Source organism: Oceaniglobus indicus (assembly GCF_002751875.1).
Classification (GTDB): domain Bacteria; phylum Pseudomonadota; class Alphaproteobacteria; order Rhodobacterales; family Rhodobacteraceae; genus Oceaniglobus; species Oceaniglobus indicus.
Genome location: NZ_NMZM01000010.1, coordinates 55,757 through 166,336 on the forward strand (window position 1 = coordinate 55,757; position 110,580 = coordinate 166,336).

Genomic DNA, 110,580 nt, shown 5'->3' on the forward strand with positions numbered 1-110,580 from the left:
GCCTCAGGACTAGCGGCTTCGCACCGGTCCCGAAACCCCTTGTTGCAAGGCCGCGCGTTGCGCCCTAGATCAGCCCCATGGCAAAGAACCGTTTCTCCGACTCCTCCGGCCCGTCCCAACGTCAGTTGCGGGTGGGTGAACTGATGCGACGCGCGCTGTCGGATCTTCTGAACCGGGGCGACATCCACGATCCCGATCTGAACCGCCTGTCGCTGACGGTGGGCGAGGTGCGGGTGTCGCCCGACCTCAGGATCGCGACGATCTTCGTGCTGCCCCTGGGCGGCGGCAACCGGGACGAGGCGATCGCCGGCCTGAAGCGCAACAAGGGCGAAATCCGCCGGCTTCTGTCCAAGGAGGTGATCCTGAAGAACGCGCCCGAGTTGCGGTTCATGATCGACGACACTTTCGATCGGATGGACCACACCCGCGCCCTGTTCGAACGCGACGACGTGCGCCGTGATCTGGACGGCGAGGGGCCGCAGGACCCCGACACGCCGGAAGACACCTGAGATGCGCCGCCTGCTTGCCCTGTTGCTGATCGGCCTGCCGACCTGGGCCGCGGCCGCGCCGAGTTGCGAAAGCACCCGGTTCGACGGCGCGCCGCTCACCTTCTGCCGGATATCGCTGGCGACCGATCCCATGCGCATCTGGCTGCGCGACCAGACCGGCACGATCCTGGGCAGTTTCGGCAACATCGACCAGCGACTTGGCGAACAGGGCCAGCGCCTTGGCGTGGCGATGAACGCAGGCATGTATCACGACGACCGCGCCCCGGTCGGCCTGTATATCGAAGATGGCAAGGAGTTGACCGGGCTGGTGACGTCGGAAGGGCCGGGCAACTTCGGGTTGCTGCCCAACGGCGTGTTTTGCCTTAAGGACGACGACACCGCCGCCGTGATCGAAAGCCGCACCTATGCCGAATCGCCGCCCGATTGCCGCTTTGCCACCCAATCCGGCCCGATGCTGGTGATCGACGGCGAACTGCACCCCCGGTTCCTGAAGGATGGCACATCGCGTTACATCCGCAACGGGGTGGGCGTGAATGCCGACGGCACCGAGGTCATCATCGCCATTTCCGACCGGCGGGTGAACTTCGATCTCTTCGGGCGGTTCTTCCGTGACGCGCTGAAGGTCGACAACGCGCTTTACCTCGATGGCAACATCTCGCGGCTGTATGCGCCCGAGATCGGGCGCGACGACATCGGCTTTCCCATGGGTCCGATCCTGGGCACCGTCGCACCAGCCGCGACGGACTGAAAGCTTCGCGCCGGTCGATTGACGCGCGGGCGGCGGGGCGCTAGCACGCGACACTTCATTGGAATTGAAAGAGGTGCGCGGTGGCACGCAAACGCAAGGGACGCGATATTTCGGGATGGGTCGTGGTGGACAAGCCCGCCGGCCTGACCTCGACCGCCGTGGTGAACAAGCTGCGCTGGGCGTTCGACGCGAAGAAGGCGGGCCACGCCGGCACGCTGGACCCCGACGCCACCGGCGTTCTGGCCGTCGCGCTGGGCGAGGCGACGAAAACCGTGCCGTTCATCACCGATGCGCTGAAGGCCTATCGCTTTACCGTGCGCCTTGGCATCGCGACCAACACCGACGACGCGGACGGCGAGGTGATCGCGACCTCGGAAAACCGCCCGACCGAGGGCGAGGTGATGAACGCCCTGTCGGCCTTTGTCGGTGATATCGAACAGGTGCCGCCACAGTTTTCCGCCGTCAAGATCGATGGCGAACGCGCCTATAAACGCGCCCGCGACGGCGAGGCGATGGAGATCGCGGCGCGGCCCCTCTATGTCGAGGCGCTGGATTTCCTGTCGATGCCCGACATGGACCACGTCGAACTTGAACTGGTGTGCGGCAAGGGCGGTTATGTCCGCTCGATCGCGCGCGACCTGGGCGAGGCTCTGGGGTGCTACGGCCATGTCCTGTCGCTGCGCCGGATCTGGTCGGGGCCATTCGATGCCGACGATGGCGTGACGCTGGATCAGATCGAACACTTGGCGCGCACCCCCGAGATCGACCAGTATATCCGCCCGCTTGAGGAAGGTCTGTGCGACCTGCCCGAAGTCCGCTGCACCCCCGAGGGCGCGGCGCGCCTGCGCAATGGCAACCCCGGCATGGTGATCTCGTCCGAGGCCGAATACGGCGATGAGGCATGGGCCAGTTTCGAAGGCCGCGCCGTTGCGGTGGGTATCTATCGCGCGGGCGAATTGCATCCGTCGCGGGTGTTCCTGTGATCGACGACTTTCTGGACCTGCTGGTGCGCACTCCGGCGCCGCCGGGTTGTGCCAATCCCTATACGATCCACGAACCCGCCGTCGACGCGACGCCCGACGCGCCGACCATCCGCCTGCGCCAGTTGCGCGGCTATCTCGAACGGCGCATGGGTCAGACCGATCTGGTGCTAGTGGCCGAGGCGCCGGGATACCAGGGCGCGCGGTTTTCCGGCATCGCGATGACCTGTGAACGGACGTTGCTGGGCCTGAAACCCGCCGTGCCCGCCGAATTGGTGCTGGCCCCCGGCACGCCGGTCACCCGCACCAGCCGCCCCGAAACGGGGCGCAACAAGCCCGAGCGCGCGGGCGGATTTTCGGAACCGACGGCCTCCTGTGTCTGGGGCGAGATGATCCGCCACGGCATCAGCGACCGCACGGTGCTGTGGAACGTCTTTCCGTTCCATCCGCGCAAGGGGGACGATCCGCTGACCAACCGGACCCCGACCGGGACCGAGGTGGCCGATCACCTGCATATCCTGACCGCGATGCTGGACCTGCTGGGCCAGCCACGGATCGTCTGCATCGGGCGCACGTCGCAAAATCATCTGGCGGCGTCCCACCCCTATGCCCCCGCGATCCGCCATCCGGCCAACGGCGGCGTGCCGAAGTTTCGCGAAGGGCTGGCCGAGGTGATCGCCGCGCGGGGCTGATCCGTTCAGCCGGCGCGAAGGTCGGCGCGCAGCCGGTCTTCGTCCAGCGGTGTGCCGGAAAAATGCGCCCAGGCCTGCACGCCCTGGTGAAAGAACAACTCCCACCCCGATATGGCCTGAAGGCCCAGCGCGCGCGCATCGGTCAGGAACGCCGTGTCCTCGGGGGTATAGACGGCGTCAAAGGCCCATTCCGCCCCGGTCATCGCAGCCCGCGACAGGGGCGTTCCGCCGATCCCCGTCATCCCCAGCGGCGTGCAATTGATCAGCCCACGGGCCCCAACCGCCGCGTCGGTGCCATCCTGTGACACCGTCGTTCTCAGATCCGGCGCTAGGCTGCGCAGATCGCGCGCCAGTGCTGCGGCCTTCACCGGATCCCGGTCCACCAGCCGCAGATCGCTGACGCCCAGCGACAGCAGGCCAAAGGCGACGGCGCGCCCCACACCCCCGGCCCCGATCAACAGGACCGGCCCCGGTGCCAGATCGCCGCGCGCGCCGCGATAGGTGGCGATGAACCCCGAATGATCGGTATTGAACCCGCGCGGCCGGTCGGCCCCGAACACCACCGTGTTGACCGCCCCCATGGTCCGCAGGGTCGCGGCATCGGTGTGCAGCAGGCCCATCACCCGTTCCTTGTAGGGATAGGTGATGTTCACCCCGCGATAGCCGCCGCGCACACATCCGGCGAAGATGCGGGTGAAATCCACGCCGGTCGCACCCGGTGTCAGCAGGTCATAGCGCACGTCTATCCCGCTCTGCTGTCCGGCCAGCCGGTGCAGGCGCGGAGCCTGCGACGCGCCGATATTGCCGCCGATCAACCCGAGGCGCAGCGTCACTCGGCCGTCCAGCCGCCGTCGATCAAAAGCGACGTGCCGGTCATCAGCGCCGAGGCGTCCGAGGCGAGGAACACAACCGGGCCCATCAGATCCTCGACCTCGCCCACGCGGCCCAGCTTGATCTTGCTCTCGATCCAGGCGCGGCGTTCGGGATCCTTCAGCGTCTGTTCGGCCAGGGGCGTGCGGATGAACGTCGGGCACAGGGTGTTGACGCGGATACCATGGGCGCCCCATTCGACGGCCATGGATTTGGTCATCCCTTCCAGCGCGTGTTTCGTGGCGCAATACAGCGCGCGGTCCACCGCACCGACATGACCCATCTGGCTTGAGACGTTGATCAGGCTGCCGGGTTTGCCCGCAGCAATCAGCCGTTTCGCCACGGCACGGGTCAGGAAATACGCTGCCCGCACGTTCAGATCGGTGACCGCGTCGTAATCTTCGGGCGTGGTGTCGACGGCCGGAGAATGGCGGGCCAACCCGGCCGAGTTGACCAGCACATCGAACGGCGCACGCGCGTCCAGCGCCGCGTCGGTGGCCGCGATGTCGGTGATGTCCAGCGGCAGGATCTCGGCGGTGCCGCCTTCCGTCTCGATTTCGGCGCGCACGGTCTCAAGCGTTTCGGCCCGCCGCGCGACCAGGGTGACGGCGGCGCCCGCATCGGCCAGGGCCAGTGCGGCGGCGCGCCCGATGCCGGAACTGGCGCCGGTCACAAGGGCGCGGCGTCCGTCAAGACGGAACGACGGGGTGCGTGGGATGGACATATCAGATCTCCTGCAGGCGGACGGACGGCCGACAGGGCAACGATCCGCCGCGGTGTGTCAAGGCGCGGTCAGTGAATCAGCGATCCGCCGTTCACGTCCACTTCGGTTCCGGTGCAATAGGCCGAAAGCTCCGACGCCAGGAACAGCGCGCAGCCCGCCACGTCCGACGCCTGACCGACCCGGCCCATGGGAATACCTTCGAGGATGCCGCGCTCCTGCTCGGGGGTCAGCTTGCCCGCCGTGATGTCGGTGGCGATGAAGCCGGGGCAGATCGCGTTGACGCGCACGTTGTCCGGCGCCAGCTCGCGCGCCATCGCCTTGGTCAGGCCCAGCACACCGCCCTTGGCTGCCGAATAATGCGGCCCGCCGAAGATGCCGCCGCCGCGTTGCGCCGATACGGACGAGATGTTGACGATGCTGCCGCGGCCCGCCGCGCGCATGGCCGGGATCACCGCCTGGCTGGCATAGAGGGTGCCGCGCAGGTTCACGTCCAGCACCGCGTCATAGTTTTCCGGCGCGATGTCCATGATTTTCAGCGGTTGGGTGATCCCGGCGTTGTTCACCAGAACGTCGATCTGTCCCCACCGCGTCAGCACCGCGGCAACGGCATCGTCGCAGGCGGCCTTGTCGGTCACGTCGCAGGCCAAGCCGATGTGATCGTTGCCCAGATCCGCTGCCGCGCCCTGTGCCGCGTCGCGGTCCAGATCCAGGATCGCCACCGTCGCGCCGTGTTCGGTGAACATCCGCGCCATCGCCTTGCCCAGCCCCCGGGGGCCCGCGCCGCCGGTGATCACCGCATACCGGCCTTCAAGAAGTTTCATCGTCATTCTCCGACCCATCCCTTAATGCTCTCGACCACGCGATCCACCGACAGCCCATACATGTGGTGCAAGGTCGGCAATGCCCCGGCTTCCAGGAACGCATCGGGCAGGCCGATCATGCGGAATTGCGGCGTCACGCCGTTTGTCATCAGCAGCGACGCCACCGCTTCGCCCAGCCCCCCGACAACCGAATGGTTTTCAGCGGTGACCACCAGGCGGCCGCCCTTGCGGGCCTCGGCCAGTATCGTGTCGCGATCCAGCGGCTTGATCGTCGGCACGTGCAGCACGCCGACATCGACGCCGTCTTTCTCCAGCTGAACGGCGGCATCCAGCGCGCGCATGGTCATGAAACCGGTGGAAATCACCAGAACGTCGCGGCCTTCGCGGATCGTCTGGGCCTTTCCAAGCTGGAACCGGTAATCCGGCTTGTGACGGCGCAACACCGACGGCACCTTGCCGCGCAGCAGGCGGGCATAGACCGGGCCGGGGTGCGCCGCGATCTCGGGCACCATGTCGGCCACGTCGTCGGCATCGCAGGGATCGACAATGGTCAGGTTCGGCAGGCCGCGGAAGATCGCGATATCCTCGGTCGCCTGATGGCTGGGGCCGTATCCGGTGGTCAGCCCCGGCAGGGCGCAGACGATCTTTACGGCCAAGTTCTCCTCGGCGATCGCCATGGCGATGAAATCATAGGCGCGGCGTGCGGCGAAGACGGCATAGGTGGTCGCGAAGGGAATGAACCCCTCGCGCGCCAGACCCGATGCCGCCGACATCAACACCTGTTCGGCCATGCCCATCTGATAGAACCGGTCGGGCATCGCGTTGGCGAAAACATGCAGGTCGGTGTATTTCGACAGGTCCGCCGACAGCCCGACGATGCGCTCGTCCCGTTTCGCCAGATCCACCAGGGCGTGGCCGAACGGCGCCGCCACGGTGTCATATCCTTCGGCGGCCAGAGAGGCGATCATCGCGCTGGTCGCCTGGCGTTCGGATTTCGGCACGGCCTGTCGCGGCTCGTATTTGCGTCGCATGGAATCGTGGGTCATTCGGGCATCCCCGCATCCAGTGTCTCAAGGGCGCGGGCCCATTCGTCGGGGTCGACCCGGACGAAATGCGCGCTTTCGCGGGCCTCCAGGAAATCGACGCCCTTGCACATCAGCGTGTCGAAGATGATGACGCGGGGCCGGTCGCCCGGTTCGGCGCGGGCGGCGTCCAGCGCCGCCACGACCGCGGCCATGTCGTTGCCATCCACCCGCTGCGTGTGCCACCCGAACGCGGCCCACTTGCCTTCCTCGGGCACGCGCGCCAAGGCTTCGGTCGCCTTGCCGTCGGCCTGCTGGTCGTTGAAATCGACCAGGCAGATCAGGTTGCCCAACCCGTGCTGCACCGCCGACATCGCCGCCTCCCAGGTCGACCCCTCGCCCAACTCGCCGTCGGACATCAGGTTGTAGACGAAGGCGGGGTTGTCTTTCCGCTTCAGCCCCATGGCCATGCCCACGGCGATGCCCAGGCCATGACCCAGCGATCCACCGGTGATCTCCATCCCCGGGGTATAGGACGCCATGCCCGACATCGGCATCCGGCTGTCGTCCATGCCGTATGTCTCAAGCTCGTCCTCGGGCAGGATGCCGGCCTCGATCAGCGCGGCGTAAAGCGCGATGGCATAATGGCCGATGGACAGCAGGAACCGGTCGCGCCCCTCCCATTCGGGATCGTCGGGGCGATGGTTCAGCGCGTGGAAGAAGCTCGCCGCCAGCACATCGGCGATGCCCAGCGCCTGGCCGATATATCCCTGCCCCTGCACCTCGCCCATGCGCAGCGCCTTGCGCCGGATGTTCCAGGCGCGCCGCTCAAGCGACATGTTGTCGAAACGTCTGTTGTCCATGGTCCCCTCCGCTGTCGCGGACCCTGCCACAGCGCGGGCACCGGGGCCAAGGTGCAAATGCCGCCTTTCAGGAGGCTTTCAAAACCTCGCGGATCGCGGGCACCTTTTTCGGCTTGTCGACCAGCGACAGCAGCATGTCGCGCAACTCGGGTTCGTCCACCCGGCGCGCGGCGCCCTTGACGCTGAACCATTTGCGCTTGCGTTCGTCACGTTCCTTCCACCGCTTCTTCAGCCGCTCGACAACCAGCGGATACAGACGCACCCGAATCGGCAGGGACGATCCATCGTCCAGCGTCTTGCGATAGCGGTAATCGCCCAGCGGCTCGGATCCGATGGCACCGACGGCGCCCGCTTCCTCGAGCGCTTCGATCTCGGCGGCGCGCCACGGCTTCTTGCCGTCCATCAGCCACCCCTTGGGCACGATCCACCGCCCGGTGCCGCGCGACGTCACCATCAGAACCCGCATCCGGCCCTCGTCGTCCCAACGCAGCGGCAGGGCGGCGATCTGTTTCTCGATCCGCTCGCGTCGCGCCATCACGTCGGCTCCGTCGCATCGGGGCTGAGGCGGCTGGACAGCAACGCCCCCGTTTCGCGGGCGATGGGATAGCCGACGCTGGAGAACGCCGTGTTGATCTGTTTCAGCGCGCGGATCGTTTCCTGGTGCAGGTTGCTGGTTTCGATACTTGCGGCGATACCGCTGCGCAGCCGGGCAAGATGCCGCGTCTGAAGACGGGTTTCGGCGTCGCGCGCGCGGTCCTTCTCCTCGACCAGCTGGATCGCGGCATCGGCGTCGCCCGACATCAGCACGTTCAGCGCCAGCTGCGCGTTCGACAGGACGCGGTCGTGAAAATCCGACAGGTCACGCCAGCCTTCGTCGGAAAACCGCAAGCCTTCTTCATGCATCCGCCGCGCCATGCCGACCAGGTTCGACGATACCTGATCGCCCGCGTCTTCCAGGTTGTTGGCAATGGTGGCGATGTCCATCGACCGGCGGGCCTGTCGTTTTGTCGGGCCTTCCTCGTGCAGGCGCGCGATATAGAGCTTTACGTCGAAATGCATGCGATCGACGTCAACCTCGCAATCGCGGATGTGATTTGCAATCGTATCATCCCACGAGCGGAACAGGCCCAGCGCCGGGGTCAGCATGGCATGCACCTGCTCGCCCATCTCCAGAACCTCGCGGGCGGCACAGCCCAGCGCGCGGTCCGGATCGCCGATAGCATCCCGGTCCAGCGCGCTGGGACGTTGCGGCCCCGACGGGGCACTGTCGGGCAGGACGGCCCGCGCCAGCCGGATCGCCGGGCGTGCCAGCGGCAGGCCGATGCACAACAGCAGCACGTTGAAGAGAACGTGGGCGTTCACCGCCTGGGTCGCGGCGGTGCTGCCCAGGGCGGTATAGGTGCCATCCCACAGGATCAGGAACCCCAATCCGCCCAGCGCCCCGCCCCCCCGCAACAGCAGGTTGCCCAGCATCGCGCGGCGTGCGGTCCGCGGCGCAGACAGCGTCAGGATCACGGGGATCATGGAGCCGCCGAAATTGGCCCCCAGCACCAGCGCCAGCGCGGCCGGGGCCGGCAGGAATCCGGCCGACGCCATGGTCACCACCAGCAACACCGTGGCCACGCTGGACGATGTCGCCAAGGCCAGCCCGGCGCCCAGAACGAAACTGCTGGCCATGTCGCGCCCCAGGTAGGCCGCGACGATATCGGCCCCGCCGCTGCCCTGAAGCGGCGCCGTCGCCGTCTTGATCATCACCAGCGATGTCAGGACCAACCCGATGCCGATGACGATGCGCCCGAACTGGCGGATCCGCTGTGACCGGCCCTTGAAGAAACAGACCGCGCCCAGCACGAACAGCACGGGCGTCAGCGCGGTCACCGGCGACAACAGGATGCGCGCCGCCAGCGCCGATCCGACATCGGCCCCCAGAACGACGGCAAGACTGCTGACCACGGGCAGGGATCCGGTCGCGGCGAACCCGGCGACCAACATCGCCACCGCCGTCGAGCTTTGCATCGCCAGCGCCGCGACGATGCCGCCCGCGGCGGCCGTCGGCAATTGTTCGGACGCCCGGCGCACCCCGATGCGCAGCGGACCGGCAAAGCCCCGCTCGATCCCCGTGCGAACCAGGCGTATCGACCACAACAGCAAGGCCACGGCGCCGGCGAGACCGATGATCAATGCAATCAACCGTTTGTTCCCTGTTTCATCATGTTGTCCCTTGGTGGACCCGCCTCGCGGTGCGGCGTGTCATGCGGCATCGTCCATCGGATCGCGGCCCGATGCAATTCCGGCAATTTCGTCTGATCCCACCACCCTGATATGGAATATGCAACATTTATCCTTGCCAAAAGGTGACAAACCTCACACTTTCGAGATGAGATCACGCCTTTCGGCCGAATGTAGGAGTGCGCACGCCTTGCAGACCGAACCCGCGCCACAAAAGCTGCGCAAGCACGAACGGCGGGAGCGGATCGTCATGGAGCTGCGTCTGCGCCCCCACGTCCGGGTGTCCGACCTGTCGCGCATGTTTGCCGTGTCGGCCGAAACCGTGCGCCGCGATCTGGCCCGCCTCAGCGCCGACGGCGTTCTGGACCTGGCCCATGGCGGCGCGTCGGCACGCACGCCGGGCCGGTATCCCACCCTGCACGAACGCGATTGCGAACGGCGCGAGGAACGCGAACGGATCGGCCAGCGCGCCGCGCATCTGGTCAACCCCGGCGAAACGCTGATGATCGACTCGGGGTCCACCACGCTCCAGGTGGCGCGGTTCCTGGCCATCGACCGGATCCCGTGCACGGCCATCACCAACAGCTTCCCGGTCGCCATGGCACTGGGCCAGGGCGAAAACATCGACGTGATCGTCTGCCCGGGCGAATACCTGCCCGAGGAATCCGCCGTCACCGGCACCGACACCACCGATTTCCTGGCGCGGCACAATGTCGACCGCTGCTTCATCGGCGCCTCGGGCCTGACGCGCGAGGGCCCATCGGAAACCGTGCGCGGGTTCGCCGCCGTCAAACGCGCCATGCTGCATCAGAGCGGGTTTTCCCATCTTCTGATTGACGGAGACAAGTTCGAGAGGACAGGATTGTCACGGATCGGACAGTTGTCCGATCTGACATCGGTGGTAAGCGATTGCGCCCCGCCCGAAAGGCTTGGTGAAGCGTTGTCACGCGCGAACGTCGAGGTGCTGATCGCCGAGCCGGATCAGTCCCTTCATGCCGCGCAATGATGTTCGAAGGCGCCATCGGCGCGACGAGATATGCCTCTGGCATGACAAGACGGCGACATGCCTCTGGCATGATAAGGAAACGATGTGCCCGCGGCATGACAAGAAACTGTGATGTGCCGCGGGCAGAATGAAAAACGGGGGAAGCCACTCAAGGCACGCCCCGAAGACGTCAACGGGAGATTGACATGACAGACCTGAAGAACCTTCTGCGGATGACCGGCGCTGCCGTGGCATTGTCGTTCGTCGGCCATGGCGCCGCGGCGCAGGATTGCCCGCGCGGTGATCTGGATGCCCGGTATTGCGATGCCGACGGCGACATGATCGCCGATATTCCCACGGATGAATCCGAACTGCTTGATCCCGATACCCTGATTTTCGCCTATACCCCGGTCGAGGATCCCGCCGTCTACAAGACCGCCTGGGCCGATTTCCTGACCTACCTGGAAGAAGCGACCGGCAAGGACATCGTGTTCTTCCCCGTCCAATCCAACGCCGCCCAGATCGAGGCGATGCGCTCGGGCCGCCTGCACATCGCGGGCTTCAACACCGGGTCCAACCCGCTGGCCGTGAACTGTGCCGGGTTCCGTCCGTTCACGATCATGGCGGCCGAAGACGGCACCTTCGGCTATGAGATGGAGATCATCACGCATCCCGATTCGGGCATCGAAACCCCCGCCGACATCAAGGGTCGGAAACTTGCCTTTACCGCCCCCACGTCGAATTCGGGGTTCAAGGCACCATCGGCGATCCTGAAGGCCGATTTCGGGCTGGAAGCGGACAAGGATTTCGAGCCGGTCTTCTCGGGCAAGCACGACAATTCGATCCTTGGCGTCGCCAACCAGGATTACGACGCCGCGGCCGTGGCCAACACGGTCATCACCCGGATGATCGCCCGCGATGTGATCGAGGCCGATCAGGTCGTGTCGCTCTACAAGTCCGAAACCTTCCCGACCACCGGCTATGGCGTGGTTCACAACCTCAAGCCGGAACTGCAGGACAAGATCAGGGAGGCATTCTTCAGCTTCGACTGGGCCGGAACGTCCCTCGAGGAGGAATTCGGAAAAGGGGGGGAAACCCAGTTCATCGATATCAACTACAAGGATTTCTGGAACGTGATCCGCAAGATCGACGCGGCAAACGACGTCAGCTACGCCTGCGAGTGATCGCGCCTTCGGGGGTGGCATCCGGCCGGATGCCGCCCTTTTCCCTTCCTTGAACCGGGACGCCCCATGCTGAAACTGAAGAAACTCGTGAAGACCTATCGCACGGGTGATCAGGCCCTCAAGGCCATTGACCTCGAAATTCCGGCCGGCCAGGTCCTGGCATTGATCGGGCCGTCGGGGGCGGGCAAGTCGACGATGATCCGCTGCATCAATCGCCTGGTCGAACCGACCTCGGGCGAGGTGTGGCTGGCCGAACGTGAGTTGACCCACCTGGGGTCGGGTGCGTTGCGGCGGGCCCGGCGCGAGATGGGCATGATCTTTCAGGAATATGCGCTGGTCGAACGGCTGAGCGTGATGGAAAACGTGTTGTCGGGGCGGCTTGGCTATGTCGGGTTCTGGCGCAGTTTCCTGCGCCGGTATCCGCAAAGCGACGTGGACGAGGCGTTCCGCCTGCTGGATCGCGTCGGCCTGGTCCACATGGCCGACAAGCGGGCCGATGAATTGTCGGGCGGGCAACGCCAGCGTGTCGGCATCTGCCGCGCCCTGATCCAGAACCCCAAGATCCTGCTGGTGGACGAACCCACCGCATCGCTGGACCCGAAGACCAGCCGCCAGATCATGCGCCTGATCTGTGAATTGTGCGCCGAACGCGGACTGGCCGCGATCATCAACATCCACGATGTCGCGCTGGCCCAGCGTTTCGTGCAGCGCGTCGTCGGGCTGCGCGCCGGTGCCATCGAATTCGATGGCCCGCCCGAGGGTCTGACGCCCGACGTCCTGACCACGATCTATGGCGAAGAGGATTGGGAAGCCACCATCGAGAAGGCGGAAGACGAAGACGAAATCGAGGCCGCAGAATGAGCGCCACAGAACTGGACACGCTGATCGGGCGCAAGTGGCGCAAGCCGCCGTTCGTGCGCAACGCGACGCTGCGCTGGGGTCTGACCGCCGGCTTTGTCATCTACCTGATCGCCGCCTACATGACGATCGAGGTGAACTGGTCGCGGGTCTATGAAGGGCTGGATCGCGGCGCGGCCTTCGTGATGGCGTTCATGTCGCCTGATTTCCTGACCCGCTGGGGCGATATCCGCGACGGGATGATCGAAAGCGTGGTGATGACCGTGGCCGCCTCGGTGGTCGGCATCGCCATTTCGATCCCGATCGGCCTTGGTGCCGCGCGCAACATCGCACCGATGCCGGTCTACCTGATCTGTCGCGCGATCGTCGCGGTCAGCCGTGCGTTGCAGGAGATCATCGTCGCCATCCTGCTGGTCGCGATCTTTGGCTTCGGCCCGCTGGCCGGGTTCCTGACGCTGTCGTTCGCCACCATCGGGTTTTTGTCCAAACTGCTGGCCGAAGACATCGAAAGCATGGACAAGACCCAGGCCGAAGCAATTCGCGCCTCGGGCGCACGCTGGACCCAGTGGATCAACTATGGCGTCCAGCCCCAGGTCCTGCCGCGTCTGATCGGGCTGTCGATCTATCGCGTCGACATCAACTTTCGTGAGAGCGCGATTTTGGGCCTTGTCGGCGCCGGGGGCATCGGCGCGACCCTGAACACCGCCTTCGACCGCTATGAATACGACACGGCGGCGGCGATCCTGCTCATCATCATCGTCATCGTGATGGCGCTTGAATACATCTCGGGTATCATCCGGGCGAAGGTGCAATAATGCCGGTTCTCACCACGGACAAGGGCGCGGTTTGGCGCCGTCGCACCACGGGACAATCCCTGTTCCACTGGTTCATCTGGCTGGTCGGCATCGCGATCTTCGTCGTCTGCTGGCAGCAGATCTCCGAGGCGACGACGTGGTTCTTCGTCTGGGATGCACCGCGCATCGCCGGTGATATCTGGTCGCGCGCGACCCCGCCGAAATGGGACTATATCGCCCAACTGGGGCGGCCCATCTGGGACACGCTGAACATCGCCACCCTGGGCACGATCATCGCCCTGTTCATGGCGATCCCGGTGGCTTTCCTGGCGGCGCGCAACACGACGCCGTCCAAGCTGTTCATCCGGCCCATCGCGCTGTTCATCATCGTGGCAACCCGGTCGATCAATTCGCTGATCTGGGCGCTTTTGCTGATCGCGATCATCGGGCCAGGCGTGTTTGCCGGGGTCATCGCCATTTCGATCCGCTCGGTCGGGTTCTGCGCCAAGCTGCTGTATGAGGCGATCGAGGAGATCCAGGAAAGCCAGGTCGAGGCGATCACCGCCACGGGCGCGTCCCGCTGGCAGGTCATGGCCTATGGCATCGTGCCACAGGTCCTGCCCGCGCTGGCCGGCATCGCCGTCTTCCGCTGGGACATCAACATCCGCGAATCCACCGTTCTGGGGCTGGTCGGCGCCGGGGGCATCGGATTGCAGCTTTCGGCATCGCTCAACGTGCTGGCCTGGCCGCAGGTCAGCCTGATCCTGCTGGTCATCCTTGCCGCCGTCGTGCTGGGCGAATGGGTGTCGGCCAAGGTGCGGGCGGCAATCATATGACACAGCTGGACACCAGGACCGCCTTTGACGCCTATGAAGCGGTGCGCCACCGGCTGCCGGCCGCCCGCACCGGCAGTGCGCCGCCGGTTCACGCCGGGTCGCTGGCCGATATCGCCGACCGGTTCGATGTCTTCCTGCTGGATGCGTTCGGCGTGCTGAACATCGGCGAAACCGCCATTCCCGGCGTCGTCGAACGGGTGGCCGACCTGCGCGCCATGGGCAAACGGGTGCTGGTCGTGTCGAACGCCGCCGGCCTGCCCCATGCGGTGCTGATGGCGAAATACGCCCGGCTGGGGTATGATTTCACCCCGGACGACGTGGTGACCAGCCGCCGCACCCTTCTGGCCGCGCTGGCGGATGCGCCGCGCCGTCAATGGGGCCTGATGGCGACACGCAGTGCCGGACTGGCCGACCTGGAAAACCTGAACCTGACCTATCTCGAGGAGGATCCGGCCGTCTATGACGTGGTCGAGGGGTTCCTGATGGTCGGCGCGGCCGAGTGGGGCGAAGCGCGCCAGTCGTTGCTGGAGGACGCGCTGCGCAAACGGCCGCGCCCGGTCTGGGTGGCCAACCCCGACATCGTCGCGCCGCGCGAAACCGGGTTCTCGACCGAACCGGGTCATTTCGCCCATCGCCTGGCCGACCGGACCGGTGTCGCACCGGCGTTTTTCGGCAAGCCGTTCGGCAATATCTTCGACCTTGCATTCGCGCGGCTGGACGGAAATGTTGCGCGCGAGCGGGTTCTCATGGTCGGTGACAGCCTGCACACCGACATCCTGGGGGCCCAGGCGGCGGGCATCGCCTCGGCGCTGATCGCCGGATACGGGTTTTTCGCGGGCCACGATGCGGCGGCCCCGATCGCGACGTCGGGTATCGTGCCCGATTTCATTCTGGAACGTCCGTGACGGATCGTTAAGCTGTCGGACGGGAGAGATTCGCCAAAATCGCCGGGATTGTCACGAAACCGTTTCACGGTGCGTGCGATCACACGGCAGCGCCCCTGCCGGGACGCAAACAACACCTGTGGGACACATCCCACGCAAACGGGAGAAAGACCGATGAAACTTCAAACCTCGCTTCTGGCGCTTGCCGCCGTGACGATGACGGCCAACACCGCCGCCGCCCAGACCGAGATCGATTTCTGGCACGCCTTCACCGGACGTCTGGGTGAACTGGTGGCCGAACAGGTCGAAACCTTCAACGCCTCGCAGTCCGACTATGTCGTGAACGCCACCCACAAGGGCAACTATTCGGAAACCCTGAACGCCGGCATCGCCGCCTTCCGCGCCGGGGAACAGCCCGACATCCTGATGGTGTTCGAAGTCGGCACCGCCACGATGATGAACGCCAAGGGCGCCGTGAAGCCGGTTTACGAGGTGATGGCAGACGCGGGCGCCGATTTCGACGCCGACGCCTTCATCGGTGCGGTCAAGGGGTATTACACCACCGCCGGTGGCGAGATGCTGTCGCTGCCGTTCAACTCGTCCACGCCGGTGCTGTGGGTCAACCGCGATGCGCTGAGCGAAGCCGGAATCGACCCCGACACCGATCTGTCGACATGGCAGAAGGTCGGCGAAACCCTGGACGCGCTAAAGGAAGCGGGCCACGATTGCCCCCTGACGACCGCATGGCAAAGCTGGATCCACCTGGAAAACACCTCCGCCTATCATGACGTGCCCTTTGCCACCCAGGACAACGGTTTTGCCGGTGTCGACACCGAACTGGCCCTGAACGGCCCGGTGCAGACCCAGCACATCGAAGCCATGGGCCAGTGGGCCAAGGACGGCAAGTTCATCTATACCGGACGGCGCAACGAAGGCGGCGCGAACTTCCGCGGTGGCGAATGCGCGCTGTTCACCGAAAGCTCGGCCGGATACGCGGGCATCAAGGCCGAAGCCGAATTCGACTTCGACGTGCGCCCCCTGCCGTATTGGGAAGGTGTCGAAGGCGCGCCGCAGAACACGATCATCGGCGGTGCATCCCTTTGGGTGATGGAAGGCCAGAGCGACGAGGAATACAAGGGCGTCGCGGAATTCCTGAACTTCCTGTCCTCGCCCGAGGTGCAGGCCAAGTGGCACCAGGACACCGGATATCTGCCGATCACGTCCGCGGCCGCCGATCTGACCCGCGAACAGGGGTTCTATGACGAAAACCCCGGCACCGACGTGGCCGTCAAGCAGATGACCGCGAACGAGCCGACGGCCAATTCGAAAGGCATCCGTCTGGGATCCTTCGACCAGATCCGCGGCATCATCGACGAGGAACTGGAAGCCGTCTGGGCCGGCGACAAGTCCGCGCAGGAGGCGCTGGACAGCGCGAAAGAGCGTGGCGATGCCCTGCTGCGCCGGTTCGAGCAGTCGGCACGCTGATCCGAACGACACCAAGGCGGCGCCCCGGATCCATCGGGGCGCCGTATTCATTGACGAACGGCAGGAACGATGGAAAAGCGCGTCACATTCAAGGGTCTCTGGCTGCCACTGCTGCTGGTTGCCCCACAGCTTGCCATCACGGCGGTGTTCTTCTTCTATCCCGCCGGCCAGGCGATCTGGCAGTCGCTGTTCATTCCCGACCCGTTCGGGCTTTCGATGCAATGGGTCGGCCTCGGTAACTTCGAATACCTGCTGAGCGACAAGTATTACCGCGCGTCCTTCGTCACGACGGCGGTGTTTTCCATCCTCGTCACGGTCGTCTCCATGGGCGTGGCCCTGTATCTGGCCGTGCTGGCCGACCGTCTGATCAAGGGGTCGGGCACCTATCGCACGCTGCTGATCTGGCCCTATGCCGTCGCGCCCGCCGTGGCCGGTGTGCTGTGGCTGTTCATGTTCAACACCCGCGTCGGCGTGGTCACATGGTATCTCGGCCTGCTCGGCTATGACTGGAACCATGTGCTGAACGAGAACGAGGCGATGGGCCTGGTCGTCATCGCTTCGGCCTGGGGGCGCATCAGCTACAACTTCCTGTTTTTCCTTGCCGGTCTTCAGGCGATCCCGAAATCGGTGATCGAAGCCGCCGCCATCGACGGCGCACGGTTCTGGACCCGCTTCCGCACCATCGTCTTTCCGCTGCTCAGCCCGACCACGTTCTTCCTGCTGGTCGTCAACATCGTCTATGCCTTCTTCGAAACCTTCGGCGTGATCCACACCATCACGTCGGGCGGGCCGCAGCAGGCGACGACGATCCTGGTCTACAAGGTCTATTCCGACGGCTTCGTCAGCCAGGACCTGGGATCGTCGGCGGCGCAATCCGTGATCCTTCTGGTGATCGTGGGCGCGCTGACCATCTTCCAGTTCAAGTTCATCGAGCGCAGGGTGCATTACTGATGGCTATCGATAAACACACGGGCATGGTGGAAAAGCGCGGTGCGGGCCTGTGGCTGACCCATCTGGGCCTGATCATCGGCGTGCTGTTCATCTTCTTCCCGATCTGGCTGGCCTTCGTCGCCTCGACCGTGCAGCAGGCCGATATCGTGCGCCCGCCGATGCCCCTGCTGCCGGGCGGTCACTTTCTTGAAAACTATGGCAAGGCGCTGACGTCCGGCATCAACGCACCGGTCGCCACGATGCTGTTCAACTCGGCCGTGATGGCGTTGGGCATATCGCTGGGCAAGATCGTGATCTCGCTGCTGTCGGCCTTTGCCATCGTCTACTTCCGGTTTCCGGGCCGCACGCTGTTCTTCTGGCTGATCTTCCTGACGCTGATGTTGCCGGTCGAGGTGCGGATCGTGCCGACGTATGAGGTGGCGGCGAATTTCGGCATGCTCAACAGCTATTCGGGGCTGATCTTTCCGCTGATCGCCTCGGCCACGGCGACCTTCCTGTTCCGGCAGTTCTTCATGACCGTGCCGGACGAGCTGGCCGAGGCCGCCCGCGTCGACGGGGCGCGGCCCATGCGGTTCTTCTTCGACATCCTGCTGCCGATGAGCCGGACGAACATCGCGGCGCTGTTCGTGATCCTGTTCATCTATGGCTGGAACCAATACCTCTGGCCGCTGCTGATCACCACGGATCCGTCGATGAACACCATCGTCATGGGCATCAAGCAGATGTTCCCGTCGGGTGACGACCTGGCCGATTGGCCGGTCATCATGGCCACGTCGATCCTTGCAATGATTCCCCCCGTCGCGGTGGTGATCGGAATGCAGAAACTCTTTATCCGCGGCCTCGTAGACAGTGAGAAATAAATGGCGACCGTAACGCTTGAAAACCTGCACAAATCCTATGGCAAGGTCGCCGTCATCCATGGCGTCGACATCGACATCAAGGATGGTGAATTCATCGTCATCGTCGGCCCGTCCGGCTGTGGCAAATCCACCCTGCTGCGGATGGTCGCCGGGCTTGAAGGCGTGTCCGACGGCGAGGTGCGGATCGACGGCAAGCGCGTCAACGAGAAAGAGCCGATGGACCGCGACATCGCCATGGTGTTCCAGAACTACGCGCTTTATCCGCATATGTCGGTGGCGCAGAACATGGGCTATGGCCTGAAGATCGCCAAGACCCCCAAGGCCGAGATCGACACACGCGTCGCCGAGGCCGCGCGCCTGCTGCAACTTGAACCCTATCTCGATCGCCGTCCGCGCGAATTGTCGGGCGGGCAACGCCAGCGGGTCGCCATGGGCCGCGCCATCGTGCGCCGCCCGTCGGTGTTCCTGTTCGACGAACCGCTGTCCAACCTCGATGCGAAACTGCGGGTGCAGATGCGTCTGGAGATCAAGCAGTTGCAGCGCGAGCTGGGCGTCACCGCCCTTTACGTCACCCACGATCAGGTCGAGGCGATGACCCTGGCCGACCGGATGATCGTGATGAATGCCGGCGTCGCCGAACAGATCGGCGCCCCGCTCGAGGTTTACGCCAATCCGCGCACCGCCTTTGTCGCCGGTTTCATCGGCTCGCCCCCGACCAATTTCATGGCCGCGCCCGACGGCGGCCAGATCGGCGTGCGTCCCGAACACGTCAGCGTGGTGGCGCCCGATGCGGGCAACGTCACGGGTCGGGTGCAATATACCGAACCCTTGGGTGCCGAGACCCTGGTGCATGTGATCCTGGAAAACGGCGAAACCGCGACCGTGCGCCAAGACGGCACCGTTCCGATCCCGGCGGAAAAACAGGATGTCGGCCTGGCCTGGGACAAGGCGGTCGAGATGCGGTTCGGTTCCGACGGCGTGCGGGTCGACGCCCGCTGATCACCCCCGCTCGGCCATGGCCGCGATCGCGCCGGCCAGCGCCTCCACCGCAACACCCATGTCGCGGTCCTCGGCGTATTCGTCGGGGCGGTGGCTGACACCATCGCGGCAGCGCACGAACAGCATGGCGACCGGGCACAGGTCGGCCATGGCCGAGGCATCATGGGTCGCCCCCGACGGCAGGTCGAATGCGCGGAACCCCGCGCCGGTGACCCCCGCGCGCAGCGCATCGGTGAGAGCCGGATCACAGGTGACGGCCTTCTGGTCATAGGTCTGGGCGATGTCGATGCCGACACCGGTATCGGCGGCCTGCCCCGACGCCAGACGGGCGATATCGGCGGCAAAGTCCGCCCGGGCCGCATCGTCCACCGATCGGGTGTCCATGGTCATGCGCACCGTCGACGGGATGGCGTTGACCACGTTGGGCGCAACATCGACCTGGCCGACCGTCGCCCGGAACCCGTTGCGGCGCGACGCCCGCGCCCCGATCTCTCCGATCAGGCGGGCCGCGCCGATCAGCGCATCGCGCCGCCCCGCCATGGGGACGGTTCCCGCATGGCCCGTTTCGCCCGACACTTCGATCATGTGGCGCGAGATGCCGCAGATGCCGGTGACGATGCCCACCGGCAGATCCTCACGCTCCAGCACCGGGCCCTGTTCGATGTGCGCCTCGATATAGCCGATCACCCTTGCCGGATCACGGGCCAGATGAACGGCGGCGGACGGGTCGGCGCCGAACCCCCGCATCGCGTCGCCCATGGTGACACCATCGCGGTCCGCCATGGCGAACACCGCCGGATCCAGCGTGCCCGCCAAGGCCCGCGGCCCGATCAACGCGGTGGGAAAGCGCACCCCCTCCTCGTCGGCGAAGGCCAGCACCTCGATGGCGAAGGGCAGAGCGTCGAACCTGTTGCGAAAGCGGCGGACCGCCAGGCAGGCCAGCGCGACCCCCATGATCCCGTCATAGCGCCCGCCGCTGCGCACGCTGTCCTGGTGCGAGCCGAGCAACAGCGCGGGTCGTTCCCCGGTCCCCGGTGTGCGCCCGATCAGCGTTCCGGCGGCGTCCATCGCCACCTGCAACCCGGCATCTGTCATCCACTCGGCGATGATCCCGAAGGCCGTGCGGTGTTCGGCGGACCAGGGAAGGCGCGTCACCCCCTCTTTCGTTTCGGACGCGGCGGCGATAGATGCCAGCCTTTCCTGCGCACAAACGCCATCGTCCATTTTCACACCTGTATTTTTCATGATAAATAGATGCTAGGGGACAGGGGCGCCTTGCGTCAAGCCGGGGACGGGACCATGAACGAAACAACCAGCCGGCAGAGATCGCGGCCCGAACGCGTGGCCGAGGCGATCAAGGATTGGGTCGTCGAGAACGGGTTGCTGCCCGGTGACCGGTTGCCGGGCGAGGCCGAGCTGATCGCAAGGTTTGCCATGTCCAAGGGCACGATCCGCGAGGCGATGCGCCTGTTGCAGGCCCAGGGGCTGGTCGTGACCAAGACCGGACCGCGGGGCGGCAGTTTCGTGGGCAAGGTCAGCAAGGATCGCGCCCATGCCCTGCTGGCGAACTATTTCTATTTCCAGAACGTCTCGATCGACGACATCTACCAGGTGCGCATCGCGCTTGAGCCTGAAAACGCCGCCGCCGTCGCCGGACACCTGAGCGCGGACCAGATCGGCGAGCTGGAGGAGATTCTGGCGCGTTATGCCGCCCCGGCCCGCGACGCCGACGAGGAACGCGCGCAGCATATCGATTCGCTGAGGTTTCACGCCCGGCTGGCCAGTTTCGGGCAGAACGCTCTGCTGGGGTTCTTCATCGGCTTCATGGCGCAGATCCTGACCGATCTGACCGTCTACAAGCGGCTCTATTCCGAACGGAACCTCGAACTGTGGCGGCGCGGCTTGCGTCATCAGACCGATCTGGTCGCCGCGTTGCGGCGCGGTGACGCCGATGCGGCACGGTCGATCATGCGCGACCACATGGAAACGGCCCGGCGCATGATGGAGGATCACGAGGCCGTCGTGATGAAACGCTTCATGGCCGAGTGACCACGTCCCCGGCCGGTCGGATCGCCGGATCGGCGTGGGGTTCGGACCGGTGCGGATCATCCAGGGTCGGCACCAGGGCCACCCATTCGCCGTAGGGCCCGCTGGTCGCGCGTGCGTGCAACGCGCGCAGCGCGGCAAGCGGTTCGTCGTCATAATCCACCCGCAACGACAACGGCGCCGCATCCCGGCGCACGATCAGCAACGCCGCCGACAGCAACCCCCGGCTGTCGCCCCCCGCCGCGGCCGCCGCGTCCAGCGCCGCCAACAGGCGCAGGTCCAGCGGGCCGGTTGCAGCAAGAAATCCCTGAAGGCAGGCATCCAGCACCGCAGGCGACGACAACAGGTTGCCCGCCACCACGACGCCGGGGGCATGGCGCGCATCGGCGGTCGGGATGCTTTCACCGCCGGTAAAGCTGCCCGTGCCCCCCGCGAGGTCCAGCGCCGACATCTGGCGATGGGCGCGCCCGGCATCCGCCCCGGTGATGGCGGCGACCGCTTCGGCCGCACCCGCGCCCGCCCGCATCCGCGCCAATGCGGCGTCGCCCCACAGGGTCGAGGGCAACGATCCCTGCGACGCGCTCATCCCTGATTCGGCATCACCGCGCAGCACCCAGCCGCCGACACACAGGCTGCCGGTGGTGGCCGCGCCGCCGTAACTGCCTGTTTTCTGGTCATGGGCCAGGATCGAAATCGTCATGGGGGCCGCCTCCGGATTACGGGGTTGTATTTATCATGAAAATTTTGCCTCATGCAATTAATCATGATAAATAGACCAAAACAATCAGCGGAGGGAATGTTCATGTCGATCTTCAAATTCACCCGGCGCGCGGCGCTTGCGACAGGCGCCGCCTTGACCATGACCCTGGCGGCCGTGGGCGGTGCTGTGGCCCAGACCCCGCCCGGCGTCCTGATCGTCGGGCAGATCGCCGAGCCCAAGGCGCTGGATCCGGCGGCGGTGACGGCGGTCAACGATTTCCGCATCCTGATGAACGTCTATGACGGTCTCGTGCGCTACAAGGACGGCACGCTTGAGGTCGAGCCGGCCCTGGCGACCGATTGGGAGATTTCGGACGACGGCAAGACCTATACCTTCACGCTGCGCGATGGCGTGACCTTCCACGACGGCAGCGCGTTCAACGCCGAAGCGGTCAAGTTCAACTTCGACCGGATGCTGAACGAGGATCATCCGTTCCACGACACCGGCCCCTTCCCGCTGGCGTTCTTCTTCTCGGCCATCGAAACGGTCGAGGCGGTGGACGATCTGACGGTGAAATTCACCCTGAACGCGCCCTATGCGCCGTTCCTGTCGAACCTCGCCTATCCCACGGGCCTGATCGTGTCGCCCGCAGCGGTGGAACAGCACGGCGCCGATTTCGGGCGCAATCCGTCGGGCACCGGCGCGTTCAAGTTCGCCGAATGGCGCAGCAACGAGGCAGTGGTGGTCGAAGCCAACCCCGACTATTGGGACGGCGCGCCGGATCTTCAGGCGGTCGTCTTCCGCCCGATCACCGACGCCAGCACCCGCACCGCCGAAATGCTGGCAGGCGGAATCGACCTGATGGTCGAAGTGCCGCCCGTCGCCCTGTCGGAATTTCAGGGCAATCAATACACCGTCCACGAACAGGCCGGACCGCACCTGTGGTTCCTGATCCTGAACACCAAGGAAGGCCCAATGGCCGACAAGCGCGTCCGCCAGGCCGCGAACTTTGCCATCAACAAGGAAGCGTTGGTGAACGAGGTCTTGGAAGGCACCGCGGACGTCGCGGCAGGGCCGACACCGCCCGCCTTTGCCTGGGCCTATAACGACGACCTGACCCCCTATGCCTATGACCCCGAGAAGGCGAAATCGCTGATTGCCGAAGCGGGGGCCGAGGGCGCGGAACTGACGTTCTATGTCACCGAAGGCGGGTCGGGCATGTTGGACCCCATCGCCATGGGCACCGCGATCCAGGCCGATCTGAACGCCGTCGGCTTCGACGTGAAGATCGAAACCTATGAATGGAACACCTTCCTGGGCGAGGTCAATCCAGGGCTTGAGGGCAAGGCCGACATGGCCGAAATGGCGTGGATGACCAACGATCCCGACACCCTGCCCTTCCTCGCGCTGCGCACCGATGCCTGGCCCGACAAGGGTGGCTTCAACTCGGGTTATTATTCCAACCCCGAGGTCGATGAACTGCTGGAACAGGCCCGCGTCGCCACGGATCAGAACGAACGCGCGACGCTCTACAAAAAGATGCAGACCATCGTGCAGGATGACGCGCCCTGGGTCTTTGTCGCCAACTGGAAACAGAACGCGGTGACGTCGGACCGGGTCGGGAATTTCGCCCTGCAACCCAGCTTCTTCCTGCTGCTGGACGATGTGACCAAGAACTGATGCGGTGACCGGCGGGGTGTTCCCGCCGGTTTCCATTCCGATCCGGGGGGGCAATATGACCGGCTATATCCTGAAGCGGCTGTTGTCGGCGATCCCGGTGCTTCTGGGGATCACCGTGATCGTCTTTCTGATCATGGCGCTGATCCCGGGCGATCCGGCGACGGCGATCCTGGGCTCCTATGCCACGCCCGAAAACGTCGAAAAGCTGAACCGCGACCTGGGCTTGGACAAGACCCTGGTGCAGCAGTATTTCATCTGGCTCGGCAACATGGTGCAGGGCGATTTCGGCACCAGTTTCGCGCTGAACCGTCCCGTGCTGGACGAGGTGATCGAACGCTTCAACGGCACGCTGATCCTGGCCGGAACGGCGTTCGTGCTGTGCGCCGTCTTCGGCGTGATCGCCGGGGTTCTGTCGGCCGCCAACCAATACGGCTGGGGCGACAAGGCGATCACCTTTGTCGTGCTGCTGGGCATCTCGATCCCGTCGTTCTTCCTCGGGATGATGATGATCCTGCTGTTCGCGGTGAACCTTCGGTGGTTTCCCGTCTCGGGCATGTGGCCGATCTATGGCACGCGCGATATCTGGGCGCTGCTGGCGCATCTGACCCTGCCTGCGATCTGTCTTGCCGTCGTTGCCACGGGCGTCGTCGCGCGCCTGTCCCGCTCGGCCATGCTGGAGGTGCTGCGCCAGGATTTCATCCGCACGGCCCGCGCCAAGGGGGTCCATGAACGCGGCGTGATCTGGCGCCATGCCCTGCGCGCCGCGATGGTGTCGATCATCCCGGTGCTGGGCATCCAGGCCGGGTTCGTGCTGTCCGGCGCCGTCTATATCGAGATCGTGTTCCAGTGGCCCGGCGTCGGGCGGATGCTGGTCGATGCGATCCTGAAGCGCGACATCCTGCTGGTGCAGGGCGGGGTCGTCTTCGTCGCCGCCTGCTATGTGCTGTTCAACATCGCGGTGGACGTGGCGCAAAGCCTGCTGGACCCGAGGATCAAGACATGACCGCGTTCCTGAAACTCCTGGCGCGCAACCGTCTGGCGCTGGCCGGCGGGATCGTGTTGTCGGTCGTCGTGGTTCTGGCAGTGCTGACGCCGCTTCTGCCGCTGCCAGATCCGGATGTGACCAACACGTCGAACCGCTATGTCAGGCCGTTCAGCGGCGGCACGATCCTCGGCACCGATCATCTGGGGCGCGACCTTCTGGCGCGTCTGATGTGGGGCACGCGCCTGTCGCTGGCCGTGGGGTTTGCCGCCGCCATCGTCGCCGCCACCATCGGCGCGGCCATCGGCATCATCGCCGGGTTCTATGGCGGGCGCACCGACAACATCATCATGCGCGGTGTCGATATGCTGATGGCGTTTCCCTATATCCTTCTGGCGCTGGCCATTGTCGCGGCGCTTGGCCCCGGTTTGCTGAACGCGCTGATCGCGGTGGCAGCGGTGAACGTGCCGTTCTTCGCGCGCAACATCCGTGGCATCACCGTCGGCATCGCCCACAAGGAGTTCGTCGACGCGGCGCGCCTTGCGGGGTTGTCGAACACCCGGATCATCCTGTCGGAAATCCTGCCCAATGTCGTGCCGGTGATCGTCATCGCCATGTCCACCACCATCGGCTGGATGATCCTGGAAACCGCCGGGCTGTCGTTTCTGGGCCTCGGCTCGCAACCGCCACAGGCCGATCTCGGTTCGATGCTGGGCGAGGCGCGCTCGGCGCTGATCACCAATCCGCATACGTCCATCGTGCCGGGGGTGATGATCCTGATCATCGTCATGTCGATCAACCTGCTGGGCGACGGAATCCGCGACGCACTGGACCCCCGGCTGAAATCCGGCGCCCTGTCGCGCCCCATGGCGGCGACGCGGGTGGCGCGGGACGGCCCCGTGCCACAGCCCACCGGCGCGGGCCTGCTGGAGGTTCAACAGCTTGAAACCCAGTTCCACGTCAAGGATCGCATCTATCGCGCGGTCGGCGGTGTCGATCTGGCGGTGAAGCCGGGCGAATGTCTGGGCATCATCGGCGAATCCGGCTCGGGCAAATCGGTCACCGCGCTGTCGGTCATGGGGCTGGTCGCCTCGCCTCCCGGCGTGATCACCGGCGGGGCGGCGCATTACGACGGCGCCGACCTGATCGGTGCGCCCTATCGCAAGCTGCGGCAGATGCGCGGCAACAAGGTTGCGTACATCTTCCAGGATCCGCTGGCCACGCTGCATCCGCTGTACCGCGTCGGCGACCAATTGATCGAGGCGATCCGCGCCCACCGGCCGATTTCAAACGAAGACGGCCGCGCCAAGGCGATTGAGCTGCTCGACTCGGTGCGCATCCCCAACGCCGAAAGCCGCATCCGCGACTATCCGCACGAGATGTCGGGCGGGATGCGCCAGCGGGTCGGCATCGCCATGGCGCTGGCCAATGATCCCGACATCATCATCGCCGACGAACCGACGACCGCGCTGGATGTCACCGTGCAGGCACAGATCCTGTCGCTGCTGGACGATCTGCGCCGGTCGCGCGGGTTGGCCATCGTGTTCATCACCCACGATTTCGGCGTCGTCGCACAACTGTGCGATCGCGTGGCGGTGATGTACGCGGGCCGCATCGTCGAGGAAGGGCCGACCGCCGCAATCCTGGACACGCCGGTGCATCCCTATACCGCGAAACTGATGGCCTGCGTGCCCGAACTGGGTGCGGGCAAACGGCGGTTGGCGGCGATTCCGGGCCTGCCGCCCGCGGTGGACAAGTTGCCGAAGGGCTGTGCCTTCGCCGACCGCTGCCACCGCGTTCAGGACGATTGTCGCGCGCAGGATATCGCCCTGCGCCGCGACGGTGGGCGCGCCGTGCGCTGCATCCATCCCGAAACGCCGCTGACGAAGGCCATCGCATGACCGCCGCATTGCAACTGACCGATCTGTCCAAGACGTTTCCCGTGGGCCGGTCCCTGTTCGGGTCCGCCACGGGCCATGTCCGCGCCGTCAACCCGATCACCCTGACAGTGCCGCAGGGCGAAACGCTGGGCATCGTCGGCGAATCGGGATGTGGGAAATCCACCTTGGCGCGGATGCTGGTGGGTCTGCTGTGGCCGACCACCGGGCGGATCGAAATCGACGGCGCGGCGCTGGACAATGCCGATCCGGCCGAGTTCGGCAAGCGGATCCAGTATGTGTTCCAGGACCCGATTTCGTCGCTGAACCCCCGAAAGACGATCCGCCAGATCATGGAAGCGCCGCTGAAACGCCTGCACGGCATGAAGCGCCCCGAGCGCGAGGCCCGCATCGCCGAAATCTTCGACAGCGTGAACCTGCGTGAAGAATTCCTCGACCGCTATCCGCACGAATTTTCCGGCGGCCAGGCCCAGCGCATCGGCATCGCCCGTGCGCTGGCCGCGAATGCGCGGATCCTGATCCTGGACGAACCTGTGTCGGCGCTGGACGTGTCGGTGCAGGCGCAGGTGCTGAACCTGCTGGCCGACCTGAAGACCGAATTCGACCTGACCTATCTGTTCATCTCGCACGATCTGGCCGTGGTCGAGGCGGTGTCGGACCGCATCGCGGTGCTGTATTTCGGATCGGTGGTCGAACTCGGACCGGCCGAACGGATCTTTGCCCAGCCCCGTCACCCCTATACCAAACTGCTGGCCGACAGTGCCCCGGTGGTTGGCCGCCCGCTGACCGCCCCCGAAGCGGCCGGGAGCGAGCTTCCCGATCCGCTGAACCCGCCAAAGGGCTGCGCCTTTGCCGCAAGGTGCCCCCGCGCGACCGACCGGTGCCGCGCCGAGGTGCCGCATCTCGAGGATCGGGGTGGAACCCGGGTGGCCTGCTTTCATCCGCTGGATTGATCGCGGGCCCGCCCGGGCTTCAGGTGGCGAAGGTCACAGCGCCTCGTTCGGCATGAAGACGGTGCGCGTCGGGAACGGAATGTCGATTCCGGCCTCGTCCATCGCCTCTTTCACCTTGCGCGTCATGTCGGCCTGATAGGCGAAGGCCACGGCATTGTCGCACCACACCCGCACCAGGAAATCGACCGAGGATTCGTTCAGCGACTTGACCTGGATGAACGGTTCGGGGTCCGCCTTGGACCGGGGATCGTCCATGATGGTGTTCAGGATCACCTCTTCGGCGTGCTTCAGGTTGGTGCCGTAGCTGACGCCGAACGTCCATTCCGCACGGCGCATGGGATAGACCGAATAATTGGTGATGGTGTTGCCCCACACTTCCTTGTTGGGGATGATGATCTGGACGTTCGCGATCGACGCCAGTTCGGTGAAGTTCAGCGAGATTTCCTTGACCGTGCCGTTCTGGCCATTCACCTCGACGAAATCGCCGACCTTGATGGGGCGAAAGAAGATCAGCATCACACCGGCGGCAACGTTGGCCAGCGTGCCCTGAAGCGCCAGGCCGATGGCAAGACCGGCCGCACCGAAGACGGCGACGACCGACGTGGTCTGAATGCCGAAGGTGTTGAGAACGAACAGGAACGTGAAGGCCAGGATCGCATAGCGCACGATGTTGCCGAGGAACGAGAACAGCGTCACGTCCAGATGGGCATTGCGCCCGCCAATCCCGGTGATCCGGCGCATGGCCCAGCCGGACAGGATGAAGCCGACGAACAGGATCAGCACCGCCGCCAGCACATCCCCGAGGACCGACACAAGCAGTTCCAGCGACAGAAGATCGCCAAGGCTGCGGTCATTCAGGATCGGCGTTGTCAGGATTTCCTCGATCATGCCACCAGCCCCTCCATGCAGTTCGCCAATTTGATGTCCTGCATGGTCACCCCATCCGCATCATGGGTGGTCAGCGTGACGTTCACCGTCTTGTAGACGTTCGACCATTCGGGATGGTGGTTCATCTTTTCCGCATGGATCGCGGCACGGGTCATGAAGCCGAACGCGTCGACAAAGTTCGCGAAGGCGAAGATCTTCGAGATCGCGGTGCCGTCGTGATTCTCGCTCCAGCCCGCGTCCAGCAGGGGCTTCAGTTCACTTTCGCGTTCCGCATCGGTCAGTAAGTTGCTCATTCGTCCTCGCTCGTTGTTTTCCGGAACGGGCCATAGCCGGTCAGCACTTCGATTTCGTCGTCCACCGCCGCCCGTTCGGCATCCAGATACTCGCCCACCGCCGATGCAAAGCCGGGATCGGCGATCCAGTGCAGCGAATGCGTCGGCGTCGGCAGATAGCCGCGCGCCAGCTTATGTTCGCCCTGCGCGCCCGCTTCAACCCGTCGCATTCCATGGGCGATGGCGTAATCGATGGCGCGGTAATAGCAGAGTTCGAAATGCAGGCAGGGGTGATCCTCGACACAGCCCCAATAGCGCCCGAACAGGGTATCGCGCCCGATCACGTTCAGCGCACCGGCCACGGGGCGGTCGCCGTCCATGGCGAACACCAGCAGGATATCGTCGCGCAACCGTTCCTGCGCGATGTGGAAAAAGCGCCGTGTCAGATAGGGCGTGCCCCATTTGCGCGCGCCGGTGTCTTGGTAGAACGCCCAGAAGGCATCCCAGTGGTGCGGCCGGATCGCGTCGCCTGTCAATTCGACGATGTCGCCGCCGAAGGCCTGCGCGGTGGCGCGTTCCTTGCGGATGTTCTTGCGCTTGCGCGACGACAGGTCGGCCAGGAAGGCATCGAAGTCAGCATATCCGCGGTTCAGCCAGTGAAACTGTTGCCCGGTGCGCGGCATCAGCCCGATCTCGGCGCCCGCCGCCACCTCGGCCTCGGTGCAAAAGGTGACGTGCAGCGACGACAGGTCGTTCTGCGTCGCAAGCTGGACCGCGCCCTGCACCAGCGCCGCGATGCCGGTTTCGAAATGGCCGGGACGGGTCAGGAACCGCCGCCCCGTGGCGGGGGTGAAGGGCACCGCGATCTGCAACTTGGGGTAATAGCTGCCGCCGGCCCGCTCGAACGCATGGGCCCAGTTGTGATCGAAGATGTATTCGCCCTGGCTGTGCCCCTTGGCATAGAGGGGCGCGCAGGCGATCACCTCGCCGTCGGCCCGGGCCACCAGATACCGGGGTTGCCAGCCGGTGCCGGGACCCACCGATCCGCTGTCCTCGATCGCCTTCAGGAAACGGTGGGTGGTGAACGGGTCGATGGCGCGCCCCCCGTCGGCCGTTTCGGGGCAGGCACAGGCATCCCAATCCTGCGCGCTGACCTGATCCAGCGTGGTCAGCACGTTCAGTTCGATCTGCGTCTCGCTCATCTTCCGGGCCAATCTGGGGTCAATCGCATCAGACGTGGCCCCGCGATACCGTTTTTCAAGGCAGCGCGTCAGGTCAGCGGCGCGGCATAGCCTTCGAAGGTGATGTTGTCGGCGATCCGCCGGGCGTCGGCCTCGGCCTCGGGCGTGCGGATCGTCCAGCACAGGATCAGGGCGCCCTGCGCCTTCAACTCGGCCACCCGGGGACGGGCCAAATCGCGTGCGTCATGGCTGATGAACGACGCGCCGACCGTGTCGAACATCGCGATCTCGGCGTGGTTGGCCAGACGCGCGGGCGGCGCGTTCCAGTCTTCGGGCCGGAACGCACAGGTGGTCAGCCCGCGCGGCACATCGGGCGCGGCCACCGCCAGTTCGGCAACGGCATGGGGGTTGAACGACATCACGGCCACCGGGCCGTCATAGCCGCGCAGGGCATCCGCCACCGCCTGTTCCAGCGGGCCGACCCGGGGGCCCAGCGCGCCATCCTGATCCTTGATCTCCACCAGCAGCGGCACCGCGCCGCCGACCTGGGTCAGCACGTCGGCCAGGGTCGGAATGGTTTCCGGCCCACCCGCAAGGGCGATGCCGGTCAGATCGGCGGCGTGGCGGGCGCGCACCGGGCCGCGCTCGCCGGTCATCCGGTCCAGCGTGGGGTCGTGAAACACCACGGCCTGTCCATCGGCCGTCAACTGCACGTCCAGTTCGATGCCGTACCCGGCATCGATGGCAGCCGCAAAGGCGGCGCGGCTGTTTTCGGGGCGCCCCGACGCCGCATCGTGATACCCGCGATGGGCCATGGGCACCTTGCGGAAACTGTCAGGAAGATCGGTCATCGGATTCGGAAGATACCCTCGATTTCGACGGCAACGCCCCGCGGCAGCGCAACCGCCCCCACAGCCGAGCGCGCATGCCGGCCCGCATCACCCAGCAGCTCGACCATCAGATCGGACGCGCCGTTGATGACCTTGGGCTGTTCGGTGAAATCGGCCGTGCAGTTCACGAACCCGGTCAGCTTGACCACCTGTTCGAGGCGCGACAGGTCACCGTCGCAGGCGGCACGGACCTGCGCCAGCAACGACAACGCGCAATGACGGGCGGCCTTTGCGCCATCCTCGATCGTCACGTCGGCCCCCAGCTTGCCGGTGATCAAGCCACCGGCGTCCTGCGAGATCTGTCCCGACACATACAGGGTCGTGCCGTCCGCGACGTAGGGGACGTAATTGGCGGCGGGCATCGGGGCGTCCGGCAGGCTCAGCCCCAGGTCGGTCAGGCGGTCTTCGATCTTTCCCATGGGGGATCCTCTTTCTGTCTGTTGTGCGGGATCAGCTTTCGCGGAAAGCCTTGGCGAAATAATCGGTCAGCGGTTTGACAAGATAGGCGATAGGCGCGCGGTCTTCGGTGCGCAGATACGCCTCGACCGGCATCCCCGGCAACAGGGTCAGCTTTTCGGGCAACTTGTCCAGCTCGCGGTCCTTCAGGCGGATCTCGACGCGATAGAACGACCCCTGCGAGGCCTCGTCGGTGAAGGCATCGGCGGAAATCTGCGTCACGGTGCCGAAAAACTCGGGGGTCGTGCGGGCATCGAAGGCGGAAAACCGCAGCACCACGTCCTGTCCCAGATAGATCTGATCCACGTTCGTCGCGCCGACACGGGCGGTGATCACCAGCGGTCTGTCCTGTGGCACGATATACAGCACCGGATCGGCCGGCCGGATCACCGAGCGTTCGGCGAACACCTGCATGCCATAAACGGCGCCCGACACGGGCGCCGTGATGTCCAGCCGGTTCAATTGTTCGATCAGCGCGCGGCGGCGTTCGGCCAGTTCCAGTTCGCGGTATTGCAAATCGCGGGTCTGGGTGATCGCCTCTTCGCGGCGGCGGGTGTCCAGCTTGAGGATCTCGAGGTCGATTTCGGTGATCCGTTCTTCAGCCTCGCCCGCGTTGGCCATCAACTCGCCCACCGTCCCGCGCAAGCGCGCGTCCTCGCGTTGCAGCGACAGGACGCGGCTGGCCTGGGCCAATCCCCGATCCAGCAGCGATTGCTGGTTCTTTAGTTCCTCGCCGATCAGCGCGATCTGCGTCTCAAGCGCTTCCTGCTGGGCGGTGATGCCCCGGATCTGGCTGGCGATCTGCAGCCGGCGCTGGCCCAGCTGTTCGACCTCGCCGGCGATCGATTCGACCCGCGCCTGAAACAGCCGCCGCTGTCCTTCGAGAAGTTCCAGAACCTCGGGGCGCGTGGCCGCGACTTCGACCAGTTCGGCCGGAAATGTCACGTCATCCCGGCCGTCACGTTCGGCAACATACCGGGCCTTGCGCGCCATCAGCTCGAACAGCTGCCCCTCGACCGTGGTCAGGTCCGATTGGAGCAGCGTCGGGTCGAGCCGCACAAGGGTATCACCGCGCGCCACGGTATCGCCCTCGCGCACGAGGATCTCCTCGACAACTCCGCCGTCGGGGTGCTGGACCACCTGCCGGTTGCTGTCGACCTCGATCTGCCCGGTTGCGATGACCGCACCCGAAAGCGTCGAAAGCGCGGCCCACGAGCCGAACCCCCCCACCAGGATCAGCAACGTCAGCAGACCGAAGATCACCGGCCTGCTGACCGACCAGTTGTTCTGCGACTCGCTCATCGGGCACCTGTTGTCATTGCACACCCGCCATGCGCGGCGGGGTCTTGGCGATTTCCTGGTGGTTCTGGACCATCTCGCGCAACACCTCGTCGCGCGGGCCGAAGGCGCGGCGCGCGCCCTGTTCCATGACCAGCAGCTTGTCGCATTCCTTGATGGCGGCCGGGCGGTGGGCCATGATCAGCACCGATTTCCCCTCGGCCTTCATCTGGCGGATCGATCCGTTCAACGCCTCGCTGCCCTCGTTGTCGAGGTTCGAGTTCGGCTCGTCCAGCACCAGCAGGACGGGATCGCCGAACATCGCGCGGGCCAGGCCGATCCGCTGGATCTGACCGCCCGACAGCATCCCTCCGGCCGGACTGACCAGCGTGTCGTAGCCATCGGGAAGTTTCAGGATCAGATCGTGCGCCGCGGCCTTTTTGGCGGCGGTGACGATGTCCTCGTCCTTGGCATCCGGCTGCAGGCGGGCGATGTTCTGGGCGATGGTGCCGTCGAACAATTGCACCCGCTGGGGCAGGTATCCGATGTGCTGGCCCAGGACGTCGGGTTCGTATTGATCCAGCGCGGCACCGTCCAGCCGGATCTTGCCACCGGAGGGCCGCCAGATGCCGACCAGCGCGCGCGCCAGCGTGGATTTGCCCGACGCCGAATGGCCGATGATGCCCACCGCCTCGCCGGGCTGGACGTCGAAGCTGACCATGCGCACCGCGGCCTGTTGCCCGCCCGGCGGAACGATGGTGACCTGGTTGACCGACAACAGCGCCCGCGGCCGCGGCAATGCGGTGCGCGGCGGCTCTTCCGGCACCATCGACAGCAGAACCGCCAGCCGGTTCCACCCCTCCATGGCGCGCTGCACCACCTGCCACTGGCCCAGCGCCAGGTCGATCGGGGCCAGGGCGCGGCCCATCAGGATCGATGCCGCGATCATCCCGCCCGGCGTCAGTTCCTGTTGCAGCACCAGGTAGGCGCCCAGCGCCAGCATCGTGGATTGCAGAAACAGGCGGAACGTCTTGGACGTGGCGGTGAAGCTGCCGCCAAGATCGCTGGCCGCCATCGTTTCCTCCAAAGATCCACCGCGCAGCTTTTGCCAGCGGGTGAAGGTCGACCCCTGCATCCCCAGCGAGCGGACCATCTCGGCCTCGACGCGGATCTGTTCAGCCATCCGTTCGGCGCGCATCGTCGCCTGGTTGGCACGCTGCACCGGCCCCTTGGTCATCACCTGATTCAGGATCGCGACGATCACCAGAAGGAACCCGCCGGCAATCGCCAGCATCCCCAGCCAGGGATGGAAAATCGTGATGCCGATCAGGAACACAGGCGTCCACGGCACGTCGAACAGCGCCGTCATCACCGGTGACGACAAAAACCGCTGAACGGCTTCGAGATCGCGCAGATTGTTCGACGCCGCCTCTTCCTTTTCGGGGGCGACGGCGGCCTTGCGGACCATTGCGGCGAACACCCGGCGGTCCAGCCGTGTCTGGAATTTCGCGCCGATGCGCGAAAGGATCCGGCCCCGGGCAAAATCCAGCATCCCCATCATCAGGAACAGGAACCCCATCAGGACGAAAAGCCCGACCAGCGTCGCCTCGGACCGGCTGCCCAGCACGCGGTCATAGACCTGCAGCATGAACAGCGGGCCAGTCAGCATCAACAGGTTCACGAAGAACGAGAATATGCCGACGATCCAGAACAGCTTGCGGCTTTCCGCACGTGTCTTGGCCAGTTCGTGCTGGCCTGCGGCCGTCTTCACCTGCTGCATTCTCGGCTCCGCTCCAGTGTCGTTCCGGCACACGCAAGGGTCATGGGACCGGCGGCCTTTCGAGCGTCAACATTGACGCAAGCGCCCCCCCCTTCGCAAGCCTCTTATCGCGCAGGCCGGTCCCTTTGCCCCGATCCGCTCCCAGGCCCGGCACATCGGGGGCTGTGCAGGTCGCAAAACACAGGATAAGCTTTCGCGCGACAACCGAAACGCGGGAATGAACATGGCGCATCACCACACGACGCGAAACCGGACAGCCGCACTGGCCGTCCTTGCGGGCGCGGCAATGCTTGCGGGCGGTGCCGTCGCCGGGCCGTTTGACGGGCTGTATCGGCCGGCGCCGACCTCGGACTGCACCATGGTCGGCGCCGATGGCGGCGCGATCCAGATCGAATCGGATGTCTTCACCGGTGTCGAAGCGTCCTGCACCATGCGGCGGCCGGTGAACGTGCGCGACATGGACGCCACTTTGTATGACATGGAATGCAGCGGCGAAGGCACCGAATGGACCCGTCGCGCCATGTTGATGAATGCCGCCGATGGCGGTCTGATCCTGGTCTGGGACGGCTTTGCCTTCAAATACGACCGCTGTCCGACAGACCCGGCCGCCGGCACCGTCACGACCGCTGACGACATCGGGCTGCCCGCCCAATAGGGCGCCGCATCAGTTCTGCGGCCGCCCCAGCAATCCACCCAGCACCTCGTTCAGGATCCGCTCGGCCATGTCTGGCTGTCGCGCGGGTTGGGCCGGCTGTTGCGGCACCGGTTGCGGCACGTTGCCCGAGGACGCGCCGTTGTCCTGATACGGCGCGGGCGCGGGCTGTGCCACGGGTGCGGGCGGCGGACGCATCGGCAGGGGATCGGCGGGCAGATCGGCCTCGATCCGGCTCATCACATCCTGCCAGATCTCGGCCGGAAGGCCACCGCCGGTGACGCCGGTCAACGGTGTGTTGTCATCATAACCCATCCAGACGCCGGTGACGTAATGCGCCGAAAAGCCAAGGAACCAAGCATCGCGCGCGGCCTGGGTCGTGCCGGTCTTGCCCGCCACCTCGCGCCCGGGAATCCGGGCCCGTGTCCCTGTGCCGCCCTCCACCACCTGATGCATCATCCAGGTCAGCTGTTCGGCCGCATCCTGCGAAATCACCCGCTCGCCCAGGCCGCCTTCCTGTCCGATCAGGGGCGTGTCGTCGCCTTTCAGGCGCAGCTCGCGCAGGCCATAGGGCCTGACCGAGGTGCCGCCGTTCAGGATCCCGGCATAAGCACCCGTCATCTCGATCAGGGTCGATTCAGATGCGCCCAGCGCCAGGGCCGGACCGGCGGCAAGATCGCTCTTGATGCCGAAATCCTCAGCCACGCGGCGCACGTTCTCGCGGCCCACCGCCTCGGCCACATGAATGGCCGGGATGTTCAGCGAGTATTTCAGCGCATCCGTCAGAGAGGCGCTGCCGCGGTATTTTCCGTCATAGTTCTTGGGCGACCACGCACCCGAGCCCGGAATCTGCATGGTCAGCGGTTCGTCCAGCACCCGGTCGTTGCCGGTATAGCCCAGCTCGAGCGCGGCGGCGAAGACGAAGGGTTTGAACGCCGATCCCGTCTGCCGGTTCGCCATGACGGCGCGGTTGAATTGACCCACGACGCCCTTGAAGCGGCGTCCGCCGACCATCGCGCGCACCGCGCCGTCGGCCGACATCACGACGATGGCCGCCTGCGCCTTGGACCCTTCGCGCACCTTGGTCTTGAAGATGTGATCCAGCGCCTCTTCGGCCGCGCGTTGCAGGCGCGCATCGAACGTCGTGCTCAGGATCACGTCCTCGGTGGTGTCGCGGGTCAGGAAATCGGGGCCGGTTTCCATGACCCAATCCGCGAAATATCCCCCGGCCCGCGCTTCGGCAGCCGCCGAAAGGGTGGCGGGGTTGGCGCGGGCCTCGGCCGCCTCGGCATTGGTGATATAGCCCTGCTCGGCCATCAGGCCGATGATCACGCGGGCGCGGTTTTGCGAACGTTCGAGGTCGTTGGTGGGTGCGAACCGCGACGGGGCCACCAGCAGCCCGGCCAGCATCGCCGCTTCGGCCGCATCGACCTTGGCTGCGGATTTTCCGAAATACCGTTGTGCCGCCGCGTCGAACCCCCGTGATCCGGCCCCCAGGAACGCCCGGTTGAGATAGATCGTCAGGATCTCGTCCTTGGTGTAACGCGCCTCCATCGCCATGGCATAGACGGCCTCGGTGATCTTGCGCCACAGCGACCCCTCGCGGCAATCGGCCTCGTAGGCGGCTTCGTCCTTCCATTCCGCGGGATCGAACGGCTGCCCCATGCACAACAGCTTGGCCGTCTGCTGCGTGATCGTCGAGCCGCCGTGACCCGACAGCGGCCCCCGACCTTCCGACAGGTTGATCTTGACCGCGCTTGCCACGCCGCGCGGCGACACTCCGAAATGGCGATAGAAGCGTTTGTCCTCGGTCGCGATGACGGCGTTCTTCAGATAGGGCGAAACACTGTCGGCCGTCAGCTGGCTGTATTGTTCGCCGCGCCACGCAAAGGTCCGCCCGTCGCGATCCAGCAAGGTCACCGACCCGCGCGCCCGCGCGTCCAGCAGGTTCTCGACCGGCGGCAAGGTGGTGTAATAATAGAACACGCCCAGACCGATCAGCAGGACGACAACGGCAGTCGACCGCCAGACCAGCAACCAGATCAGCGACAGGATCCAGCGCACCAGCGCCACCAGCCAGCCGATCGGCCCGCGCCGCACCTTGGTGCGCCGGCTCTTGGCCGCGCGGCGTGGTGTTGCCTTTGCCTTGGATTTCGCCGCCGGCTTGGCCTTGCGCCGACGATCCGCCACCAACGGCGGTCTTCTGTTGCCCGATCCGGCCATGCCTGTCCCCGATCCGTCTTGTTTTGCGCGACACTACAGTGCGCGGCCGCGGAAGTGGAGAGGCGAGCCGTTCAACTTTGCCTTTTCCCCACCGCCCAATTTTTAGCCCCGGCGGTGTGTATGTGCAAAAATTGTGCAATTCCGCCGAAAATCACATCGCCGATCCGGCCGCTTGCCTTGTGCGGCGCGGGGCGCGGCCGCCCTTTCGTTGCACAGACGCCGCGCAGGTCCAGCGCCGCGTGCAGGGAAAGGGACGACAGTGAAACTCATCATTGCGACGATAAAGCCGTTCAAGCTCGAGGAGGTCCGCCGGGCGCTGACCGCTGTCGGCGTGCGCGGCATGATGGTGACCGAAATCAAGGGGTTCGGGTCACAGTCAGGGCACACCGAAATCTATCGCGGCGCCGAATACGCCGTGAACTTCGTGCCGAAGATCAAGCTCGAGATCGTCGTGCCCGACACGATGGCCGACCAGGTCACCGACACCATCGCAACCGCGGCCCGGACCGCCAAGATCGGCGACGGCAAGATCTTCGTTCTCGACGTGGCCGCCGCCCTGCGCGTGCGCACGGGCGAAACCGATGACGACGCGCTTTGACGCGCGCTCCCCACAGCTAACAGAGAGATTGAGATGAAAAACCAGATCAGAACCGCGGGAGTGGCCACGGCGCTGTGTGCCCTTGCTCTGCCCGCACTGGCGCAGGACGCCGCCCCCGACACCACACCGCCCATGGCCGACATCGGCTATATCTTCACCACGTTCATGTTCCTCGTTGCCGGGTTCCTCGTGTTCTGGATGGCCGCCGGTTTCACGATGCTGGAAGCGGGACTCGTGCGCCAGAAGAACACGACGATGCAGCTGATGAAGAACGTGGCGCTGTTTTCCTTCGCGGCGGTGCTGTATTACCTCGTCGGCTACAACCTGATGTATCCGGGCGACGGCAACTGGATCGTCGAAGGCTGGATCGGCGCGTTTTCCCTGGCCGCGCTTGAGCCGGTCGGCCTTGCGGACACGGCGACGGATCTGACCTATGCCTCGGTCGGGTCGGATTTCTTCTTTCAGCTGATGTTCTGCGCCACCACCGCATCGATCGTGTCGGGCACCCTGGCCGAGCGGATCAAGCTGTGGCCGTTCCTGTTCTTCGTCATCGTGCTGACGGGCGTGATCTATCCGATCCAGGCATCGTGGAAGTGGGGCGGCGGATATCTGGACGCGCAGCTGGGCTTCCTCGACTTCGCCGGATCGACCGTGGTCCATTCGGTCGGGGGCTGGGCCGCGCTGGCCGGTGCGCTGATCCTCGGGCCGCGGCTGGGCAAGTACAAGGACGGACGGGTGCATCCGATGCCGGGCGCCAACCTGCCGCTGGCCACGCTGGGCACGTTCATCCTGTGGCTGGGCTGGTTCGGCTTCAACGGCGGATCGCAGCTCTATATGGATACCGCGGGCAATGTGGCCGACATCAGCCGGATCTTCGCCAACACGAACACGGCGGCGGCGGGCGGTGCGATCACCGCGCTGATCCTGACGCAGCTTCTGTATGGCAAGCCGGACCTGACGATGGTGCTGAACGGCGCACTGGCGGGGCTGGTGTCGATCACCGCCGAGCCGCTGATGCCGACCCTGGGTTCCGCCACGCTGATCGGGGCCGTTGGCGGGGCGATCGTGGTCTTCGCGGTGCCGTTCCTGGACCGGCTGAGGATCGATGACGTGGTCGGTGCCATTCCCGTCCACCTGTTCTGCGGCATCTGGGGCACGCTGGCGGTGCTGGCGACCAACCCCGATGCCACGGTCACGGGACAGGTTCTGTCGATCGTCATCGTTGGCGCCTTCGTCTTCGTCTGCAGCGCGGCGCTTTGGCTGGCGTTGCGGGCTGTCACCGGGATCCGGGTATCGGAAGAGGACGAGATCACCGGGCTGGATGTCGCCGAATTGGGCATGGAAAGCTATCCCGAGTTCTCGAAGGGCTGAGTTCGACAGCAAGACGGAAAGGCCCGGCGATGCATCCGGGCCTTTGCGTTGCGTGGATCGCGGGTGCGGGAGCGCTCCGCGCGGGAGTATTTCGATCGGTAAGAAGCCCGGCGCGCTCAGGACGCGTAGTTGGAGTTTTCCGCGTCCAGGATCGCCTTTAGTTCGGCGAGATGACGGATGTCCTGTTCGGGGTATTGTTCCAGCTCGCGCGCGGTCTTTTCCGCCACCGCGTCGGACAGGATACGCAGGGGCTGGCCGGTTTGCAGCGCGCGAATGTAGGTTTCGGCGGCGCGTTCGAAGTAATACAGCCGGTTGAAGGTTTCGGCCACGGTATCGCCGATGATCATCACGCCATGATTTCCCATCACCATGACCTTCTGTTTCGGGTCCGAAAAAAGCTGCGCGCAGCGCGCGCCTTCGTCCTCGAACGCCAGGCCGCCATAGTTCTCGTCGATCACCACGCGGTTGAAGAACGTCGCGCAGTTCTGATCGATGGGCGGCAGGCGGCTGTCGGCCAGAGACGCCAGAACCGTGGCGTGGATCGAATGGACATGCATGGCGCAGCGCGCATGGGCGCAGTGGCGGTGCAGGCCGCCATGCAGGCCCCATGCCGTGGGATCCGGCGCGTCCGGTCCGTTCAGCGTTTCGGGATCGTTGGCATCGACCACGATCAGGTCCGACGCCCGGATGCGCGAAAAGTGCATCTGGTTCGGGTTCATCAGGAACCGCGTGCCGTCGTCGCTGATGGCCAGCGAAAAGTGGTTTGCCACCGCCTCGTGCAGGTTCAGCCGGGCGGTCCAGCGGAAGGCCGCCGCCAGATCGACCCGTTCGGGCCAGTGGTCCATGTTCGGGCGCAGGTCGGTGACGGTCATCGCGGATACTCCGGTCAATCAAGGGGGCGGGCGCAGTGCAACAGCAGTGCCGCGCGGTGTCAATCGCCGGCCGGGGCGGGATGGCGCACCGCCGGGCCTGGGGTCAGGAACCGATCAGCTGCAACAGGGCGCGCTCGGGCTGGCGCAGACCACGGATCTCGGGAGCGGCAGCGAGCAGGCCCTGACGCTCGGCCGCGGAGACATCGGTCAGGGCCAGGACGTCGGGGTGGATATAGCTGTTGCGCGCGATGGCCGGGGTGTTCGACAGGCGTTCGGCGGCCCGTTCGGCCATCGCCTTGATCGTCAACCGGTCCTCGGCAAGGGCGGCTTCCATGGCGGCGACGCTGCCGTTCCAGGTGCGGAACGTCTTGGCCGTCAAGCCGGGCGTTTCCGCCAGATCGACCAGCCGCGCATTGACCGCCTCGGACGACACGTCATGCGAGGCCCCTTGATCGTCGATCCACGACACGAGCGTCGCCCCCGGCAGGTCGTCGAGCCGGTGCAGCACCCGTTGCAGCGTCGCATCGTGCAGCGTCCGGCGAACCTTCTTGCCACCCTTCGCGGTGTAATCGAAGGTCAGCGTATCTGTCTTTGCATCCAGTTCGACGTGCTTGCGCCGCAGGGTGGTGGCGCCGAAACTGCCGTTCTCGGCGGCGTATTCCGGCGTGCCGATGCGCAGCGACAGGCGGTCCAGCATCGCCAGCACCGCCGCGACGGCGAAATCGCGGCTGCCTGCATCGGTGTTGCGCAGATCGCGCGCGATGCACCGGCGGATCGCCGGCAACGCCGCGCCGAAGGCCGCGAGATCGGCGAACTTGCGGCGCGCGCGGTAATCCGTCCAGTCGGGGTGATAGCGGTATTGCTTGCGCGCGCGGTCGTCCTTGCCGGTGGCTTGCAGGTGACCGTTGACCTTGGGCGAGATCCAGACGTCGACATAGGCGGGCGGCACCGCCAGCGCGTTCAGCCGGGCGCGTTCGCTTTTGGCTTCGATCCGGGTGCCGTCGGGCGCGGTATAGGAAAAGCCGCGACCGGCCTTGCGGCGCTTGATGCCGGGGCGGGTGTCGGGGTAATAGATCAGGCCGGGAACATGGGGCACCTGCACCTCCGGGACGCGATGTGGCGGATTGTTGGAGAACGTCGATCGCCCGTCTGCCGTTCCACCCCGGGGGGCCGATTGTGCGGCGACCTTGTGGCGGGGCGGGTGGATCGACTAAGACCGGTCAAACGCCGCTCCGCCGAAAGGACACACCATGGCCCCGCTCAGCCAGAACCTGCCGCTGGTCACGCCCGATGCCCAGGCCCATGAAACGTTTCTGGATCCCGCCGCGGCCGTGACCCGCCTGCAGGAGCTTTACGCCGAGGCCTGCGCCTTTCTGGCCGCCGGTTTTTCCGAGATCGGCGAAGGGCGCACGCCCGAGGTCCGGTATCGCGCCTATTACCCCGAGATCCGGCTGACCACGACCAGCTTCGCCCGTGTCGACAGCCGGCTGAGCTTTGGGCATGTCGCGTCGCCCGGCACCTATTCGACCACGATCACCCGGCCCGATCTGTTCGCCCATTACCTGCGCCAGCAGATCGGCCTGCTGATCGACAACCACGGCACCGGCGTCGAGATCGGGCCCTCGATGACGCCGATGCCGGTGCATTTCGCCGTGGCGCGCGACGAAAGCGTCACGGTGCCCCATTCCGGCGCGCTGGATTTTCCGCTGCGCGACGTGTTCGACGTGCCGGATCTGGCCACCACGAACGATGACATCGTCAACGGTTTCGGCTTTCTGCATCCCGACGGGTCCGCCCCGCTGGCGCCGTTCACCGCCCAGCGCATCGATTATTCGCTGGCGCGGCTGGCGCATTATACCGCGACCCGCCCCGAGCATTTCCAGAACCACGTGCTGTTCACCAACTACCAGTTCTACATCGAGGAGTTCGAGGCCTACGCCCGCACCGTCCTGGGCGATCCGACCAGCGGCTATACCGCCTTCGTCGGGCCGGGAAACATCGAGATCACCGGGGCCGACGAAGACATGCCGACCCCCGCGAAGCTGCCGCAGATGCCCAGCTATCATCTGAAACGCAAGGACGGCGGCGGCATCACGCTGGTCAACATCGGGGTCGGCCCGTCCAATGCCAAGACCGCGACCGACCATATCGCCGTGCTGCGCCCCCATGCCTGGATCATGGTCGGCCATTGCGCCGGCTTGCGCAATTCACAGCAGCTGGGCGATTTCGTGCTGGCCCACGCCTATCTGCGCGAGGACAAGGTACTGGACGCCGATCTGCCGGTCTGGGTGCCGGTGCCGGCGCTGGCCGAAATCCAGATCGCTTTGGAAAAGGCGGTGGCCGGTGTCGCCGAGATGGAAGGGTTCGATCTGAAGCGGATCATGCGGACCGGCACCGTGGCCAGCGTCGACAACCGCAACTGGGAACTGCGCGAGCTGTCCGGCCCGGTGCAGCGCCTGTCGCAATCGCGCGCCATCGCACTGGACATGGAAAGCGCGACGATCGCCGCCAACGGTTTCCGCTTTCGGGTGCCTTATGGCACGTTGCTGTGCGTGTCAGATAAGCCGTTGCAGGGCGAATTGAAGCTGCCGGGGATGGCGTCGGACTTTTACCGCACCCAGGTCGCGCGCCATCTGCTGATCGGAATCCGCGCGCTGGAATCGCTGAACGGCATGCCGCTGGACCGGATCCATTCGCGCAAACTGCGCTCGTTCGAGGAAACGGCGTTCCTCTGAACCGGCGCGAATTGCGCCAAAACCGCCCCTTGCAGCGAAATCCGGGTGTCGCGACAGCATCATTCCGCCGAAAATCCACAGAAATCGGCCCGAAATCTCTAGTTTCGGTTCGATTTTCAACCGCCAGTCGTTGTGTCGCCCCGCTATATACCGTTAAATCCCGGCAATGCCCCCTAATCACCGGGCCAATTGAGGAGATCATACATGGCGAAACCGATGACCAAGACGCAACTCGTCGCCGCACTGGCCGAAGAGATGGATGCCGACAAGAAGACGGCAGGCACCGCGCTCGAGTCGATCATCAACATCATCACCCGCGAAGTGTCGGCCGGCGGCGCCGTGACCCTTCCCGGCGTCGGCAAGATCTATTGCCGCGAGCGCCCGGCGCGCATGGTCCGCAACCCCGCCACGGGCGAGCAGATGCCGAAGGATGCCGACAAGGTGGTCAAGATGACCATCGCCAAGGCCCTGAAGGACAGCGTGAACGAGTGATCGTTCGCCCCGCGCACGACAACAGGCCGCCCGGTGGGCGGTCTTTTTCGTTGTGCCGACAAAATCCCGGCCCCAACCCGGGGCCGACGCAACACGGCCCCACGGTCAGTCGGGTGCCAGAAGATACCCCGCCCCGCGCACGGTCTGAAGGTATCGCGGCTGTTTCGGATCGCTTTCGATCTTGCGACGCAGCCGGGTGATCTGAACATCCACGGCCCGTTCCTGGCTCTGGCCGCCGCCGCGACCAAGATCGTCGACCAGTTGTGCGCGGCTGATCGGGGTGTCGGTGGCAGCGGCGAAAATCTTCATCAACTGCGATTCCGTGGCCGTCAGCCGCAGGATCGAATCCCCCTGCCACATCTCGCCCCGCTCGATGTCATAGCGGATGTCGCCCAGATACAGCACCTTGGGCGTGTCCGGCGCAACAGGCTCTGCCGGCACACGCCGCAGGATCGCATTGATCCGCAACAACAGTTCTTTCGGCTCGAACGGTTTGGCGAGGTAGTCGTCGGCGCCCGCTTCCAGCCCGCTGATCCGGTCGCCGGTTTCGCTTTTGGCGGTCAACAACAGGATCGGCACGGTCATGGTTTCGCGCAATGCCGCCGTCAGCGAGATTCCGTCTTCACCGGGCATCATCACGTCCAGCACGATCAGGTCGAAATCCAACCCTTCCAGAAGCCGGCGCGCGTGCGCCGCGTCCCGCGCCGCCGACACGAAGAATCCGTGACGGACCAAGAACTTCTGCAACAATTGGCGGATACGCTCGTCGTCATCGACGATCAGAAGGTGCAGGTCGGACGGCGCGGTCATGGTGTTTTTTCCTCGGCGGGCGGCAGGAACTGGCGGCGCTGGTCCGCGTCCATCATCGCCTCCAGAACCCGGCGAAAGCCAAGCACGGCCTCGGGACCGGCGGCACGATAGGCGGCGCGCACCCGCCTGGCCTGAACCTCGGACAGGGTCTGTTCCAGGTCCTGGCCCCGTTCGGTCAGATGCAGGTGACGCTCGCGCTTGTCCCGCGTGCCGACGCGGCTGTCCACCAAGCCGTCATCGATCAGGCTGCGCAGCACACGGTTCAGCGATTGCTTGGTCACGCCGAGGATCCCCAGAAGGTTGTTCACCGTCGTGCCGGGAAAGCGGTTGATGAAGTGCAAAGCGCGGTGGTGGGCGCGGCCATAGCCGTGTTCGGCAAGGATCCGGTCGGGATCGGCGGTGAAGCCGCGATAGGCGAAATACATCGCCTCGATGCCACGGCGCAGTTGTTCATCCGTCAGGAACAGAAGCGTCTCGGGTCCGGGTCTTTGTCCGCCCATCGGGTGATCCTTTCGTCTCTGCCCATGTCCTGATCACACTTTATGTCAGTGTTGTTGACATTCCAAGACCTCACTGTTAGCGATTCCCGGCCAAAAGCGTAATATTGCATCCGATACGGGCATATTGACGCAACATATGGAATACGCCCACCCAGGAAGGGCAAGGACAAAGGATCGCAGAGATGGTTGCCACATTCGAAGACCGCGACGGGCAAATCTGGATGGACGGCAAGATGGTGCCATGGCGCGACGCCAACGTGCACCTGCTGACCCACGCGATGCATTACGCGTCTTCGGTCTTCGAGGGCGAGCGGTGCTATAACGGCAAGATCTTCGAATCCCGCCGGCATTCCGAACGCCTGCTGAATTCGGGCGTCGCCATCGACATGCCGATCCCCTGGACGGTGGACGAGATCGAGGCCGCCAAACAGCAGGTGCTGGCCGAAAACAGGCTGACCGATGCCTATGTCCGCGCCATTGCCTGGCGCGGCGCCGGACAGGACATGGGCGTGTCGTCCAAGAACAACCCGGTCCGCCTGGCCATCGCCGCCTGGTCGTGGGGCAATTACTATGGCGATGCCAAGATGAAAGGCGCCAAGCTGGACATCGCCAAATGGAAGCGCCCGTCGCCCGAAACTGTGCCCAGCCACGCCAAGGCCGCCGGTCTTTACATGATCTGCACGATGTCCAAGCATGCCGCCGAGGCCAAGGGATGCAGCGACGCGATGATGTTCGATTATCGCGGCTATGTGGCCGAGGCGACCGGCGCCAACATCTTCTTCGTCAAGGACGGCGAGGTGCACACCCCCGACCCCGATTGCTTCCTGAACGGGATCACCCGCCAGACCGTGCTGGGGATGCTGCGCGAGCGTGGCGTCACGGTGCACGAACGCCACATCATGCCCGAGGAACTGGAAGGGTTCGAACAATGCTGGCTGACCGGAACCGCCGCCGAGGTGACGCCGGTGGGTCAGATCGGCGACTATCGGTTCGAGGTGGGCGCGCTGACCCGCGACGTCGCCGAAAGCTATGAAAAGCTGGTGCGAAGCTGATTGTTTTCGGGCGCGCGTGGCGGTCTGGCGCGCGCGACCCGGCCAGCGGCAGGGCGCGTGCCAGCCCACGGGCGCCGCCCGTCGGGCATGCCGCGATCCTTCGCACGCTTGATTTGATGCCGCCGCACCCCGACATGTGCCACGACCAGACCCGGAGTGACCCATGCCCGCCGAAAATTTCCAAGCACTCGAATTCCTGCTGACCCGGCGTTCGCGTCCGGCCAAGACGTTGGCGCCCCCGGTTCCGGACCGTGCCACGTTGCGCACGCTGCTGACCGCCGCCGCACGCACGCCGGATCACGGCAAGCTGGAGCCGTGGCGTTTCATCGTGCTTGAACGCGCGGCACTGGTCGTGCTGGCCGACCGCTTCGCCGAATGCGGCGCAAGGAACGCGATCGAGCCCGAAAAGATCGCCAAGGCCGAAGCCGAATACCGGGGCGCGCATCTGGCGGTCGTCGTCGTGTCGTCGCCCAAGCCGTCGGACAAGATCCCCGAGATCGAACAGGTCTATTCCGCCGGTGCGGTCTGTCTTGCGCTGCTGAACGCAGCGCTGGCCGCGGGATGGGGCGCGAACTGGATCTCGGGGTGGATGTCGCATGATGCCGGCATTCGTGCGCATCTGGGACTGGAGGAGGATGAACGGATCGCCGGGCTGATCCACATCGGCACGGAAACCACCCCCCCGCCCGAGCGACCGCGCCCCGATATCGACGCGATCACCACCTGGATCACGACATGATCCTGTCCGACTTCTGGAAGGCACTGACACAACTGGGCGATCCGCGCTTTCGCCGCGTGTTGCTGTTGGGACTTGGGCTGACGGTCGCGCTGCTGTTCGCCGTCTATGCCGTGTTTCTGGGCGTCATGAACCTGTTGGTGCCCGATTCCATGATCCTTCCCGGCGTGGGCGAGGTGACATGGGTCGACGACCTGTTGTCGGGCGCGTCGATCCTGGTGATGCTGGTGGCCTCGGTGTTCCTGATGGTGCCGGTTGCGTCGGCCTTCACGTCGCTGTTCCTCGACGATGTGGCGGACGCAGTCGACCGGCGCCATTATCCGCATCTGCCGCCCGGCCGCCACGTCAGCATTGGCGAAGGGCTGCGCGATTCGATCGGCTTCATGGGAATCCTGATCGCGGCGAATATCGTGGCCCTGTTCGTCTATGTCCTGACCAACGTCGCGGCGCCGTTGATCTTCGTCACGCTGAACGGATATCTCCTGGGGCGTGAGTATTTCCAGCTGGTCGCGATCCGTCGGATGGGACGCGACGAGGCGCGCGCGCTGCGCCGCCGTCACGCCGGCAAGATCTGGGTGGCCGGTGCCCTCATGGCGGTGCCGCTGATGATCCCGCTGGTCAATCTTCTGGTGCCGGTGCTGGGTGCGGCGACGTTCACCCACCTGTTCCAGAGGCTGGCCCCATCCGGTGAAACCAGTCGAGATCGCGCACGCTGATCCAGCCCGACAGGATGATCCCGGCAATGATGAGCCAGATCACCATCGAAATCACCGTCACCCAAAGCGCCGTCCGCTTGAGCCGGAAATTCGCCGGCGCGCCCGCATGGGTGCCCGGCACGATTTCGCCTTCATCCCCCTGGGTGCGCAACCCGATCGGCAGCGCCACGAACAGCGTCAGGAACCACAGGACGGCATAGAGGACGATGGCGGAAACGATGGACATGGTCGGCGGCCTCGGGGTTGGGGACAGGGCGGGATTCGAGTATTTTCAGCAAGAAAAAGCCGGGTTCAGACCTGTTCGAGTTCGATCAGACATCCGTTGAAATCCTTGGGGTGCAGGAACAGAACGGGTTTGCCGTGGGCGCCGACCTTCGGCGCGCCGTCACCCAGCACCCGCGCACCGGCGGCGCGCAGGCGGTCGCGCGCCGTCAGGATGTCGTCGACCTCGTAACAGATGTGATGAATGCCGCCGCCGGGATTGCGGGTCAGGAACGCCGTGATCGGGCTGTCGTGGCCCAAGGGATGCAGCAATTCGATCTTGGTGTTGGGCAGATCGATGAACACCACGGTGACACCATGATCGGGTTCATCCTGTGGCGCACCGACGGTGGCGCCCAGCGTGTCACGGTATTGCGCACAGGCCGCGTCGAGATCCGGCACCGCGATGGCGACATGGTTCAAACGTCCGATCATCGTTGGCCCCTTCCGGCTGTGACGGTCGGCGCCGTTATGATCGGGCCGGTCGGTCGGGGCAAGAGACGCATGGACGCACCGCGGTTAACAAAGCCTTAGGTCCTGCGCCGTTAAGGTTACCCGAGACGCAATCAAGGATCGGACCAAGGAGCTTGCCATGCCCGAAATGCGCGAAGAATTCCTGTTTCCCTTCAAACCCACGCAGGATCGCCCCCTGTTGGGCCAGACTGTCCTGATCGTCGAGGACAGTCGGTTTGCCAGTGAAGGGGTGCGTCTGATGTGTCTGCGATTCGGCGCGCGGATCCGCCGGGCCGACACGCTGGCCGCCGCCGGACGGCATCTGACAACCTATCGCCCGACGATCGCGCTGATCGATCTCGGCCTGCCCGACGGGTCGGGAGAAACGCTGATTCGCGAGATGGCCGAAGCCCGGCCACGGGTGCCCGTGTTGCTGGCCACGTCTGGCGATGCCGCCATGGGGCCGCGCGCCATTGCCGCCGGCGCCGACGCCTTCCTGGAAAAGCCCCTGACCGCCGTGGGCGCGTTTCTTGAAACGATAATGGCCCGTTTGCCGCGCGATCTGCACCCCAGCGGTCCGCGGCCCCTGCTGAACGACGTGGTCGTGCCCGACACCATGGCTCTGCGCGATGATCTTGCCCATATTTCCGACCTGCTTGCCGGGGACGACATCAGGGTGGATTATATCGTCGGCTTTCTGACCGGCCTGGGCCGAAGCATCGGCGATCATGCGCTTGCCCGGGCGGCCGGGCATCTGGCGGCCCTGCAGCGTGACGGACAGCCAACGGCGCAGCAATTGTCGCATGTTTCGGCCATGATCGCGCGCAAGCTGAACGACCGATCCCTGGCCAGTTGACCGGTCGACAACCGCGGCGCGGGTGATGCCGGAGTCAGGATCAAAGCGCGGGGTCGTCGCCGACCCGGACCAGCGCCGTCAAATCGCCCAGGCGTTCGATCTGTTGCCCGGCCCGATCAAAGTTCGACGGAGCCAGCCACGCGTCGAAGGCCGCCTGCAACGCCGGCCATTCGGAATCGATCGCGGCGAACCACGCGGTATCGCGGTTGCGCCCCTTGACCACGCCGGCCTGACGGAAGACCCCCTCAAAGCTGAAGCCCAGCCGTTGCGCCGCCCGGCGTGAACGCAGGTTCAACGCATTGCACTTCCATTCGAAGCGCCGGTATCCCGCACCGAAGGCCCAGGCCATCATCAGGTAGATCGCTTCGGTCGCCGCGACCGTGCGCTGCAATTCGGCCGCCAGCGCGATATGGCCGACCTCGATGCTGCCCGATTCGGGCGCGATCCTCAGATAGCTGACAACACCGCCCAACCGCCCCGTGGCACGATCCCGTATCGCATAGAAGAACGGGTCGTCCCCGGCCGCATTCTGCCGGATCCAGCGATGATAGGCCGGCGCCGAGGCAAAGGGGCCGTAGGCCATGAAATCCCACATCGCCGGGTCGGCGCCATTCGCGCGGTGCAAATCGCCCACGTGGGCATCGGCGTTCAGGCGTTCCAGCACGACGGTTCGCCCCGACAGGGTATCGGGGCCGGGGCGTGGCGGAGGGCGCCAGCCGGTGACCGGGCGCCCCAATCGCAGATCGTCATTCATGATTTCGCCTCAATTCCCGCGATACGCCGCCTTGATGCGCCGATTTGCCCTCATTTGTGACCGATTCTTTTACGACTTTGACCCCAAGGTCCAGAGAGCGACCGTCCCGTCAGCCGACAGAAAGGACAGAATTTGGAAAAGATCGTGGAACTGGTCATGCGTCCCAAGCGCCAGAGCGATATTCTGGATCGTGCCGTTCTGGGCGCCGGTCTTCTGTCACTGGCCGTGGCGATTGGCGGAACGCTGGCGCTCGGCGCTCCCGAAGTGGCGGCGAATGATGCGCCGGTCGAGACGACCGAGGCCGCCTAGGTCGTGCGCCCGTGACGTCGGGTGATGGCCTGCGCGCGCCATGAAAGGCACCGATCCGCAAAAATCAGGAACGCCAAGGAGCACGCGCCGATCATTCACCCGTGCCACCGCCACCGGGGACAAGGCCCAAGCGATCCAGCGCCGCGACCAACGGGGCGGGGTCGCGCAAAGTCAGGCGCACCGGCAGCGTCAGCACCTTGCCCCGCCATGACGCAGGCAGGCGCGCCGCGTCCTTTTCAGTGGTGACCAGTTGCGCTGACAGGGTGGCCGCCTCACGCTCCAGCCGGGTCAGAAGGGCGGGCGACAACGTCTGGTGATCGTCCAGCGCCTGCGCTCCGGCCAGGATCGCGCCTTGCGCCTTCAGCGTGGCAAAGAAGCCCGACGGCTCTCCGATGCCCGCGAAGGCCAGAACGCGCAGGCCCGCCCAATCCATGCCGGTTTGCAGGGGCGCCAGCGTTCCGCTGACGTGGGGCAGGTCGATGGCGTGACCCCATGTATCCGCGAACCTTGCCTGCTCTGCCGCGTCGCCGATGCTCAGCAACAGGTCGGCGCGGGCCAGGCCGGTTGCAACGGGTTCGCGCAGCGGACCCGCCGGCAGGACACGCCCGTTGCCGAACCCGGTGCCCGCCCGCACCACGACCAGCGACAGATCCTTGACGACCGAAGGGTTCTGGAACCCGTCATCCATCACGACCACGCCGGCGCCCGCCTGCTCGGCCGCGCGCACCCCTGCCGCCCGGTCGCGGGCCACCCAGACCGGGCCAAAGGCCGACAGCAACAGCGGTTCATCCCCCACCTGCGATGCGGTATGGCGGCGGGCGTCGACCTGCACCGGGCCGCCCAGCGATCCGCCATAGCCGCGCGAGACGACATGCACCGCGCATCCACGGTCGGCCAGCATCTGGACCAGCGCGATCACCGTCGGTGTCTTGCCGGTGCCGCCGACGTTCAGGTTGCCGACGCAGATCACCGGCACCCCGGCGCGCAGCGCGTCGGTTCCCCGGGCCAGGCGGCGGGCCGTCGCCCGGGCATAGATGGCGCCGAGCGGCGCCAGCGCCCGCGCCCTCCAACCGGGGCGGTCAGGCGGTGCGTTCCAGAAGGCGGGCGGCTTCATCGCGGGCCTCCGGCATCGCCCAGCGCGTCTTCGATCAACGCCAGCGCGCGGTCGGTCGCTTCGGCCCCATCGGTGGCAACTCCCCATGCGTTGTGCGCAATCTCAGCTGCGCGATCGGGCGCCAGAAGGCGTTCGATCTCGCCACCCAGATCCCCGGGCTGGCGGACCGCGACGCAGCCGCGCGCCCGGCCCAGCGCGCCGTAAATGCCGGTGAACCCGTTGGTGGCCGGGCCATGCACGACCACGGCCCCAAGGCGGGCCGCTTCGAACGGGTTGCGCCCCGCACCCTGCCCCGACAGGGTATTGCCCATGAAGGCGATCGGCGCCAGGCGATACCAAAGCCCGGCCTCGTCTGCGGTGTCGGCGATGAAGACCTGGCATTCAAAGCTTGGCTCGTCATCGCGACTGCGCAGCGTCGCGTGGCCCCCGGCGGCCTCGATCCGCGCCAACAGCCCGGCACCCGTCGCCGGGTCTTCGGGCACCAGGATCAGCAACAGGCGGTGCGCAAGGCGGCTGGCCCGCTCGTGGGCGGCCAGGACGACGTCGATTTCATCGGCCGGCACATCGACCGCCAGCCAGACGGGCCGCGCCGCCAGCGCCGCGGACAAGGCGTTCCAGTCCGCATCGTTGCAGGGCAGCGGCGGCGGCGCGGCTTCCAGCAGGCCGGGTGTTTCGATGATGTCCGGATCCGCACCATGGGCGACCAGACGTGCGACGTCCGCTTGCGTGCGGGTCAGGATATGGTCGAACGCCGCCAGATCCGCCCGCTTCGCCCCGGTGCGCCATCTTGGCCGGCGCAGTTCGGGCTGCGCCGGAATGGCATCCAGCGCCAGGGTGAAACAGTTCCGTTCGCGTGTCGCGGACAACAGCACGGGCGACCAGGTGCCGCCAAGCCACACACAGGCATCCGGGCGCCAGTGGTCGAGAAACGCATCGACCGCGCGGTCATCGTCCACCGGAAGGTTCTGACACAGCGTGTCATCGGGAAACAGCGCGTCAACCGTCGGATCCGACCGCGTCAGCAACAGCGAACAGGGTATCTCCAGGCGCGCCACCAGGTCCGCCGCCGCGCTGGCCCGCCCGTCCGGTGCAAGATGCAGCCACAGCAGCGGGCCGTCCGGCCGGTCGACGTCGCTGCGGCCCAGCCGCTGTGCCGCCTGCTGACCGGCGTCGTCGGCGATCCGGGCCTGTCGCGACAGGTTGGCCGCTTCGGCGCGGGCGCGCAGGCGATGACGCCAGAGTCCGATCAGTTTCCAAGCTCCTCGGTAGGCGAGGCGGCGGTTTCCTCATCCCGCAGGCGGTGGATGTGGGCAATGAAATAGCGCATGTGGGCGTTGTCCACGGTGCGGTGCGCCGCCGATTTCCACGCATCATAGGCGCTGGCATAATTGGGGAACATGCCGACGATATCGATGGCGGCAACATCCTTGAACACGTTTTTTGTCGGGTCGGTCAATTCCCCGCCGAAGACGAGGTGCAGGCGCTGGGTCATGGGAGGTTTCCCCTTGGTGTGACGTTTCCCGCGCACCGTATAGACCGGGCGGCGGGGCATCAACCAACGCTCGAAGCGATGGCGCCGCCGATCACGATCGGCGCCCCGCCGTCTTGCCCGCGGCCGGGCATCCGCCGTCAGGCCAGCCGCGCCTGCAGCGCGCCATGGACCGCCCCCGCGGCCAGGCACCCGTTGGTTTGCGGATGGGCATTGTTGAACCGCAGCGGCCGGCCGGTGCGGTCGGACACCGTGCCGCCCGCTTCGGTGACGATCAGGGTGCCGGCCGCGATGTCCCATTCCCAGGTGGGACGCAGCGCCAGCATGGCGTCGAACCGCCCTTCGCCGGCAAGACACAACCGATAGGCCAGCGACGGGCGGAAATGGCGGGTGAACCCGGGCATCGGCGCGCGCCAGTTGGCCGGGTTCACCACCGCCTTGGCCGACAGAATCGTCGCGGTGTCCGGATCGGTGGTGGCCGAGGCGTGGATCGGCGCGCCGTTCAGCGTCGCGCCCTGCCCTGCCTCCGCGGCATAGAGCTTGCCGGTCACGGGCAGGAACACCACCGCGGCGGTGATCGCTCCGTTCCGCGCAATGGCCAGCGAATGCGACCACGTCCGTTCCCCGCCGACAAAGGCGCGGGTGCCGTCGATGGGATCGACGATGAACACGTGTTCCCGGGTCAGCCGCTGGCCGGTATCCTCGGTTTCCTCGGACAGCCAGCCGTAACCGGGGCGCGCGGCGGTCAGGGTTTCGCGCAGCATGGTGTCCACGGCGATATCGGCTTCGCTGACCGGACCGGCGCCACCGCCCTTGTCCCAGACCTCGGGGTCGGCGCGCCAATGTGGCAGCGCGATGTCACCGGCCGCCCGGGCCGCGTCGATCAGCAGCGAAAGATCATCCCCCGGCAAGCGTCAACCCCTCGACCCTGAGCGACGGGATCACGCGCGACAGGTGCGGCCGCGCGTCGTTGGCGGCGGTCAGGCTCAGCAGCATCTCGCGCAGGTTTCCCGCCAGCGTGCATTCGTTCACGGCATAGGCCGGCTCACCATTCTCGATCCAGATGCCCGACGCACCGCGCGAGTAATCGCCGGTGTTGGGGTTGATCGAACTGCCGATCATCGAGGTGACCAGCAGGCCGGTGCCCATCTCGCGCATCAGGTCGGCCGGGCTCTGCGTGCCCTGGCTCAGCGTCAGGTTCGACAGGCTCGGGCTGGGCGGCGACGAGGTGCCGCGCGCGGCGTTGGCCGTGCTCTGCATCCCCAGCTTGCGGGCGGTGGCCAGGTCCAGCGTCCAGCCGGTCAGCACACCGTCGTTGACGATGGCGCGGCGCGCGGTCGCCAAACCCTCGCCGTCGAACGGGCGCGAGCCGCTGACGCGGGCGCGGTGCGGATCCTCGATCAGCGACATGCCGTCGGGCAGCACCTGTTCGCCCAGCGCATCGCGCAGCCACGACGCGCCGCGCGCAATGGCCGATCCGTTGATCGCGGCACTCAGATGCCCGATCAGCGACGCGGCGACCCGTTCATCGAACAGCACCGGATAGGCGCCGGTCTTGGGTTGCCGCGCGCCCGCCCGCGCAAGGGTGCGTTCGGCGGCGATGCGCCCAACGGTTTCAGGGCTGTCCACATCGGATTGGTAGATCCGGCTGTCGCCGTAGTAATCCCGCTCCATCCCCGTTCCGGCTCCGGTGATGGCGACGCAGGACAGGCCCCGGCTTGTCCGGGTGTAGCCGCCCGAAAATCCGTTGGACGCGGCCAGATGCAGGGTCCGCCGCCCGTATCCCGCGCCCGCGCTTTGCACCTGGGCAATGCCCTTGACGGCCAGCGCGGCCGCCTCGGCGCGCCGTGCGTCGTCTTCCAGCGCGGCGGGCGACGGTTCATCGGCGGGATCGCACAGGTCCAGCGCATCGATGTCCCAGGTGCGGGCCAACAGGTCGGGGTCGGCCAGGCCGATGTTGGGATCCTCGGGCGCCTCACGGGCCATGGCAACGGCCCGTTCGGCCATGGTGGCGATGGTCTCGGGCTTGATATCCGACGCCGACACACAGGCCTGGCGTTGCCCGATCAGCACCCGCAACCCGATTTCCACCCCTTCCGAACGTTCCGCATGTTCCAGCTTTCCCCCCAGGACATCGATGGACAACGACGTGCCATCCACCGCCAGCGCATCGGCGCCATCGGCCCCTGCCCCCTTGGCGGCACGCAGCAGATCGGCGGTGAGACGGGCAAGACGATCGGACATGGGCGGCTCCTGTTCGCGATGGGCTTGACCTAGGGCGGTGGGCAGAGCGGCGCAAGGGCGACACGGCGACCGTCATCGCGCGACATGACAAATCCCGTCAGGTTTCGCGCCGCATCCCGTAATACTTGATCGGTTGCCAGATCGCTGGCAACCTTGCGCCATACCCCGGCAGTTGCACCTTCGTGTCCCCGGGATGATGCGCAGCGGTATATCCCCTTTTTTCGTGAGCAATCTCCCCGTCAAATCAAGGAACACAAGATGGCAACCTTCAACAACATGGATGGACCGGATACGATCGTCGGCACCGATGGATACGACATCGCCACCGCGACGGTGGTCTATTACGACCTCGGCCGCACCGACAACGACGTCATCAACTTCGGTCAGGGCAATCCCGACAACGCGGTCGGCCATGTCGACCACATCTTCCTGACCCCGGGCCTGGATGTGCTGACCGGACCGATCGGCGGTCGCGGCATCATCGCCGCGCCTTACGACAACTACATCAATATCTATGAGCTGACCGAGGCCCAGGATAACGCCGGCGAACGCGGAAACATCTATGATGTCGATGCAAAGAACCTGCGTGTCGACCTGCGGGCGGGCACCTATACCTATGAATTCCGGGGCGGCGCGCGGTTTTCGAACGATACGGATGTCCTGGTTGCGGTAGCGTCCGGCACGTTCACGAACATCAACCGCGTCGAAGGCCGCACCGGAAACGACACCTTGCTGGGCGGGAACTTCGCGGCCGTCGATTACGACCAGACGCCGATCGGCGAGGTGTTCCTGGGCGGTGGCGGCACCGACGTGATCGACGGGCGCGGCGGTCTCGACCTTGTCGGAGCCGGAACCATCGCCTCGGACCAGATCACCCGCAACCTTGTCGTCAACCTTCGCAACAACACGATGACAACACCGGATGGCGCGGTTTCGACCCTGCGCAATATCGAGGGGGCGTTCCTGAACAACACCGACGATGTCTTCATCGGCGATGCGCGGGACAACTTCGTCGTGATGACGCGCGGCAACAACAACGTCTTCGGCGGCGGTGGGATCGACACCGTGGATTACGGCATCACCTATGACAATATCGGCGGCACGGGCCAGCCGATCACCGTGCGCATGGCGGACGGGGAAATCGACAATGACTGGGGCGGCATCGACCGCATCGTGAATGTCGAGATCGTCCGCGGCTCGATCGCCGGCGACACCATGTTCGGCAACAATGCCAACAACACCTTCTTCGGCGGCTTTGGCGAGGACACGCTGTTCGGGGGCGGCGGATCCGACACCCTGAACGGCGGCCATCAGAACGATGAGTTGCACGGTGGCGCGGGCAACGATTTTCTCACGGGGTTCCGCGGTGCCGACTGCTGGATGGCGACGCAGGGTTCGATTGGGCCGATTACAGCACCGAAACGGGGTGGGCGGGCGTCGTCGTCGACCTGGGCGCCGGAACCGCCACCGACAGCTTCGAGGAAACCGATACGCTGGTGAACATCGAGGCGGTGCGCGGAACGGCCCACGGCGACACCCTGCGCGGCGGCGACGGGCCCAACCGGATCGAGGGCGGCGCCGGTGCCGACGAGATCTTCGGCGTGCGTGGTGCCAACCGCCTGTTCGGGCAGGAGGGCGCCGACACGATCACGGGCGGCATCTTTCGCGACACCATCTTCGGCGGCCAGGGACGCGACAGCCTGTCGGGCGGGCGGGGCAATGACCGGATCGTCGGCGGCGGTGAGGGCGAAGGCCCGGGCATCGCGGAATGGGACACCCTGCGCGGCGGGGGCGGCGACGACACCCTGGAAGGCGGCGCCGGCAAGGATCTGTTGTTCGGCGAAACCGGCAACGACCTGCTGCGCGGCGGCACGCATAACGACACCCTGGTGGGTGGCAACGGCATGGACGTGCTGGAGGGCGGAAAGGGTGCGGACCGGTTGTTCGGCGGGGCCGGTAACGACAGCCTGAAAGGGGGCGATCACAACGACACCCTGGATGGTGGCGCCCATGCCGACACCCTTGACGGCGGCAACGGCTTTGACGTCCTGAGGGGGGCCGGCGGCAACGATGTGATCTATGCCGGTGTCGGCGACAGTGTCGACGGCGGCGCCGGCCGCGATGTCCTCAGCCTGTTCCTCGACGCCGAGAACGGGTATTTCGTCAACCTCGCGTCCGAGGTTTTCCGGTCGACCGGCGGCGGCAGGTCGGGCGATGTCGTCGGCATCGAACGGATTTTCGCGACCAACTTCGGCGACAAGTTGATCGGCACCGACGGCGCCGAGACGTTCGACGGAATGGGCGGGCGCGACACCCTGGTCGGCGGCGGCGGCAACGACAGGCTGTATGGCGGGGGCGGGCGCGATTCGCTTGTCGGCGGGCATGGCAACGACACCCTGGAAGGCGACCGCGACCAATCCAGCCCCGGCCAGGTGCCGCAGGGGTCGGACACCTTGCACGGCGGTGAAGGCGACGACGTGCTGCTGGGCGGCGGCGGCCAGGACTTCCTTATGGGCGGTCCGGGTTCGGATCGGCTGAACGGCGGCAACGGAAACGACGTGCTGCGCGGCGGTGGCGACGTCGATACCTTCGTCTTTTCACGCGGCAACGACGTGGTGCGCGATTTTCAGTTCGGCAACCGTTTTACCGGGCTGAACGACCGGATCGACGTCTCGGGCGGCGAAAGCATCGCGAGCCTGCGAAACCTCGAAGAGGTGCGCAGCCACCTTATACGCGAGAACAGTGGCGACACCGTGATACAGGTGAACGGCCACACACTGACGATCGAGGGCGTGACCTTCAACGAACTGACGTCGCTCAACTTCGACTTCGCGTGATGTGGAAGGACACGGGGCGCAAGGCGACGCGCGCCCCGTTCCGCCCTAGATTTCCTCGCTGACCTGCCCATAGGCCAGCATGGCGAACAGGCCCGTGCCGCCCAGGATATTGCCGACCAGCATCGGCAGGATGTGGTGACTGAACGCCGTCACGATCCCGATTTCTCCGGTCACGACCAGGTTGAAGATCTCGTTCGATCCGGCGACAACATGGGTGAAATCACCGGCCGCGATCAGCCATGTGAACATCACGATCACGGCGACCTTTCCCGCGCCGCCCGTGGACGGCAGCATCCAGACCAGCGCGGCGATGAAGAACCCCGACGGGATGCCACGCAGCAACGCCTCGGACGGCGACAGTTCGGCCAGGTGGTGCGAAATCTCGAAGATCGCGCTCAGGACTTCTGGGGTCAGGATGCCGCCATGCACCGCGATGCCCGCCGTGATGAACGTGCCGAACATGTTGGCGACGAATACGATCCCCCACAATCGCGCGGTGCAATAGAATTTCTTGCGGTTCGGATCGGCCAGCACCGGCAGGACGACGGTGATCGTGTTCTCGGTGAACAGCTGCAACCGCGACAGCACCACCAACACAAAGCCGAACGTGTATCCCAGGCTTTCCAGCAGCGTCAGATAGGCATGATCCGACCCGAGGTTGGCGCGGAATATCCCTTCGGCCAGGACCGATGTCGAAATGCCGATGCCCGCCGCGACCCCCGACCACCACAGCGATGTCTTCGGGCGGATCAGCTCTTCCTCGCCCTCGCGCAGGATGATGGAATAGACGGTCAGCGCCGACAGGCTGCCGTTTTCGTTGACCGCGTTGCGTTCGTCGCTGGTCAGCGATTTTTCGGTCGGTGTCGGAGTTTTCGCGTGGCTTTCGCGTTTTTCGCGCTTGGCGCGCGTCTGTTCTTCCTTGCTCGCGGCGCGGGCGTCATCCGATGGGGTGGGGGCAGGGAAGTCGTCGGTCATGTCAGGGTCCAGTTCCAGGGCGTCCGGCGCGGGCTGTCCGGAAAAGAAAGCCCGCGCGCGCCGCTTGGCAACCCGTTCGCGGCTTTATTTCAGCCGTTGACCGTTGGCCGAAACCGACCCGTCCGGGCGGACTTCGATTTTCGACGTCAGCGTATCGCCTTCACCGGGGGTCGCGAACAGCCCCAGCATCATCCGCGCGCCCATCGCCTGTTCCTGCGGCAGGATCCCCATGGTGACCAGCGTGTCGAGAAGCGTGTTGCCCCCGACCAGCTTCAGGTTCAGTTCGCCATCGGCGGCCGGCATGCCTTCGAATGTCGTCTTGTCGGCATTGTCGAAGGTAAACGATCCATCGCCCGTCAGATCGGCCCCTGCCACCGAAAGCTTCAGTTCGTTCAGGTCAAGCGCGTGCAGCTCGCCCGGCTCGGCTTCGGGGTCGATGTCGTCGGACGTCCAGAAATCGACCAAGAGGCGCGCCTTGCCCGACAGATCGACCAGCAGGGTCGCGGGATCGCGCGGCAACCGCTGGCCCGAATCGATCATGTCCCATACGGCGTCCGACACGCTCAGCCCGCCGAGGTTCAGGTTGAAGGCGAAATCCTCGGGGGTTTCGGTCGGCACGACCGGCCCGCGCAAGGCGACGTTCAGCACGTCCATCGACGCGCCGAGATCGGAAAACGGCAGGGAATCGCCCGAAACCTGGATTTCCAGCATTTCGGCCCGCGTCATATAGGCCATCGCGCCGTCGGACATGGCGAAATCGATGGCGCCGGCCTCGCTCGATCCGTCCACGACCATTGTCTGTGCTTCGGGGTCCGTCACGTCCATCGAAAACGCCTGGGGCCCATGGACGATGTTGTAGGCCAGCGATGTGTCGCCGGTCGCGCTGTCGGCCGACGGTGACAGCAGGGCAAGATCGCCCGACGCCTGGCCGCGCAGCGTCTCGACCCGCCAGGCCATGTTCACCAGGCCCGCACCGTCGGACTCGGCCTCGGCCTCGTCTTCGTCGGCGGGTGGGGTCGCGATGGCCGAGACGCTCAGCGCCTCGCTCACCATGTCATAGCCAAAGGTCTGTTCCGCGCCCTCGCCGAACAGCGAATAGGTGGCAACCACATCGTCCAGTTGCGCGTCGATGGTCATCGCGGCGCCGTCTTCTGAGGCACCGGTCATGGCGATGCCGACCTTGGGGGCCGTGACGTCATAGGTCAGCGTCGACACTTCGCCCGATGCAACGGTTTCCAACCCCGGCAACTGGACGACGATGGTGGCGGTAAACTGCTCATCCTCGGCCGGATCGACGGTCAGAACCATGTCGTATTCCGGCGACATCGTGATCAGCACGGTGCCGTCGCCCTGGTCGGTCAGGTTGATTTCCGGGATCGTGCCGTTCAGCGATGCGTCGTCGTCATGATCGATCGACAGCACGACATCGCGCAGGGTCAGGGTATCGCCATCCTCGCTTTCCGAGCCGGGCGTCATCGTCATGCCCAGCGTGGCATAGGCCGATTGCCAGGTGTCCCAGACCTCGCGCGGTGCGACATCGGCCAGGGCAGGCGCCGCCCCCATGATCAGGGTCACGGCGGTGGCAGTGGCGGTCAGACGGGCGGTTCGGATCATGTGAGGATACCTCGAATAAAATGTCCCGCGCAGCGTGGGGGCGCGAACGCCCGAGGTCAAGTCCTGGCGGGCTGGGCAAAGCCGCATTCCCGACCTAACCTTGCCGGCATGAACCGGACAGGACAGGAGGACGAGATGAGGGACATGACCGACAAGGTCGCGCTGATCACGGGCGCCAGCCGCGGCATCGGCGCCGAAACGGCACGGGCCTTCGTGGCGGCGGGCGCGCAGGTGGTTCTGTTGGCGCGCAGCGACGATGCCATTGCCGGGCTTGCCCGCGATCTGGGCGAGGACCGCGCCCTGGCCCTGCCCTGTGACGTGGCCGATTTCGGCGCCATGGCCGATGCCGTGCAGACGGCGACCGACGGCTTTGGAAAGATCGACGTTCTGGTCAACAACGCCGGCGTGATCGAACCCGTCTCGCACCTGGCCACCGCCGACCCAAAGGCCTGGGCCCGCGCCATCGACATCAACCTGACCGGCGTCTTCAATGGAATGCGGGCGGCGCTGCCCGGGATGATTGAACGCGGCAGCGGCACGATCCTGACGGTGTCGTCGGGGGCGGCGCACCGGGCGATCGAAGGCTGGTCCCACTATTGCGCCTCCAAGGCCGGCGCGGCGATGCTGACCGAGGCGGCGGATCTGGAAAACCGCGACCACGGTCTCAGGATCATGGGGCTGTCGCCCGGCACGGTCGCCACCCAGATGCAGCGCGAGATCAAGGCAAGCGACGTCAACCCGGTCAGCAAGCTGGACTGGTCGGATCACATCCCGCCCGAATGGGTCGCGCAGGCGCTGCTGTGGATGTGCACCGGCGACGCCGACGACTGGATCGGCCGAGAGGTTTCCCTGCGCGATCCGGCCATCCGAGCGCGGATCGGGCTGACCGACTGATCGGAAACGGCCGCGCGCGGGTTGCGCACGCGCGGCCATGCGCGATGTGGCGCGTTGATCAAAAATGCGCGGCTACGCGCGCAATGCAGGCAGACCGATGCCGGTGGATTCGAAACCGCCGTCGACGGCCACCGTCTGTCCCGACACGAAGCTGGCCTTTTCCGAGCACAGGAAAACGATCACGGCGCCGATTTCCCCCTCGCTGCCATAGCGGTTCAGGGGGATGGCGTCGTGATAGGCGGCGATGATCTGCGGCGAATGAACCGCCATCGACAGCTTGGTCTTCACGGGGCCCGGCGCGACACAATTGGCGCGGATGCCGTATTCGCCCAGTTCGGCGGCCTGCTGTTCGGTCAGCGCGATCACCGCCGCCTTCGACGTGCCATAGGCGACGCGCAGGGTCGACGCCCGCAACCCCGAGATCGACGCGATGTTGACGATGGCGCCCCGGCTTTGCTTCAGGGCGGGGATGCAGGCCTGCGACACCAGGAACGTGCCGTCCAGATTCGTCGCCATGACAAACCGCCAGCGGGCAAACGTGGTCTCCTCGATCGGGCCGAAATCCGCTTCGCCGGCGTTGTTCACCAGGGCATCGATGCGCCCGCAGATGTTGGTGACCTCGGCCACCATGGCGTCGACCGCCGCGGGGTCCGATATGTCGCAGACGATGGCCGTCACTTCGCCCAGGTCTGCGGCGGCGGCATGCAGCGCCTCGGCGTCCTTGTCCACCATCGCCACGTGCCAGCCGTCATCCAGAAACAGCCCCGTCGTCGCGAGGCCGATCCCCCGCGCCGCGCCAGTCACGATTGCCACTTTCCGATCCATGTCACACTCCCGTTGTTTGGGTCGGGTCTATCCCAGCGCGAAGGTGTGGAAAAGGGCGATACCGTCAAACCGCGCGCCCGCCGCCCGAAGGGCACATGGCGTGCGCGCGCAGCGCGCTCCTTTGGATCAGACCGGGCTTATTCGCCCAGCTTTTCGTCCAGGATCTTCGACATCTCCTCATAGCTCATGTTCTTCATCGTCTCGCCGTCGATGACGAACGATGGCGTGGCGGTGATGTTGTCGGCCGCGGCGTTCTTTTCATAGGTGGCGACCAGGGCCTGTGCCTTGTCCGCGTCCTGCATGCAGGCGTCCAGTTGTTCGTCGCTCAGTCCCGCCGTCTTGCCGATGCGCCGCAGGCTGGCGGCGATCTCAGCCGGCTCGCCACGGGCCCATTCGTCCTGCTGGTCGTAAATCAGGCTCGAGATCCCGAAATACCGCAGCGGCCCGCCGCACCGTGCCACCATGCCGGCCCACAGGCTCGGCCGGTCGAAATACACCTCGCGATAGACGAAGTTGATCTTGTCCGTGTCGATGTAATCGGCCTTCAGCTTCTGGAACGGCCCTTCGTGGAAGGTCCGGCAATGCGGACAGGTGAAGGATGCATATTCGATCACCGTCACAGCGGCATCCGGATTGCCCAGGGTCATCTCCTGCACCAGCGACAGATCGGCATCGGCCGCCGCGCCGTCCTGCGCCTGCGCGGCAAAGCTGGTGACGGATGTGCTATCGGTCGCACCCGAGAACGATTGATAGGCAACACCGGCCACCAGAACGGCGGCGACGGTGGCTGCAACGGGCAGGATCTTCTTCATGTCTCGGACCTCATCATCATGTCAATTACGTATATTTCTGCGGGCAGATAAGACGTTGTGCCCCAGGGCTTCAAGGGCAGCACGAAGCCCGGCATCGGCCACCGGGGCCACGGCCTCGCGCGCCGCGGCTTCGGCCTGAGGGTCGCGCCGCGCCTCGGCCTTGCGGGGTGCGTGGGCGAAATCGGCCTGCCCCTCGGCAAAACCGGTTGGCGCCGTCTGGGTGATGCGGATCCGCGAAATGGCGGCATAGCCGTAACAGGCGTTGACCCGTTCGCGGATCTTTTCCTTGTTCATCTCCAGCATCGGCGCCTGGGCCCCGGTGGTCAGCAACGACAACGTGGCCCCGAAACCGCCCCGCCCATAGCTGACGTTGGCCGGGCGACAGATCGCCGCCGTGTCGGCGCCGACGATATCCGCCCAATGGGTCAGAAGACGGGTGACGGCGAAACCGCGCTGTTCGCCCACCTCGCGGATCTGGCGCTGCAACAGCGCCGATGCGGCCTGGAACCCCTTGGAATAGCGGCGCTTGCCGGGTGTGTTCGCGGTGCTCATGATCTATATCCGGGCTTGGACGTTCCCCCAGTGATACGGCGCACCGCCGCGCTTAGGAACGGCAAAGCCGCGAAAAGGACCATAAACATTGCGTGACACCGACCTGAGCGCGATCCTGCTGGACTGGTACGACATCCATGCGCGCGAGATGCCCTGGCGCATCGGACCGGCGGCGCGCGCGGCCGGAGTGCGCCCCGATCCCTATCGCGTCTGGCTGTCCGAGGTGATGTTGCAGCAGACCACCGTCGCCGCGGTCAGGGATTACTTCCGCCGCTTCACCGAACGCTGGCCGACCGTCGGCGCCCTGGCGGCGGCGGATGATGGCGATGTCATGGGCGAATGGGCCGGTCTTGGATATTACGCGCGCGCCCGCAACCTGTTGAAATGCGCCCGCGTCGTGGTGGCCCGGCATGGCGGCGCCTTTCCCGAAGATCCCGCGGCCCTGCGCGCCCTGCCCGGCATCGGCCCCTATACGGCGGCGGCGATCGCGTCGATCGCCTTCGACCTGCCCGAGGTGGTGGTGGACGGCAACGTGGAACGGGTGATGTCGCGCCTTTACGCCGTCACCACCCCCCTACCCCCGGCCAAGCCCGAGCTGACCGCGCTGGCGGCCGGCCTGACCCCTGCCGCGCGTCCCGGCGATCACGCACAGGCGGTGATGGATCTGGGCGCGACGATCTGCACCCCGAAATCTCCGGCCTGCGGGATCTGTCCCTGGATGGCCCCGTGCCGCGCGCGGGCGTTGGGGATCCAGGCGACCTTGCCGCGCAAGCTGCCGAAGGCGGCCAAGCCGGTGCGCCACGGCATCGCTTACCTCGCGCGCCGCCAAGATGGCGCCTGGCTGCTCGAGCGACGCGCCGACAGCGGTCTGCTGGGCGGCATGCTGGGCTGGCCGGGGGCGCCATGGGGCGACGAGGCGCAGGAACAGCCGCCGTTGGACGCCGACTGGCGGGATCCGGGCGTTCAGGTGCGCCATACCTTCACGCATTTCCACCTGTTGCTGGATCTGCGCATAGCCGAGGTCGGGATGGATGCGCGCCCGACCTGCGGCACGTTCGTGCATCCGGCGAATTTCCGGCCATCGGACCTGCCCACGGTGATGCGCAAATCCTTCGATGTGGCCTCTGCGACATTCGGTGCGCTATGAGCAGTCCGGCAGCGCCATTATGTTGCCAGAAATTCATGGGATGAGCCGGCCATGACCGATGCCACGTTGCCCCCCGCCGCCATCGCGCGGCTGACCCGCGCCCTGCCGTTCTGGCTGTCGCTGCTGCTGATTCCGCTGGCGGTGTTCGGAGCGGTGCAGGGGGGATGGGCCGTTCTGCTGATCCCGCTGTGCACCTGGTATCTGTTTTCCATCGTCGACGTCTTCGCGGGACTGGACGAGCGCAACGCCGATCCCGCGACACCGGACACCCAGTTGTTCTGGTATCGGCTGATCACGCTGATCTGGTTTCCGATCCAGGTCGTGCTGACCTTCGGGCTGATCCATTATGCGACCCGCGCGCCCCATCTGGACGGCTGGGAGAAGATCGGCCTGTTCTTCGGTGTCGGCGTCATCAACGGCACCATCGGCATCAACTATGCCCACGAGCTGATGCACCAGAAAAGCCGGGCGGAACGCTGGATGGCCGACCTGTTGCTGGCGATGGTGTTCTATTCCCATTTCCGCAGCGAACACCTGTTGGGGCATCACCGCTATGTCGGCACGCCGCGCGATCCGGTGACCGCGCGCTATAACGAAGGGTTTCACCGGTTCTTTGCCCGTGTCCTGGTCGGGTGTTTCGCCTCGGCCTGGCGGGCCGAAGCGGCGATGCAGGCGCGGCGGGGCCGGTCGCCCTGGCACCGGTCGAACCCGTTCTGGCGATACGCCGCGCTGCAACTGGGGTTTGCCGCGCTGGCACTGGCGCTTGGCGGGGTTCAGGGGCTGGCGCTGTTGCTGTGGTCTGCGTTCATCGCCGTCTGGCAGCTGGAGCTGGTCAATTACGTCGAACACTACGGCTTGACGCGCAAACACCTGGGGGATGGCAAATACGAACACGTTCTGCCGCGCCATTCCTGGAATGCGTCGCACAAGGTCAGCAACTGGTTGCTGATCAACCTGCAACGCCATTCCGATCACCATTACAAACCCGACCGGCGGTTTCCCTTGCTGCAAACCTATGACGACGCAGACGCGCCGCAACTGCCGCACGGATATCAGGTGATGACGATGGTCGCGATGGTGCCGCCGCTCTGGCGCCGGGTGATGAACCCGCGGGTGCGCGCCTGGCGAAGGCAACATTATCCCGAGATTGCGGATTGGGCCCCCTATCGCCACGCCACCAATCCCTGGCCGCGCTGAGGGCGCTGTCGGGGTTGCCGTGCCCCACACCCCCATCCTAGGATCGGGGCGGAGGTATCGATGGAACACCCGAGCACCGAGCCGCGCAAGGATCTGACCGCAGCCGAAGTCGGCGCGCTGGCCCACCTGTATCGCGGCGAGGTCTATCGCTCGACGATCTGGCGCACCCGGCTGGACACGACGACGAACTGGTCGGTGGTCACGCTGGGGATCGCGCTTTCGATCTCGTTCTCATCGCCCGCCGCGTCACCCTTGCCGCTGTTGCTGGTCGGGGTGCTGATCTTCTTCTTCCTGATGCTGGAAGCGCGGCGATACCGGTATTTCAACGTCTGGCGGGCGCGCTGCCGCTGGATGGAAAAGCACTTTTTCGCGCCGATGCTTCAGGACGGCGACATCCATCTGGAAGACGGCTGGCAAAAGCAGCTTGCCGACGATTACTGGCATCCGCGCTATCATGTCAGCATGAGGGTGGCGATGGGCCGCCGGATCCGCCGCAATTACTTCTGGATCCTGCTGATCCAGACCATCGCCTATGGCGGAAAGCTGGCCGTGCATCCCGAACCGCTGACGCACGTTTTGCAATTGCCCGAGAGGGCGGCGATCGGCCCGCTTCCCGGCTGGCTGATCCTGGCAATCGGCGCGATCTATTGCGTCACATGGGGCTCCATCGCGTTCTGGAGCTGGCGCGACGACCGGCGCCGCGCCGCACAACGGCACGACGCCAGCGGCATGGGTTAGGACGGGTCGGCGCCGACCTTGACCAACTGCTTGCCGAAATTGCCGCCTTTCAGCATGTCCATGAAGGCCTGTGGGGCAGCGTCCAGTCCTTCGGCAACCGTTTCGCGGTAAGTCAGATCGCCATCGCGGATCATGGCACCCACTTCTTTCTCGAACGCCGCGCGACGATCGTGGTGGTCGAACACGATCATGCCCTGCACCTTGAGCCGCTTGGACAGGATCGCGCGCCACACGGCGGGCAGCGGCAGCGCATCATCCAGGTTGTTGCCGGAATACCAAGCGATCATGCCGATCACCGGAATGCGTCCGCCGATGTTCATCTGCGGGATCACCGCCGACAGGGTCTTGCCACCGACGCTTTCGTAATAGATGTCGATACCATCGGGCGCGGCCTTGGCCATCTGTTCGGCCAGGTCATCCGCGTGGTGATCAAGGCAGACGTCATAGCCCAATTCATCGACCGCATAGGCGCATTTCTCAGGCCCGCCGGCGACGCCGATCACCCGCATCCCCTTGGCCCTGGCCAGTTGCCCGACAACGCCACCGACTGCGCCGGTGGCGGCGGACACGACGATGGTTTCGCCCGATTTCGCCTCGGCCACATCGTTCAGACCGACCCAGGCCGTCAGGCCGGGCATCCCCAAAGCGCCGAGGGCGGTGGAAATCGGCGCGATGTCGGGATCGACCTTGCGCAGCCCATCGCCGTCCAGAACGGCGGCACTGGCCCAGCCCGTGCGCCCGATGACGATATCGCCCGGTTTGAAATCGGGGTGTTCGGATGCCGTCACCTCGCCCACGCCTTCGCCTTCCATGGGCGCGCCCAACGGCACCGGAACGGCATAGGATTTCGCATCGTCCATCCGCCCGCGCATGTAGGGATCGAGCGACAGCCAGATCGTGCGCACGGCGACCTGCCCCTTGGCCGGCGGATCAAGCGTGACGGTTTCGCGGCCGAAGTTGTCTTGTGTCGGGTTTCCCTTGGGCCGGCTGGCCAGCGTGATGCGATAGGCGTCTTGGGTCATGGTATGTCCTTTGCTTTGATCCACACCTAGGGACCCACGCGGACACTCATAAGGGGGCGGCACAAAAAAGCCCCGCCACAGGGGCGGGGCAAGGTGGGGCCACGTGGCAGAAGCCACGGGCACCGGCGGTAACTCGGGGGTGTTCGTGAATGGGGTGGCTCAGGTCATCTCGGCGCGGATCTGCTGGCGCAGGATGTCGATGGGCACCGATTTGCCATCGCGCTTGAAGCTCCAGTATGTCCAGCCGTTGCACGACGGCGCGCCTTCCATGGCGGCGCCGACCTGGTGGATCGACCCCTTGACGTCATCGGCGATCAGGGTGCCATCGGCGCGAACCTTGGCCATCTGGCCACGCGGGTTTATCAGCATTTCACCGGGGCGCAGCATGCCGCGTTCGACCAGCTGGCCGAACGGGACGCGGGGCTCGGCACGCTTGGATGTTGTCACGCTCAACGCTTCCCGGTCGAACTTGCGCACCGAATTCAGCCGCTTTTCCGCGGCGTCGCGGTACGCCTGTTCGCGTTCGATGCCGATGAAGTCACGGCCCAGCATCTTGGCCACCGCGCCGGTGGTCCCGGTGCCGAAGAACGGATCCAGCACGACATCGCCGGGATTGGTCGTTCCCAGGATGACCCGGTGCAGCAGGGATTGCGGCTTTTGCGTCGGGTGGGCCTTGTCGCCCGCGTCGTCCTTCAGCCGTTCGTGGCCGGTGCAGATCGGCAGCACCCAATCGCTGCGCATCTGGGTGCCCTCGTTCAGCTGCTTCAACGCCTCGTAGTTGAAGGTGTACTTGCTGCCTTCGTCGCGCGACGCCCAGATCAGCGTCTCGTGGGCATTGGTCAGACGCTTGCCGCGAAAGTTCGGCATCGGGTTGGACTTGCGCCAGACCACGTCGTTCAGGATCCAGTATCCAGCATTCTGAAGCGCGGCACCCACCCGGAAGATGTTGTGATAGCTGCCGATCACCCAGATCGCCCCGTTCGGCTTCAACAGGCGGCGCGCCGCCTTCAGCCAGGCGTTGGTGAACGTGTCATAGGTCTGGAAGCTGGCGAATTGGTCCCAGGCATCATCGACGGCATCGACCCGCGAATTGTCGGGACGGCACAGGTCGCCCTTCAACTGCAGGTTGTATGGCGGGTCGGCGAAGATCAGGTCGATCGACCCTTCGGGCAGCGCGTTCATCCGCTCGACACAATCCCCCGAAAGGATCTGGTTCAACGGCAGCTCGGCCGCGTTTCTTGCGTCGTCAACAGGTGGAGGCGCCGCGGCGCCGCCCTTGGTTTTAATGGTCATCACTGCCTCGATCCTGGCACCGTTATCGGCGTCCAATGTTGTTGAAGCCAAGATGAGTCATCCGGGATTCGCGGTCAATTTGTTTTTGAATCAGTGACTTAGTTAATTCTGTTGATACAACATCTTGTGGACCGGCGCGAACGAACGCCTATGATGTGGGGTGACCCCTAGATTTTTCAGCGCGGACAGATGCCGCGGCGACCCATATCCCATGTTGGTCTCCCAACCATATCCGGGATGCTGTTGCGCCAAGGCAACCATGCCCAAATCTCGCCAGATTTTCGCCACAATCGAGGCGGCAGCGATCGAAAGCGACCGGCACTCACCCTTGACCAGAGGTTGTGCGTCGCAGGGCAAGGGCGGCACCATCGACCCGTCGACCAGCGCCATGTCGACCGGACGTTTCAGACCCTCGATCGCGCGGCGCATGGCCAGATGCGATGCGCGCAGGATATTGAGGTGCTCGATCTCCTCGACGCTGGCCTCGCCGATGCTGACCTCGGCCTGTTGCCACAACAGGTCGGACAGGCGCTGTCGGGTCTTCATGCTCAGCTTTTTCGAGTCGTCGAGGCCCTCGGGAATGCGCAGCGGGTTCAACACCACCGCCGCCGCCGTGACCGGGCCGGCCAGCGGCCCGCGCCCCACCTCGTCGACGCCGGCGATCCGTGCAAACCCGCGCGCGGCAAACGCGGTTTCAAAGCTGAAATCAGGGACTGTCATGGCCTGTTTCATACCCCCTGGTCCCAACGCGTGACAGGGTCGGGGGCACAAAAAAGACCCGGACCGCAGAGCCCGGGTCAGTTCAACAAGAAGAAGAGATGGCCGGACCGGCAGGATCCGGGCAGAAACGGCGCCATCTGTTCGCGCGGAACACAGGGAGGGTGACGGCGTCGCTTCTGGCACCATCAGGATGGCCCGCAATGCACACGCCCGCCAGTGGGGAAAACCATACGTATTGTTTGACCACATATGAAAAGGTCCGGGCCAAGGCCCGGACCAGTTCTGCGTATCATGAACCCGATACGCCGGGTGCCACACGGTTTCAGCCTCGGACGCGCTGTGGACCGGTGGCTAGGCCACCAGCCGGTATCCGCCGCTTTCCGTGACGAGCAAACGCGCGTTGGTCGGATCGGGTTCAATTTTTTGTCGCAAACGGTAAATATGGGTCTCGAGCGTATGGGTCGTGACGCCGGCATTGTATCCCCACACTTCGTGCAGCAACACATCGCGTGCGACCACGCCATCCGTCGCGCGATACAGAAACTTGAGGATGTTGGTTTCCTTTTCGGTCAGGCGGATCTTCTTGTCCGCCTCGTCCACCAAAAGCTTCTGCGCCGGCCGGAACGAATAGGGCCCCAGTTGGAACACCGCATCCTCGGATTGCTCGTGCTGGCGCAACTGCGCGCGGATCCGCGCAAGCAGCACGGGAAAGCGGAACGGTTTGGTGATATAGTCGTTCGCCCCCGCATCCAGGCCCAGGATGGTGTCGGCATCGCTGTCATGGCCCGTCAGCATCAGGATCGGACATTTCACCCCCTGCTTGCGCAGCCGGCGGCATAATTCGCGCCCATCGGTATCGGGCAGACCCACGTCCAGAATGACAAGGTCATACAGGCTTTCGCGGGCCTTTTCCGACGCTTCGGCACCGGTCGCGGCCTCGAAAACGTCGAAATCCTCGGTCATGACCAATTGCTCGCTCAGCGCTTCGCGCAGATCCTCATCGTCGTCGACAAGCAGTATCTTCTTCAGGTTGGCCATGGGAACTCCTTGCTTCGGTAATGCAGATGTGAAGCAGTAACGGCTCTGACAAGAAATCCGTTGGTGCGATCACGCGGTCGTGTCCGTAGAGATAGTATTGTTTCACATTTGGTCACATCCACGTATGAGAACGCCAATGACCGGGAGTGAAAAATGAGCTTTCAGCTTTCCATGGCCGAACGCCTGGCACGGGCGCGATCCGACCTGCGCATGGGGATTCCCATTGTCCTCGGGACGGGGACCGATGCGATGTTCGCCGTGTCCCCCGAAATGATCGCGCAAGAACGATACCGCGATCTTCTGGACGTGGGCAGCGTGGTGGTGGCGATCACCCATTGGCGGGCGCAGACGTTGAAGGCGCCGGTCTATGACGGCGATCTGACCCGCATCGTGGTGCCGCCCGAGATGCCATTGTCGCGGCTGCGCGCCCTGGCCGACCCGGCAGAAGATCTGAACATGCCGATGAAGGGCCCGTTCCGGTTCGACCGCGGGCCGGGCGCCGATGTCGCGCGGGTCGGCGTGGCCCTGATGAAATCGGCGCGTTTGTTGCCGGCGGTGCTGTTGGCGCCCGCCCACACCGCCCCGCACGGTGATCTGACCCACATCGGCCTGCCGGATTTTGCCACCGTGCTGGACCCGGTTCCCGACATGCACGGGGTCATTGCCGCACGTCTGCCCATGGCGGCGGGCCTGGGCCGGCTTCATATCTTCCGGCCCGACGACGGTGGCGACGAACATTATGCAATCGAGGTGGGTCAGCCCGACCGCACCCGCCCGGTTCTGACCCGGCTTCATTCCGCGTGTTTCACCGGTGACATCCTGGGATCGCTGAAATGCGATTGCGGCCCGCAGTTGAACGGCGCCCTCGCACAGATGGCGGCGGCGGGGGGCGGGATCCTGCTGTATCTCAACCAGGAGGGGCGCGGCATCGGTTTGGCCAACAAGATGCGCGCCTATTCGTTGCAGGACCAGGGGTTCGATACGGTCGAGGCAAATCATCGGCTGGGGTTCGAGGATGACGAACGCGACTTTCGCATCGGCGCGCGGATCCTGTCGCGCATGGGTGTCCGACAGGTCCGCCTGCTGACCAACAACCCCCGCAAGGTCGAGCGTCTGGAAAGCTGTGGCATCGACGTGGTCGAACGGGTGCCGCTGGCGGTGGGGGCGAATCCGCTGAACGAAGTCTATCTCGCCACCAAGGCCGCCAAGTCGGGGCACCTGTTTTGAACGCCGCGGATCTTGTGCTGACCCCGCGCGGGCTGCGCTTTGGCGGGCGGATCTATCCCTGCACCGTGGGGCGCGGCGGCGTACGCCGGGACAAGCGCGAGGGCGACGGTGCCACCCCCCGCGGCGTGCACCGCGTTGTCGGCATGCTGTGGCGCCCCGACCGGATGGCCCGCCCAGCCGATTGGGCGCAGCCGATTCGCGTTGGCGATCTGTGGTCCGACGATCCCGCCGACCCGGCATACAACCGGATGGTGCGCGCGCCGCATCGGTTCAGCCATGAACGCCTGCGCCGCGCCGATCCCGTGTATGACCTGGTATTGTTGACCGACTGGAACTGGCCCGACGGCGTTGCGGGACGCGGATCGGCGATCTTCATCCATCGCTGGCGCCGGCCGGGATATCCGACCGAAGGCTGCGTGGGCCTGCGCGCCGACCACCTGCGGGCGATCGCGTCGCGCATCCGGCCCGGCACGCGGCTGATCGTGCCCTAACCCGTCGTGCGTTCGCCGAAAATGGCCGAACCGACGCGCACATGGGTCGCGCCAAGCGCGATCGCGCGCTCGAAATCGCCGGACATGCCCATGGACAGGCCGGCAAGCCCGTTGCGTTCGGCGAATTTTGCCAGCAGCGCGAAATGCAGGTTTGGCTCTTCGTCGACGGGGGGGATGCACATCAGGCCGATGACCGGCAGGTTCAGCGCCAGGCATTCGGACACGAAGCCGTCCACATCGGCGGGCGAGACACCCGCTTTCTGATCCTCTTCACCCGTGTTCACCTGGATGAACAGATCGGGGCAGGATCCGGTTTCGTCGGCAATCCGCGCGATGGCCCTGGCCAGCTTCGGCCGGTCAACGGTGTGGATCACCTGGAACAGTTCCATCGCCTGCCGGGTCTTGTTCGATTGCAGCGGGCCGACAAGATGCAGCTTGCACGCGCCGAATCTGTCCTGCAATTCGGGCCATTTTCCCGCGGCCTCCTGCACCTTGTTTTCGCCGAAAATCCGATGTCCCTCGGTCAGTACGGCCTCGACCCGCTCGAGGGGCTGCACCTTGGAAATGGCGATCAGTTCGGTCGCACCCTGCGGTCGTCCGGCTTTCTGTTCGGCGGCATGGATGCGGGCGGTGATGTCGGCCAGGCTCATGGGGGCGCTCCGTTTCGGGTGGTTTTGAAACCGGCATACGCCATCGCCGCCATCACGCAAAGGTCGGCGCACAAAAGAAAAGAGCGGGCACAAGGCCCGCTCTTTCCGCTTCCAGAGATCCGGTTCGGATCAGAAGGAGAACTTCACACCCAGGTTGGCGCGCATGTCTTCGTTGTAGTCACGCTCGATACCACCGGCCAGCGTCGCGCCGCCCAGGTCGTAGTCTGCGCCAACGCCAACTGCGACGTCGGTCTTGTTGCCGGCCAGATCGTTGTTCGCGATGTAGCCGCGAGCGGTGATCGCACCGAACTGGTAGTTACCGTAGAGGGTAACCGTGGTCATGTCGCCCACGCCGGAGAAGTTGGTGTGGTTGATGTGCAGGCCGACGTTTCCATCGGGGTTGAACGCATATTCACCACCCAGGAAGTATTCGTCGCGGTTGTCGATGAAGCCCGCGTTCAGGCCGAAGGCACCGGCGATGGTGAAGGCGCCGAAGTTGTAGTCAGCGGCCATCTGGAATTCTTCCTTGACGCCGGCCGGCAGGGGATCGTTCAGCTGATCCGGGGTCAGGTACGAAGCCTTCAGGTTGAAGCCAGCGATCGAGTACGAACCGAACACGCCCATGCGGTTGGTCTGGCCTGCGCCGTAAGCGCCGGTGCGGTAGGCGTTGAAGGCCTGACCGTTGTAGGAGCCGAAGGTCTGACCGATGAAGCCAAGCTCGGCGTTGAACATCAGGGCAACGGTGTCCATCGCGGTGTTGGCGTTACCGACTTCGACGCGCAGACCGTTGTACTCGGCATAGACGTAGGCAGCGTTCAGTGCCGACGCGGAGTTGTTCTCGTCGTACTGGATACGGGTACGTCCACCGAAGGTCACACCGGAGTCGGTTTCTTTGGCGGCATCGATGTTGAAGCGCAGGCGATGCTCAACGATCGTGTCGTTCTGACCAAGGCCGCGGTTCTCAACGTAGTTGAGACCAGCGCGAGCCGTGCCCGAAATGGTGACATTCTGTGCAGCCGCAGCGCCGGCCGTAAGAACGATTGCGGTGGTCGCAAACAGAACTTTTTTCATTTGAGTTTCCCTTGTCTCTCTAAGCAGGTGGATCAAACCGTGTGGCCGGATTGACTGCATGTTGTTTCGCTCTGCCAGCCTCCATTTGCAACAGGACCGAGGGCATGACCGTCAGCATCGTCGGGAATGGTGCGTCTTTGCCACAGTCGGTTTCGCGCACCCCGACAAGGTGCGACGCCGACATTTGCGACCGCGGCATCGCGCAAGCCCCTTGTGACAGCCTTAAGTGCTGGCTAGAAAGCGAACTACGGTGCGCTCCGGCATGACGATGCAGGGCGCATGTGGTGAGCGGAGGTTGAAAACATGGCGAAAATCGGCGCGATCTGGGCAGGCACGCTGCTGTCCGCGGTTCTGGCGACATCGTCATGCGGCATTCTTCCCCAGAACGATACCGAAATTCCGGTCGGCCCCCAACGCGATGAGGGGCGCAGCATCTTCGAATTGTTCAGCAACAACGACGATCCGAACACCACCATCGAAGTGAACAAGTACATCTGGAACGCCGCCCAGGAAGTGCTGAACTTCATGCCCATCGAATCGGCCGATCCGTTTTCCGGCGTCCTGGTCTATGGCTATGGTCGCCCGCCGGGCGGGGGGCGTGCCTATCGTGCCACCGTCTATGTGCAGGATCCGGCCCTGGACGCGCGGTCGCTGAACGTGGCGCTGGCCACGACATCGGGACCGGCCAGCACGGACACCGTGCGCGCCATCGAAGATGCGATCCTGACCCGCGCGCGGCAGATGCGGGTGCGCGACGGGCGGCTCTGACCCCCCGTCAGGGGCTTACCGCCGCCAATCTCTCGACCCATTCGAACTGTCGTGGCAGGCAGACGGTTTTCAGATCGTAATCCGCCATCACCTTGGCCCGTGCCGCACGGCCCAGCGCCGCGCGCCGTTCGGGATCGCGGCACAGCGCGTCGATCCGATCGACCATCGCGCCGCCATCGAAGAAATCGAACAGCAGGCCGTTCTTTCCGTCCTCGATCACCTCGGCCACGGGTTGCGTATCGCTGGCAACGATGGCGCATTCGATCGCCATGGCTTCCATCAGGCTCCAGCTCAGGACGAACGGATAGGTCAGATAGACGTGGACCGTGGACACCTGAAGCAGACGGATGAAATCCGCATACGGCAGCTTGCCGACGAAATGCACGCGCGCCATGTCGGCGGCGGGAATCGAATCGCCCACCTCGGCCAGCATGGTTTCTTTCCATGACCGGCCGGTCTTGGGCGCCGACCCATAGCTGACGCCATCGCCGCCGACGACCATCACCCGCGCATTCGGCCGCCGCGCCAGAAGGTCGCCCAGCGACCGCATGAAAACGTGAAAGCCGCGATAGGGTTCGAGGTTGCGATTGACGAAGGTGATGACCTCGTCTTCGCGGGTCAGGCGCACCCCGCCGTGGTCGAACACCGCGCCGGGATCGGGACGGTCGATGTCGGTGTCGATCCCGTCATGGACCACGGTGATCTTGCGACGCAGGTCGTCGGGGTGTGTGCTGGCCTGCCATTCGGTCGGGCACAGCGCCATATGCGCGCGCTCAAGCTGGTTGCGCATCGACAGGTTGCGCATCCGCATCCGCGCCGCCTCGCCAAAGGCGCCATCGGCGGTGAATTCGGGATCGAACCCGATATCGGCGCCCTCGTGCTGATAGTGAAATTCGCTGAACACGCCCAGTCGGGTTTTGGGCCAGACATCCTGAACGAACAACGCCTCGCCCCAGCCGGTGTGCGCGACGACGATATCCGGCACGTAACCGCGTTCGGCCAGCGCATGACAGGCGCGATAGACGGCGGTGCCGCGATGCAATGCGCCGTTCAGGTTGGTCAGCCACGGATGGTGCTTCTGCCCCTCGGGATCCGCCCACTTGTAGGGAATGATCTGCACGCCGTTCCAGGTCTGCGCCTTCTGCACCCGCGATGTCAGGGCGACCACCTGATGCCTCTTGGCGGCCAAGGCGGGTGCAAGATGCTTGAACTGGCCGGGAAAATTCTGGTGCAGGAAGAGGATTTTCATGAATCGTCCGTCATCGGTGAAAGGTCTGACGCACGCTAGCCCGATCGCGCCGGCGGGTCACCTTCGATCTGGGCGGTTGAATTAATGCGATGCACGGTCGTCGCGGCACTGGACCCGCGCCCGTTGCCGCCATATCAAACCGTGGCCCATCCCCGCGTCCGAAAAAGGTTACCGACCCATGTCCCGATACAATGCCGCCGATATCGAACCCAAGTGGCAGAAGGCCTGGGCCGACGCAGAGGTCTTCACGGCCAAGGCCGATCCCGACAAGCCCAAGTATTACGTGCTCGAGATGTTTCCCTATCCCTCGGGCGATCTGCACATCGGGCATGTGCGCAACTATACCATGGGCGATGTCGTGGCCCGTCACCGGATCGCGACGGGTCACGCGGTGCTGCACCCCATGGGGTGGGATGCCTTCGGCCTGCCGGCGGAAAACGCCAGCATCGAACGCGGCATCCACCCCGGGACTTGGACACGCAGCAACATCGCGAACATGAAGGAACAGTTCGCGCTGCTGGGCCTGTCGCTGGACTGGTCGCGCGAATTCGCCACCTGCGATCCCGAATATTACGGCAAGCAACAGGCGATGTTCCTGGATTTTCTGGCAAAGGGGTTGGTGTATCGCAAGAACGCGGTGGTCAACTGGGATCCGGTGGACATGACCGTGCTGGCCAACGAACAGGTCGAGGACGGCAAGGGCTGGCGCTCCGGCGCGACGGTGGAACGGCGCGAGCTGACGCAATGGTTCTTCAAGATCTCCGACTATTCCGAAGAATTGCTGACCGCGCTCGACAGCCTCGACAACTGGCCCGACAAGGTCAAGACGATGCAGAAGAACTGGATCGGCAAGTCGCGCGGCCTGCAATTCGCGTTCTCGCTGATCGACGGACCCGACGGCCATGACCGGATCGAGGTCTATACCACCCGCCCCGACACGATGCTGGGCGCGTCCTTCATCGGCATATCCCCTGATCATCCCCTGGCGCGCGAGCTTGAGAAGGAAAACGAAGACCTGGCCGCCTTCAACGCCGAATGCCGCAAGATGGGCACGGCCGAGGAAGAGATGGAAAAGGCCGAGAAGAAGGGTTTCGACACCGGTCTGCGGGTGCGCCATCCGTTCGACACCGCGTGGGAGCTGCCGGTTTACGTCGCGAACTTCATCCTGATGGATTATGGCACCGGCGCGATCTTCGGCTGCCCCGCCCACGACCAGCGCGATCACGATTTTGCGCGCAAGTACGATCTTCCTATCATTCCGGTGTTTGTCGATGAGGACTACACGGAAGCGGTGAAACTGCCATCGGACCGCCCTGATCTAGATTGGTCCGGTGCGGAAGGATTTGGTCATCTGGATGGTGAAACCGAGATGACAATGCTGGCCTATGCTTTCGATGTCGAAGCAAATGTTCCACCAGCTAAGAATGAGGAATACACCTATTTGCGTGGTTTCTTCGGCGAAACTCGACTCACTGCGAACGCCGCCATCGACGCCGCCATCGCGTTTTGCGAGGAACACGGCGTCGGCCATGGGGTGACCAAGTTCCGCCTGCGCGACTGGGGGCTGTCGCGGCAACGCTATTGGGGCTGTCCGATCCCGGTGGTGCATTGCGCCACCTGCGGCGTCGTGCCCGAGAAAAAGGAAAACCTGCCGATCGAACTGCCCGAGGATGTCACCTTTGACCGGCCCGGCAACGCGCTCAGCTGGCATCCCACATGGCGCGATGTGCCCTGCCCCAAATGCGGCGCCCCGGCCCAGCGCGAGACGGACACGATGGACACCTTCGTCGATTCGTCGTGGTATTACGCGCGTTTCACGTCACCGGACGCGGAAACGCCCACCGATGCCGACGAGGCCGCATACTGGATGAACGTCGATCAATACATCGGCGGCGTCGAACACGCGATCCTGCACCTGCTGTATTCGCGGTTCTACGCCCGCGCCATGCACGCCTGCGGTCACCTGCCGGCCAGCGCCATCGAACCTTTCGATGCGCTGTTCACGCAGGGGATGGTGACGCACGAGATCTATCTGACCCGCGACGCCAACGGGCGTCCGGTCTATCACCTTCCGTCCGAAGTGAATGACGGCAAACTGGCCGACGGGCGCGAGGTGGAAATCATCCCCTCGGCCAAGATGTCGAAATCCAAGCGCAACGTCGTCGATCCGGTGGACATCATAAACCAGTATGGCGCCGACACCGCGCGCTGGTTCGTGCTGTCCGACAGCCCGCCCGAACGCGATGTGGAATGGACGGCCAGCGGCGCGGACGCCACCCACCGCCACCTGGGCCGCGTCTGGCGCATCGTGACCGAGATCATCGAATCGCCCGACGAAGGCGCGCAACCCGGCGACAAGGATCTGCTTCGCGAGATGCACAAGACGATCCACGACGTGTCTATGGGCATCGAATCCTTCGGCTTCAACTCGGCCGTCGCGCGGCTCTATGCCTTCACCGCGACCCTCGGCAAATCGCAGGCCGGCCGCGCGGCGAAGATCGAGGCGGCGCGCACATTGGTGCAACTGATGTCGCCCATGACACCGCATCTGGCCGAAGACCTCTGGTCGCAACTGGGCGGCGATGGTCTGGTGACGCTGGCCGCTTGGCCCGTCGCCGACGATGCCATGCTGGTGGATGACGAGGTGACGCTGCCGATCCAGATCAACGGCAAGCGACGCTCGGAAATCACGGTGCCCGCCGACATGGCGAAACCCGATATCGAGGCGCTGGTGATGGCCGACAAGGCCGTGCAACGGGCGCTGGACGGGGGCGCGCCGAAGAAACTGATCGTGGTGCCGGGGCGGATCGTCAATGTCGTGGTCTGATCGCCGGATCTTCCTTCTGGGGCTTGGCGCGCTGGCGGGATGCGGGTTCACCCCCGCCTATGGCCCCGGCGGCGCCGCTGAAGGGTTGCGCGGCTCGATCCGCGTCGATGCGCCATCGGATGAAGCCGGGTATCTTCTGGTGCGCCGCCTGGAAGAACGCCTGGGCCGGGGCGAAGCCGCGACCCATCGCCTGTCGGCCAGCCTTGCCGTCGGGCAGGACGGATTGGGCGTGACGCCGGACCAGGAAATCACCCGCTATCGCATCCGGGGTGAGCTGACCTGGGCCCTGCACCGGTTGTCGGACGATGTGACCGTCACCGACGGCATCGTGCGCAACTTTACCGAATATTCCGCACCGGTGTTCGACAACACCCGAGGCTCCATCGCCGGCAACACGGTGACGGTGCAGACGGCCGAGCGTGACGCGCGCCGCCGGTTGATGACGATCCTGGCCGATCAACTGGTCAGTCGGCTGATCGCCACCGCGCCGGGCTGGCGCACGTGAAACTGTCGCCGCGCGAAGCCTCGGGGTATTTCGCCAAACCCGATTCGACCCGCGCGGGATTGCTGATTTACGGCACGGATGCCATGCGCGTGGCCCTGAAACGCCAACAGGTGATCGCGGCGCTGATCGGCCCCGATGGCGACGCCGAGATGCGTCTGACCCGGATCCCGGCGGGCGATCTGCGCAAGGGCGGCGCCGATCTGACCGACGCGATCAAGGCCCAGGGGTTCTTTCCCGGCCCGCGCGTCGTCTTTGTCGAGGACGCGACCCAATACACCGCTGACGCGTTGAAGGCCGCGTTTTCAGTCTGGAACCCCGGCGACGCGCAGATCGTCGTCACCGCGGGCGCGCTGAAAGCCACCAGCCCGGTGCGCAAGCTGTTCGAGCAGCACAGGAACGCCCTCGCCGCCGCCATCTATGACGATCCACCGACCCGCGAAGAGATCGAGCGTGACCTGAAAGCTGCCGGCCTGACCCGGATCGACACCGACGCCCGCGACGCGCTGAACGCCCTGGCCCGGACGCTTGACCCCGGTGATTTCCGCCAGACGATGGAAAAACTGTCGCTCTACAAGCTGAACGACGACACTCCTCTGGCTGTCGCCGACGTGTCCGCCGTCGCACCTGTCTCGACCGAGGCGGCGGTGGACGACATCCTCGATATCGTGACCGACGGGCGGGCGAATGAAATCGGGCCGGTCATGGCGCGAATCCAGGCGCAGGGCGTGAACCCCGTGACCCTGTGCATCAACGCCACCCGTCATTTCCGCACCCTGCACGCGGCGGCGGTCAATCCCGGCGGGCGGATCTTTTCGAACCGGCCACAGGTCATGGCGAAACAGGCGCAATCCTGGGGTGTGCGGCGGCTGGAACAGGCCTTGCATGCGCTGATCGACACCGACCTGACGCTGCGCTCGGCGGCGCAGGTGCCGCAGATGGCACTGGTCGAACGGACCCTGATCCGGCTTGCGATGCTGCGCCAGAAGGGTTGACCCCGCGCGCATTCAGGTTTCCGAAACGAACGTCGCGATCTCGGCCATGACCGCGGCACTGTGGGTATGGGGCAGCGCATGGGTGGCGCCCGGCAGGATTTCGTGACGCGCATCGCGGTTGACCTCGGCCAGCCGCCCGACATTCGAGGCGGGGATCACGGTGTCATCCTCGCCCCACAGCGCAAGGGTCGGGATCCCGGCAGCGCGGATCGCCCGATGTTCACCGCCCAGATTCACGGCCAGCATATGGCGCAACGACGACAGCACGCCGGGCAGGAACCCGCGTCGCCGTGTCTGCGCCCGCTGCACCCGCACCAGCGCATCATCGCCCCGGATGCCCCGCCGCATCAGCACGCCACCCGGCACCATCATGATCCAGTCGCCCAACAGCGGGATCCGTGTGGCCAGATCGGCCATGACGCCCGCATTGTGAAACAACCCGGCCGGGGCCAGCAAGACCAGCCGCCCCACCCTTTCGGGTGTTTCGGCCGCAAAACAGGTCGCGATCGCACCGCCCATGGAATAGCCGATCAACAGATCGATCCGCCCGACGCCCTGGTGGGCCAGCAGCCCGTTCAGCTGACGCAGAAAGAACGCGCGGTCCTGAATCCCCGACACGGTATCGGAAAACCCACGCCCCGGCAGATCATAGGTCAGAACCCGATATCCACTGTCGGCCAGTCGGTCCGCCAACGGATCGAAAATGTCCGAAGGCGTGGTCAATCCGTGGACGCAGACCGCCACCGGCCCACCCACGGGCCCGCGCCAGCGATACCAGGTCACCCCCTCCGCCAGATCGGCACCCTGACCGGGGGCCGCTGCACGGTCGCCATCGTCCAGCGGGCGGCGCAGACGTTCGGCCACGAACGGCAGCGCCACCAGCCCGGCCAGGAACAGGGTGACCAGGACCCAACCCATCACGTCACCACGTCAGCCACGGCGCGCGCATCGGGCGTCATGGGGCGGCGGCCGCATCGTCCAACAAGCCTTCGGCGACCAGACGGGCGGCAAATCCGGCGGGTCCGTCGAACAGATGCGTCCGCCATCCCCGCGCCGCCGCGGCCTCGATGTTTTCGGGCCTGTCGTCGGTGAACAGCAGGGCATCGGGCGCGACGCCGCAATCCGCCTCAAGCGCGGCATAGATCGCCGGATCGGGCTTGATCAGTTCCATCCGCCCCGACACATAGGCGCGGTCGAATTCGTTGAAGAACGGGTATTGCGTGGCCGCATAGGCAAAGCTGTCGACGCCAAAGTTCGTCAGCGCGAAAACCGGCACATCCCGCGCCCGCAACGCCCGCAACAGGGATACGGAGTGGGGGATCGACGGACTGGCCATCTCGATCCAGTTGTCGTGCCAGTCGCGGATGTCGTCGCGCCATTCGGGGTGCGCGTCGGCCATGGCATAGATCGTTTCGCGGAACGGCGCCCCGGCGTCGATCGACAGGTTCATCGCCTCCAGATCCACGGCATCGAACAGGGCGCGCCGTCTGTCAGCACCGATCTTTGCGTCGTAATACCTGTGGGGATTCCATTCGATCAGCACGTTGCCGATGTCGAACACGACGGCCTTCACGCTCATCTCACATCTCCCTGCGCGGCACGCACCGCCCGGTCCAGCGCATCCAGAAACCGCGACCGGTCGGCCTTGGTGAAACCCTTGCCGCCGCCCTGCCGGAACGGATCGGCCGCGCGCAGGTCGGTCATCAGATCGCGCGTGGCCAAGACGTTGCCGATGTTCGCGGCGGTCAGCGCCTCGCCGTTGTGGCGGATGACGCGGGCACCGGCCTCGACACAGCGCGCGGCCAGCGGGATGTCGCCCGTGACCACCACGTCGCCCGTCTTGGCCCGTTCGGCAATCCACATGTCGGCCACGTCCGGGCCGTCGGATACGAATACCGTTTCGACCAGCGGGTTGGCCGAGGGGCGCAACCCGCCATTGCACACCAGGAACGTCTTGACGCCCAGACGGGTGGCCACGGCTTCGGCCTCGGCCTTGACCGGGCAGGCGTCGGCATCGACATAGATCATGCGTAGAGCGCCTCGGCATGGAAATCGACGTGATCCTCCATGAAGGTCGAGACGAAGAAATAGCTGTGATCGTATCCCGGTTGCAGACGCATCACCGCCTGCTGGCGACGGGCGGCAATCGCCTCGGCCATGGCGCCGGGGCGCAGCAGGTCATAGAACTGATCGTCGGTCCCGGTGTCCAGCAGCATCGGCCCGGCAAACCCGGTCTCGCGCATCTGCACCGAGGCATCGTGCTTCGTCCAGGTCGATTCGTCCGCGCCCAGATAGCCGGTGAACTGCTTGCGGCCCCAATCGCTCTGCATCGGATTGCAGATCGGCGAAAAGGCCGAAACCGACCGGAACCGTCCCGGCAGACCCATGGCCAGCGTCAGCGCGCCATGTCCGCCCATGGAATGTCCGGTGATCGCCTGACGTTCCCGGTCCAGCGGCATGTCCGCCAACGCCGCGGGCAGATCATCGGCCAGATAATCCCACATCCGGAAATGTTTCGCCCAGGGCGCCTCGGTCGCGTTCAGATAGAACCCGGCCCCCTGCCCCATGTCGAAGGCGTCGTCGTCGGCCACGCCATCACCGCGCGGCGACGTGTCGGGAAACACCAGCGCGATACCCTGCGCCGCGGCATGGGCCTGCGCCCCCGCCTTGGTCATCGCGTTCTCGTGGGTGCAGGTCAGCCCCGCCAGGAACCACAGCACCGGCACCGGACCATCCTTTGCCTCGGCCGGCAGGAACAGACCGAAGGTCATGTCGGTCCCCGTCGCCTTGGACGCGTGGGAATAGACGCCCTGGACACCACCAAAACAGGCATTCTCGGAAATCGTCTTCATTGCGCGCACTCCCTTGTGGATTCACCCCATCGCTAGCCGCTCGGCCCGAAACTGGCAACCGCTCAGCCGCCGACCCACGCGATCACCGCCGACACGGTCAGCACCGAAGCGGCGGTGGAAATCAGGATCGACGCCGACACCCGCTGCGGCGCGACCCCGTAATGCTGCGCGATGATATACACGTTGCCCGCCACAGGCAGGGCGGTCGCCGCGATCATGACACCCGCCGAATAGGGATCGACGGCAAAGATCATCAGGGCCGACACCGCCACCGCCAGCGGGTGCACGATCAGCTTGCAGACCGACAGCCAGACGGCGACGCGCAGGCGCTCCGCCGATTTGCCCGCCAGCGAGGCACCGATGGCGAACAACGCCCCAGGTGTCGCCGCCCCGCCCAGGATCGCCAGGAATTCGTCCATCGGTGCCGGAATCGGCCATTCCATCGCCGACCACGAAAACCCAAGGATGATCGATACGATCATCGGATTGCGGATCAACCCCCGTCCCACCGTCAACAGGATTCCCGGTGCCACCCGCCCATCGCGCGCCCCGGTGATCAGGATCACCACCAGCGATCCGAAGACGATCAGGTCGACGGCAAGGATCAGCATCACCGGCCCGATCGCCGCCTCGCCCAACAGCAGAACCAGCATCGGCACGCCAAGGAAGCCGACGTTGCCGATAACGGCGCATTGCGCCTCGATCGCCGCCTGCTCGATGCCGACCCGGCGGATCATCGCAACCAGCGTCGCCAGCAGGTAAACCACGACCGAGGCGCACAGGTAGGCCGCGACGATATCCCAATCCAGCACCTGCCAGAACGACAGCGTCGCGGAAAACCGGAACAACATCGCCGACAGGGCGAAGTAGAAGACGAACTTCGTCAGATAGGCGGTCGCCTCGGCCGTGAAGAACCGCGTGCGACCGGCCCAGCACCCCAAGGCGATCAGCGCGAAAAACGGCAGGGTCTTCAAAAAGATCTCGATCATGGCGCAGCGCTATCCACTAAGCGCCCGCCCCGCAATGGCGAGAAAAGTCCAGACCGGACTTCCCCCGGCTTTTTCTTGCCCGAAATACTCCCGCCGGAGGCTCCGACACCCGCAGCACGCGCGCCCGTCCGATCGGTGGGCGCTAGCCGAACCCGATCAGAACGCCCGCCGCCAGAACCAAAGCACCGCCCAGAACCACCTGGAACGCCGCCCGGAAGAACGGCGTTTCCATGAACCGGTTCTGGATCCAGGCGATGATCCAGAGTTCAATGAACACCACGATGATCGCGATTGTGGTCGCCGTCCAGAAATCGGGGATCAGGTAGGGCAGCGCATGGCCCAGCCCGCCGATGGTGGTCATCACGCCCGATGCGATGCCGCGCTTGATCGGGCTGCCCCGCCCCGAGATCGCGCCATCATCGCTCGCGGCTTCGGTAAATCCCATCGAGATTCCGGCCCCGACCGACGCGGCCAGCCCGACCAGGAAGGTCTGCCATGTGTCGCCGGTCGCAAAGGCGGCGGCAAAGATCGGCGCTAGGGTGGAAACCGACCCGTCCATCAAACCCGCCAATCCCGGCTGCACCCAGGTCAGCACGAACTGGCGGTGGGCGACACGTTCCTCGGTGTCGCGCTGTTCGTCGTCCAGATGGGTCTTTGTCAGCGTTTCGGCCAGTTCGGAATGGCCGGCCTCGGCGGCGGCCAGATCGCCCAGCAGCGCGCGGATCCCCGCGTCGGTCGTCCGTGATGCGGCGCGTTCGTAAAACCGGCGGGCGTCCCGCTCCATCATGACCGCTTCATCGCGGATCCGCTCCAGCCCCAGGTTGTCGATCAGCCACACGGGACGGCGCGCATAGAACCCCTGGACGTGTTCGCGCCGGATCAGGGGGATGACCTCGCCGAAGCGGTCCCGGTGCATGTCGATCAGGCGGCGCCGGTGGTCGTCTTCTTCGGCGGCCATCGCATCGAAGACGGCGGCCGAGCCGGGAAACCCCGCGCGCAGGCGTTCACCGTAGGTTCGGTAGATCCGCGCGTCGTCTTCCTCGGACGATATGGCGAGGGCCAGGATCTCCTGTTGCGACAGGTCGGCAAAGCGGCGGCGATTGGACAGTCCCGGAATCATCTGGCGCTCCTTGTTTAGAATCATTCTAATTTAATGCATGCGGTGCGCACCGCAAGCGGGTTTTCCGGGTGGGGTGATTTCGCTTGGTTGCGGAAGATGAACCATCCGCCCTACTCTTGGCGAAATGGCGGGTGACGGGATCGTGATGACGGACGGTATCAAGAAGGGGCGCAAGTTCGCGCAGGTGCTGGATGGCGCGCGGGCCGTGTTTCTCAGGGATGGGTTCGATGGCGCCAGCGTCGACAGCATCGCGAAGGTTGCCGAAGTCTCGAAGGCGACGCTCTACAGCTATTTTCCGGACAAGCGGGCGCTGTTTCTCGAGGTCACGAAAACCGAATGTGCCCGGCAGGCGTCAGAGGCGACATCGAGGATCGACATGAACGCGCCCCCCCACGAGGTGTTGCCCCAGGCCGGCGCACAGCTTTTGCGGTTCTGCCTGTCGGATTTCGGCCAGCGGGTGTTTCGGATCTGCGTGGCGGAAACCGACCGGTTTCCCGAGTTGGGCGCACAATTCTATGCCAGCGGCCCGGCGATGATCGAAGCCACCCTGTGCCGATACTTCGACCTCGCGATCGATCGGGGCGAACTCGACATCGACGACACGCGGCTGGCCGCGCACCAGTTCGCCGAGCTGTGCAAGGCACAGCTGTTTCCGCGACTGGTGTTCGGGGTGCAGACCCAGTTCAGCGCCGCCGAAAGCGATCACGTGATCACCGGGGCGGTCGAGATGTTCATTGCCCGGTACGGCCGCAAATCCCGGCGCGACGCGCCGGGCGCCGATCAGTCGACGCGCCGCACGTAAAGCTGGTTGGCCTCGCGCTTGGTCTCGAACCGCTTCAGTTCCAGAACAAGATCGCTCAGCTTCTTCTTGCCATAGGTGCGGGTGTCGAAATCGGGGTTGTTGGCGACGATATACTGGCCCAGCGGGCCCAGCGCATACCATTCGTCATCCTGCGCGATGCGGTCCATCGCCTTCAGGATCAGCGGCACCGCCTCGACCGGGGATTGCTTCACGGGCTTGGAGTCGGGCGTGTCGTCGGCCTCGTCCCTTGTCTTCTGGACCGGAACCTCGTCGACGATGTTTTCGATCAATATGAACCGGTTGCACACGTTGCGCAGGGATTCGGGCGCCTTTGCCTCGCCAATGCCGATGACGACCAGCCCCTGTTCGCGGATCCGGTTCGCCAGCGCGGTAAAGTCCGAATCGGAGCTGACCAGCACGAAACCATCGAAGCGGCCGGTGTGCAGGATATCCATCGCGTCGATCACCAGACCGATATCCGACGCGTTCTTGCCCTTGGTGTTCGCCGTCTCCTGATGGGCAACAAGACCCAGGCCGCGCACGGTTTCAGACCAGTTGCGCAACTGTCCCGACGACCAGTCGCCATAGACCCGGCGTAGGGCCGGTTCGCCGAAGCCGGTGATTTCCTTGAGGATCGCGCCGGCATGGCGGGCGGGAATGTTGTCGGCGTCGATCAGGACGGCATACAGGGGGCGGTCATTCTGTTTCATGTCGTGCCCTTATTAGATCGGCGCGGTCATGTAAGACCAGACCGCCGGCACGGGGAGGTGTGTCCCCGTCGTGCGTTACGGATTGGCGCACCCGCGCGCCATGAGTATTTTCGGCAAGAAAAAGCTGGGGTGCGCCGGGTTTGTCGGCCAATCAATAGACGACGACGCCGCGGATCGATTTGCCTTGATGCATCAGGTCGAAACCCTTGTTGATATCGTCCAGCGGCATGGTGTGGGTGATCATCGGGTCGATCTCGATCTTGCCGTCCATGTACCAGTCGACGATCTTCGGCACGTCGGTGCGGCCGCGCGCCCCGCCGAAGGCCGTGCCGCGCCACGACCGGCCGGTGACCAGCTGGAACGGCCGCGTGCTGATTTCCTCGCCGGCGCCGGCGACGCCGATGATGATCGATTCGCCCCACCCCTTGTGGGCGCATTCCAGCGCCTGGCGCATCAGGGTGGTGTTGCCGATGCACTCGAACGAATAATCGGCGCCGCCCCGGGTCAGATCGACCAGGTAGGGCACGACGTCACCGTCGATTTCCCTGGGGTTCACGAAGTGGGTCATGCCGAAGCGTTCGGCGATGGCGCGCTTGTCGGGATTGATGTCGACGCCGACGATCATGTCGGCCCCCGCCAGTCGCAGTCCCTGGATCACGTTCAGCCCGATGCCGCCCAGCCCGAAGACGACGCAGTTTGACCCGATCTCGACCTTGGCGGTGTTGATGACCGCGCCGATGCCGGTGGTGACACCACAGCCGATATAGCAGATCTTGTCGAACGGCGCGTCCTTGCGGACCTTGGCCAGCGCGATTTCGGGCAGAACCGAATGGTTGGCGAAAGTCGAACAGCCCATGTAGTGCAGGATCGGCGTGCCATCGAGCATCGAAAACCGCGAGGTGCCATCGGGCATCACGCCCTGCCCCTGGGTCGTGCGGATCGCCTGGCACAGATTGGTCTTGGGGTTCAGGCAGTATTCGCATTCACGGCATTCGGGCGTGTAGAGCGGAATGACGTGATCGCCGGGCTTCAGCGACGTCACGCCTGCGCCCACTTCGAGCACGACACCGGCGCCCTCGTGCCCCAGGATCGCCGGGAACGCGCCTTCGGGGTCGGCGCCCGAGCGGGTGAATTCATCGGTATGGCACAGACCGGTGGCCTTCATTTCCACCAGAACCTCGCCAGCCTTCGGGCCTTCCAGGTTCACCTCCATGATCTCGAGCGGCTTGCCGGCTTCGAGGGCAACTGCGGCACGGGTTCTCATGGCGGTTCTCCTGACTATCTAAGGTTATCCCGACCCTGTTCAAAAAGGCCCGTGAAATGCAACCTCTGATCAAGTTTTCGGCGCTCGGCGCCCTGTTTGCCGCCGTCACCGCCTGTGTGCCCGCCGAAAGCACCCCGCCCCAACCGGACACCTGCGGCGCCGAAGCCTATGGCCATCTCGTCGGCAGCGACATCGCGGGCGTCTCCCTGCCGTCCGGTCCCGACATCCGCATCCTTGGGCCGGATTCGGCCATGACGCTGGATTACATCGAGACGCGGACGAATTTCACGCTGGACGACAAGGGCCGGATCACGAGGATCTTCTGCGGCTGAGGATCACTTCTTCTGGCGATAATCCTCGTGGCAGGCCTTGCAGGTCCCGCCGATCGTCTGCATCGCCGTGCCCATCTCGGCGGCGGACGACGCGTCGGCGGCGGCCATGGCCGAGGTTTCCAGCGCGGTCGCCTTTTGCGTGAAGTCGTCGTAGTTTTCCCAGATCGCTGGCACCGCCTCGGTTTCGCCGTCGAGCGCTTCGGTTTCGAACGCTGCCGGAACCTGTCCTGCCGCCTCTGCCAGCGTCATCGCCGCGGCACGGGCCGCTTCGGGATCGAAGGCATCGCCCGCCTTGGCCTGGGCACCCAGGATCTTGGTCTGGGCGCCGACGGTTTTCATCAACGTCTGCCGGGCCTTGACCGGATCATCGGTGGCCTGGGCATGGACAAGGGCCGCACCGAAAACGGTGACGGCAAAAGCGGCGGCGAGGGGGAGGAATTTCTTCATGTCTGACCTTTCAGGCTGGATGCAGGCAGGGTAAAGACCCGCCCCCACAAATCCAGCGAAATTTTCGTGACCGGCCCGGGGCGGCAGCCAAACGCCACGACGGCGTGCAAGGTCATCGGTCGTGGCCTGCTGAAAAGGTGGGGTTGTCCCGGTGCCGCGAACTGGGTGGGGGCGTTGTTGACACGGCACCGGGGTAGCGTTCTTTCGCTATGCCCCATTCATGGCGGTGCAATCGGGCCGCCCCGGGACCGATCGGTGCTGATTTCGCGGTGATCCTGTGGCGGAATCCGGGCAACGCCGCGCGGGGATTGCCAAACCCGGGCCATCGCACCACATTGAAGGGAATGAACATGCAACCCCCCACCCCCTTTCCCGGCCGTCCCGACCCCGATGAGAAGGTCGTCTTCGACCGGCGCGAACTGGGCGCGATCATGACGCTGTATGGCCGAATGGTCGCCGCCGGGGAATGGCGCGACTATGGCATGTCGTTCCTGCGCGAGGTGGCGGTGTTCGCGGTGTTCCGGCGCACCGCCGAAAACCCGCTGTATCGGATCGAGAAGCGCCCCAAGCTGCGCGGCCGCCAGGGGCAATATGCGGTGATCGGAATGGACGGCCAGATCCTGAAACGCGGCGCCGACCTGCGCACGGTGCTGCGGGTGCTGGAACGCAAGCTGATCCGCGCGGTCGATGACTGACCGACGCGTCCCGGCGCCTCCCTTCGCCGGAACGCGCAGCACCCCACCCGCGAACGGGCAGGGCTGACCGACGCCGCCTTGGGACAACGCCGGATTGCGTGAGGCGATCAGGCCTCTTTCTTGGCCAGGGCGCCGATCGTGACGCTGAGGGTTTTTTCCTGCCCCTTGTGCAACACCACCATGTCGGCGGTCTTGTCCGGCGCCGTCGAGGCAACGACACGGGTCAGGTCACGGACCTCGACGATCTCGGTGCCGTCGAACGACAGGATGATGTCGCCGTCCACCAGGCCGGCCTTGTCGGCGGGGCTGTCTTGGACCACGTCTTCGACCACCGCGCCCTTCGGCGTGTCATAGCCCAGCACCGACGCGATATCCTCGGGCATCGGCTTGATCTGCACGCCCAGCCAGCCGCGCGTGATCTCTCCGTCGTCCTGCAGGTCGGCGACGATGGTCTTCACAAGGTCCGACGGCACGGCGAAACCGATCCCGACCGAGCCGCCATCGGGCGAGAAGATGGCCGTGTTGACGCCGATTACCTCGCCTGCGTTGTTGAACAGCGGGCCGCCGGAATTGCCCCGGTTGATTGCCGCATCCGTCTGGATGAAGTCATCGAACGGGCCCGAATTGATGTTGCGCGACGTGGCGGAAACGATGCCCGATGTCACGGTGCCACCCAGACCGAAGGGGTTGCCGACGGCCACCACCTCGTCGCCCGGACGCATGGTGTCGGACGATCCAAACTTAATCGCGGGAAGATCTTCGCCCGCATCCACCCGCAGCACGGCGATGTCGGTCAGGGGGTCGGTCCCGATCACCTCGGCGGTGAAGCTGCGCCCATCGGCCAGCTTGACGTTCACCTCTTCGGCGCCGTCAACGACATGGGCGTTGGTGACGATGGTGCCGTCCTCCGAGATGATGAAACCGGATCCGACGCCGCGTGCGGGCCGGGCCGGGCCACCGCGCCGATCCTTGAACATGTCGCCGAACCGGCGCTTCAACTCGTCGGGCATGCCTTCCAGCATGTCGGACGGGTCGGCAGCGGCAGGGGAAACGGCGGCCGTCACCTCGATGAACACCACGCTGGGCGACACGGCTTCGACAAGGTCGCCATAGCCACCGGCCGGCACGGCAAAGGCGGGCACCGGAAGGACGGTCATGGCGCCCCCCGCGCTCAGCGCACCGATCAGCGCGACACTGGCAAGGCGGTTGGTCAATCTGCTTCGTTGCATTTCCTGAACTCCGTGGAAAACTGTGATGCCCCCCATATGCAAGGCACACCTGACATGGCGTTCCCCCGCGCTATACAAATCTGTAACCTGCGCTTCGCGCCCCTGCCCCCTAGATTGGACGAACGACAGGGGCGGGGAACGTCCGAAGGGGAAGCAGCCATGAGATTGCTGGTGATCGAAGACGACACGACGACGGGCGGCTATATCGCGCGGGGCTTGCGCGAAGAAGGCCACACCGTCGATCTGGTCGACAACGGCCGCGACGGTCTGGTGCAGGCCACGGCGGGCACCTACGACGTGATGATCGTGGACCGGATGCTGCCTGAAATCGACGGACTGACATTGATGAAAACCCTGCGCGGCGCCGGCAACCGAACGCCCGCGCTGTTCCTGACGTCGCTGGGCAGCGTCGAGGATCGCATCGACGGGCTGAACGCGGGCGGTGACGATTACCTGACCAAGCCCTTCGCCTTTGGCGAACTGTCGGCACGGGTCGCGGCCCTGGCCCGCCGCCCGCAGGCCATCGAACAGAACACGGTGCTGTCGGCGGGCGACCTGACCATGGACCTTGTCACGCGGCAGGTCACGCGGGCGGGCCAGAAGATCGACCTGCTGCCGCGTGAATTCGCGCTGCTGGAACACCTGCTGCGGCGCAAGGGGCGGGTGCAGACGCGCACGATGCTGCTGGAAGCGGTGTGGGACATCAGTTTCGATCCGAAAACCAACGTGGTCGAAACCCATATCTCGCGGCTCCGCGCCAAGGTGGATCGGCCGTTCGACACCGAGTTGATCCAGACCCTGCGCGGCGCGGGATACCGGATCGACGCATGAACCGCACGCTCCTGTCCCTGATCCGGTCGATGCCGGTGCGCTTGGCGCTGTCGCTGCTGGCGCTGTTCGTCGTCGTCTCGCTGACCTCGCTGGCGGCGTCCTGGGCGGTGTCGCGCGCGTCGCTGGACACCGCCATGCGCGACGATCTGCGCCAGGACATGGCCGGGTTCCGCGCCGCGCCCAGCGCCGCCGCGCTGGCCGCGCTGGTCCGGGCAGAAGGCCGCGTGACCGATCCCGACCGGATGCTGCTGAGTTACTTCGCGCCGTCCGGGCGGCATTTCGGCAATGCCACCCTGTCGCGCGATGAAAACGGATATCACCTGACGCGGGGCGATGGCTCCGGCTTTTCCGGCGAATATCTGGCGCTGGGGGCGGTCCTGCACGGCGGGCAACTGACCATCGCCCGCTCGCGGGCTGAAATCGACGAATTGTCGGAAACCTTCCGGCGCATCGTGTTGTGGTCGCTGCTGCCGACGTTCCTGATCGCGCTGTCGGGCGGTCTTTTCCTGGCGCGGCGCAGCGCCGCACAGGTCCGCGCGATGGAGGCGACGCTGGACCGGCTGACCACCGGCGATCTGGCGGCACGGGTGCATCCGGGGCGCGGCTGGTCCGCCGACATGGCCCAGATCGGCCATCGGATCGACCGCATGGCCGAGGCGCAGCAGACCGCGCACGAGGCATTGCGGCAAGTGTCGTCCGATGTGGCCCATGACCTCAAGACGCCGCTGCAACGCATCGCCGTCCATCTCGACGATCTGGATCGCGCCGATCTGCCCGACGATGCCCGCGCGCTGGTCGATGCGGCGCGCGGCGATCTCGACGGGGTGGTGGCGGTGTTTCACGCGCTGTTGCAGATCGCGCAGGTCGAATCCGGCTCGCCGCGGGGCCGGTTTACTGATGTGGACCTGTCGCGCGTGGCCGAAACGGTCGGTGAACTGTATGAACCGACCGCGGCGGAAACGGGCCATGCCCTGCGCATCCGTGCGGATCCGGGCGCGCGGGTGCGCGGCGATCGCGACCTGTTGGGTCAGGCCATCGCCAACCTGATCGAGAACGCGCTGCGCCACACCGATCCGGGCACCGAAATCGAGGTGACCGTGACCGGCGGGGCGGGCAGCACCACCCTCAGCGTCACCGACACCGGCCCCGGCATCCCCGAAGCCGAGCGCGCCAACGTGCTGCAACGTCTGTATCGACTGGACCGGTCGCGCAACACGCCGGGCAGCGGGCTGGGCCTGTCGCTGGTGGCGGTGGTGGCAGACCTGCACGACGCCCGGCTGGATCTGGGCGACGCCGGCCCCGGCCTGCGGGTCAGCGTGGCGTTTCCCCCGGTGGCGGCAAGCTGACCGCACCGGGCCATCCGGCAGGGATTTCCGAAGGTTGCCGGAATATGCTATCGCCATCCCATCACCCGTTTCACGCCGAGGTTCCCGATGTCCGATTTCACCACCCGCCCCGAGATACGCGGCACCTTCGGCGTTGTCGCCTCGACCCACTGGATCGGATCGGCCGTGGGATTCGGCATCCTGGAACGCGGCGGCAACGCTTTCGACGCCGCCGTCGCCACGGCGCTGGTGCTGCAGGTGGTCGAACCGCACCTGAACGGCCCCGCCGGTGACATGCCCGCGATCTTTCACCGGGCGGACACCAATGAAACCAAGGTGGTATGCGCCCAAGGGGTCGCGCCCGCCGGTGCGACCATCGACCATTACAAGGCGCAGGGGCTGACCCTGATTCCCGGATCGGGCCTGCTGGCCACCGTCGTTCCGGGCGCTTTCGATGGCTGGATGCTGATGCTGCGCGATCACGGCACGATGTCCTTGGCCGACGTCATGGCACCCGCCATCGGCTATGCCCGCGACGGCCATCCGATCCTGCCCCGCGTCGCCGCGACCATCGAAAGCCTTGCCGATTTTTTCGCCGCCGAATGGCCCACATCGGCGGCCGTCTGGACCCCGGACGGCCGGGCGCCCGCCGCCAACGCCCTGTTCCGCAATCCCGATCTGGCGCGCACCTATCAACGCATCGTGGACGACGCCGAAGCCGCATCGAGCGACCGGACAACCCAGATCGACGCGGCCCGCGCGGCGTGGAGCACGGGCTTCGTCGCCGACGCCATCGCCGATTACCTGGCCACCGCGCGCGTGTGCGACGTCTCGGACACCCCCCGTGCGGCGGTCCTGTCGCGGGCAGACATGGCGGGATGGCAGGCGACATACGAAGACCCGCTGAGCCTGGGTTACCACGGCTGGAAGATCCACAAGTGCGGGCCGTGGTCCCAGGGGCCGGTGCTGTTGCAGGCCCTCGCGATCCTGTCGGAGATCGACATCGCCGCGATGGACCCGATGGGCGATGAATTCGTCCATACCGTGATCGAGACGATCAAGCTGGCCTATGCCGATCGCGAGGCCTATTACGGCGACCCCGATCATGCGGACATTCCGATCGGGCACCTGCTCAGCGCAGACTACACTGCCGGACGCCGCGCGCTGATCGGCCCGCAGGCATCGTTGGATCAGCGCCCCGGCCGGGTGCCGGGGTTTGAACACTTGGCCGACCGATATATCGAACGCGCGGCGCGGGACTTCGGCCTTGGCCCGGTCGCGCCGCAGGAACCGACCATGGCGCATCTGACCGAAAAACGTGGCGATACCGTGCACCTGGACGTGATCGACCGCTGGGGCAACGTGGTGGCGGCAACCCCCTCGGGTGGATGGCTGCAAAGCTCGCCCGTTATCCCCGGCCTCGGCTTCGCGCTGAACTCGCGCGCCCAGATGTTCTGGCTGGAAGACGGCTTGCCGACCTCGCTTGCGCCCGGGCGTCGCCCGCGCACGACGTTGACCCCGACGCTGGCGGAAAAAGACGGCATGCGGCTGGCGTTCGGATCGCCCGGGGGCGATCAGCAGGATCAGTGGCAACTGATCTGGTTCCTGCGTTTCGTGCATCACGGGTTCGATCTGCAACAGGGGATCGATGCGCCGCTGTTCCATTCGATGCACTTCCAGGGGTCGTTCTATCCGCGCCAATGCCAACCGGGCGCGATGATGATCGAACCCGCGATCGGCGCCGATGTGATCGACGCCCTGCGCGCCCGGGGTCACAGCGTCACGGTGGCCGAGCCCTGGAGCGTCGGACGCCTGACCGCAGCGCTGCGCAGCGCCGATGGCACCCTTGCGGCGGCGGCGACACCGCGCCTGATGCAGGCCTATGCCGTCGGGCGCTGAGGTCTGCCGAGGGAACCACCACGACTGTTGTTCCGTTTCAAGGTGAGGACCCCTGTTCGCGGGTGATCCCCAACAAACGGAAGGACCGACATGGCACCGCGTGCGCTCTGGAAAGGACAACTTCGCCTCTCGCTGGTTTCCATCCCGGTCGAGATCTTCTCGGCCACCAAGACCGGGGCACGGGTATCGTTTCGCCAGATCCACGAACCATCGGGCAAGCGCGTGCGCTATGAGAAATCGGTGCCCGGCTTGGGGCCCGTCAAATCCGAGGATATCGTCAAGGGATACGAGGTCGGCGATGATGAATACATCCTGCTGGACCCGGACGAGATCGACGCGATAAAGCTGGAAACGAAGAAGACCTTCGAGCTGGTTCAGTTCGTCGACGCCTGCGAAATCTCGCCGCTCTATTTCAACAAGCCCTATTACATCACGGCCTCCGACGATCTGGCGCAGGACGCCTATCGTGTCGTGCGCGATGCCTTGCGCAATGCGGGCAAGGTCGGCCTGGGGCAGGTTACCATGCGGGGCAAGGAATACCTGGCAGCGGTCAAGCCCTGCGGCGACGGCCTGTTGATGGAGACGCTGCATTACGAGGATGAGCTGCGCGAGGCCGATCAGATCTTCACCGATATCGAGGATGAGAAGGTCGACAAGGAACTGCTCGAGGTGGCCACATCGCTGATCGACCGCAAGAGCGCACCCTTCGATGCCGGCGCCTATCACGACAAATACGCCGAGGCGATGCAGGATCTGCTGGACGCCAAGATCAAGAACAAGAAGACGCCACGCGTCCGCGCCGACGATGGCGGCGGCACCGGCGACGGTGAGAACGTGGTGGACCTGATGTCGGCCTTGAAGCAAAGCCTGAAGAATGCCGACGCCAGGAAGCCCCGCAAGAAGGCGGCGCGCAAGAAGGCATCCTAGATGGCCAAGGCCCCCGACCCCCTGTCAGACTACAACCGGATGCGGGACTTCAGCCGCACGGACGAGCCGCGCGGACAGGTGGGCAGGGGCGGTGTGCGACGGCGCTTCGTGGTGCAGAAACATGCAGCCACGCGCCTGCACTACGATTTCCGGCTGGAATGGAACGGCGTGCTGCTCAGTTGGGCGGTCACCAAGGGGCCATCGCCCGATCCGGGCGAGAAACGGCTTGCCGTGCGGACCGAGGATCATCCCCTGGACTATGGCGATTTCGAGGGAACGATCCCCAAGGGGCAATATGGCGGCGGCACGGTGATGCTGTGGGATACCGGGACCTGGGTGCCGCAGGACGACATCGACAAGGGGCTGGGCGACGGCAAGTTGAAATTCACCCTGCAGGGCCAGCGGATGAAGGGCGGCTGGGCGTTGGTGCGGATGCGCGCGAAACCGGGCGAGAAACGCGAAAACTGGTTGCTGATCAAGGAACGTGACGATTATGCTGCCGGCGACGCTGACGGGTTGACCAAGGGCAAGGCGGTTTCGGTCAAGACCGGACGCACGATGACACAGATCGGCGAAAATGCGCCCGCCAAAGCACCGCCCGACCCCGACCCGGCCCCCGACCGCAGCCGCAAGCGCCCGGCCTTCATCACGCCACAGCTTGCCACGCTTGTGTCCGAGGCCCCGGAAGGCGACGATTGGCTGCACGAGACCAAGTTCGACGGCTACCGCTGTCTTGCCGCGCTCGGAAAGGGCGGCACACGGCTCTACACGCGGTCGGGAAAGGACTGGACCGACCGTTTTCATGCACTGGACGGCGCCTTCGATCCGCTGCCCTGCGACAGCGCCCTGATCGACGGCGAGGTGATGGCCGCCCGCATCCAGGGATCGGCGTTTTCCGCGCTGCAAAAGGCGCTGAAGGACGGCACGGCGCTGGTGTTCTTTGCGTTCGATCTGCTGCATGTCGACGGCGAAGACCTTCGCAAGCTTCCCCAGGACGCGCGACGCGCCCGGCTGTCCGAGCTGCTGAGCGGCGTGCCCGCCCAAGGCCCCCTGCGCCTGACCGATCAGATCGTCGGCAACGGGCCGGACGTGTTCGCCCGGGCGTGCAAGGCGGGCGCCGAGGGGATCGTCAGCAAACGGATCGATGCCCCCTATCGTGGCACCCGCACAAAGGCATGGCGCAAGATCAAATGCACCCGCAGGCAGGAGTTCGTCATCATCGGCTATTCGCCGTCTGACAAACGCGGGCGGCCTTTCGCGTCGCTTTTGCTGGGCAGCCACGAAGACGGCGCCCTGCGGTACCGCGGCCGCGTCGGCACCGGCTTTTCCGACACCGCGATGGACGACATTGTGCGTGCCATGACAGGGCGCAAGACCCCGCCCGCACAAGATGTGCCGACCGCCATCGCGAAACAGGCCCGTTGGGTGCGGCCCGACCTGGTGGCCGAGGTCGAGTTCAGCGAATTCACCGCCGACGGCGCCGTGCGCCACGGCAGTTTCCTGGGCCTGCGCGAAGACAAACCCGCGGCCGAGATCACTCTGGAGACGCCCGTGAAACCCGAGCGCGAAACCACCGTCGCGGGCATCCGCATCAGCAACGCCGGTCGCAAGGTCTTTCCCGATGCCGGATGCACCAAGGGCGACGTGGCGCAGCATTACGAACGGGTGGGCGACAGGATGATCGCGCTGGCCGGTCATCGTCCGCTGTCGCTGTTTCGCTGCCCTTCGGGGATCGATGACGCCTGCTTCTTCCAGAAGCACGACAACGGCGGGATGCCGTCCGAACTGGGCCGGATCACGATCGAGGAAAGCGACGGCGAGCCGGCCGATTACCTCTATGCCACGCGCCCCGAAAGCCTGATCGCGGCGGCGCAGATGGGGGGCATCGAATTTCACATCTGGGGGGCGCGCACCGACAGGCTGGACCGGCCGGATCGGATGGTGTTCGATCTGGACCCCGACGAGGGGCTGGAGTGGTCTGACGTGCGGGATGCGGCGTTCGAGGTGCGCGATGCCTTGGCGGATCTTGGCCTGCAAAGCGGCGCCATCGTGACCGGCGGCAAGGGGGTGCATGTCTGGCTGGCGCTGCGCCGCACGCGCAGCTGGGACACGATCAAGCTTTTCTCCAAGACATTCGCGCATGTCATGGCCACGCGAAACCCCGACCGTTACACCGCCACCATGTCGAAGTCCAAGCGCAAGGGCCGGATCTTCATCGACTGGCTGCGCAACGAACGCGGCGCGACGGCCATTGCGCCCTATGCCCTGCGCGCACGCCCCGGTGCCCCGGTGGCGGTGCCCGTAACATGGGATCAACTGGGGGAATTGAAGGGGGCCAACGTGTTTTCGATGTCCGACATGACCGCGCGCCTGAAGGCGGATTGCCCCGCAATCGAAACTCAATCCAACCTGCAAACGCTGAGCAATGAGGTCATCGACGCACTTCAACGCTGGTCAGACGGTTGATCGAACGTCCTGATCCTGTGCAACCCCGACGCCGGTTATCCGGCCGCGCGCCGCAGGGGTCAGGCCGGGGTGACACCCATGAACAGCTTTTCATCAACCTGTTCGCCATGCAGCACCGAGATGTTGCCCGTCGTTTCCAGCACCACGGCACGCACCGACGACAATTCAAGGGCGTTCGCTTCGCGCAGTTTCGCGATCAGGTCTTCTTCGGCCACCCGGGTCGCGCGCAAAGCGTCGTGCAGGATCACCCCATCCTTCATCAGCAGAACCGGGGTATTCTGAACCAGCTCGTCCAGCCGGGGCGACCAGCGCCGCAGGCGGGAAACGGTATATTGCACGGCAAACAGGCACGCCATCGACGTCAGGGTCTGCAAAAACCCCGTCCACTGCTGTGATTGCGACGCACCGGCAAGAAGCGATCCCATCGCCACCGTCATCACGAAGTCGAAGTTGGTCATCTTCGAGAACGACCTCAACCCGACGACGCGGACCAGCAGGATGATCCAGAAAAGGCCGATCACGCTGAGCAGCGCGCCCCGGGCAAGAGCATCGATATACGGCCCATCAAAAAACATCCGTCTCTCCCATCACCTTGGTCAGGTGCGACACGGGGGGGATACCGCACCCCGAACGATTCACGCCGTCAGTCCCCACCCGACAACAAGCGCGCCGCTGCCTCCTGTAGGGGTGCGCGTATTTTTTCGTTTGGCCGCACGAGAAATCAATGTGTTGGCGTCGAGTTTGCGCGCAAGATTTTTCGCCAACTGTGCACATATTTTTTCGTCATCTCGCAGACACCTGTCTGGATGAAGCAATCCTTGTTTTTACGCTCACAAATGAACGCGATTTATGCACCAGAGGATCACGTGTCAGACTTTCAGTCATCAGGGCGCTGCTCGGAACATGTCGATTGAAGATCCAAGGACAGTCGAGCTTGTCGCCGACGCGGAAGACCCTGAATTGTCACATCAAGTGGCGGCCCGGTACGCGCCAGACGCTTGTGCATCTCACGCCCCGTGGCAAAGCGTGGCTTTGCACTCTTCTCAGGATCGTCATGCATAGATGGCCTCCCCGCACCAGGACATCCTATCAGATACCATCCACGAAGGAAGTTCTTTGTCCACAACGCGTGACCTCGCATTTGTGAAGGACGCATCCAACTGAGCCAACACGTATGTGCACGGGTCGAGGTTGAATCTATCAAGGCGCCTGAATAGCGATCAGTATTTTTAGGGTCAGGACTCATAGCCAACAGATGACAAGTGCTGCGAGAGCGATGGTCGACAGAAAGACCTTCGGACAGCGGTCGTATCGGGTTGCCACCCGTCGCCAGTCCTTCAATCTGCCGAACATGATCTCGATCCGGTTGCGGCGTTTGTACCGACGCTTGTCATATCGGACAGGCTTCTTGCGCTGTTTTCGTCCAGGGATGCAGGCACGTATGCCCTTGTCTTTCAGCGCTTCTCTGAACCAGTCGGCGTCGTAGCCGCGATCTCCAAGCAGCCAATCTACCTTTGGCAGGCTGCCGACGAGTGGGCGCGAGCTGACGTTCTGCGAAGTCTCGACGGCGAGGGAAGCGGATCCACACCTGCACGATCTCGCCAGGGCCGCCCTCTCAGAATGGCCCGGAAAGTGGAGCATGGTTTCGGTGAACATGAGTCCGGTCTTTCCCGCGCCGACGGGAAGCGCGCCGCGCTCTGGCATGGAGTATCAACGACGTGTCGAAGCAATGACCAGCCTGGCAGACGGCGCGGGAATTCTGGGCTCCGAGTCGATCCGCCATATTCCGAACGGATGGGTGCCGCTGATGGAGCGTGCCATTTCCGGTCTTTCGGCCCTCATGACGCGACCCGAGGATCGCCCCGTTGCGATCAATATCCTGCAAACGAAAGAGAAATTCGGAACTCTTCGATTGTATGCCGAACGCACAGGTAGCAGAAATGCCCGCGCCTGTGTCACGCAGATCTTGTTTTGGGCTGAGATCTGCAGTGCAACTCGCTGCATGCTCAACGGCGAACCTGGCACGCTGCGGCACGGCGATTGGGTGCTGACGCTGTCCGACGATGCCGTTCGACTTCGGAAAACCGATCCGTAGGCATTTGCCGCACGGCTTTATCCTGACATGGAATGAACCGGAGCGCATGAGCCCGAGTGCGACAAGGCCTGAGGACGGGACTGCCCGTTCGGGCTTATTCTGAAGCCGGCTTGATCTGATTTCAGCAAATTGGACCACTTGAAGCTGGAGTTTTCCGTTAAGATTTCCCGGCTGGGAGAGGAGCGGACTCACATGAAGGCATCGAAGTTTTCGGACGCGCAAAAGGCGTTCATCATCAAGCAGGGCGAAGAGGGCACGCCGTTTGCCGAGATCTGCCGCAAGGTAGGCATCAGCCAAGCAACCTACTTCAACTGGAAGAAAAAGTATGCCGGCTTGTTGCCGACCGAGATGGTTGAAGCAGCTCGAGGACGAGAATGGTCGGCTGAAGAAGATCGTTGCCGACCTGACGCTGGACCGCGAGATGTTGCAGGATGTCATCCGGCGAAAGATCTGAAGCCTGGTCGGATGCGCGAACTGGTTCGCGGGACGTGCAGCGATTGGGCGGTTTCGATCCGGACGGCGTGTGGAGCCATCGGGTTGCCAAAGAAGTCGCCTTCGTGTCGCGTTGCCTCGCAATACTGAAAGAACGCCAGCCTTTCGATGAGGCAGGCGACGGCGGCTTTGATGCCGTCAGGGGAATTCTCGAACGCAGTATCGCATCGGAGCGCCTGGGATGGGAGCAAAGGTTTCTGCAGACGGGCGATGTTGAATTTGGCCCGCATGGTGAAATTCAGGATACACCGGTCTATTCTAATCGCGGCGCCGAACTCATCGAGTTGCAGAACCTGCTCAGGGTCTTTCTCGAGAAGCGCAACGAAGTGCTCGATCATGCGGCAGCGCACCGCAGCCTGATGAAGATTATGAGCGGGTGATGTGAACGTCGGATCCGCCCCCCCCCGGGGGAAATTGTCGCGCCGGGGGGCTTGCGGTCAGGCTGCACATTTTGGCCCGTTCTACGGCAGGAGATCATCTACGCTGGTGATCTTGATACCAAAAGTACAGCCGTATTTAACTCGGTTTCTTCGATTGAAATAAGGGTAACCACCCAGTCAGTACCGATTGACGGTCAGTCTGAAAACTGTCGCATCGTTCACATTTTCGGGCGCGGTATTGGCGGCATCGCCCCGGTTTTTTCAAGCGAAGTAGATGTGGCACCGCATAATCATGCAGATCTCGGAGAAGTCGCTCCTCGCCCCATCTACAGTCGCAGGTATCGTGTCCTGTGTCGACTGGTGTGCTAACGCACCGAGGATCTTCGCCATCTCTGCGATTGTCCTCCCCCGTTTTTGCGTCTCTCGTTCAGTATGAGAGTCTGCGGGTTTTAGATTGGGAGGCGGGCTGGTCGTTCTGGGCAACCGCGCGGCGCAGAACCCGGGGACCGCTCAGACGTTCGGCGCGTTTCGATCGGCATCTGGATCCGAACTGAGCGGGCGCTCAGTCGGCATTCATCAGCAATCTTGCCAGCAAATCGCGATCTCCGAAGCCGCCCGATTTGGTGATCAGACCGCAACCGTCTAACGCACCACCGTAAAGTGTCGCGTAGGGAAGGCCCGGACCGATTTCGCCTCGACATTCAAGATGCAACACGTCAAGCGTGTCCATCACCACGGTCAGGGTATCGCCCCCGACGACGAACAGTGCCGCGTTCTGCAGGAGGCCGGGGTCCAATCGCACCATAGCGCGCCGCAGCGCGTCGCGTGTGGCAGTGGCGTTCGCGGCGCCCGGAATCGGATCGATCAGCCGTGTCGGACCCATCCCATGTGCCTGGCAATGCCTGAGTTGCGCACGGGTCGCAGGATGGGTGGTGCCGACGATCAGAACCCCGATACGGGGTGTCGGGACAGGTGTGGCCCCCCCCACGAGCGCCTCGGCGAGGCCGCGCGACCCGGCCCAGAGAACGTCGCTGCCCGCGTGCCGCACAACGGCATGCGACAGATCGATGTCAGTTTCGGCATCGACGACGATAACCTGGGCGCCGCCGCCCCGGTCGGTTGCATTCGGTTCGGCGCTCAAGCCGATCCCAGCAAATTCCGCGGCGATGTCGCATCCGGCAGTCGGCATCCACCCGTCACCGTCCCGCACCAAGTTCATTCCGCGTCGCGTGATTCTGCCCATGGCGGGAAAGGCGGGCGCGAATACGCAGTGATCGAACCCCAGCACTTGCATCATCTGCGCTGTCTCGTCGAACGGATGGCCGCGCAGGACGCTGTCGACCTTCTTGAACCACAGAGCATCCCCCCTTGCTGCGCCGCGGCCGGCTGCAGCCACACGCACGCGCGCATCCATGACGTCCAGATCGCGGCTTTCTGTACTGACCGCCAAGCGCGTGACCCGCGGGAGCGGCCGGCCGGGCAGTGCGACGGTCACCGGACCATCCGGCGTGGCGAACGGTGCCGCGGTGTCCAGCGCCCCGGTCAGATCGTCGGCCACGATGCAGAGCTCGAGGGTCATTGTTCGATCCGTCCGACACGTCCAACGACAATGCCTCTGGCGCGCAGTTCGTCCAGCGCTGCGGCCGTGATGCGGTCGTCGGTGACGATCTGCGACACGTCGGCGGTACTGCCGAATGAGCAGAACGCACGGCTGAAGATCTTGCTGCTGTCGGCCAGAAGCACCACCCGTTGCGCCGCATTGAGCAGCGATCGCTTGAATTCCGCCAGCTCGATAGTGGTGTCCGACAGCGTTTCGGCGGTCAGGGCGTGAGTGCCCACAAAGGCGATGTCGGCGCGCAATCTGGCGACCGACTGGCGCGCGTCCGCTCCCAGGATGGTGGCCGACCCGTGTCGCACCTGCCCGCCGGTAACGAACGTCTGGATCGCCGCGCTGGCAGAGAGCAACCGCGCGATATCCAAGTCGTTGGTGAAGGCGGTAAACGCGATGCACCGGTCGCGCGCCGCGCGCGCCGCCGCTGCGGTCGTGGTGCCGCTGTCGAAGATGACGGTCTGACCGGGGCGGATCAACGTCGCCGCGTGCAGACCGATTCCGCGTTTCGCGGCCTGCTCCAGTTCGGTGGCGATCTCTGGCTCCGGCTCGAAACTGGCCAGGCGGTCGAGGTTGATCATGGCGCCGCCGTGGGTGCGTTCCAGATGCCCGACCTCGCAAAGGTAGTCGACATCGCGGCGCAGGGTGGACACCGACGCGCCCACCGCCTGCGACATCTGGCGCAGCGTGGCCACGCCCTCCTTGCGCACCAGTTCGATGATCCGCGCGCGCCGCATCGGTGCCAGCATCCAAGGCCTCCCTGTCGTGATCACCAGTATCCCATGGTTCGAATCCTGCCAATAGTTCCAAAGAACACCATTACAGAAACAAAAGTAAGAATATTCTTCCATAAGCCGCCAAGAAGTGCCAGATTATTCCAGAAAGGCAGATTCGCATTGGAACTGTCGGTCATGCTTCAGGGAGGAGTGTCATGCGAAACATGTTGAAAGGTGCCGTCGCGGGTGTCGCGGGTCTGATGATCTCGACGGCGGCAATGGCCGAAGATTATGACGTCGGGGTGGTCGTGCCGACGCTGGATGCGCAATTCTGGAATTCCTACGTGGATTTCATGAAGAAGGGCGCGGATGAGCTGGGCGTCGATCTGAAGGTGCTGAACGCCGACAACAAGCCCGACCAGATGATCAAGTCGCTGGAAGACCTGGTCGCGCAGGGCGTCGACGGCATCATCTATACGCCCTATTGGGCCACCGCGGTGCCGGGGCTGATCATGGCGCGCAATGCCGACATCCCGGTGATCCTGACCGACAGCTATGCGGAATTCGACCCTCAGGACGCGAATTATCCCAACTATCTGGCGTTCGTCGGCCCCAGCGACCGCGACGCCGGGCGCCAGATGGCCGAGGCGCTGTTCGACAGCCTGGAACCGGGCGAGGACGGCAAGAAGCACATCGCGGTGGTCAACGGCACCGGCGGCACCTCGGTGGCCATCGACCGGCGCGCCGGGCTGCAGGATGCGCTGGACGCCAATCCGGATGTCGAGGTCGTGGGCGAGGTCGACGGCAACTTCGTGCGCGACACGTCCCAGTCGGTGTTCGAAAGCCTCTGGCAGGGCAATCCGCAGGTTCAGGGCGTCTGGGCCGCCAACGGCGGCACCGCGACTGGCGTGATGGCCGCCATCACCGCCGCGGGCCAGACCCCGGGCGAGGATATCATGGTCGTCGGCATGGACCTGAACCCCGAGAACGTCGATGCGGTCGAAAAGGGCGAGTTGCTGTTCGACATCGGCGGTCACTGGCTGCAGGGCGGTTTCGCGCTGGTGCTGATGTATGACCACCTGAACGGCAAGGAAATCCCGGCAGATCAGGCCAACGTCAAGCTGGATCTGCTGCCGCTGACCCAGGACCGGGTCGAACAGTTCCGCGCCGAATTCGGCGGCGTGCCGGAGTATGACTTCAAGGATCGTTCGCGCACCCACAACCCGGATGCCGAAACCGCCGTGTTCGAGATGGAATACAGCGACTGATCCGGTTCGGGGCGCCCCTTTTGTCCGGGCGCCCCCTTTTTTCTTCAGGACGAACGGACGGCGGTGAGCGGTGTTGCAGGCGCGCGGCATATCGAAAAGCTTTGGCGGCTCGCAGGCGCTGGCCGATGTCTCGGCCGACGTCGCGCCCGGCGAGGTCGTGGCGCTGGTCGGCGAGAACGGCGCGGGCAAGTCCACGCTGCTGAAGGTGCTGGCCGCCGTGGTCCGCCGCGATGCGGGCGAGGTGACGATCGACGCCCGCCCCTATGATCCGCGCAGCCAGCGCGAGGCCGAGGCGGCGGGTGTCGCGCTGGTGTTTCAGGAATTGAACGTGAACATGGCCCTCAGCATCGCCGAGAACGTGATGTTGGGCCATCTGCGCGATTTCCGCTGTTTCGGAATTCTCGACGGCCGCGCCCTGAAGGCGGCGGCGCAGGCGATCCTTGACCGGATCGGTGCCGAATTCACCGTGGACGATCCTGTCGATTCGCTCGATCTGGGGCAGATCAAGACGGTCGAGGTGGCGCGCGCCCTGGCGCTGAACCCGCGCTATGTGTTCTTCGACGAAAGCACCGCCTTCCTGAACCGCGATGAGGCGGCGCGCCTGCTGGATGTCATCGCCGAACTCCGGCGGCAGGGGCTGGGCATCGCCATGGTGTCCCATCATCTGGCCGAGCTGTTCGCGATTTCCGACCGTATGGTGGTGCTGAAGGACGGCGCGCTGGTGGGCGCCTATGACACCGACGGGATGGACGAGGAACGGTTAACCGAACTGATGGTCGGGCGCGACATGTCGGGCGGCATGTTCCCGGCGTCGAGGCCCACAGCGGTCGGCGATCCCGCGATCGAAGCCTCGGGGGTCACCACCCGCGCGATGTCGGGTCCGCTGGATCTGACCCTGAAGCGGGGCGAAATCCTCGGCATCGGCGGACTGAAGGGATCGGGCGGCGAGGCCATCGTCGCCGCGCTGGCCGGTCAGGACCCCCTTAGCGGCGGTGAAATCCGGCTCCACGGCGCACCCTATCGCCCGCGCCTGCCGCGCGACGGCTGGGCGCGCGGCATTGCCACGTTGCCCGGCGACCGCACCGGCGAGGGCGTCGTGACCGATTTCAGCGTGCTGGAGAACCTGACCCTTGCCACCCGCCCCCGGCGAATGGGCATCGTGTCGGACCGGCGCGCAATGCGCCAAAGCGCCGATGAACAGGTCGCGTCGCTGGGCATCCGGGCGCAGAGCGTCGAGATGACCACCGGCGATCTGAGCGGCGGCAACATGCAGAAGGTCGTTCTGGGCAAATGTCTGGCGGCGCGGCCCCGGGTGCTGCTGCTGAACAACCCGACGCGCGGCGTGGACGTGGGCGCGCGCAGCGAGATCTATCGCGTGATCCGGCGTCTGGCCGACGACGGCATGGCCGTGCTGATGGTCACCGAGGATCTGCACGAGCTGATCGGCCTGTCGGACCGCGTGATCGTCACCCGCATGGGCGCCATATCCCACCGCTTCGCCCCCGGCGCCGAACTGACCGAAGAAGAGATCGTGAAATGGATGATGTGACCCCGAAAGACGCGCCCGCCGCCCGCCCAGCCCCCGCCAAAAGCTGGCGCACCCGCGCGCAGCGGGCGTTTCCGGTGGTTCTGCTGGTGGTGCTCTGTGCCATCTTCGGGCTGCTGTCGGACCGGTTCGTGACCATCGGCAACCTGCTGATCGTAATGCAGCAAAGCGCCGTTCTGCTGGTGGCGGCGGTGGCGATGACCTTCGTGATCGTCAACGGCTCGATCGACCTGTCGGTGGGTTCGATGATCGCGCTCAGCGCGCTGGCGGCGGCCAGCCTGTCGGACACCATGGGCGTCTGGGCGATCCTGCCCGCCATGGGCGTGGGGCTGTTGTGCGGTCTGGTGAACGGCGTGCTGTTCGCCTATGGCCGGGTGCCGTCGTTCATCGTGACGCTGGGTACATTGGTGATCTTCCGCGGTGTCGTGCTGCTGTTCACCCGGGGCGCGCCGGTGTCGATTTCCGACGCCGACTTCCTGAACCTCTATGCCGGGCGGCTGGGCGGCGTGCCCAACACGGTCATCATCGCGCTGATCGCCACCGCCTTCGGCGCGCTTATCTTCAACCACACGGTGTTCGGGCGCGAGGTGCGCGCCATCGGCGGCGGCGAACGGGTCGCCGCGCTCAGCGGCATCTATGTGGCGCGGGTCAAGCTGGGGGTGTTCACCCTCTGCGGGCTGCTCTGCGGGGTGGCCGGGTTGCTGCAAAGCGCGCGCACCATGGCGGCGACCTCGCAACTGGCGCAGGGGCTGGAGCTGGACGTGATCGCGGCGGTGGTGGTGGGCGGCACGCCCCTGACCGGCGGCATCGGGCGGATCCGCGGCACGATCCTGGGGGTGCTGATCATCGCCATCCTGTCCAACGGCATGAACATGACCGGCGTCGACCCCTATCTGCAAAGCATCGTGAAGGGGCTGGTGTTGATCTTCGCCGTGTTCCTGACCATCGACCGAAGCAAGATCCTGATCATCAAATGAGGTACCCCGTGACCAGACCGATCCTTGCGGTGACCATAGGCGATCCGGCCGGCATCGGCCCCGAGATCGCGCTGAAGGCGGTGCGCGACCTTGCACCGCGTCTCGACGACGGCGCGCTGTCGCTGCTGCTGGTGGGCGATGCTGCAACGCTGCAGCGGACTGGCGCCGACCTGGGCCTGCCGGTGCCAGATACCATCACCGAGGCGGGGCTTGACGACATGGCGGGCGCCGCCATCTTGGCCACCCCGGCGCCTGCAAACACCATCGCGCCTGGCAAGGTATCACCCGATGGCGGCGAACAGGCCTACCGCGCGGTTGAACTGGCGACGCGGCTTGCGATGGAAAAGTGCATTGCGGGCATCGTGACCGGCCCGCTGAACAAGGAGGCGCTGCATCTGGCCGGCCACGATTACGCCGGCCATACCGAAATGCTGGCCGATCTGACCGGGGTGCGCGACAGCGTCATGATGCTGGCCCACGGCGATTTCCGGGTGTCGCATGTGTCGACGCATTGCGCGCTGCAGGACGTGACCGCGCGCGCCACGCCCGAACGGATCTCGCGGGTGGTGGATCTGACCCATGACACCCTGATCCGTATGGGGATCGTCGCGCCGCGCATCGCCATTGCCGCGCTGAACCCCCATGCCGGCGAGGGCGGCATCTTCGGGCGCCATGACATCGACGTCACCGAACCGCTGGTGCGCGATTATGTGGCGCGCGGGCGCGATGTGATCGGCCCGGTGCCGGGCGATACGGTCTTCGTCAAGCTGAAGGCCGGCCAATACGACGCCGTCGTGGCGATGTATCACGACCAGGGCCATATCCCGGTCAAGCTGCTGGGCTTTGCGGTGGACCGCGAGACCGGCCGCTGGACGGGCATGAGCGGCGTCAACGTCACTCTGGGCCTGCCGATCATCCGCACCTCGGTCGATCACGGCACCGCCTTCGATATCGCGGGACAGGGAATCGCCGATTCCAACAGCCTGATCGAGGCCATCGATTACGCGCTGCAACTGGCGCCCGACAGCACGCACACCTGAAAGGAGACAGCAGATGACCACCGATTTCAGCCGCATGTGGATCGACGGCGCCTTCGTGCCCGGCGAAGGCACGCCGCGCGCCGTCCTGAACCCCACCGACGGCTCCACCATCGCCGAAGTCCCCGAAGCGGGCAGCGGTCAAGTGCAACAGGCCATCGCCGCCGCCCGACGGGCGCAACCGGCCTGGGCCGCCCTGGCCCCGGTGGAACGCGCCGCGATCATGCAGCGCATCGCCGGGCTGATCCGCGACAACGCCGATGCGCTGGCGAAGCTGGTGGTGCGCGAACAGGGCAAGCCGATCACCGAGGCCCGCGGCGAAGTGGGCGGCGCGGCGGAATTCTTCAGCTATTACGCCGAATTCGCCCGCCGCATCCAGGGCGAAATCCTGCCCTCGGACCTGCCCGACGAACAGATCTGGATCCAGCGGGTGCCGGTGGGTGTCGTGGTCGGCATCATCCCGTGGAACTATCCCGCCGCGCTGGTGTCGCGCAAGGTGGCACCCGCGATGATCACCGGCAACACCATCGTGCTGAAACCCCACGAGGAAACGCCGCTGTCGGCGCTGTTCATGGCCCGCCTGATGGCCGAGGCGGGGGTGCCCGACGGCGTGGTCAACATCGTCACCGGCGACGGCGCGACCGTGGGCGCGGCGCTGACCTCAAACCCGGACGTGAACCTGATCACGATGACCGGCTCGGTGCCCACGGGCAAGAAGATCATGCGCACCGCCGCCGACAACCTGGTGCCCGTTTCGCTGGAACTGGGCGGCAAGGCGCCCTTCATCGTGATGGAGGACGCCGATCTGGACATCGCGGTGGCCGCTGCCGTCACCTCGCGGTTCATGAACTGCGGTCAGGTCTGCATCTGCGCCGAACGGATCCTGGTGCATGAGGCCGTGCACGACGAATTCGCCCGCCGCTTCGTCGCCGCCGCGAAGAAACTGCGCGTCGGCGATCCGATGGAGGATGCCACCGACATCGGCCCCAAGATTTCCGTCGCCGAACTGGAAAAGGTCGAACGCCTGACCGCGGCGGCAGTGACGGCGGGCGCCGAGGTGTTGCTGCAGGGCGGCCGCCCCGACAGCGCGCCGGTCGAGGGTGGAAACTGGCTGACGCCCACGGTGCTGTCGGTCGAGGATTCCGACATGGAAATCATGCAGTACGAGGTCTTCGGTCCCGTCGTGCCGCTGATGAAGGTGCGCGATTTCGACCATGCGGTGAAAATCGCCAATGCCAGCGCCTATGGCCTTTCGGCCTATCTGTTCACCAACGATTTCCGACGGATCATGCGCGCGATCCACGAAATCGACTTCGGCGAGGTCTATCTGAACCGCATCGGCCCCGAGGCGCTGCAGGGCTTCCACACCGGATACCGCAATTCCGGCCCCGGCGGCGATGACGGGGTGCACGGGCTGGAATCCTATCTCAGGAAAAAGACCGTCTATGCCAACCACTCGGGCCGCGCACAGGTGGGGCTGATGCCATACGGTGCGCACTGACGGGCAGGGATTGGCGGCGCCTCTCTACGGGGTGCCGACTCATATCCGCTCGCGCGAACTGCGGCCTTAGTAGCGCCGACGATCTTGTCAGTTCCTCGCAACTGCATTCCTCATCTGGTCTGTCATCTCGCACCGTGAGCTACCTTGCGCACCATGAGGAACACGATGTCCGTGGTGCGGGCCCAGATCCTGCCGATGGCGTCCTTCTCACGCGCCTCTGGCGCGCCGATCAGGTGCTCGCACTTGTATTCCACTACGAAAATGCGGCCTTCTTGCAGCCTGGCGACGAAGTCCGGGTAGAATCTCCGGCCGACGCGTGGAGGGGAAAATGAGTCCGGGTGTCGCGCCACGTTGCGGACCCAGACGTCGACCTCATCGAGGCTGTCGAGGCTCCAGGCACATTGGAATTCGGCGCCCAGTAGGTGACGTTTGAACCCGAAGGCCCCCGTCGGTTGCGTGGGCACATCCTGGTAGATCATTTCGTCGAACCGGACCACCCGACTGTCGGACCAGGTCGGCTTTGTCTGATCGTCAAAAAGCGCCATCTGGTGCGCTCGGGTCTTCTCGTCGCCACGGATCGCGTGGATTTTCCATCGGATGCGCGCAGCGATCTGGTGCTGCCAGTCGATCAGCGTCCGAATGCTGACCTCCCTGTTCGTGACCAGATCCGCGACCAATGCTGCAATCCAAGGTAGCATCTCGGCTTGGGATACGTCCGACACCCGAAATTCGGTAAGCGGCGGCCACGCCCCATTCAATTGATGTGTTCCTGACGCCTGCCGCGCCTGCGAGAAGGTCTGCTTGAGCAGATGGAGATTGCGCATGGCGGATGGTGGTAACGGGTTCAGGGGGCGGTGCGAGGTTGTCGAGCCGCGTCGGCGGGGCAAGCGGTGGTGGCCAGTTGAGGGGAAGGCGCGGATCGTCGCCGAAAGCCTTCAGCCGGGTGCACGGGTCTGCGATGTGGCGGCGCGCTATGACATCCTTCCCCATCACCTGTCAGATTGGCGTCGGCATGCCCGTCAGGGTCGGCTTGCTTTGCCGAGCGACCTGATGGACGTGCTGACCACATCCCCAAGCTCTGCGGTCACGGAA

The 110,580-nt window shown here is 65.1% G+C and carries 112 protein-coding genes and 3 pseudogenes (1 of these 115 running past the window's edge); 59 read left to right on the plus strand and 56 right to left on the minus strand.

The window, feature by feature from the left end; all coding sequences use genetic code 11:
* Positions 1 to 77: 77 nt before the first annotated feature.
* From rbfA to CFP68_RS15020, 4 genes are all read left to right on the plus strand, one after another.
* Positions 78 to 509, plus strand: coding sequence for a 30S ribosome-binding factor RbfA (gene rbfA, locus CFP68_RS15005; RefSeq protein WP_099827747.1), 432 nt, complete (start codon positions 78 to 80; stop codon positions 507 to 509).
* 1 nt (position 510) lies between these two features.
* Positions 511 to 1,257, plus strand: coding sequence for a phosphodiester glycosidase family protein (locus tag CFP68_RS15010; protein ID WP_099827748.1), 747 nt, complete (start codon positions 511 to 513; stop codon positions 1,255 to 1,257).
* 80 nt (positions 1,258 to 1,337) lie between these two features.
* Positions 1,338 to 2,240, plus strand: a complete 903-nt coding sequence (gene truB, locus CFP68_RS15015) for a tRNA pseudouridine(55) synthase TruB (protein WP_099827749.1) — start codon at positions 1,338 to 1,340, stop codon at positions 2,238 to 2,240.
* On the plus strand, positions 2,237 to 2,929 hold the full coding sequence (locus tag CFP68_RS15020; RefSeq protein ID WP_099827750.1) for a uracil-DNA glycosylase: 693 nt from the start codon (positions 2,237 to 2,239) through the stop codon (positions 2,927 to 2,929). The genes truB and CFP68_RS15020 overlap by 4 nt, the downstream gene beginning before the upstream one ends.
* Positions 2,930 to 2,934: 5 nt before the next feature.
* Here the strand turns inward: CFP68_RS15020 and CFP68_RS15025 are convergent, their stop codons facing one another.
* From CFP68_RS15025 to CFP68_RS15055, 7 genes are all read right to left on the minus strand, one after another.
* Positions 2,935 to 3,762, minus strand: coding sequence for a shikimate dehydrogenase family protein (locus CFP68_RS15025; protein WP_241524114.1), 828 nt, complete (start codon positions 3,760 to 3,762; stop codon positions 2,935 to 2,937).
* Positions 3,759 to 4,523, minus strand: coding sequence for an SDR family NAD(P)-dependent oxidoreductase (locus CFP68_RS15030; RefSeq protein ID WP_099827751.1), 765 nt, complete (start codon positions 4,521 to 4,523; stop codon positions 3,759 to 3,761). Before CFP68_RS15030 ends, CFP68_RS15025 begins: the two co-directional genes overlap by 4 nt.
* Before the next feature lie 68 nt (positions 4,524 to 4,591).
* On the minus strand, positions 4,592 to 5,344 hold the full coding sequence (locus CFP68_RS15035) for an SDR family NAD(P)-dependent oxidoreductase (RefSeq protein ID WP_169961482.1): 753 nt from the start codon (positions 5,342 to 5,344) through the stop codon (positions 4,592 to 4,594).
* Positions 5,345 to 5,346: 2 nt separating this feature from the next.
* Positions 5,347 to 6,390 (minus strand): transketolase family protein, encoded by a 1,044-nt coding sequence (locus tag CFP68_RS15040; protein WP_099827753.1) that lies wholly within the window; start codon positions 6,388 to 6,390, stop codon positions 5,347 to 5,349.
* Positions 6,387 to 7,229 carry a transketolase gene (locus tag CFP68_RS15045; protein WP_099827754.1) on the minus strand — a complete coding sequence of 281 codons (843 nt, stop codon included), beginning with the start codon at positions 7,227 to 7,229 and terminating at the stop codon, positions 6,387 to 6,389. The genes CFP68_RS15040 and CFP68_RS15045 overlap by 4 nt, the downstream gene beginning before the upstream one ends.
* Before the next feature lie 67 nt (positions 7,230 to 7,296).
* The gene (locus CFP68_RS15050; protein WP_099827755.1) at positions 7,297 to 7,764 is read right to left on the minus strand and encodes an NUDIX hydrolase; all 468 of its coding nucleotides are present in this window, start codon (positions 7,762 to 7,764) and stop codon (positions 7,297 to 7,299) included.
* Positions 7,764 to 9,419, minus strand: a complete 1,656-nt coding sequence (locus CFP68_RS15055) for a Na/Pi cotransporter family protein (RefSeq protein WP_099827756.1) — start codon at positions 9,417 to 9,419, stop codon at positions 7,764 to 7,766. The genes CFP68_RS15050 and CFP68_RS15055 overlap by 1 nt, the downstream gene beginning before the upstream one ends.
* Before the next feature lie 229 nt (positions 9,420 to 9,648).
* On the opposite strand from CFP68_RS15055, the gene CFP68_RS15060 reads away from it, so the two are divergent.
* The 10 genes from CFP68_RS15060 to CFP68_RS15105 all read left to right on the plus strand — a co-directional run bounded on the left by CFP68_RS15060 (position 9,649) and on the right by CFP68_RS15105 (position 19,294).
* Positions 9,649 to 10,464, plus strand: a complete 816-nt coding sequence (locus CFP68_RS15060; RefSeq protein ID WP_241524115.1) for a DeoR/GlpR family DNA-binding transcription regulator — start codon at positions 9,649 to 9,651, stop codon at positions 10,462 to 10,464.
* Between the two features lie 212 nt (positions 10,465 to 10,676).
* A complete protein-coding gene (phnD, locus tag CFP68_RS15065; RefSeq protein WP_420915827.1) occupies positions 10,677 to 11,627 on the plus strand; it encodes a phosphate/phosphite/phosphonate ABC transporter substrate-binding protein in 951 nt (316 codons plus the stop codon).
* 66 nt (positions 11,628 to 11,693) lie between these two features.
* Entirely contained in the window at positions 11,694 to 12,488 is a 795-nt protein-coding gene (phnC, locus tag CFP68_RS15070) for a phosphonate ABC transporter ATP-binding protein (protein ID WP_099827759.1), read from the plus strand.
* Positions 12,485 to 13,300: a phosphonate ABC transporter, permease protein PhnE gene (gene phnE, locus CFP68_RS15075; protein ID WP_099827760.1), complete on the plus strand. Its 816-nt coding sequence runs from the start codon at positions 12,485 to 12,487 to the stop codon at positions 13,298 to 13,300. Before phnC ends, phnE (CFP68_RS15075) begins: the two co-directional genes overlap by 4 nt.
* Complete coding sequence (gene phnE / locus CFP68_RS15080; RefSeq protein ID WP_099827761.1) at positions 13,300 to 14,115, plus strand: phosphonate ABC transporter, permease protein PhnE; 816 nt, start codon at positions 13,300 to 13,302, stop codon at positions 14,113 to 14,115. The genes phnE (CFP68_RS15075) and phnE (CFP68_RS15080) overlap by 1 nt, the downstream gene beginning before the upstream one ends.
* Positions 14,112 to 15,020 (plus strand): HAD-IIA family hydrolase, encoded by a 909-nt coding sequence (locus tag CFP68_RS15085; RefSeq protein ID WP_099827864.1) that lies wholly within the window; start codon positions 14,112 to 14,114, stop codon positions 15,018 to 15,020. The genes phnE (CFP68_RS15080) and CFP68_RS15085 overlap by 4 nt, the downstream gene beginning before the upstream one ends.
* Positions 15,021 to 15,173: 153 nt before the next feature.
* Positions 15,174 to 16,484: a sn-glycerol-3-phosphate ABC transporter substrate-binding protein UgpB gene (gene ugpB, locus CFP68_RS15090; RefSeq protein WP_099827762.1), complete on the plus strand. Its 1,311-nt coding sequence runs from the start codon at positions 15,174 to 15,176 to the stop codon at positions 16,482 to 16,484.
* 69 nt (positions 16,485 to 16,553) lie between these two features.
* Positions 16,554 to 17,435: a sn-glycerol-3-phosphate ABC transporter permease UgpA gene (ugpA, locus tag CFP68_RS15095; protein WP_099827763.1), complete on the plus strand. Its 882-nt coding sequence runs from the start codon at positions 16,554 to 16,556 to the stop codon at positions 17,433 to 17,435.
* Between the two features lie 23 nt (positions 17,436 to 17,458).
* Positions 17,459 to 18,295: a sn-glycerol-3-phosphate ABC transporter permease UgpE gene (gene ugpE, locus CFP68_RS15100; protein WP_099827865.1), complete on the plus strand. Its 837-nt coding sequence runs from the start codon at positions 17,459 to 17,461 to the stop codon at positions 18,293 to 18,295.
* Positions 18,296 to 19,294 carry an ABC transporter ATP-binding protein gene (locus tag CFP68_RS15105; protein WP_099827764.1) on the plus strand — a complete coding sequence of 333 codons (999 nt, stop codon included), beginning with the start codon at positions 18,296 to 18,298 and terminating at the stop codon, positions 19,292 to 19,294.
* On the opposite strand, the gene CFP68_RS15110 is transcribed toward CFP68_RS15105, so the two are convergent.
* A complete protein-coding gene (locus CFP68_RS15110; RefSeq protein ID WP_099827765.1) occupies positions 19,295 to 20,518 on the minus strand; it encodes a M20 family metallo-hydrolase in 1,224 nt (407 codons plus the stop codon).
* Positions 20,519 to 20,593: 75 nt separating this feature from the next.
* Here CFP68_RS15110 and CFP68_RS15115 point away from each other — a divergent pair, with 75 nt between their 5' ends.
* Entirely contained in the window at positions 20,594 to 21,343 is a 750-nt protein-coding gene (locus CFP68_RS15115) for a FadR/GntR family transcriptional regulator (RefSeq protein ID WP_099827766.1), read from the plus strand.
* Here CFP68_RS15115 and CFP68_RS15120 read toward each other — a convergent pair.
* Positions 21,330 to 22,040 (minus strand): DUF1028 domain-containing protein, encoded by a 711-nt coding sequence (locus CFP68_RS15120; protein ID WP_099827767.1) that lies wholly within the window; start codon positions 22,038 to 22,040, stop codon positions 21,330 to 21,332. The two genes, CFP68_RS15115 and CFP68_RS15120, sit on opposite strands and share 14 nt — an antisense overlap.
* Before the next feature lie 102 nt (positions 22,041 to 22,142).
* On the opposite strand from CFP68_RS15120, the gene CFP68_RS15125 reads away from it, so the two are divergent.
* The 4 genes from CFP68_RS15125 to CFP68_RS15140 are packed head-to-tail and all read left to right on the plus strand — an operon-like array spanning position 22,143 to position 27,553.
* Complete coding sequence (locus tag CFP68_RS15125) at positions 22,143 to 23,720, plus strand: ABC transporter substrate-binding protein (RefSeq protein ID WP_099827866.1); 1,578 nt, start codon at positions 22,143 to 22,145, stop codon at positions 23,718 to 23,720.
* 55 nt (positions 23,721 to 23,775) lie between these two features.
* Positions 23,776 to 24,723 carry an ABC transporter permease gene (locus CFP68_RS15130; RefSeq protein ID WP_099827768.1) on the plus strand — a complete coding sequence of 316 codons (948 nt, stop codon included), beginning with the start codon at positions 23,776 to 23,778 and terminating at the stop codon, positions 24,721 to 24,723.
* Positions 24,720 to 26,603 (plus strand): dipeptide/oligopeptide/nickel ABC transporter permease/ATP-binding protein, encoded by a 1,884-nt coding sequence (locus CFP68_RS15135; RefSeq protein WP_099827769.1) that lies wholly within the window; start codon positions 24,720 to 24,722, stop codon positions 26,601 to 26,603. Before CFP68_RS15130 ends, CFP68_RS15135 begins: the two co-directional genes overlap by 4 nt.
* Positions 26,600 to 27,553, plus strand: coding sequence for an ABC transporter ATP-binding protein (locus CFP68_RS15140; RefSeq protein WP_099827770.1), 954 nt, complete (start codon positions 26,600 to 26,602; stop codon positions 27,551 to 27,553). The genes CFP68_RS15135 and CFP68_RS15140 overlap by 4 nt, the downstream gene beginning before the upstream one ends.
* Positions 27,554 to 27,586: 33 nt before the next feature.
* Here the strand turns inward: CFP68_RS15140 and CFP68_RS15145 are convergent, their stop codons facing one another.
* The 7 genes from CFP68_RS15145 to CFP68_RS15175 form a co-directional block, all read right to left on the minus strand.
* Positions 27,587 to 28,441 (minus strand): mechanosensitive ion channel family protein, encoded by an 855-nt coding sequence (locus CFP68_RS15145; protein ID WP_099827771.1) that lies wholly within the window; start codon positions 28,439 to 28,441, stop codon positions 27,587 to 27,589.
* Positions 28,438 to 28,734, minus strand: coding sequence for a 4a-hydroxytetrahydrobiopterin dehydratase (locus CFP68_RS15150; RefSeq protein WP_099827772.1), 297 nt, complete (start codon positions 28,732 to 28,734; stop codon positions 28,438 to 28,440). Before CFP68_RS15150 ends, CFP68_RS15145 begins: the two co-directional genes overlap by 4 nt.
* Positions 28,731 to 29,915 (minus strand): GNAT family N-acetyltransferase, encoded by a 1,185-nt coding sequence (locus CFP68_RS15155; protein ID WP_099827773.1) that lies wholly within the window; start codon positions 29,913 to 29,915, stop codon positions 28,731 to 28,733. Before CFP68_RS15155 ends, CFP68_RS15150 begins: the two co-directional genes overlap by 4 nt.
* A gap of 68 nt (positions 29,916 to 29,983) precedes the next feature.
* On the minus strand, positions 29,984 to 30,745 hold the full coding sequence (locus tag CFP68_RS15160) for a glycerophosphodiester phosphodiesterase family protein (RefSeq protein WP_099827774.1): 762 nt from the start codon (positions 30,743 to 30,745) through the stop codon (positions 29,984 to 29,986).
* The gene (locus CFP68_RS15165; RefSeq protein ID WP_099827775.1) at positions 30,742 to 31,203 is read right to left on the minus strand and encodes a RidA family protein; all 462 of its coding nucleotides are present in this window, start codon (positions 31,201 to 31,203) and stop codon (positions 30,742 to 30,744) included. The genes CFP68_RS15160 and CFP68_RS15165 overlap by 4 nt, the downstream gene beginning before the upstream one ends.
* A gap of 31 nt (positions 31,204 to 31,234) precedes the next feature.
* Positions 31,235 to 32,542 (minus strand): HlyD family type I secretion periplasmic adaptor subunit, encoded by a 1,308-nt coding sequence (locus tag CFP68_RS15170; RefSeq protein WP_099827776.1) that lies wholly within the window; start codon positions 32,540 to 32,542, stop codon positions 31,235 to 31,237.
* A gap of 13 nt (positions 32,543 to 32,555) precedes the next feature.
* On the minus strand, positions 32,556 to 34,298 hold the full coding sequence (locus CFP68_RS15175) for a type I secretion system permease/ATPase (protein ID WP_099827777.1): 1,743 nt from the start codon (positions 34,296 to 34,298) through the stop codon (positions 32,556 to 32,558).
* Between the two features lie 223 nt (positions 34,299 to 34,521).
* Between CFP68_RS15175 and CFP68_RS15180 the strand changes: the two genes are divergently transcribed.
* Positions 34,522 to 34,953 carry a hypothetical protein gene (locus CFP68_RS15180; RefSeq protein ID WP_099827867.1) on the plus strand — a complete coding sequence of 144 codons (432 nt, stop codon included), beginning with the start codon at positions 34,522 to 34,524 and terminating at the stop codon, positions 34,951 to 34,953.
* 9 nt (positions 34,954 to 34,962) lie between these two features.
* Here the strand turns inward: CFP68_RS15180 and CFP68_RS15185 are convergent, their stop codons facing one another.
* Positions 34,963 to 37,173 carry a transglycosylase domain-containing protein gene (locus CFP68_RS15185; RefSeq protein WP_099827778.1) on the minus strand — a complete coding sequence of 737 codons (2,211 nt, stop codon included), beginning with the start codon at positions 37,171 to 37,173 and terminating at the stop codon, positions 34,963 to 34,965.
* 259 nt (positions 37,174 to 37,432) lie between these two features.
* On the opposite strand from CFP68_RS15185, the gene CFP68_RS15190 reads away from it, so the two are divergent.
* Together CFP68_RS15190 and CFP68_RS15195 are read left to right on the plus strand one after the other, a co-directional pair.
* On the plus strand, positions 37,433 to 37,771 hold the full coding sequence (locus CFP68_RS15190; protein ID WP_099827779.1) for a P-II family nitrogen regulator: 339 nt from the start codon (positions 37,433 to 37,435) through the stop codon (positions 37,769 to 37,771).
* A gap of 33 nt (positions 37,772 to 37,804) precedes the next feature.
* Positions 37,805 to 39,142, plus strand: coding sequence for an ammonium transporter (locus tag CFP68_RS15195; protein WP_099827780.1), 1,338 nt, complete (start codon positions 37,805 to 37,807; stop codon positions 39,140 to 39,142).
* A gap of 116 nt (positions 39,143 to 39,258) precedes the next feature.
* Here CFP68_RS15195 and CFP68_RS15200 read toward each other — a convergent pair whose 3' ends face one another.
* Complete coding sequence (locus tag CFP68_RS15200; RefSeq protein WP_099827781.1) at positions 39,259 to 40,014, minus strand: class II aldolase and adducin N-terminal domain-containing protein; 756 nt, start codon at positions 40,012 to 40,014, stop codon at positions 39,259 to 39,261.
* Positions 40,015 to 40,117: 103 nt separating this feature from the next.
* Positions 40,118 to 41,110, minus strand: a complete 993-nt coding sequence (locus CFP68_RS15205) for a DNA topoisomerase IB (protein WP_099827868.1) — start codon at positions 41,108 to 41,110, stop codon at positions 40,118 to 40,120.
* 154 nt (positions 41,111 to 41,264) lie between these two features.
* On the opposite strand from CFP68_RS15205, the gene CFP68_RS15210 reads away from it, so the two are divergent.
* Positions 41,265 to 42,749, plus strand: a complete 1,485-nt coding sequence (locus tag CFP68_RS15210) for an AMP nucleosidase (protein ID WP_169961483.1) — start codon at positions 41,265 to 41,267, stop codon at positions 42,747 to 42,749.
* Positions 42,750 to 42,953: 204 nt separating this feature from the next.
* Complete coding sequence (locus CFP68_RS15215; protein ID WP_099827782.1) at positions 42,954 to 43,241, plus strand: HU family DNA-binding protein; 288 nt, start codon at positions 42,954 to 42,956, stop codon at positions 43,239 to 43,241.
* A 105-nt stretch (positions 43,242 to 43,346) separates the two neighbouring features.
* Here the strand turns inward: CFP68_RS15215 and CFP68_RS15220 are convergent, their stop codons facing one another.
* Positions 43,347 to 44,051, minus strand: coding sequence for a response regulator (locus CFP68_RS15220; RefSeq protein ID WP_099827783.1), 705 nt, complete (start codon positions 44,049 to 44,051; stop codon positions 43,347 to 43,349).
* Positions 44,048 to 44,551, minus strand: a complete 504-nt coding sequence (locus CFP68_RS15225) for a MarR family winged helix-turn-helix transcriptional regulator (protein WP_099827784.1) — start codon at positions 44,549 to 44,551, stop codon at positions 44,048 to 44,050. Before CFP68_RS15225 ends, CFP68_RS15220 begins: the two co-directional genes overlap by 4 nt.
* A gap of 182 nt (positions 44,552 to 44,733) precedes the next feature.
* Here CFP68_RS15225 and CFP68_RS15230 point away from each other — a divergent pair, with 182 nt between their 5' ends.
* From CFP68_RS15230 to CFP68_RS15240, 3 genes are all read left to right on the plus strand, one after another.
* Entirely contained in the window at positions 44,734 to 45,603 is an 870-nt protein-coding gene (locus CFP68_RS15230; RefSeq protein ID WP_099827785.1) for a branched-chain amino acid aminotransferase, read from the plus strand.
* A gap of 163 nt (positions 45,604 to 45,766) precedes the next feature.
* Positions 45,767 to 46,342 carry a nitroreductase family protein gene (locus CFP68_RS15235; protein ID WP_099827786.1) on the plus strand — a complete coding sequence of 192 codons (576 nt, stop codon included), beginning with the start codon at positions 45,767 to 45,769 and terminating at the stop codon, positions 46,340 to 46,342.
* Positions 46,339 to 47,055 (plus strand): EI24 domain-containing protein, encoded by a 717-nt coding sequence (locus CFP68_RS15240; RefSeq protein ID WP_099827787.1) that lies wholly within the window; start codon positions 46,339 to 46,341, stop codon positions 47,053 to 47,055. Before CFP68_RS15235 ends, CFP68_RS15240 begins: the two co-directional genes overlap by 4 nt.
* Here CFP68_RS15240 and CFP68_RS15245 read toward each other — a convergent pair.
* Both CFP68_RS15245 and mce read right to left on the minus strand, forming a co-directional pair.
* Complete coding sequence (locus CFP68_RS15245; protein WP_099827788.1) at positions 46,994 to 47,281, minus strand: DUF1467 family protein; 288 nt, start codon at positions 47,279 to 47,281, stop codon at positions 46,994 to 46,996. The genes CFP68_RS15240 and CFP68_RS15245 overlap by 62 nt on opposite strands.
* A gap of 65 nt (positions 47,282 to 47,346) precedes the next feature.
* Positions 47,347 to 47,751, minus strand: a complete 405-nt coding sequence (gene mce / locus CFP68_RS15250; RefSeq protein ID WP_099827789.1) for a methylmalonyl-CoA epimerase — start codon at positions 47,749 to 47,751, stop codon at positions 47,347 to 47,349.
* A gap of 157 nt (positions 47,752 to 47,908) precedes the next feature.
* On the opposite strand from mce, the gene CFP68_RS15255 reads away from it, so the two are divergent.
* Positions 47,909 to 48,625, plus strand: coding sequence for a response regulator (locus CFP68_RS15255; RefSeq protein WP_099827790.1), 717 nt, complete (start codon positions 47,909 to 47,911; stop codon positions 48,623 to 48,625).
* A 40-nt stretch (positions 48,626 to 48,665) separates the two neighbouring features.
* Here the strand turns inward: CFP68_RS15255 and CFP68_RS15260 are convergent, their stop codons facing one another.
* Complete coding sequence (locus tag CFP68_RS15260; protein ID WP_099827791.1) at positions 48,666 to 49,379, minus strand: GNAT family N-acetyltransferase; 714 nt, start codon at positions 49,377 to 49,379, stop codon at positions 48,666 to 48,668.
* 132 nt (positions 49,380 to 49,511) lie between these two features.
* On the opposite strand from CFP68_RS15260, the gene CFP68_RS18130 reads away from it, so the two are divergent.
* Positions 49,512 to 49,688, plus strand: coding sequence for a hypothetical protein (locus CFP68_RS18130; protein WP_158234184.1), 177 nt, complete (start codon positions 49,512 to 49,514; stop codon positions 49,686 to 49,688).
* Positions 49,689 to 49,779: 91 nt separating this feature from the next.
* On the opposite strand, the gene lpxK is transcribed toward CFP68_RS18130, so the two are convergent.
* From lpxK to CFP68_RS15285, 5 genes are all read right to left on the minus strand, one after another.
* Positions 49,780 to 50,802, minus strand: a complete 1,023-nt coding sequence (lpxK, locus tag CFP68_RS15265) for a tetraacyldisaccharide 4'-kinase (RefSeq protein ID WP_099827792.1) — start codon at positions 50,800 to 50,802, stop codon at positions 49,780 to 49,782.
* Positions 50,799 to 52,052 carry a glycosyltransferase N-terminal domain-containing protein gene (locus CFP68_RS15270; RefSeq protein ID WP_099827793.1) on the minus strand — a complete coding sequence of 418 codons (1,254 nt, stop codon included), beginning with the start codon at positions 52,050 to 52,052 and terminating at the stop codon, positions 50,799 to 50,801. Before CFP68_RS15270 ends, lpxK begins: the two co-directional genes overlap by 4 nt.
* The gene (locus CFP68_RS15275) at positions 52,049 to 52,294 is read right to left on the minus strand and encodes a DUF4170 domain-containing protein (protein ID WP_099827870.1); all 246 of its coding nucleotides are present in this window, start codon (positions 52,292 to 52,294) and stop codon (positions 52,049 to 52,051) included. The genes CFP68_RS15270 and CFP68_RS15275 overlap by 4 nt, the downstream gene beginning before the upstream one ends.
* A gap of 137 nt (positions 52,295 to 52,431) precedes the next feature.
* Entirely contained in the window at positions 52,432 to 53,202 is a 771-nt protein-coding gene (locus tag CFP68_RS15280; protein WP_099827794.1) for a 3'(2'),5'-bisphosphate nucleotidase CysQ, read from the minus strand.
* Positions 53,189 to 54,535 carry a TldD/PmbA family protein gene (locus CFP68_RS15285; RefSeq protein WP_099827795.1) on the minus strand — a complete coding sequence of 449 codons (1,347 nt, stop codon included), beginning with the start codon at positions 54,533 to 54,535 and terminating at the stop codon, positions 53,189 to 53,191. Before CFP68_RS15285 ends, CFP68_RS15280 begins: the two co-directional genes overlap by 14 nt.
* Before the next feature lie 258 nt (positions 54,536 to 54,793).
* Here CFP68_RS15285 and CFP68_RS18595 point away from each other — a divergent pair, with 258 nt between their 5' ends.
* Positions 54,794 to 56,035, plus strand: a complete 1,242-nt coding sequence (locus CFP68_RS18595; RefSeq protein ID WP_099827796.1) for a calcium-binding protein — start codon at positions 54,794 to 54,796, stop codon at positions 56,033 to 56,035.
* Complete coding sequence (locus CFP68_RS15295) at positions 56,032 to 57,372, plus strand: calcium-binding protein (protein WP_099827797.1); 1,341 nt, start codon at positions 56,032 to 56,034, stop codon at positions 57,370 to 57,372. Before CFP68_RS18595 ends, CFP68_RS15295 begins: the two co-directional genes overlap by 4 nt.
* Positions 57,373 to 57,417: 45 nt before the next feature.
* Here CFP68_RS15295 and CFP68_RS15300 read toward each other — a convergent pair whose 3' ends face one another.
* Positions 57,418 to 58,347, minus strand: a complete 930-nt coding sequence (locus CFP68_RS15300) for a formate/nitrite transporter family protein (RefSeq protein ID WP_099827798.1) — start codon at positions 58,345 to 58,347, stop codon at positions 57,418 to 57,420.
* 84 nt (positions 58,348 to 58,431) lie between these two features.
* Positions 58,432 to 59,961 (minus strand): DUF2125 domain-containing protein, encoded by a 1,530-nt coding sequence (locus CFP68_RS15305; protein WP_099827799.1) that lies wholly within the window; start codon positions 59,959 to 59,961, stop codon positions 58,432 to 58,434.
* Positions 59,962 to 60,096: 135 nt separating this feature from the next.
* Between CFP68_RS15305 and CFP68_RS15310 the strand changes: the two genes are divergently transcribed.
* Complete coding sequence (locus CFP68_RS15310) at positions 60,097 to 60,855, plus strand: SDR family oxidoreductase (protein ID WP_099827871.1); 759 nt, start codon at positions 60,097 to 60,099, stop codon at positions 60,853 to 60,855.
* 72 nt (positions 60,856 to 60,927) lie between these two features.
* Here the strand turns inward: CFP68_RS15310 and CFP68_RS15315 are convergent, their stop codons facing one another.
* From CFP68_RS15315 to CFP68_RS15325, 3 genes are all read right to left on the minus strand, one after another.
* Positions 60,928 to 61,680, minus strand: a complete 753-nt coding sequence (locus tag CFP68_RS15315) for an SDR family NAD(P)-dependent oxidoreductase (protein ID WP_099827800.1) — start codon at positions 61,678 to 61,680, stop codon at positions 60,928 to 60,930.
* 137 nt (positions 61,681 to 61,817) lie between these two features.
* Entirely contained in the window at positions 61,818 to 62,492 is a 675-nt protein-coding gene (locus CFP68_RS15320; RefSeq protein WP_099827801.1) for a DsbA family protein, read from the minus strand.
* A gap of 21 nt (positions 62,493 to 62,513) precedes the next feature.
* A complete protein-coding gene (locus tag CFP68_RS15325) occupies positions 62,514 to 63,044 on the minus strand; it encodes a DUF721 domain-containing protein (RefSeq protein WP_099827802.1) in 531 nt (176 codons plus the stop codon).
* Between the two features lie 88 nt (positions 63,045 to 63,132).
* Between CFP68_RS15325 and mutY the strand changes: the two genes are divergently transcribed.
* From mutY to CFP68_RS15340, 3 genes are read left to right on the plus strand one after another with little or no spacing between them, the layout of a single operon-like run.
* On the plus strand, positions 63,133 to 64,191 hold the full coding sequence (gene mutY / locus CFP68_RS15330) for an A/G-specific adenine glycosylase (protein WP_099827803.1): 1,059 nt from the start codon (positions 63,133 to 63,135) through the stop codon (positions 64,189 to 64,191).
* A gap of 51 nt (positions 64,192 to 64,242) precedes the next feature.
* Positions 64,243 to 65,388 (plus strand): alkane 1-monooxygenase, encoded by a 1,146-nt coding sequence (locus CFP68_RS15335; protein ID WP_099827804.1) that lies wholly within the window; start codon positions 64,243 to 64,245, stop codon positions 65,386 to 65,388.
* Between the two features lie 60 nt (positions 65,389 to 65,448).
* A complete protein-coding gene (locus CFP68_RS15340) occupies positions 65,449 to 66,126 on the plus strand; it encodes a DUF2270 domain-containing protein (RefSeq protein WP_099827805.1) in 678 nt (225 codons plus the stop codon).
* On the opposite strand, the gene CFP68_RS15345 is transcribed toward CFP68_RS15340, so the two are convergent.
* The 4 genes from CFP68_RS15345 to CFP68_RS15360 form a co-directional block, all read right to left on the minus strand.
* Positions 66,123 to 67,148: an NADP-dependent oxidoreductase gene (locus CFP68_RS15345; protein WP_099827806.1), complete on the minus strand. Its 1,026-nt coding sequence runs from the start codon at positions 67,146 to 67,148 to the stop codon at positions 66,123 to 66,125. The two genes, CFP68_RS15340 and CFP68_RS15345, sit on opposite strands and share 4 nt — an antisense overlap.
* Positions 67,149 to 67,307: 159 nt before the next feature.
* Positions 67,308 to 68,441 (minus strand): site-specific DNA-methyltransferase, encoded by a 1,134-nt coding sequence (locus CFP68_RS15350; protein ID WP_099827807.1) that lies wholly within the window; start codon positions 68,439 to 68,441, stop codon positions 67,308 to 67,310.
* A 102-nt stretch (positions 68,442 to 68,543) separates the two neighbouring features.
* Entirely contained in the window at positions 68,544 to 69,161 is a 618-nt protein-coding gene (locus tag CFP68_RS15355) for a ribonuclease HII (RefSeq protein WP_241524116.1), read from the minus strand.
* A gap of 351 nt (positions 69,162 to 69,512) precedes the next feature.
* Positions 69,513 to 70,199, minus strand: coding sequence for a response regulator transcription factor (locus CFP68_RS15360; protein WP_099827809.1), 687 nt, complete (start codon positions 70,197 to 70,199; stop codon positions 69,513 to 69,515).
* A 153-nt stretch (positions 70,200 to 70,352) separates the two neighbouring features.
* Here CFP68_RS15360 and ribA point away from each other — a divergent pair, with 153 nt between their 5' ends.
* A complete protein-coding gene (gene ribA, locus CFP68_RS15365; RefSeq protein WP_099827810.1) occupies positions 70,353 to 71,426 on the plus strand; it encodes a GTP cyclohydrolase II in 1,074 nt (357 codons plus the stop codon).
* Positions 71,423 to 71,917: a L,D-transpeptidase family protein gene (locus tag CFP68_RS15370; protein ID WP_099827811.1), complete on the plus strand. Its 495-nt coding sequence runs from the start codon at positions 71,423 to 71,425 to the stop codon at positions 71,915 to 71,917. Before ribA ends, CFP68_RS15370 begins: the two co-directional genes overlap by 4 nt.
* Here the strand turns inward: CFP68_RS15370 and CFP68_RS15375 are convergent.
* The gene (locus tag CFP68_RS15375) at positions 71,914 to 72,567 is read right to left on the minus strand and encodes a YggS family pyridoxal phosphate-dependent enzyme (RefSeq protein ID WP_099827812.1); all 654 of its coding nucleotides are present in this window, start codon (positions 72,565 to 72,567) and stop codon (positions 71,914 to 71,916) included. The two genes, CFP68_RS15370 and CFP68_RS15375, sit on opposite strands and share 4 nt — an antisense overlap.
* Positions 72,568 to 72,696: 129 nt before the next feature.
* The gene (locus CFP68_RS15380) at positions 72,697 to 73,638 is read right to left on the minus strand and encodes a porin (RefSeq protein ID WP_158234185.1); all 942 of its coding nucleotides are present in this window, start codon (positions 73,636 to 73,638) and stop codon (positions 72,697 to 72,699) included.
* Positions 73,639 to 73,941: 303 nt separating this feature from the next.
* Between CFP68_RS15380 and CFP68_RS15385 the strand changes: the two genes are divergently transcribed.
* On the plus strand, positions 73,942 to 74,406 hold the full coding sequence (locus CFP68_RS15385) for a DUF3576 domain-containing protein (protein WP_099827814.1): 465 nt from the start codon (positions 73,942 to 73,944) through the stop codon (positions 74,404 to 74,406).
* Positions 74,407 to 74,413: 7 nt separating this feature from the next.
* Here the strand turns inward: CFP68_RS15385 and CFP68_RS15390 are convergent, their stop codons facing one another.
* Complete coding sequence (locus CFP68_RS15390) at positions 74,414 to 75,655, minus strand: glycosyltransferase (RefSeq protein ID WP_099827815.1); 1,242 nt, start codon at positions 75,653 to 75,655, stop codon at positions 74,414 to 74,416.
* A gap of 178 nt (positions 75,656 to 75,833) precedes the next feature.
* Between CFP68_RS15390 and CFP68_RS15395 the strand changes: the two genes are divergently transcribed.
* From CFP68_RS15395 to holA, 3 genes are read left to right on the plus strand one after another with little or no spacing between them, the layout of a single operon-like run.
* Complete coding sequence (locus CFP68_RS15395) at positions 75,834 to 78,482, plus strand: leucine--tRNA ligase (RefSeq protein WP_099827816.1); 2,649 nt, start codon at positions 75,834 to 75,836, stop codon at positions 78,480 to 78,482.
* On the plus strand, positions 78,469 to 78,987 hold the full coding sequence (gene lptE, locus CFP68_RS15400; protein ID WP_099827817.1) for an LPS assembly lipoprotein LptE: 519 nt from the start codon (positions 78,469 to 78,471) through the stop codon (positions 78,985 to 78,987). Before CFP68_RS15395 ends, lptE begins: the two co-directional genes overlap by 14 nt.
* On the plus strand, positions 78,984 to 79,979 hold the full coding sequence (gene holA / locus CFP68_RS15405; protein WP_099827818.1) for a DNA polymerase III subunit delta: 996 nt from the start codon (positions 78,984 to 78,986) through the stop codon (positions 79,977 to 79,979). Before lptE ends, holA begins: the two co-directional genes overlap by 4 nt.
* Before the next feature lie 12 nt (positions 79,980 to 79,991).
* Here the strand turns inward: holA and CFP68_RS15410 are convergent, their stop codons facing one another.
* The 6 genes from CFP68_RS15410 to mbfA all read right to left on the minus strand — a co-directional run bounded on the left by CFP68_RS15410 (position 79,992) and on the right by mbfA (position 84,940).
* A complete protein-coding gene (locus CFP68_RS15410) occupies positions 79,992 to 80,897 on the minus strand; it encodes an alpha/beta hydrolase (RefSeq protein WP_099827819.1) in 906 nt (301 codons plus the stop codon).
* 37 nt (positions 80,898 to 80,934) lie between these two features.
* Entirely contained in the window at positions 80,935 to 81,558 is a 624-nt protein-coding gene (locus CFP68_RS15415) for an HAD family hydrolase (protein ID WP_099827820.1), read from the minus strand.
* Entirely contained in the window at positions 81,555 to 82,007 is a 453-nt protein-coding gene (locus CFP68_RS15420; RefSeq protein WP_099827821.1) for a YaiI/YqxD family protein, read from the minus strand. Before CFP68_RS15420 ends, CFP68_RS15415 begins: the two co-directional genes overlap by 4 nt.
* On the minus strand, positions 82,004 to 82,831 hold the full coding sequence (gene fghA, locus CFP68_RS15425; RefSeq protein WP_099827822.1) for an S-formylglutathione hydrolase: 828 nt from the start codon (positions 82,829 to 82,831) through the stop codon (positions 82,004 to 82,006). Before fghA ends, CFP68_RS15420 begins: the two co-directional genes overlap by 4 nt.
* A 62-nt stretch (positions 82,832 to 82,893) precedes the next feature.
* Positions 82,894 to 83,820, minus strand: a complete 927-nt coding sequence (locus tag CFP68_RS15430; RefSeq protein ID WP_099827823.1) for an AEC family transporter — start codon at positions 83,818 to 83,820, stop codon at positions 82,894 to 82,896.
* A gap of 142 nt (positions 83,821 to 83,962) precedes the next feature.
* Positions 83,963 to 84,940 (minus strand): iron exporter MbfA, encoded by a 978-nt coding sequence (gene mbfA / locus CFP68_RS15435; protein ID WP_099827872.1) that lies wholly within the window; start codon positions 84,938 to 84,940, stop codon positions 83,963 to 83,965.
* A gap of 145 nt (positions 84,941 to 85,085) precedes the next feature.
* Here mbfA and CFP68_RS15440 point away from each other — a divergent pair, with 145 nt between their 5' ends.
* A complete protein-coding gene (locus tag CFP68_RS15440) occupies positions 85,086 to 85,742 on the plus strand; it encodes a TetR/AcrR family transcriptional regulator (RefSeq protein WP_099827873.1) in 657 nt (218 codons plus the stop codon).
* Here CFP68_RS15440 and CFP68_RS15445 read toward each other — a convergent pair.
* Both CFP68_RS15445 and CFP68_RS15450 read right to left on the minus strand, forming a co-directional pair.
* The gene (locus CFP68_RS15445; RefSeq protein WP_099827824.1) at positions 85,721 to 86,452 is read right to left on the minus strand and encodes an NYN domain-containing protein; all 732 of its coding nucleotides are present in this window, start codon (positions 86,450 to 86,452) and stop codon (positions 85,721 to 85,723) included. The two genes, CFP68_RS15440 and CFP68_RS15445, sit on opposite strands and share 22 nt — an antisense overlap.
* Positions 86,453 to 86,603: 151 nt before the next feature.
* Positions 86,604 to 87,716, minus strand: coding sequence for an S-(hydroxymethyl)glutathione dehydrogenase/class III alcohol dehydrogenase (locus CFP68_RS15450; RefSeq protein ID WP_099827825.1), 1,113 nt, complete (start codon positions 87,714 to 87,716; stop codon positions 86,604 to 86,606).
* 56 nt (positions 87,717 to 87,772) lie between these two features.
* Here CFP68_RS15450 and CFP68_RS15455 point away from each other — a divergent pair, with 56 nt between their 5' ends.
* A complete protein-coding gene (locus tag CFP68_RS15455) occupies positions 87,773 to 88,048 on the plus strand; it encodes an I78 family peptidase inhibitor (protein ID WP_099827826.1) in 276 nt (91 codons plus the stop codon).
* A gap of 3 nt (positions 88,049 to 88,051) precedes the next feature.
* On the opposite strand, the gene CFP68_RS15460 is transcribed toward CFP68_RS15455, so the two are convergent.
* Positions 88,052 to 88,495: a c-type cytochrome gene (locus tag CFP68_RS15460; RefSeq protein ID WP_099827827.1), complete on the minus strand. Its 444-nt coding sequence runs from the start codon at positions 88,493 to 88,495 to the stop codon at positions 88,052 to 88,054.
* 344 nt (positions 88,496 to 88,839) lie between these two features.
* On the opposite strand from CFP68_RS15460, the gene CFP68_RS15465 reads away from it, so the two are divergent.
* On the plus strand, positions 88,840 to 89,190 hold the full coding sequence (locus CFP68_RS15465) for a DUF2794 domain-containing protein (RefSeq protein ID WP_099827874.1): 351 nt from the start codon (positions 88,840 to 88,842) through the stop codon (positions 89,188 to 89,190).
* A 107-nt stretch (positions 89,191 to 89,297) separates the two neighbouring features.
* Here the strand turns inward: CFP68_RS15465 and CFP68_RS15470 are convergent, their stop codons facing one another.
* A complete protein-coding gene (locus CFP68_RS15470; protein ID WP_241524117.1) occupies positions 89,298 to 90,419 on the minus strand; it encodes a trypsin-like peptidase domain-containing protein in 1,122 nt (373 codons plus the stop codon).
* A 159-nt stretch (positions 90,420 to 90,578) separates the two neighbouring features.
* On the opposite strand from CFP68_RS15470, the gene CFP68_RS15475 reads away from it, so the two are divergent.
* The 5 genes from CFP68_RS15475 to ligD all read left to right on the plus strand — a co-directional run bounded on the left by CFP68_RS15475 (position 90,579) and on the right by ligD (position 97,867).
* Positions 90,579 to 91,250: a winged helix-turn-helix domain-containing protein gene (locus CFP68_RS15475; RefSeq protein WP_099827828.1), complete on the plus strand. Its 672-nt coding sequence runs from the start codon at positions 90,579 to 90,581 to the stop codon at positions 91,248 to 91,250.
* Positions 91,247 to 92,596 carry a sensor histidine kinase gene (locus CFP68_RS15480; protein WP_099827829.1) on the plus strand — a complete coding sequence of 450 codons (1,350 nt, stop codon included), beginning with the start codon at positions 91,247 to 91,249 and terminating at the stop codon, positions 92,594 to 92,596. Before CFP68_RS15475 ends, CFP68_RS15480 begins: the two co-directional genes overlap by 4 nt.
* Positions 92,597 to 92,683: 87 nt before the next feature.
* Complete coding sequence (locus CFP68_RS15485) at positions 92,684 to 94,474, plus strand: gamma-glutamyltransferase family protein (RefSeq protein WP_099827830.1); 1,791 nt, start codon at positions 92,684 to 92,686, stop codon at positions 94,472 to 94,474.
* A 90-nt stretch (positions 94,475 to 94,564) separates the two neighbouring features.
* Positions 94,565 to 95,401: a non-homologous end joining protein Ku gene (gene ku / locus CFP68_RS15490; protein WP_099827831.1), complete on the plus strand. Its 837-nt coding sequence runs from the start codon at positions 94,565 to 94,567 to the stop codon at positions 95,399 to 95,401.
* Positions 95,402 to 97,867 (plus strand): DNA ligase D, encoded by a 2,466-nt coding sequence (gene ligD / locus CFP68_RS15495; protein ID WP_099827832.1) that lies wholly within the window; start codon positions 95,402 to 95,404, stop codon positions 97,865 to 97,867.
* A 59-nt stretch (positions 97,868 to 97,926) separates the two neighbouring features.
* Here ligD and CFP68_RS15500 read toward each other — a convergent pair whose 3' ends face one another.
* Positions 97,927 to 98,442 (minus strand): DUF421 domain-containing protein, encoded by a 516-nt coding sequence (locus CFP68_RS15500; RefSeq protein ID WP_099827833.1) that lies wholly within the window; start codon positions 98,440 to 98,442, stop codon positions 97,927 to 97,929.
* A gap of 667 nt (positions 98,443 to 99,109) precedes the next feature.
* Positions 99,110 to 99,400: pseudogene (locus CFP68_RS15505) on the minus strand (transposase); the annotation flags it as partial.
* A 106-nt stretch (positions 99,401 to 99,506) separates the two neighbouring features.
* Between CFP68_RS15505 and CFP68_RS15510 the strand changes: the two are divergent.
* The 3 genes and pseudogenes from CFP68_RS15510 (at position 99,507) to CFP68_RS15520 (ending at position 100,834) form a co-directional block, all read left to right on the plus strand.
* Positions 99,507 to 99,962 (plus strand): hypothetical protein, encoded by a 456-nt coding sequence (locus tag CFP68_RS15510; protein ID WP_145953463.1) that lies wholly within the window; start codon positions 99,507 to 99,509, stop codon positions 99,960 to 99,962.
* Positions 99,963 to 100,154: 192 nt separating this feature from the next.
* Positions 100,155 to 100,514 (plus strand): annotated as a pseudogene (locus tag CFP68_RS15515) (transposase); the annotation flags it as partial.
* The gene (locus CFP68_RS15520) at positions 100,460 to 100,834 is read left to right on the plus strand and encodes a hypothetical protein (protein WP_169961480.1); all 375 of its coding nucleotides are present in this window, start codon (positions 100,460 to 100,462) and stop codon (positions 100,832 to 100,834) included. The pseudogene CFP68_RS15515 and the gene CFP68_RS15520, both read left to right, overlap by 55 nt.
* Before the next feature lie 562 nt (positions 100,835 to 101,396).
* Here CFP68_RS15520 and CFP68_RS15525 read toward each other — a convergent pair.
* Both CFP68_RS15525 and CFP68_RS15530 read right to left on the minus strand, forming a co-directional pair.
* Positions 101,397 to 102,413, minus strand: coding sequence for a four-carbon acid sugar kinase family protein (locus CFP68_RS15525; protein ID WP_099827836.1), 1,017 nt, complete (start codon positions 102,411 to 102,413; stop codon positions 101,397 to 101,399).
* The gene (locus tag CFP68_RS15530; protein WP_158234186.1) at positions 102,410 to 103,192 is read right to left on the minus strand and encodes a DeoR/GlpR family DNA-binding transcription regulator; all 783 of its coding nucleotides are present in this window, start codon (positions 103,190 to 103,192) and stop codon (positions 102,410 to 102,412) included. The genes CFP68_RS15525 and CFP68_RS15530 overlap by 4 nt, the downstream gene beginning before the upstream one ends.
* 182 nt (positions 103,193 to 103,374) lie before the next feature.
* On the opposite strand from CFP68_RS15530, the gene CFP68_RS15535 reads away from it, so the two are divergent.
* From CFP68_RS15535 to aldA, 5 genes are all read left to right on the plus strand, one after another.
* The gene (locus tag CFP68_RS15535) at positions 103,375 to 104,427 is read left to right on the plus strand and encodes an ABC transporter substrate-binding protein (RefSeq protein ID WP_099827838.1); all 1,053 of its coding nucleotides are present in this window, start codon (positions 103,375 to 103,377) and stop codon (positions 104,425 to 104,427) included.
* Positions 104,428 to 104,497: 70 nt separating this feature from the next.
* Positions 104,498 to 105,976: a sugar ABC transporter ATP-binding protein gene (locus CFP68_RS15540; RefSeq protein ID WP_099827839.1), complete on the plus strand. Its 1,479-nt coding sequence runs from the start codon at positions 104,498 to 104,500 to the stop codon at positions 105,974 to 105,976.
* Entirely contained in the window at positions 105,964 to 106,950 is a 987-nt protein-coding gene (locus CFP68_RS15545; RefSeq protein ID WP_158234187.1) for an ABC transporter permease, read from the plus strand. Before CFP68_RS15540 ends, CFP68_RS15545 begins: the two co-directional genes overlap by 13 nt.
* Before the next feature lie 8 nt (positions 106,951 to 106,958).
* Complete coding sequence (gene pdxA / locus CFP68_RS15550; RefSeq protein ID WP_099827841.1) at positions 106,959 to 107,990, plus strand: 4-hydroxythreonine-4-phosphate dehydrogenase PdxA; 1,032 nt, start codon at positions 106,959 to 106,961, stop codon at positions 107,988 to 107,990.
* Positions 107,991 to 108,003: 13 nt separating this feature from the next.
* Complete coding sequence (gene aldA / locus CFP68_RS15555; protein WP_099827842.1) at positions 108,004 to 109,488, plus strand: aldehyde dehydrogenase; 1,485 nt, start codon at positions 108,004 to 108,006, stop codon at positions 109,486 to 109,488.
* A gap of 122 nt (positions 109,489 to 109,610) precedes the next feature.
* Here aldA and CFP68_RS15560 read toward each other — a convergent pair whose 3' ends face one another.
* On the minus strand, positions 109,611 to 110,312 hold the full coding sequence (locus CFP68_RS15560) for a hypothetical protein (RefSeq protein ID WP_099827843.1): 702 nt from the start codon (positions 110,310 to 110,312) through the stop codon (positions 109,611 to 109,613).
* Here CFP68_RS15560 and CFP68_RS18500 point away from each other — a divergent pair.
* Positions 110,311 to 110,523: pseudogene (locus CFP68_RS18500) on the plus strand (transposase); the annotation flags it as partial. The gene CFP68_RS15560 and the pseudogene CFP68_RS18500 sit on opposite strands and share 2 nt — an antisense overlap.
* 15 nt (positions 110,524 to 110,538) lie before the next feature.
* On the plus strand, positions 110,539 to 110,580 hold the beginning of the coding sequence (locus CFP68_RS18505) for a hypothetical protein (protein WP_241524120.1). 192 nt of this gene lie beyond the right edge of the window; the window shows 42 of its 234 coding nt (coding positions 1–42); its start codon is at positions 110,539 to 110,541; its stop codon lies beyond the right edge, outside the window.

What these genes read in the sequence shown, in the direction of transcription:
- rbfA (WP_099827747.1), top strand. Translation starts at nt 78, where the DNA reads ATGGCAAAGAACCGTTTCTCCGACTCCTCCGGCCCGTCCCAACGTCAG.
- CFP68_RS15010 (WP_099827748.1), top strand. Translation starts at nt 511, where the DNA reads ATGCGCCGCCTGCTTGCCCTGTTGCTGATCGGCCTGCCGACCTGGGCC.
- CFP68_RS15030 (WP_099827751.1), bottom strand. Translation starts at nt 4,523, where the DNA reads ATGTCCATCCCACGCACCCCGTCGTTCCGTCTTGACGGACGCCGCGCC.
- CFP68_RS15035 (WP_169961482.1), bottom strand. Translation starts at nt 5,344, where the DNA reads ATGAAACTTCTTGAAGGCCGGTATGCGGTGATCACCGGCGGCGCGGGC.
- CFP68_RS15040 (WP_099827753.1), bottom strand. Translation starts at nt 6,390, where the DNA reads ATGACCCACGATTCCATGCGACGCAAATACGAGCCGCGACAGGCCGTG.
- CFP68_RS15045 (WP_099827754.1), bottom strand. Translation starts at nt 7,229, where the DNA reads ATGGACAACAGACGTTTCGACAACATGTCGCTTGAGCGGCGCGCCTGG.
- CFP68_RS15050 (WP_099827755.1), bottom strand. Translation starts at nt 7,764, where the DNA reads ATGGCGCGACGCGAGCGGATCGAGAAACAGATCGCCGCCCTGCCGCTG.
- phnD (WP_420915827.1), top strand. Translation starts at nt 10,677, where the DNA reads ATGACCGGCGCTGCCGTGGCATTGTCGTTCGTCGGCCATGGCGCCGCG.
- phnC (WP_099827759.1), top strand. Translation starts at nt 11,694, where the DNA reads ATGCTGAAACTGAAGAAACTCGTGAAGACCTATCGCACGGGTGATCAG.
- phnE (WP_099827760.1), top strand. Translation starts at nt 12,485, where the DNA reads ATGAGCGCCACAGAACTGGACACGCTGATCGGGCGCAAGTGGCGCAAG.
- phnE (WP_099827761.1), top strand. Translation starts at nt 13,300, where the DNA reads ATGCCGGTTCTCACCACGGACAAGGGCGCGGTTTGGCGCCGTCGCACC.
- CFP68_RS15085 (WP_099827864.1), top strand. Translation starts at nt 14,112, where the DNA reads ATGACACAGCTGGACACCAGGACCGCCTTTGACGCCTATGAAGCGGTG.
- ugpB (WP_099827762.1), top strand. Translation starts at nt 15,174, where the DNA reads ATGAAACTTCAAACCTCGCTTCTGGCGCTTGCCGCCGTGACGATGACG.
- ugpA (WP_099827763.1), top strand. Translation starts at nt 16,554, where the DNA reads ATGGAAAAGCGCGTCACATTCAAGGGTCTCTGGCTGCCACTGCTGCTG.
- ugpE (WP_099827865.1), top strand. Translation starts at nt 17,459, where the DNA reads ATGGTGGAAAAGCGCGGTGCGGGCCTGTGGCTGACCCATCTGGGCCTG.
- CFP68_RS15105 (WP_099827764.1), top strand. Translation starts at nt 18,296, where the DNA reads ATGGCGACCGTAACGCTTGAAAACCTGCACAAATCCTATGGCAAGGTC.
- CFP68_RS15110 (WP_099827765.1), bottom strand. Translation starts at nt 20,518, where the DNA reads ATGGACGATGGCGTTTGTGCGCAGGAAAGGCTGGCATCTATCGCCGCC.
- CFP68_RS15115 (WP_099827766.1), top strand. Translation starts at nt 20,594, where the DNA reads ATGAACGAAACAACCAGCCGGCAGAGATCGCGGCCCGAACGCGTGGCC.
- CFP68_RS15120 (WP_099827767.1), bottom strand. Translation starts at nt 22,040, where the DNA reads ATGACGATTTCGATCCTGGCCCATGACCAGAAAACAGGCAGTTACGGC.
- CFP68_RS15125 (WP_099827866.1), top strand. Translation starts at nt 22,143, where the DNA reads ATGTCGATCTTCAAATTCACCCGGCGCGCGGCGCTTGCGACAGGCGCC.
- CFP68_RS15130 (WP_099827768.1), top strand. Translation starts at nt 23,776, where the DNA reads ATGACCGGCTATATCCTGAAGCGGCTGTTGTCGGCGATCCCGGTGCTT.
- CFP68_RS15135 (WP_099827769.1), top strand. Translation starts at nt 24,720, where the DNA reads ATGACCGCGTTCCTGAAACTCCTGGCGCGCAACCGTCTGGCGCTGGCC.
- CFP68_RS15140 (WP_099827770.1), top strand. Translation starts at nt 26,600, where the DNA reads ATGACCGCCGCATTGCAACTGACCGATCTGTCCAAGACGTTTCCCGTG.
- CFP68_RS15145 (WP_099827771.1), bottom strand. Translation starts at nt 28,441, where the DNA reads ATGATCGAGGAAATCCTGACAACGCCGATCCTGAATGACCGCAGCCTT.
- CFP68_RS15150 (WP_099827772.1), bottom strand. Translation starts at nt 28,734, where the DNA reads ATGAGCAACTTACTGACCGATGCGGAACGCGAAAGTGAACTGAAGCCC.
- CFP68_RS15155 (WP_099827773.1), bottom strand. Translation starts at nt 29,915, where the DNA reads ATGAGCGAGACGCAGATCGAACTGAACGTGCTGACCACGCTGGATCAG.
- CFP68_RS15160 (WP_099827774.1), bottom strand. Translation starts at nt 30,745, where the DNA reads ATGACCGATCTTCCTGACAGTTTCCGCAAGGTGCCCATGGCCCATCGC.
- CFP68_RS15165 (WP_099827775.1), bottom strand. Translation starts at nt 31,203, where the DNA reads ATGGGAAAGATCGAAGACCGCCTGACCGACCTGGGGCTGAGCCTGCCG.
- CFP68_RS15170 (WP_099827776.1), bottom strand. Translation starts at nt 32,542, where the DNA reads ATGAGCGAGTCGCAGAACAACTGGTCGGTCAGCAGGCCGGTGATCTTC.
- CFP68_RS15175 (WP_099827777.1), bottom strand. Translation starts at nt 34,298, where the DNA reads ATGCAGCAGGTGAAGACGGCCGCAGGCCAGCACGAACTGGCCAAGACA.
- CFP68_RS15180 (WP_099827867.1), top strand. Translation starts at nt 34,522, where the DNA reads ATGGCGCATCACCACACGACGCGAAACCGGACAGCCGCACTGGCCGTC.
- CFP68_RS15185 (WP_099827778.1), bottom strand. Translation starts at nt 37,173, where the DNA reads ATGGCCGGATCGGGCAACAGAAGACCGCCGTTGGTGGCGGATCGTCGG.
- CFP68_RS15195 (WP_099827780.1), top strand. Translation starts at nt 37,805, where the DNA reads ATGAAAAACCAGATCAGAACCGCGGGAGTGGCCACGGCGCTGTGTGCC.
- CFP68_RS15200 (WP_099827781.1), bottom strand. Translation starts at nt 40,014, where the DNA reads ATGACCGTCACCGACCTGCGCCCGAACATGGACCACTGGCCCGAACGG.
- CFP68_RS15210 (WP_169961483.1), top strand. Translation starts at nt 41,265, where the DNA reads ATGGCCCCGCTCAGCCAGAACCTGCCGCTGGTCACGCCCGATGCCCAG.
- CFP68_RS15215 (WP_099827782.1), top strand. Translation starts at nt 42,954, where the DNA reads ATGGCGAAACCGATGACCAAGACGCAACTCGTCGCCGCACTGGCCGAA.
- CFP68_RS15220 (WP_099827783.1), bottom strand. Translation starts at nt 44,051, where the DNA reads ATGACCGCGCCGTCCGACCTGCACCTTCTGATCGTCGATGACGACGAG.
- CFP68_RS15225 (WP_099827784.1), bottom strand. Translation starts at nt 44,551, where the DNA reads ATGGGCGGACAAAGACCCGGACCCGAGACGCTTCTGTTCCTGACGGAT.
- CFP68_RS15230 (WP_099827785.1), top strand. Translation starts at nt 44,734, where the DNA reads ATGGTTGCCACATTCGAAGACCGCGACGGGCAAATCTGGATGGACGGC.
- CFP68_RS15235 (WP_099827786.1), top strand. Translation starts at nt 45,767, where the DNA reads ATGCCCGCCGAAAATTTCCAAGCACTCGAATTCCTGCTGACCCGGCGT.
- CFP68_RS15240 (WP_099827787.1), top strand. Translation starts at nt 46,339, where the DNA reads ATGATCCTGTCCGACTTCTGGAAGGCACTGACACAACTGGGCGATCCG.
- CFP68_RS15245 (WP_099827788.1), bottom strand. Translation starts at nt 47,281, where the DNA reads ATGTCCATCGTTTCCGCCATCGTCCTCTATGCCGTCCTGTGGTTCCTG.
- mce (WP_099827789.1), bottom strand. Translation starts at nt 47,751, where the DNA reads ATGATCGGACGTTTGAACCATGTCGCCATCGCGGTGCCGGATCTCGAC.
- CFP68_RS15255 (WP_099827790.1), top strand. Translation starts at nt 47,909, where the DNA reads ATGCCCGAAATGCGCGAAGAATTCCTGTTTCCCTTCAAACCCACGCAG.
- CFP68_RS15260 (WP_099827791.1), bottom strand. Translation starts at nt 49,379, where the DNA reads ATGAATGACGATCTGCGATTGGGGCGCCCGGTCACCGGCTGGCGCCCT.
- lpxK (WP_099827792.1), bottom strand. Translation starts at nt 50,802, where the DNA reads ATGAAGCCGCCCGCCTTCTGGAACGCACCGCCTGACCGCCCCGGTTGG.
- CFP68_RS15275 (WP_099827870.1), bottom strand. Translation starts at nt 52,294, where the DNA reads ATGACCCAGCGCCTGCACCTCGTCTTCGGCGGGGAATTGACCGACCCG.
- CFP68_RS15285 (WP_099827795.1), bottom strand. Translation starts at nt 54,535, where the DNA reads ATGTCCGATCGTCTTGCCCGTCTCACCGCCGATCTGCTGCGTGCCGCC.
- CFP68_RS18595 (WP_099827796.1), top strand. Translation starts at nt 54,794, where the DNA reads ATGGCAACCTTCAACAACATGGATGGACCGGATACGATCGTCGGCACC.
- CFP68_RS15300 (WP_099827798.1), bottom strand. Translation starts at nt 58,347, where the DNA reads ATGACCGACGACTTCCCTGCCCCCACCCCATCGGATGACGCCCGCGCC.
- CFP68_RS15305 (WP_099827799.1), bottom strand. Translation starts at nt 59,961, where the DNA reads ATGATCCGAACCGCCCGTCTGACCGCCACTGCCACCGCCGTGACCCTG.
- CFP68_RS15310 (WP_099827871.1), top strand. Translation starts at nt 60,097, where the DNA reads ATGAGGGACATGACCGACAAGGTCGCGCTGATCACGGGCGCCAGCCGC.
- CFP68_RS15315 (WP_099827800.1), bottom strand. Translation starts at nt 61,680, where the DNA reads ATGGATCGGAAAGTGGCAATCGTGACTGGCGCGGCGCGGGGGATCGGC.
- CFP68_RS15320 (WP_099827801.1), bottom strand. Translation starts at nt 62,492, where the DNA reads ATGAAGAAGATCCTGCCCGTTGCAGCCACCGTCGCCGCCGTTCTGGTG.
- CFP68_RS15325 (WP_099827802.1), bottom strand. Translation starts at nt 63,044, where the DNA reads ATGAGCACCGCGAACACACCCGGCAAGCGCCGCTATTCCAAGGGGTTC.
- CFP68_RS15335 (WP_099827804.1), top strand. Translation starts at nt 64,243, where the DNA reads ATGACCGATGCCACGTTGCCCCCCGCCGCCATCGCGCGGCTGACCCGC.
- CFP68_RS15340 (WP_099827805.1), top strand. Translation starts at nt 65,449, where the DNA reads ATGGAACACCCGAGCACCGAGCCGCGCAAGGATCTGACCGCAGCCGAA.
- CFP68_RS15345 (WP_099827806.1), bottom strand. Translation starts at nt 67,148, where the DNA reads ATGACCCAAGACGCCTATCGCATCACGCTGGCCAGCCGGCCCAAGGGA.
- CFP68_RS15350 (WP_099827807.1), bottom strand. Translation starts at nt 68,441, where the DNA reads ATGACCATTAAAACCAAGGGCGGCGCCGCGGCGCCTCCACCTGTTGAC.
- CFP68_RS15355 (WP_241524116.1), bottom strand. Translation starts at nt 69,161, where the DNA reads ATGACAGTCCCTGATTTCAGCTTTGAAACCGCGTTTGCCGCGCGCGGG.
- CFP68_RS15360 (WP_099827809.1), bottom strand. Translation starts at nt 70,199, where the DNA reads ATGGCCAACCTGAAGAAGATACTGCTTGTCGACGACGATGAGGATCTG.
- ribA (WP_099827810.1), top strand. Translation starts at nt 70,353, where the DNA reads ATGAGCTTTCAGCTTTCCATGGCCGAACGCCTGGCACGGGCGCGATCC.
- CFP68_RS15375 (WP_099827812.1), bottom strand. Translation starts at nt 72,567, where the DNA reads ATGAGCCTGGCCGACATCACCGCCCGCATCCATGCCGCCGAACAGAAA.
- CFP68_RS15380 (WP_158234185.1), bottom strand. Translation starts at nt 73,638, where the DNA reads ATGAAAAAAGTTCTGTTTGCGACCACCGCAATCGTTCTTACGGCCGGC.
- CFP68_RS15385 (WP_099827814.1), top strand. Translation starts at nt 73,942, where the DNA reads ATGGCGAAAATCGGCGCGATCTGGGCAGGCACGCTGCTGTCCGCGGTT.
- CFP68_RS15390 (WP_099827815.1), bottom strand. Translation starts at nt 75,655, where the DNA reads ATGAAAATCCTCTTCCTGCACCAGAATTTTCCCGGCCAGTTCAAGCAT.
- CFP68_RS15395 (WP_099827816.1), top strand. Translation starts at nt 75,834, where the DNA reads ATGTCCCGATACAATGCCGCCGATATCGAACCCAAGTGGCAGAAGGCC.
- lptE (WP_099827817.1), top strand. Translation starts at nt 78,469, where the DNA reads ATGTCGTGGTCTGATCGCCGGATCTTCCTTCTGGGGCTTGGCGCGCTG.
- CFP68_RS15410 (WP_099827819.1), bottom strand. Translation starts at nt 80,897, where the DNA reads ATGGGTTGGGTCCTGGTCACCCTGTTCCTGGCCGGGCTGGTGGCGCTG.
- CFP68_RS15415 (WP_099827820.1), bottom strand. Translation starts at nt 81,558, where the DNA reads ATGAGCGTGAAGGCCGTCGTGTTCGACATCGGCAACGTGCTGATCGAA.
- CFP68_RS15420 (WP_099827821.1), bottom strand. Translation starts at nt 82,007, where the DNA reads ATGATCTATGTCGATGCCGACGCCTGCCCGGTCAAGGCCGAGGCCGAA.
- fghA (WP_099827822.1), bottom strand. Translation starts at nt 82,831, where the DNA reads ATGAAGACGATTTCCGAGAATGCCTGTTTTGGTGGTGTCCAGGGCGTC.
- CFP68_RS15430 (WP_099827823.1), bottom strand. Translation starts at nt 83,820, where the DNA reads ATGATCGAGATCTTTTTGAAGACCCTGCCGTTTTTCGCGCTGATCGCC.
- mbfA (WP_099827872.1), bottom strand. Translation starts at nt 84,940, where the DNA reads ATGATTCCGGGACTGTCCAATCGCCGCCGCTTTGCCGACCTGTCGCAA.
- CFP68_RS15440 (WP_099827873.1), top strand. Translation starts at nt 85,086, where the DNA reads ATGACGGACGGTATCAAGAAGGGGCGCAAGTTCGCGCAGGTGCTGGAT.
- CFP68_RS15445 (WP_099827824.1), bottom strand. Translation starts at nt 86,452, where the DNA reads ATGAAACAGAATGACCGCCCCCTGTATGCCGTCCTGATCGACGCCGAC.
- CFP68_RS15450 (WP_099827825.1), bottom strand. Translation starts at nt 87,716, where the DNA reads ATGAGAACCCGTGCCGCAGTTGCCCTCGAAGCCGGCAAGCCGCTCGAG.
- CFP68_RS15455 (WP_099827826.1), top strand. Translation starts at nt 87,773, where the DNA reads ATGCAACCTCTGATCAAGTTTTCGGCGCTCGGCGCCCTGTTTGCCGCC.
- CFP68_RS15460 (WP_099827827.1), bottom strand. Translation starts at nt 88,495, where the DNA reads ATGAAGAAATTCCTCCCCCTCGCCGCCGCTTTTGCCGTCACCGTTTTC.
- CFP68_RS15465 (WP_099827874.1), top strand. Translation starts at nt 88,840, where the DNA reads ATGAACATGCAACCCCCCACCCCCTTTCCCGGCCGTCCCGACCCCGAT.
- CFP68_RS15470 (WP_241524117.1), bottom strand. Translation starts at nt 90,419, where the DNA reads ATGCAACGAAGCAGATTGACCAACCGCCTTGCCAGTGTCGCGCTGATC.
- CFP68_RS15475 (WP_099827828.1), top strand. Translation starts at nt 90,579, where the DNA reads ATGAGATTGCTGGTGATCGAAGACGACACGACGACGGGCGGCTATATC.
- CFP68_RS15480 (WP_099827829.1), top strand. Translation starts at nt 91,247, where the DNA reads ATGAACCGCACGCTCCTGTCCCTGATCCGGTCGATGCCGGTGCGCTTG.
- CFP68_RS15485 (WP_099827830.1), top strand. Translation starts at nt 92,684, where the DNA reads ATGTCCGATTTCACCACCCGCCCCGAGATACGCGGCACCTTCGGCGTT.
- ku (WP_099827831.1), top strand. Translation starts at nt 94,565, where the DNA reads ATGGCACCGCGTGCGCTCTGGAAAGGACAACTTCGCCTCTCGCTGGTT.
- ligD (WP_099827832.1), top strand. Translation starts at nt 95,402, where the DNA reads ATGGCCAAGGCCCCCGACCCCCTGTCAGACTACAACCGGATGCGGGAC.
- CFP68_RS15500 (WP_099827833.1), bottom strand. Translation starts at nt 98,442, where the DNA reads ATGTTTTTTGATGGGCCGTATATCGATGCTCTTGCCCGGGGCGCGCTG.
- CFP68_RS15510 (WP_145953463.1), top strand. Translation starts at nt 99,507, where the DNA reads ATGGTTTCGGTGAACATGAGTCCGGTCTTTCCCGCGCCGACGGGAAGC.
- CFP68_RS15525 (WP_099827836.1), bottom strand. Translation starts at nt 102,413, where the DNA reads ATGACCCTCGAGCTCTGCATCGTGGCCGACGATCTGACCGGGGCGCTG.
- CFP68_RS15530 (WP_158234186.1), bottom strand. Translation starts at nt 103,192, where the DNA reads ATGCTGGCACCGATGCGGCGCGCGCGGATCATCGAACTGGTGCGCAAG.
- CFP68_RS15535 (WP_099827838.1), top strand. Translation starts at nt 103,375, where the DNA reads ATGCGAAACATGTTGAAAGGTGCCGTCGCGGGTGTCGCGGGTCTGATG.
- CFP68_RS15545 (WP_158234187.1), top strand. Translation starts at nt 105,964, where the DNA reads ATGGATGATGTGACCCCGAAAGACGCGCCCGCCGCCCGCCCAGCCCCC.
- aldA (WP_099827842.1), top strand. Translation starts at nt 108,004, where the DNA reads ATGACCACCGATTTCAGCCGCATGTGGATCGACGGCGCCTTCGTGCCC.
- CFP68_RS15560 (WP_099827843.1), bottom strand. Translation starts at nt 110,312, where the DNA reads ATGCGCAATCTCCATCTGCTCAAGCAGACCTTCTCGCAGGCGCGGCAG.